Annotated in this window: 94 protein-coding genes and 5 pseudogenes (1 of these 99 running past the window's edge); 42 read left to right on the forward strand and 57 right to left on the reverse strand. The window is 59.3% G+C overall.

The window, feature by feature from the left end:
• Nucleotides 1-178 precede the first annotated feature (178 nt).
• The 5 genes from JYU29_RS11905 to JYU29_RS11925 form a co-directional block, all read right to left on the reverse strand.
• A complete protein-coding gene (locus JYU29_RS11905; RefSeq protein ID WP_213985062.1) occupies nt 179-2,731 on the reverse strand; it encodes a bifunctional diguanylate cyclase/phosphodiesterase in 2,553 nt (850 codons plus the stop codon).
• A 222-nt stretch (nt 2,732-2,953) separates the two neighbouring features.
• Complete coding sequence (locus JYU29_RS11910; RefSeq protein WP_213985063.1) at nt 2,954-3,970, reverse strand: sensor histidine kinase; 1,017 nt, start codon at nt 3,968-3,970, stop codon at nt 2,954-2,956.
• A gap of 184 nt (nt 3,971-4,154) precedes the next feature.
• Nucleotides 4,155-6,428 carry a diguanylate cyclase domain-containing protein gene (locus JYU29_RS11915; protein WP_213985064.1) on the reverse strand — a complete coding sequence of 758 codons (2,274 nt, stop codon included), beginning with the start codon at nt 6,426-6,428 and terminating at the stop codon, nt 4,155-4,157.
• Between the two features lie 291 nt (nt 6,429-6,719).
• On the reverse strand, nt 6,720-7,025 hold the full coding sequence (locus tag JYU29_RS11920; RefSeq protein WP_213985065.1) for an alkylphosphonate utilization protein: 306 nt from the start codon (nt 7,023-7,025) through the stop codon (nt 6,720-6,722).
• 102 nt (nt 7,026-7,127) lie between these two features.
• On the reverse strand, nt 7,128-8,090 hold the full coding sequence (locus tag JYU29_RS11925; RefSeq protein ID WP_213985066.1) for an AraC family transcriptional regulator: 963 nt from the start codon (nt 8,088-8,090) through the stop codon (nt 7,128-7,130).
• A 218-nt stretch (nt 8,091-8,308) separates the two neighbouring features.
• On the opposite strand from JYU29_RS11925, the gene JYU29_RS11930 reads away from it, so the two are divergent.
• The 7 genes from JYU29_RS11930 (at nt 8,309) to JYU29_RS11960 (ending at nt 14,768) form a co-directional block, all read left to right on the forward strand.
• Complete coding sequence (locus tag JYU29_RS11930; RefSeq protein ID WP_213985067.1) at nt 8,309-9,553, forward strand: flavin-dependent oxidoreductase; 1,245 nt, start codon at nt 8,309-8,311, stop codon at nt 9,551-9,553.
• Between the two features lie 25 nt (nt 9,554-9,578).
• Complete coding sequence (locus JYU29_RS11935; protein WP_213985068.1) at nt 9,579-10,025, forward strand: cupin domain-containing protein; 447 nt, start codon at nt 9,579-9,581, stop codon at nt 10,023-10,025.
• A 79-nt stretch (nt 10,026-10,104) separates the two neighbouring features.
• Nucleotides 10,105-11,274 (forward strand): ABC transporter substrate-binding protein, encoded by a 1,170-nt coding sequence (locus tag JYU29_RS11940; RefSeq protein WP_213985069.1) that lies wholly within the window; start codon nt 10,105-10,107, stop codon nt 11,272-11,274.
• A 120-nt stretch (nt 11,275-11,394) separates the two neighbouring features.
• Nucleotides 11,395-12,321, forward strand: coding sequence for a branched-chain amino acid ABC transporter permease (locus JYU29_RS11945; RefSeq protein WP_213985549.1), 927 nt, complete (start codon nt 11,395-11,397; stop codon nt 12,319-12,321).
• On the forward strand, nt 12,318-13,322 hold the full coding sequence (locus JYU29_RS11950; protein WP_213985070.1) for a branched-chain amino acid ABC transporter permease: 1,005 nt from the start codon (nt 12,318-12,320) through the stop codon (nt 13,320-13,322). The genes JYU29_RS11945 and JYU29_RS11950 overlap by 4 nt, the downstream gene beginning before the upstream one ends.
• Nucleotides 13,315-14,070 carry an ABC transporter ATP-binding protein gene (locus tag JYU29_RS11955; protein WP_213985071.1) on the forward strand — a complete coding sequence of 252 codons (756 nt, stop codon included), beginning with the start codon at nt 13,315-13,317 and terminating at the stop codon, nt 14,068-14,070. The genes JYU29_RS11950 and JYU29_RS11955 overlap by 8 nt, the downstream gene beginning before the upstream one ends.
• Entirely contained in the window at nt 14,070-14,768 is a 699-nt protein-coding gene (locus JYU29_RS11960; RefSeq protein WP_213985072.1) for an ABC transporter ATP-binding protein, read from the forward strand. Before JYU29_RS11955 ends, JYU29_RS11960 begins: the two co-directional genes overlap by 1 nt.
• A 30-nt stretch (nt 14,769-14,798) precedes the next feature.
• Here the strand turns inward: JYU29_RS11960 and JYU29_RS11965 are convergent, their stop codons facing one another.
• From JYU29_RS11965 to uxuA, 7 genes are all read right to left on the reverse strand, one after another.
• Nucleotides 14,799-15,596 (reverse strand): ABC transporter ATP-binding protein, encoded by a 798-nt coding sequence (locus JYU29_RS11965; protein WP_213985073.1) that lies wholly within the window; start codon nt 15,594-15,596, stop codon nt 14,799-14,801.
• Entirely contained in the window at nt 15,593-16,612 is a 1,020-nt protein-coding gene (locus tag JYU29_RS11970) for a FecCD family ABC transporter permease (RefSeq protein WP_488657289.1), read from the reverse strand. Before JYU29_RS11970 ends, JYU29_RS11965 begins: the two co-directional genes overlap by 4 nt.
• Before the next feature lie 17 nt (nt 16,613-16,629).
• A complete protein-coding gene (locus JYU29_RS11975) occupies nt 16,630-17,655 on the reverse strand; it encodes an ABC transporter substrate-binding protein (protein WP_213985075.1) in 1,026 nt (341 codons plus the stop codon).
• 168 nt (nt 17,656-17,823) lie between these two features.
• Nucleotides 17,824-18,624, reverse strand: a complete 801-nt coding sequence (locus tag JYU29_RS11980; RefSeq protein WP_213985076.1) for an LssY C-terminal domain-containing protein — start codon at nt 18,622-18,624, stop codon at nt 17,824-17,826.
• 228 nt (nt 18,625-18,852) lie between these two features.
• A complete protein-coding gene (locus JYU29_RS11985; protein ID WP_213985077.1) occupies nt 18,853-19,782 on the reverse strand; it encodes a sugar kinase in 930 nt (309 codons plus the stop codon).
• On the reverse strand, nt 19,779-21,245 hold the full coding sequence (locus JYU29_RS11990; RefSeq protein ID WP_213985078.1) for a mannitol dehydrogenase family protein: 1,467 nt from the start codon (nt 21,243-21,245) through the stop codon (nt 19,779-19,781). The genes JYU29_RS11985 and JYU29_RS11990 overlap by 4 nt, the downstream gene beginning before the upstream one ends.
• Nucleotides 21,242-22,456 carry a mannonate dehydratase gene (uxuA, locus tag JYU29_RS11995; RefSeq protein WP_213985079.1) on the reverse strand — a complete coding sequence of 405 codons (1,215 nt, stop codon included), beginning with the start codon at nt 22,454-22,456 and terminating at the stop codon, nt 21,242-21,244. The genes JYU29_RS11990 and uxuA overlap by 4 nt, the downstream gene beginning before the upstream one ends.
• A gap of 98 nt (nt 22,457-22,554) precedes the next feature.
• Here uxuA and JYU29_RS12000 point away from each other — a divergent pair, with 98 nt between their 5' ends.
• From JYU29_RS12000 to queE, 9 genes are all read left to right on the forward strand, one after another.
• Complete coding sequence (locus tag JYU29_RS12000) at nt 22,555-23,259, forward strand: GntR family transcriptional regulator (RefSeq protein WP_250157415.1); 705 nt, start codon at nt 22,555-22,557, stop codon at nt 23,257-23,259.
• Nucleotides 23,256-24,470, forward strand: a complete 1,215-nt coding sequence (locus JYU29_RS12005; RefSeq protein ID WP_213985080.1) for an AGE family epimerase/isomerase — start codon at nt 23,256-23,258, stop codon at nt 24,468-24,470. The genes JYU29_RS12000 and JYU29_RS12005 overlap by 4 nt, the downstream gene beginning before the upstream one ends.
• 24 nt (nt 24,471-24,494) lie before the next feature.
• Nucleotides 24,495-25,475, forward strand: coding sequence for a C4-dicarboxylate TRAP transporter substrate-binding protein (locus JYU29_RS12010; protein WP_213985081.1), 981 nt, complete (start codon nt 24,495-24,497; stop codon nt 25,473-25,475).
• A 64-nt stretch (nt 25,476-25,539) separates the two neighbouring features.
• On the forward strand, nt 25,540-26,031 hold the full coding sequence (locus JYU29_RS12015) for a TRAP transporter small permease (RefSeq protein WP_213985082.1): 492 nt from the start codon (nt 25,540-25,542) through the stop codon (nt 26,029-26,031).
• Nucleotides 26,028-27,320, forward strand: coding sequence for a TRAP transporter large permease (locus tag JYU29_RS12020; RefSeq protein WP_347879888.1), 1,293 nt, complete (start codon nt 26,028-26,030; stop codon nt 27,318-27,320). Before JYU29_RS12015 ends, JYU29_RS12020 begins: the two co-directional genes overlap by 4 nt.
• Nucleotide 27,321: 1 nt before the next feature.
• Nucleotides 27,322-28,725, forward strand: coding sequence for a glucuronate isomerase (gene uxaC, locus JYU29_RS12025; RefSeq protein ID WP_213985083.1), 1,404 nt, complete (start codon nt 27,322-27,324; stop codon nt 28,723-28,725).
• A 132-nt stretch (nt 28,726-28,857) separates the two neighbouring features.
• Nucleotides 28,858-29,559, forward strand: coding sequence for a 7-cyano-7-deazaguanine synthase QueC (queC, locus tag JYU29_RS12030; protein ID WP_213985084.1), 702 nt, complete (start codon nt 28,858-28,860; stop codon nt 29,557-29,559).
• On the forward strand, nt 29,559-29,924 hold the full coding sequence (gene queD / locus JYU29_RS12035) for a 6-carboxytetrahydropterin synthase QueD (protein ID WP_213985085.1): 366 nt from the start codon (nt 29,559-29,561) through the stop codon (nt 29,922-29,924). Before queC ends, queD begins: the two co-directional genes overlap by 1 nt.
• The gene (gene queE / locus JYU29_RS12040; RefSeq protein WP_213985086.1) at nt 29,921-30,625 is read left to right on the forward strand and encodes a 7-carboxy-7-deazaguanine synthase QueE; all 705 of its coding nucleotides are present in this window, start codon (nt 29,921-29,923) and stop codon (nt 30,623-30,625) included. Before queD ends, queE begins: the two co-directional genes overlap by 4 nt.
• Nucleotides 30,626-30,672: 47 nt before the next feature.
• Here the strand turns inward: queE and JYU29_RS18560 are convergent.
• Both JYU29_RS18560 and JYU29_RS12050 read right to left on the reverse strand, forming a co-directional pair.
• Nucleotides 30,673-30,813, reverse strand: a pseudogene (locus JYU29_RS18560) (urease accessory protein UreG); the annotation flags it as partial.
• A gap of 244 nt (nt 30,814-31,057) precedes the next feature.
• Entirely contained in the window at nt 31,058-31,654 is a 597-nt protein-coding gene (locus JYU29_RS12050; protein ID WP_347879889.1) for a TetR/AcrR family transcriptional regulator, read from the reverse strand.
• Between the two features lie 452 nt (nt 31,655-32,106).
• Here JYU29_RS12050 and JYU29_RS12055 point away from each other — a divergent pair, with 452 nt between their 5' ends.
• Both JYU29_RS12055 and JYU29_RS12060 read left to right on the forward strand, forming a co-directional pair.
• Nucleotides 32,107-32,739: a glutathione S-transferase family protein gene (locus tag JYU29_RS12055; RefSeq protein WP_213985088.1), complete on the forward strand. Its 633-nt coding sequence runs from the start codon at nt 32,107-32,109 to the stop codon at nt 32,737-32,739.
• Between the two features lie 625 nt (nt 32,740-33,364).
• Nucleotides 33,365-33,760 (forward strand): AMP-binding enzyme, encoded by a 396-nt coding sequence (locus JYU29_RS12060; protein WP_213985089.1) that lies wholly within the window; start codon nt 33,365-33,367, stop codon nt 33,758-33,760.
• A gap of 191 nt (nt 33,761-33,951) precedes the next feature.
• Here the strand turns inward: JYU29_RS12060 and JYU29_RS12065 are convergent, their stop codons facing one another.
• On the reverse strand, nt 33,952-34,491 hold the full coding sequence (locus JYU29_RS12065) for a sterol desaturase family protein (protein WP_213985090.1): 540 nt from the start codon (nt 34,489-34,491) through the stop codon (nt 33,952-33,954).
• A gap of 610 nt (nt 34,492-35,101) precedes the next feature.
• Here JYU29_RS12065 and JYU29_RS12070 point away from each other — a divergent pair.
• The 7 genes and pseudogenes from JYU29_RS12070 to JYU29_RS12095 all read left to right on the forward strand — a co-directional run bounded on the left by JYU29_RS12070 (nt 35,102) and on the right by JYU29_RS12095 (nt 41,671).
• The gene (locus tag JYU29_RS12070) at nt 35,102-35,935 is read left to right on the forward strand and encodes a fatty acid desaturase (protein WP_250157417.1); all 834 of its coding nucleotides are present in this window, start codon (nt 35,102-35,104) and stop codon (nt 35,933-35,935) included.
• 782 nt (nt 35,936-36,717) lie between these two features.
• A pseudogene (locus tag JYU29_RS18355) lies at nt 36,718-37,062 on the forward strand (AAA family ATPase); the annotation flags it as partial.
• Between the two features lie 65 nt (nt 37,063-37,127).
• Nucleotides 37,128-37,367 carry a hypothetical protein gene (locus JYU29_RS18360; RefSeq protein ID WP_250157498.1) on the forward strand — a complete coding sequence of 80 codons (240 nt, stop codon included), beginning with the start codon at nt 37,128-37,130 and terminating at the stop codon, nt 37,365-37,367.
• Between the two features lie 568 nt (nt 37,368-37,935).
• A pseudogene (locus JYU29_RS12080) lies at nt 37,936-38,870 on the forward strand (transposase); the annotation flags it as partial.
• A 103-nt stretch (nt 38,871-38,973) separates the two neighbouring features.
• A complete protein-coding gene (locus JYU29_RS12085) occupies nt 38,974-39,996 on the forward strand; it encodes an ABC transporter substrate-binding protein (RefSeq protein ID WP_213985092.1) in 1,023 nt (340 codons plus the stop codon).
• Nucleotides 39,997-40,047: 51 nt separating this feature from the next.
• A complete protein-coding gene (locus JYU29_RS12090; protein ID WP_213985093.1) occupies nt 40,048-40,815 on the forward strand; it encodes an ABC transporter ATP-binding protein in 768 nt (255 codons plus the stop codon).
• 19 nt (nt 40,816-40,834) lie between these two features.
• The gene (locus JYU29_RS12095; protein ID WP_250157458.1) at nt 40,835-41,671 is read left to right on the forward strand and encodes an ABC transporter permease; all 837 of its coding nucleotides are present in this window, start codon (nt 40,835-40,837) and stop codon (nt 41,669-41,671) included.
• Between the two features lie 388 nt (nt 41,672-42,059).
• On the opposite strand, the gene JYU29_RS12100 is transcribed toward JYU29_RS12095, so the two are convergent.
• Entirely contained in the window at nt 42,060-43,082 is a 1,023-nt protein-coding gene (locus JYU29_RS12100; protein ID WP_213985095.1) for a zinc-dependent alcohol dehydrogenase family protein, read from the reverse strand.
• A gap of 141 nt (nt 43,083-43,223) precedes the next feature.
• Here JYU29_RS12100 and JYU29_RS12105 point away from each other — a divergent pair, with 141 nt between their 5' ends.
• Nucleotides 43,224-44,162: a LysR family transcriptional regulator gene (locus JYU29_RS12105; RefSeq protein ID WP_213985096.1), complete on the forward strand. Its 939-nt coding sequence runs from the start codon at nt 43,224-43,226 to the stop codon at nt 44,160-44,162.
• A gap of 302 nt (nt 44,163-44,464) precedes the next feature.
• On the opposite strand, the gene JYU29_RS12110 is transcribed toward JYU29_RS12105, so the two are convergent.
• On the reverse strand, nt 44,465-44,752 hold the full coding sequence (locus JYU29_RS12110; protein WP_347879890.1) for a VOC family protein: 288 nt from the start codon (nt 44,750-44,752) through the stop codon (nt 44,465-44,467).
• Nucleotides 44,753-45,434: 682 nt separating this feature from the next.
• Here JYU29_RS12110 and JYU29_RS12115 point away from each other — a divergent pair.
• A pseudogene (locus JYU29_RS12115) lies at nt 45,435-46,285 on the forward strand (aldo/keto reductase).
• Between the two features lie 42 nt (nt 46,286-46,327).
• A complete protein-coding gene (locus tag JYU29_RS12120; RefSeq protein WP_347879891.1) occupies nt 46,328-46,828 on the forward strand; it encodes a 2'-5' RNA ligase family protein in 501 nt (166 codons plus the stop codon).
• Between the two features lie 583 nt (nt 46,829-47,411).
• On the opposite strand, the gene JYU29_RS12125 is transcribed toward JYU29_RS12120, so the two are convergent.
• From JYU29_RS12125 to JYU29_RS12150, 6 genes are all read right to left on the reverse strand, one after another.
• Entirely contained in the window at nt 47,412-48,860 is a 1,449-nt protein-coding gene (locus JYU29_RS12125) for an FAD-binding oxidoreductase (RefSeq protein ID WP_213985098.1), read from the reverse strand.
• 66 nt (nt 48,861-48,926) lie between these two features.
• The gene (locus JYU29_RS12130) at nt 48,927-49,988 is read right to left on the reverse strand and encodes an ABC transporter substrate-binding protein (protein WP_213985099.1); all 1,062 of its coding nucleotides are present in this window, start codon (nt 49,986-49,988) and stop codon (nt 48,927-48,929) included.
• Nucleotides 49,989-50,010: 22 nt separating this feature from the next.
• Nucleotides 50,011-51,114: an ABC transporter ATP-binding protein gene (locus JYU29_RS12135; protein ID WP_250157418.1), complete on the reverse strand. Its 1,104-nt coding sequence runs from the start codon at nt 51,112-51,114 to the stop codon at nt 50,011-50,013.
• A gap of 45 nt (nt 51,115-51,159) precedes the next feature.
• Entirely contained in the window at nt 51,160-51,951 is a 792-nt protein-coding gene (locus tag JYU29_RS12140; protein ID WP_213985100.1) for an ABC transporter permease, read from the reverse strand.
• Nucleotides 51,948-52,799 (reverse strand): ABC transporter permease, encoded by an 852-nt coding sequence (locus tag JYU29_RS12145; protein ID WP_213985101.1) that lies wholly within the window; start codon nt 52,797-52,799, stop codon nt 51,948-51,950. The genes JYU29_RS12140 and JYU29_RS12145 overlap by 4 nt, the downstream gene beginning before the upstream one ends.
• A 111-nt stretch (nt 52,800-52,910) precedes the next feature.
• On the reverse strand, nt 52,911-53,510 hold the full coding sequence (locus JYU29_RS12150) for a helix-turn-helix domain-containing protein (RefSeq protein ID WP_213985102.1): 600 nt from the start codon (nt 53,508-53,510) through the stop codon (nt 52,911-52,913).
• Nucleotides 53,511-53,688: 178 nt separating this feature from the next.
• Here JYU29_RS12150 and JYU29_RS12155 point away from each other — a divergent pair, with 178 nt between their 5' ends.
• From JYU29_RS12155 to JYU29_RS12165, 3 genes are read left to right on the forward strand one after another with little or no spacing between them, the layout of a single operon-like run.
• The gene (locus JYU29_RS12155; RefSeq protein ID WP_213985103.1) at nt 53,689-55,185 is read left to right on the forward strand and encodes an aldehyde dehydrogenase; all 1,497 of its coding nucleotides are present in this window, start codon (nt 53,689-53,691) and stop codon (nt 55,183-55,185) included.
• Nucleotides 55,186-55,198: 13 nt separating this feature from the next.
• Nucleotides 55,199-56,107 carry a dihydrodipicolinate synthase family protein gene (locus JYU29_RS12160; RefSeq protein WP_213985104.1) on the forward strand — a complete coding sequence of 303 codons (909 nt, stop codon included), beginning with the start codon at nt 55,199-55,201 and terminating at the stop codon, nt 56,105-56,107.
• A 17-nt stretch (nt 56,108-56,124) separates the two neighbouring features.
• Nucleotides 56,125-57,411: an NAD(P)/FAD-dependent oxidoreductase gene (locus tag JYU29_RS12165; protein WP_213985105.1), complete on the forward strand. Its 1,287-nt coding sequence runs from the start codon at nt 56,125-56,127 to the stop codon at nt 57,409-57,411.
• Between the two features lie 217 nt (nt 57,412-57,628).
• On the opposite strand, the gene JYU29_RS12170 is transcribed toward JYU29_RS12165, so the two are convergent.
• The 11 genes from JYU29_RS12170 to JYU29_RS12220 form a co-directional block, all read right to left on the reverse strand.
• A complete protein-coding gene (locus JYU29_RS12170) occupies nt 57,629-62,833 on the reverse strand; it encodes a putative Ig domain-containing protein (RefSeq protein ID WP_213985106.1) in 5,205 nt (1,734 codons plus the stop codon).
• Between the two features lie 1,135 nt (nt 62,834-63,968).
• Nucleotides 63,969-64,547: a 4-phosphopantoate--beta-alanine ligase gene (locus JYU29_RS12175; protein WP_213985107.1), complete on the reverse strand. Its 579-nt coding sequence runs from the start codon at nt 64,545-64,547 to the stop codon at nt 63,969-63,971.
• A gap of 408 nt (nt 64,548-64,955) precedes the next feature.
• Nucleotides 64,956-65,843, reverse strand: a complete 888-nt coding sequence (gene purU / locus JYU29_RS12180) for a formyltetrahydrofolate deformylase (RefSeq protein WP_213985553.1) — start codon at nt 65,841-65,843, stop codon at nt 64,956-64,958.
• Between the two features lie 50 nt (nt 65,844-65,893).
• On the reverse strand, nt 65,894-66,388 hold the full coding sequence (locus tag JYU29_RS12185) for a sarcosine oxidase subunit gamma (RefSeq protein WP_250157420.1): 495 nt from the start codon (nt 66,386-66,388) through the stop codon (nt 65,894-65,896).
• On the reverse strand, nt 66,381-69,338 hold the full coding sequence (locus JYU29_RS12190; protein WP_213985108.1) for a sarcosine oxidase subunit alpha family protein: 2,958 nt from the start codon (nt 69,336-69,338) through the stop codon (nt 66,381-66,383). The genes JYU29_RS12185 and JYU29_RS12190 overlap by 8 nt, the downstream gene beginning before the upstream one ends.
• Nucleotides 69,335-69,601: a sarcosine oxidase subunit delta gene (locus tag JYU29_RS12195; protein WP_213985109.1), complete on the reverse strand. Its 267-nt coding sequence runs from the start codon at nt 69,599-69,601 to the stop codon at nt 69,335-69,337. The genes JYU29_RS12190 and JYU29_RS12195 overlap by 4 nt, the downstream gene beginning before the upstream one ends.
• A gap of 8 nt (nt 69,602-69,609) precedes the next feature.
• Nucleotides 69,610-70,860 carry a sarcosine oxidase subunit beta family protein gene (locus tag JYU29_RS12200; RefSeq protein ID WP_213985110.1) on the reverse strand — a complete coding sequence of 417 codons (1,251 nt, stop codon included), beginning with the start codon at nt 70,858-70,860 and terminating at the stop codon, nt 69,610-69,612.
• 40 nt (nt 70,861-70,900) lie between these two features.
• Entirely contained in the window at nt 70,901-73,321 is a 2,421-nt protein-coding gene (locus JYU29_RS12205) for a GcvT family protein (RefSeq protein WP_213985111.1), read from the reverse strand.
• Nucleotides 73,322-73,459: 138 nt separating this feature from the next.
• A complete protein-coding gene (locus tag JYU29_RS12210) occupies nt 73,460-74,248 on the reverse strand; it encodes an ABC transporter ATP-binding protein (protein ID WP_347879892.1) in 789 nt (262 codons plus the stop codon).
• A complete protein-coding gene (locus JYU29_RS12215) occupies nt 74,236-75,054 on the reverse strand; it encodes an ABC transporter permease (protein ID WP_213985112.1) in 819 nt (272 codons plus the stop codon). Before JYU29_RS12215 ends, JYU29_RS12210 begins: the two co-directional genes overlap by 13 nt.
• Nucleotides 75,051-76,055 (reverse strand): ABC transporter substrate-binding protein, encoded by a 1,005-nt coding sequence (locus JYU29_RS12220; RefSeq protein ID WP_213985113.1) that lies wholly within the window; start codon nt 76,053-76,055, stop codon nt 75,051-75,053. The genes JYU29_RS12215 and JYU29_RS12220 overlap by 4 nt, the downstream gene beginning before the upstream one ends.
• A gap of 231 nt (nt 76,056-76,286) precedes the next feature.
• Here JYU29_RS12220 and JYU29_RS12225 point away from each other — a divergent pair, with 231 nt between their 5' ends.
• A complete protein-coding gene (locus JYU29_RS12225) occupies nt 76,287-77,324 on the forward strand; it encodes a LysR family transcriptional regulator (RefSeq protein ID WP_213985114.1) in 1,038 nt (345 codons plus the stop codon).
• A 417-nt stretch (nt 77,325-77,741) separates the two neighbouring features.
• On the opposite strand, the gene JYU29_RS12230 is transcribed toward JYU29_RS12225, so the two are convergent.
• From JYU29_RS12230 to JYU29_RS12260, 8 genes are all read right to left on the reverse strand, one after another.
• Complete coding sequence (locus tag JYU29_RS12230; protein ID WP_213985115.1) at nt 77,742-78,452, reverse strand: hypothetical protein; 711 nt, start codon at nt 78,450-78,452, stop codon at nt 77,742-77,744.
• Entirely contained in the window at nt 78,449-80,740 is a 2,292-nt protein-coding gene (locus JYU29_RS12235; protein ID WP_347879893.1) for an HsdM family class I SAM-dependent methyltransferase, read from the reverse strand. The genes JYU29_RS12230 and JYU29_RS12235 overlap by 4 nt, the downstream gene beginning before the upstream one ends.
• A gap of 78 nt (nt 80,741-80,818) precedes the next feature.
• Nucleotides 80,819-81,499 (reverse strand): hypothetical protein, encoded by a 681-nt coding sequence (locus JYU29_RS18365; protein WP_250157421.1) that lies wholly within the window; start codon nt 81,497-81,499, stop codon nt 80,819-80,821.
• 70 nt (nt 81,500-81,569) lie between these two features.
• Complete coding sequence (locus JYU29_RS12240) at nt 81,570-81,860, reverse strand: XRE family transcriptional regulator (protein ID WP_213985116.1); 291 nt, start codon at nt 81,858-81,860, stop codon at nt 81,570-81,572.
• A gap of 442 nt (nt 81,861-82,302) precedes the next feature.
• Entirely contained in the window at nt 82,303-85,866 is a 3,564-nt protein-coding gene (locus JYU29_RS12245; RefSeq protein ID WP_213985117.1) for a DEAD/DEAH box helicase, read from the reverse strand.
• Nucleotide 85,867: 1 nt separating this feature from the next.
• Complete coding sequence (locus JYU29_RS12250; RefSeq protein ID WP_213985118.1) at nt 85,868-86,782, reverse strand: hypothetical protein; 915 nt, start codon at nt 86,780-86,782, stop codon at nt 85,868-85,870.
• A 148-nt stretch (nt 86,783-86,930) separates the two neighbouring features.
• The gene (locus tag JYU29_RS12255; protein WP_213985119.1) at nt 86,931-88,112 is read right to left on the reverse strand and encodes a Fic family protein; all 1,182 of its coding nucleotides are present in this window, start codon (nt 88,110-88,112) and stop codon (nt 86,931-86,933) included.
• A 78-nt stretch (nt 88,113-88,190) separates the two neighbouring features.
• Nucleotides 88,191-88,820, reverse strand: coding sequence for a hypothetical protein (locus tag JYU29_RS12260; protein WP_213985120.1), 630 nt, complete (start codon nt 88,818-88,820; stop codon nt 88,191-88,193).
• Between the two features lie 332 nt (nt 88,821-89,152).
• Between JYU29_RS12260 and JYU29_RS12265 the strand changes: the two are divergent.
• Nucleotides 89,153-90,709, forward strand: a pseudogene (locus JYU29_RS12265) (ParB/RepB/Spo0J family partition protein); the annotation flags it as partial.
• A 1,632-nt stretch (nt 90,710-92,341) separates the two neighbouring features.
• Nucleotides 92,342-92,659 carry a hypothetical protein gene (locus tag JYU29_RS12270; protein ID WP_213985121.1) on the forward strand — a complete coding sequence of 106 codons (318 nt, stop codon included), beginning with the start codon at nt 92,342-92,344 and terminating at the stop codon, nt 92,657-92,659.
• An 81-nt stretch (nt 92,660-92,740) separates the two neighbouring features.
• On the opposite strand, the gene JYU29_RS12275 is transcribed toward JYU29_RS12270, so the two are convergent.
• Entirely contained in the window at nt 92,741-93,601 is an 861-nt protein-coding gene (locus tag JYU29_RS12275; protein ID WP_213985122.1) for a sensor domain-containing diguanylate cyclase, read from the reverse strand.
• 182 nt (nt 93,602-93,783) lie between these two features.
• Nucleotides 93,784-93,906 (reverse strand): hypothetical protein, encoded by a 123-nt coding sequence (locus JYU29_RS18425; RefSeq protein ID WP_284144925.1) that lies wholly within the window; start codon nt 93,904-93,906, stop codon nt 93,784-93,786.
• 639 nt (nt 93,907-94,545) lie between these two features.
• On the opposite strand from JYU29_RS18425, the gene JYU29_RS12280 reads away from it, so the two are divergent.
• Both JYU29_RS12280 and JYU29_RS12285 read left to right on the forward strand, forming a co-directional pair.
• Entirely contained in the window at nt 94,546-94,695 is a 150-nt protein-coding gene (locus tag JYU29_RS12280; RefSeq protein WP_213985123.1) for a hypothetical protein, read from the forward strand.
• A 76-nt stretch (nt 94,696-94,771) separates the two neighbouring features.
• Nucleotides 94,772-95,035, forward strand: coding sequence for a DUF6894 family protein (locus tag JYU29_RS12285; protein WP_213985124.1), 264 nt, complete (start codon nt 94,772-94,774; stop codon nt 95,033-95,035).
• Here JYU29_RS12285 and JYU29_RS12290 read toward each other — a convergent pair.
• The 11 genes from JYU29_RS12290 to JYU29_RS12340 all read right to left on the reverse strand — a co-directional run bounded on the left by JYU29_RS12290 (nt 95,026) and on the right by JYU29_RS12340 (nt 106,633).
• Nucleotides 95,026-95,427 (reverse strand): DUF930 domain-containing protein, encoded by a 402-nt coding sequence (locus tag JYU29_RS12290; protein WP_213985125.1) that lies wholly within the window; start codon nt 95,425-95,427, stop codon nt 95,026-95,028. The two genes, JYU29_RS12285 and JYU29_RS12290, sit on opposite strands and share 10 nt — an antisense overlap.
• A gap of 165 nt (nt 95,428-95,592) precedes the next feature.
• Nucleotides 95,593-95,922, reverse strand: a complete 330-nt coding sequence (locus JYU29_RS12295) for an RcnB family protein (RefSeq protein ID WP_213985126.1) — start codon at nt 95,920-95,922, stop codon at nt 95,593-95,595.
• Between the two features lie 484 nt (nt 95,923-96,406).
• A complete protein-coding gene (locus JYU29_RS12300) occupies nt 96,407-96,763 on the reverse strand; it encodes a hypothetical protein (RefSeq protein ID WP_213985127.1) in 357 nt (118 codons plus the stop codon).
• Nucleotides 96,764-97,163: 400 nt separating this feature from the next.
• Nucleotides 97,164-97,763, reverse strand: coding sequence for an ATP-dependent metallopeptidase FtsH/Yme1/Tma family protein (locus JYU29_RS12305; RefSeq protein ID WP_213985128.1), 600 nt, complete (start codon nt 97,761-97,763; stop codon nt 97,164-97,166).
• Between the two features lie 293 nt (nt 97,764-98,056).
• Entirely contained in the window at nt 98,057-98,413 is a 357-nt protein-coding gene (locus tag JYU29_RS12310; protein WP_213985129.1) for a DUF6634 family protein, read from the reverse strand.
• The gene (locus tag JYU29_RS12315; protein ID WP_213985130.1) at nt 98,407-100,326 is read right to left on the reverse strand and encodes an AAA family ATPase; all 1,920 of its coding nucleotides are present in this window, start codon (nt 100,324-100,326) and stop codon (nt 98,407-98,409) included. Before JYU29_RS12315 ends, JYU29_RS12310 begins: the two co-directional genes overlap by 7 nt.
• Nucleotides 100,323-100,937: a hypothetical protein gene (locus tag JYU29_RS12320; RefSeq protein WP_213985131.1), complete on the reverse strand. Its 615-nt coding sequence runs from the start codon at nt 100,935-100,937 to the stop codon at nt 100,323-100,325. Before JYU29_RS12320 ends, JYU29_RS12315 begins: the two co-directional genes overlap by 4 nt.
• Nucleotides 100,937-101,941, reverse strand: a complete 1,005-nt coding sequence (locus JYU29_RS12325) for a hypothetical protein (RefSeq protein WP_213985132.1) — start codon at nt 101,939-101,941, stop codon at nt 100,937-100,939. Before JYU29_RS12325 ends, JYU29_RS12320 begins: the two co-directional genes overlap by 1 nt.
• 254 nt (nt 101,942-102,195) lie before the next feature.
• Nucleotides 102,196-102,507 (reverse strand): hypothetical protein, encoded by a 312-nt coding sequence (locus tag JYU29_RS12330; protein ID WP_213985133.1) that lies wholly within the window; start codon nt 102,505-102,507, stop codon nt 102,196-102,198.
• Between the two features lie 488 nt (nt 102,508-102,995).
• A complete protein-coding gene (locus JYU29_RS12335; RefSeq protein ID WP_213985134.1) occupies nt 102,996-104,330 on the reverse strand; it encodes a hypothetical protein in 1,335 nt (444 codons plus the stop codon).
• An 803-nt stretch (nt 104,331-105,133) separates the two neighbouring features.
• A complete protein-coding gene (locus tag JYU29_RS12340) occupies nt 105,134-106,633 on the reverse strand; it encodes a glycosyl transferase family protein (protein WP_213985135.1) in 1,500 nt (499 codons plus the stop codon).
• Between the two features lie 177 nt (nt 106,634-106,810).
• Between JYU29_RS12340 and JYU29_RS12345 the strand changes: the two genes are divergently transcribed.
• From JYU29_RS12345 to JYU29_RS12370, 6 genes are all read left to right on the forward strand, one after another.
• On the forward strand, nt 106,811-108,958 hold the full coding sequence (locus JYU29_RS12345) for a TonB-dependent receptor domain-containing protein (protein WP_431192866.1): 2,148 nt from the start codon (nt 106,811-106,813) through the stop codon (nt 108,956-108,958).
• Nucleotides 108,959-108,979: 21 nt separating this feature from the next.
• Complete coding sequence (locus JYU29_RS12350; RefSeq protein ID WP_213985136.1) at nt 108,980-109,906, forward strand: siderophore ABC transporter substrate-binding protein; 927 nt, start codon at nt 108,980-108,982, stop codon at nt 109,904-109,906.
• Nucleotides 109,907-110,011: 105 nt separating this feature from the next.
• Complete coding sequence (locus tag JYU29_RS12355; protein WP_431192857.1) at nt 110,012-110,998, forward strand: ABC transporter permease; 987 nt, start codon at nt 110,012-110,014, stop codon at nt 110,996-110,998.
• A 1-nt stretch (nt 110,999) separates the two neighbouring features.
• Nucleotides 111,000-111,968 carry an iron chelate uptake ABC transporter family permease subunit gene (locus JYU29_RS12360; protein WP_488657290.1) on the forward strand — a complete coding sequence of 323 codons (969 nt, stop codon included), beginning with the start codon at nt 111,000-111,002 and terminating at the stop codon, nt 111,966-111,968.
• On the forward strand, nt 111,965-112,720 hold the full coding sequence (locus tag JYU29_RS12365) for an iron ABC transporter ATP-binding protein (protein WP_213985138.1): 756 nt from the start codon (nt 111,965-111,967) through the stop codon (nt 112,718-112,720). The genes JYU29_RS12360 and JYU29_RS12365 overlap by 4 nt, the downstream gene beginning before the upstream one ends.
• A 164-nt stretch (nt 112,721-112,884) precedes the next feature.
• Nucleotides 112,885-113,772, forward strand: coding sequence for an alpha/beta hydrolase (locus JYU29_RS12370; RefSeq protein WP_213985139.1), 888 nt, complete (start codon nt 112,885-112,887; stop codon nt 113,770-113,772).
• Between the two features lie 106 nt (nt 113,773-113,878).
• Here JYU29_RS12370 and JYU29_RS18545 read toward each other — a convergent pair whose 3' ends face one another.
• Both JYU29_RS18545 and JYU29_RS12380 read right to left on the reverse strand, forming a co-directional pair.
• Nucleotides 113,879-114,136, reverse strand: a complete 258-nt coding sequence (locus JYU29_RS18545) for a hypothetical protein (protein ID WP_431192858.1) — start codon at nt 114,134-114,136, stop codon at nt 113,879-113,881.
• Nucleotides 114,137-114,386: 250 nt separating this feature from the next.
• A protein-coding gene (locus JYU29_RS12380) for an autotransporter family protein (protein WP_213985559.1) crosses the window boundary here: on the reverse strand, nt 114,387-115,343 show its final stretch. The gene runs 1,821 nt beyond the window's last position; only the last 957 of its 2,778 coding nucleotides appear in the window; its start codon lies beyond the right edge, outside the window — the gene reads right to left on this strand; it ends in the stop codon at nt 114,387-114,389.

A 115,343-nucleotide genomic window follows, 5' to 3' on the forward strand; every position in this document is an offset into this window, starting at 1 on the left:
GCGAACCCCAGAGCCGCCGGCGGCGAACCGCCCTCGTTGATGACCGCTTTCTACGAGCACACATCTCCCAAGTCAACACGCCAAATCACCCTGTGCGAACTTTTTACGACAAAAAATACGTCACCCTGCGGAAGACCCAACGGAGCCTCGTTTGGCCCGCCAGCCAACCCGCTGCGGCTCAGGAAACCTTGTTGACCTTATGCACCAGCTGCGCAGCAGGTAGGGGACGGCCGTAGAGGTAGCCCTGGATCAGGTCGCAATGTTCCTTGCGAAGGGCATCGAGCTGATCCTGCGTTTCGACGCCTTCCGCGGTGGTGATCATGCCCAGCGAATGGCCGAGCGTGGTGATGGCGCGCACGATGGCTGCCGCTTCCCGGCTCGCCGGCATCTCGGTGACGAAGGAGCGATCGATCTTCAGCTTGTCGAACGGGAACGAGCGAAGATAGCTCAGCGACGAGTAGCCGACGCCGAAGTCGTCCAGCGCGATCTTCACCCCGATAGCCTGCAGCTGCTTGAGAATCGAGACGTTGGCCAAGGTTTCATCGAGCAGCACCGACTCGGTGATTTCCAGTTCGAGACGCGTTGGGTGAAGACCCGTTCTCTCCAGGCACGACTGAACCAGCTTGACCAAGCCATCGCGCTTGAACTGCGTCGGCGAAAGGTTCACCGCGACCTGCAGCTCCTCCGGCCAAGTCGCCGCTTCATGGCAGGCCGTTTGCAGAACCCATGCGCCGAGAATGTGAATGAGCCCGGTTTCCTCCGCCAGAGGAATGAATTGCGCCGGCGAGATCATGCCGCGGGTGGGATGACGCCACCGCACGAGCGCTTCATAGCCGATCAGCTGGCGCGGAACGGCAGCATAGACCGGCTGGTAATGAAGCTCGAACTGGTCGAGCGCCAGGGCATCGCGCAGATCCGCGCCCAGAACATGACGATCGCGCGTCACCTGATCGAGATCGGGATCAAAGAAACACAGCGTTCCGCGTCCGGCGCGTTTCGCCTCATACAGTGCGATATCCGCGCAGCGCAGCAGTTCCTCGGCCGTTGAAGCATGGCGCATCGCGATCGCCACGCCGATGCTTGTTCCCACCACCACGACACGGTCATCGATGGCGAAGGGCTCGGCAAGAGCCCGGTGCAGCGCCGCCGCCAGATCACGCGCCGCCGCTTCGGGATCTTTCTCGACAAGAAGAACCGCAAACTCGTCGCCGCCGAAGCGGGCAAGCAGGCTGCCTTCCGGGATGAGATTGCGCATCCGCCGCGCGCAATCCGACAAAACCGCATCGCCGGCGCGATGACCGAGCGTGTCGTTGATGCTCTTGAAGTTATCCAGGTCGAGATAAAGAACCGCGAAGTCACCGCTTTCGGGCGCCGTGCGCAAGGCCGACGCCAGCCGCTCGTTGAACGCCGTTCGGTTGGCAAGCGAGGTCAGAGGGTCGTGATGAGCCATATAGGCCAGACGAGCAGCGGCCGCGCGCTCCTCCGTTATGTCTTCGCCCAGAACCAGGATGCGATCGGCTTTGCCATCGGAACTGGAGATCGCCAGCTTCTTCGTTTTCAGAACCCTGTCGCCCGTGGCCGTGGTGTGTCGATATTCCTCTTCGAGGATACGGCCTTCGGGCAAGTTGAGGATGCGCGCATCTTCAACGGCGATATATTGCGCGCGCCAGCCTGGAAAAAGCTCTTCAGGCGTTTTGCCCAGAATCGAGGCGCGCGGCACGCCGAGAAACGCTTCCGCAGCCGAGTTGACGAGAATGTAGCGGCAGCTCTCATCCTTCGCCATGATCACGGACGGAAGATTTTCGATCACGGCATCAAGAAACCGCCGGCTGTCTTCCACCTGGCGCTTGCTGGTTTCGGCAACACTCAAAGCTGTCTGCAGGGACGCGCGCGCCTTGTTGCGTTCCGTCATGTCGCGGATCACGAAACCCACGTAGTCACGGCCCTGATCGTTCCAGGACGCGGCGGTGAACTCGATCGGCCGCGTTGAACCATCCGGCAAGCGAGCCACGCCTTCGAACGGTTCGGTTCGGCTGCCTTTCAGCGCCGCCCGCAACTTGTCGCCTTCGATGGCCGGAAAGATCCCTTCAAAGGAATGGCCGACGATTGTTTTGCGCGGTCGACCCAGAACGCGCTCGGCGCTCTTGTTCCAGAACATGACCTCACCGTCGGAGCCGATCACCACAACCGCATCCGGTGTCGCGCGCGCCAACTCACGTGCACCGCGTTTCACGCGTTCCAGCATACGTGTCTCGATCTGCTGCATGACCAGGCTGGCCATCTGCTGAAGCAGGTTGAGCTCGCGCTCGCTCGGCCGCTGGCGCGGCTTGGTATCGATAATGCAGAGACTGCCGAGGGCGGCGCCATTCGGCGCGATAATGGGCGCGCCGGCATAAAAGCGGATCCAGGGCTCGCCGGTTACAAGGGGATTGTCGCGGAAACGCGGATCTTCATGCGCATCGCAAACAACCATGACCTGCGAATGCCGGATCGCATGATCGCAGAACGAAACGTCACGCGCCGTGTCGCAGATGTTCAGCCCGACCCGGGCCTTGAACCACTGCATGTCATCGTCGACGAGCGTGACAAGCGAGATCGGCACCTGGAACATCGACGCGGCCATCTGCACGATCCCGTCGAAGAAGCCTTCCGGAGCCGTATGCAGAATATCGTAGCGCCGCAGCGTTTCCAGGCGGAGGGCTTCGTCGTTCAAAGGCATTGCATCCGGCATATCGAGGTCCAGGCTTGCTGACCAACCGATATAACTTGGCCAAAACAAGATATGAGTAAATTCCGGGATCGCAATCCTACGAAATTTCCAGTCCTGCTTACTTTCTTCTTTAAGCGCGGCAGCGAGAACGCCATGTCGATTAACCTTTGGCGCTTTTTAAGCTGACAAAGATATAATCAGATCAGCGCTGAACCTATGGGTTTGGGTGTCTCCCAGTGCCGTTCAGCTTTCAACGGTTCCAGCCAGGGTGACCACCAGTCCACCCGGTGCATAATCAAGCTTGGTCTCGCCGTGGAAATAACCCGGCACGATGCGCTCGATCAGCCGCGAACCGAACCCGCGCCGTGTCGGCGGCACAACAGGGGGTCCGCCGCTTTCACGCCATGTCAGTTCGAACCGGTTTTCTGCGGGCTTCGTCCAGGCGATCTGGACATGCCCGGCCTCATTGCTCAGCGCCCCGTATTTTGCGGCGTTCGTGGCAAGCTCATGCAGCATCAGGGCAAGGCCCATGCTTTGCGTGGCAGTGAGTTTCATGCCGGCACCTTCCAAGCGGAAGCGTGCGGAATGATCCACATGCGGCGCAAGCGACGCGTCTATGATCGTGCGGATATCCGCGCTCTGCCAGTTGCTTTGCGTCAGCATGTCCTGCGAGCGGCCAAGCGCCATGATGCGGGCAGACGCCGTACGCGATGCGCTTTTCAGGTCTGGTGCATGACGCAGGCTTTGATCGACCACAGCCTGCACGATCGCCAACGTGTTCTTCATCCTGTGCGAAAGCTCATGCTGCAAAACCTGCTGCCGCTCTTCGCGATCCTTGAGCTGCGCAACCATTTCGCGCTGCTGCTCATAAAGGTTTCGCGTCACGGCGCGTTCTGCGCGCAGGTTTTCGGTGGCACCATGCATCAGCTCGATCAGCACGATGTCGACCGACACGATGCAGGCGTAAAACAGCAGCGCGATGATCGTTTGATGATTCACGTGAAAACTGTCGAACGGCGGGATGAACCAGTACCAGGCCGACAATCCGCCAAGAACCGCGCAGAAAATGCCGGGCCACAAGCCTGCAAAGAACGCCGTCAGGATCACGGCCGGGAAAAAGGTCAGATACGGAAAGCCGGCGGGCAACACGTCATCGAACAGGAAGCGGGCCGCCAGCGAAACGCCGAAGGCCACAAAGGCCAGCGTCCAGGATTGCACAGGGGAAGAACGGAGCCTTTCCGCCGCGCCGAAAACCGACATTGATCCCGGAACCTTCCTGTCGCGCCAAGTCTGCAAGCCAATTTCAGGCTGCTTTATTTAGAAACACCTGAATTAAACCAGTGGGCATTTCTGCGAATATTGTTCCGCATATCCCGGGAAAGATGGTTCTACAAGGACTTACGGTCATTCGCATCAAGCATCATTCTTGATGCGCTCCGAACGATTATCGCAGCTCATCCATGACGAGCTTGGACAGGTTCTTCAGAATATCCCGGTCGGCTGCGGACATGTCGCCATGTGGCTTGGTATCGGACACACACACAGCGCCCAATGTTTCCCCGCTTTCGGGATCGACCAGGGGTGCCCCGGCATAGAAGCGCAAGCCTTCGTCGCCTTGAGCGAGGGGGTTCTTGCGGAAGCGCTCGTCGTCAAGCGCGTCATAAACCACCATCGGTTCGCTGCCGGCGATCGTATGCGAGCAGAACGCGATCTGACGCGGCACCGTGCTGACATTGATGCCGTGGCGCCCGATCAGTGTCAGTTCGTCTTTTCCCACCAAAGTGACAAAGCCGATCGGCGCATCGAGAAGTTCTGCCGCACTGCGCGCAATGAGATCCAGATTGTTGGATCCTTTCTGCCGCACCGTATCGAGAGCCGTTTCCACGGCCTCAAGGCGCGCGGGTTCGGTGACCAGTCTCGGCGGCTCGGCGGCGACGGGCATCGAGGACGCCGACAAAACGCGGTTGCGGCCCGTGCGCTTGGCCTCGTAGAGCCGACGATCCGCTTGAGCGACCAGTTCCAAAGCCGCGTCCTCGGAGCCGGGCGCCTGCGTCGCGCAACCAACGCTGATCGTCACACGCTGGCCGGCGCTTTCATTTTCCTTGTGGGGAATGGCAAGGTTTTCAACGGCAAGACGGATGCGCTCGCCCACCATGTCGGCTGCAGCTTCGTCGCTTCCCGGCAAAAGCACCACGATCTCTTCACCACCATAACGCGCGCAAAGATCGCTTGGGCGGGTGCAGGCTTCGATGGCTTCGGCAACCCGGCGCAAACACGCGTCACCGGCCTGGTGGCCATAGGTATCGTTGAACAGCTTGAAGCGATCTACATCGATCAGAAGAAGCGACAGGGCCTTGTTGTCCTGCTGCGCTTTTTTATGCTCGGCTTCGAGCACTTCGTCGAACCGTCGACGGTTTGCAAGGCCTGTCAGACCATCCGTGTTCGCCTGCTTGGCAAGTTCGGCATGGGCAACAGCCAGCTTCATTTCAGCCGATTTGCGGATGGAAATATCGCGAAGAACGACGATGAAGCCCTCGTCTTCGGCAACGAAGCTGTAGCGGCCTTCGACCCAGACATAAGCGCCGGACTTGTGTTGCAGCCGGTAGATCGCTTCGGCAGGTTTTCCGGTCACCTTGGCTTCGGCGACCATCTTCTCCACCGTCGGCCAATCATCGGGATGGATGACACCACGGGTACGTTTCCCGACCAGCTCGGCCGGATCAAGACCGAGCATCGCGTGTGATGCCGGCGACACGTAACGCCGGATCAGATCTCGATCGAGCCGGATGATCAGGTCCGTGGCGTTCTCGGCCAAAAGCCGATACTGCGCTTCGCTGCGCCGCGTTACGGCCTCCGCGCGTGCCCTTTGCACGAATTCGCGGCGAACCACGTAAGCCAGCAAAAGGGTAAAGGCACAAAGGACGGTCAGAACACCGCCGATCCCCAGCGCCTGTGTGCGCCAGGCCTCAAAGATGTCCTCATGTGCCAAGGCTATGTTCAGGATCAGCGGAAGATTGCCGATGCGAACAAAGTTGTAAACGCGGGTAATGCCATCAACAGCTGCAACGCCGGAAAATGTTCCCGATTCCGAAGCCATGAAACGGCGGATGTTGGGGGATTGGGACAGATCCCGCCCGATCTGATCTTCGAGATAGGGGCTACGCATCAGAAGCGTGCCCGACTGCGAGAACAGGTTGATGGAATCGTGCGCCTTCAGTTCGGTCTGGTCGAACAGGTCGCGGAAATATTGCAGCCGCAGCGTGGCAACCGCGACCCCGGCAAACGTGCCGTCGGGCGCGTCTATCCTGCGACTGAGACCAAGCACATCATCATCCCCGGTCAACCGACGCTGAAAGGGCGTGCTGATATAAAGACCGAGCAGTGCGTTCTTTGCATGAGCCTGGAAATAAGCGCGATCGGCGAAATTGTCGGTGCGCGGCGGCAAGCCACCGGCATCGCGAACCACATTTCCATCCTTGTCCAGGATCAGAAGGCTGGTGAAATACGGCCTGATGAGCGTGGAGCCGAACAACAGAGACTGTTGCAGCTGCGGGTTGAGTTCAAGAAAGGCCGGGTCCTGGAGCTTGGTGACCACACCTTGCAGCACGCGGTCGTAAGATCCAATGCTGCTGTCGATTTCCTGCGACAGAACCGTCAGCAGGTTGCGTGCACCGGTGTTCGCGATCGTCCAGCTGTCGCGACGAAGCTCCGTCAGCATCAGGGCAGAAGCACCGCAAAAGCCCAGAAGCAGACTTGCTACCATTAGCCAATAGCGGAGATGCCGGTTTAAAAACATAGATACACAATACGCTCGACGCGTGGTCTGGAGCCGAGAGCGTGCGCCGTAAACCTGTTTGAACCCGCGACCGATTTTAGCACTGGCAGCTAAACCCTAATAAGGCCTTGTATCAGACCTTGGCGCCGGGTTGCAGTCTCCATCAAGGCTTAACAACCCGTCACCAGACCCGATCAACACCAGCTGCCACATCCTGGCAGATCCTGGTCGTTTTTAGCGCTTGCGCACGAATTCGGTCCGCAGCACCAGCCCCTTGATCGCCTCATGCCGGCAATCGATCTCTTCGGGATTGTCAGTGAGCCGGATCGACTTGATGACCGTACCCTGCTTGAGCGTCTGCCCGGCGCCCTTGACCTTCAGGTCCTTCACCAGAACAACCGCATCGCCATCAACCAGCACGTTGCCCGCCGCATCGCGGACTTCCGCCTGCCCCGCTTGCGCGGCTGCAGCCATTTCGGATGCCGGCCGCCATTCGCCCGTGACTTCGTCATAGACGTAGTCGTCATCTTGATCCGACATAACGGCTCCTGCTTGCGCGACTTCTTATATGAGGTGGCCTACAACAAAGCAGGCTCCTGTACAAACAGGCCGCCAACAATTAGCGTGGGCCGCCGCCCTCCCTCAACGACGCCGAGCCTGGATCACCGTTGCCGACGGCGCCAAGCCGAACTGCTTGCGATAATCGGCGGCAAACAGGCTCATGTGATTGAAGCCCCAGCTCATCGCCACGCGGGTGATGTCGCCCGTGGCACATTTGCCGCCGACCAGTTCGGCATGAACCCGCTCCAGCCGCATCCGCTTGAGAACGCCGAGCGGCGTGTCACCACGAACGTCGCGAAACGTCCGATGCAGCGTGCGCGCACTCGTACCGGCAGCCTCGACAATATCCGTCAGCGTCAACGGATCACGCAGCCTGTCGGCCATGAACCGCTCGGCCCTTTGCACATAAGACGGCACCGGTCCCGAACGCACGCAAGGCTGCGGCGAAGCTTCGAGTGCTGCAGCCAGCGACAGAAGCAGACAATCCTCGAGCCGATTAGCCAATCCATCGTTGAAGAACGCGGCGCGATCCACTTCGATCTCGCGCATCACGAACTGCGCCAGCTGGTAGAAGGCCTTGCCTGCCGCATTGTCGAGCGCAATAACGCGGTTCTTGTAGGTAAACTGCTCAACCACCGCCTTGCCGCCGATCAGCTCGATCTGGCTGTCGTTCAGGTTGAAGATCAGCATGCGGGTTGCCGGTTCGAACTCGAGGTCGATCGGCGAATGCGCATCCACCAGCTGCGCGTTCAAGCCGGCCCCATAAAGCAAACCGTCGCCGCGACGATCGCGTGAAACGAATTGGCCCTGCAGCGGCACTTGCAGAAGCGTCATGTCGCGATGCGCATCCACCGCGATCCGCGCCTGCCCGCCAATGCGGATCGCCGTCAGCCCGAACGGGCGCATCGATCCATGCGAAACTTCGGTGCGGTAATGAAGGCTCGACTTCTGGCTGATCCGACATGGGCGCAGCAGACCGGACATGGTGGCCTGAAAAGCATCGAGCGAAGGCGACAACTGGTAGAAGCAACCTGCTTGCGTCATCGTCATGTCCCCTGATCTTTTTATTTGAAGATTAAACTATCAACACCGTCGTTCTACGCAAGCCATGCTTCGCGACGGCTCTTCCGATCGTGATTTTGGCGCTCAGCCGACAGAATGGCGCTTAAACGATAGAAAGGCGGACGCGCCTTCGTAGCATCGCCCCCAAGCAGCCGAAGTGCTGCAGCGCCGATAAACAAGCGCAAACAAGGGGAAGTGCGATGAAAGCAATCATCGTCGGCGGTGGCATTGGCGGTCTGACAACAGCCCTCATGCTGCATGCCCGCGGGATCCAGTGCCAGATCTTCGAAGCCGCGCCCGCCATTCGCGAGCTCGGCGTCGGCGTCAACGTTCTGCCGCATGCCATCCGCGAGCTGGCGGAACTCGGCCTTCTACCCGCTCTCGACCAGATCGGCATCCGCACCCGCGAACTGATCTATGCGACCCGCCAGGGCCAGGAAATCTGGCGCGAGCCGCGTGGGATGGATGCCGGTTACGATGTGCCGCAATTCTCCATCCATCGCGGTTACCTCCAGTCCATGCTGCACCGAACGGTGCTCGAACGGCTCGGCCCGGATGCCGTGGTGACCGGCCAGGCCTGCACCGGCTATGAACAGAACGAAGGTGCGGCCATTGTTCATTTCGCGGACGGCTGCGCGACCCGCTCGGCCAGCGCCGATATCGTGATTGCCGCCGACGGCATTCATTCCGTGATCCGCCGCCAGATGTTTCCCCATGAAGCCGGGCTGAAATGGAACGGCGTCATGATGTGGCGCGGCGCAACCGAAACCGAGCCCTTCCTCGATGGCCGCACCATGATCGTGGCCGGAGGCTTCACCTACAAGCTTGTTCTTTATCCGATCGCGCGGGGCACACAGCCCGGCAAGATCCTGAACAACTGGGTCGTCACCTACCGTCCGGGCGCCGATGGCGCGCCTGCGCCCAAGCGCGAAGACTGGAGCCGGCGCGGAACGCATGAAGAGCTGATGCCGCATGTCGAGAAGTTCGGCGTCGATGTGATCGACCTGCCCGCTCTCGTGCGCGCCACCGACACCTTCTTCGAATATCCGATGTGCGACCGCGATCCCCTGCCCTGGTGGACGGATGGCCGTGTGGCGCTGATCGGCGATGCCGCGCATCCCATGTATCCCGTTGGCTCCAATGGCGCGAGCCAGGCGATCATCGATGCCCACACCCTGGCAGACTGTCTTGCGCGGGCCGATCATGGCCGCGCGGGTCTCGCCGCCTATCAGGCGTTACGCTTGCCGGCCACGAGCGAGATCGTCAGGCTGAACCGCAAGGGCGGCCCGGAAGGCGTCATCGATGAAGTCGAGCGGCGCGCACCGGATGGCTGCGGTGACCTCGACACCGTGATCAGCTTTGCCGAACGCGAAGCCATCGTTCGCGGCTATGCCGCAACGGCGGGCTTTTCGACCAGTCAGGTCAACCAGGCCCGCGCTTCCTGATCGAACCACAAGAAGGACCATCACGATGACCCAACCCGAAGCCGGCATCACCCAGTCCGGCACGTCCATCGACGGGATCGTCTGGAACATTCTCGGCCAGACCTATGTGCCCAAGCATCATTACGAAAGCTCGATGTCCTGGCACGCCACCTTTCCGCCCGGCACCTTCGTTCCGCCCCACATCCACACCACGCAGGACGAGTTCATCTACATGCTGGAAGGGCGCTTCGACCTTCTGCTGGACGATAAGGAAGTGGTCGCAGGACCCGGCGATCTGATCTGCCTGCCGCGCAACATCGTGCATGGCATCTTCAACAAGTCGGATCAAACGGTGAAGTGCATCTTTTGGGTATCGCCATCGGCGAAACTGTGGGACCTATTCACGAAGATCCACAATGTCGGAGACCCCGAGGAAGTTGTTCGGATAGCATCGGCACATGAGGTTCAGTTCCTGCCTCCGCCAAGCGAATAAGGAACCATCCGGCAACGGCGTGTGGGAGCGCGGTTGCCGGGTGTATGACGTCAACAAGATACCCTTAAGAGGTGGAACGATGAGCAAGATGACGAAACTGGCGCTCGCTTTGCTGACTGCAACCGCGCTGACCGGCGCAGCCCATGCGCAGGAGAAGAAGCTCAAGATCGGCCTGATCTACACGCTGAGCGGACCGGCCGCGCTTCTCGGCGAACAATCGCGCGACGGCTTCATGCTGGCCGCCGAAAAGCTCAACAACAAGTTCGGCGGGCTCGATGCCGAGATCATCGTTCAGGATGACGAGCAGAAGCCCGATATCGGCGTCAGCAAGGCGCAACAGCTGGTGGAGCGTGATAAGGTCGACTTCGTGGTCGGCCCGATCTTCTCCAACGTGCTCAATGCCATTGTGAAGCCGGTCACCGATTCCGGCGCCTTTCTCATCAGCACCAATGCCGGCACGTCCAATCTCGCCGGCAAGGACTGCAACCCCAACCTGTTCGTGACGTCCTACCAGAACGACCAGATGCACGAAGTCTCCGGCAAATATGCCGAAACGCAGGGCTACAAGCGCGTTGTTCTGATCGCCCCGAATTATCAGGCCGGCAAGGACGCGCTCGCCGGCTTCAAGCATTCCTATAAGGGCGAGGCCGCGCAGGAGCTTTATGTTCCCCTCGGCCAGCTCGATTTCTCGGCTGAACTGGCGCAGATCGCGGCCGACCAGCCAGACGCCGTTTACGCCTTTCTTCCCGGCGGCATGGGCGTGAACTTCGTCAAGCAGTACCGCCAGGCCGGCCTCGAAGGCACGCCGTTCCTGTCCGCCTTTACCGTCGACGAAACCACGCTTCCTGCACAACAGGACGCTGCCCTCGACTTCATGGCGGGATCGAACTGGGCACCGGACCTCGACACGCCGGAAGCCAAGGAATTCACCGCCGCCTACGAGCAGAAGTACAACCGCGTGCCCGCGACCTACGCCATGCAGGCCTATGACGCGGCCATGCTGATCGATGCGGCGCTGAAGAAGACCGGCGGCAATCTGGAAGACAAGGATGCGCTGCGCGAAGCCATGAAGAGCGCCGAGTTCCACTCGCCACGCGGCCAGCTTGCCTTTGGCGACAACCACTTCCCGATCCAGGATTTCTACCTGACGAAGGTGGTCAAGCGCGAGGACGGCAAGTTCGCGACGTCCTATGTCGAAACCATCTTCGACGACTACAAGGACAACTACGCATCCGAGTGCAAGATGTAGATCCTGTCGGGCGATCCGGCCGCTCTCAGGCTTGAGGATCGCCCTTCCCCGCATCTTTCGGAAAACGGCCGGCAAGGGCTGAACGCCCTGTCGGCTGCGTGGTGACCGTCGGACTTGGCTATGCTCAATCTGTTTCTTCTTCAGTCCCTCAACGGCATCCAGTTCGGCATCCTGCTGTTTCTGGTTGCCGCCGGACTGACGCTGATTTTCGGCGTCATGGATCTGATCAATCTCGCCCATGGCGTTCTTTACATGATCGGCGCCTATCTGACGGCCGCCTTTGCAGCCATGACCGGCAGCTTCGCCTACGGCATCCTGCTCGCCCTTCCGGCAACGCTTCTCATCGGCATTGCCTTGGAAGTGCTCGTGTTTCGACGGCTGTATGATCGAAGTCACCTCGATCAGGTTCTGGCGACCTTCGGTCTGATCCTGATCCTCAACGAGACGGTCAAGATCATCTGGGGATCCGCCCCGCTCAGCGTTCCCATGCCGGAAGCCTTTTCCGGTTCGATCCAGCTGATGGGCAACCTGCGTTATCCGACCTTCCGCATCCTCATCATCGCCGCCGGCCTCGCAACCGCGCTCGGCCTATACCTCATGGTCAACCACACACGTCTCGGCATGCTGCTGCGCGCCGGTGCGACCCATGGCGCGATGGTGTCTGCGCTCGGCGTCAACATCCGCCGGCTGTTCATGATCGTGTTCGGCCTCGGCGCCATGCTGGCAGGTTTTGCCGGCGGCATGGTCGCGCCCATCCTGTCGGTTGACCCAGGCATGGGCGACTCGATCCTCATCCTGACCTTCGTGGTGATCGTCATCGGCGGCGTTGGTTCGGTGCGCGGCGCCTTTGTTGCGGCCATCATCGTCGGTCTGGTTGATACGCTCGGCCGTTCCTTCGGACCGATGCTGCTGCGCAACCTGCTCGAACCGGCCGCCGCCGCCCAGATGGGCCGAACCGTTGCGCCGATGCTGGTTTATATCCTCATGGCCGCCGTGCTTTATCTCAAGCCCACCGGCTTGTTTTCCTCGGGAGGCGGCACACGATGAGCGAGGCTGTGACACCCGCAACCACGTCGATCATGGAGACCACCGCCGAGCGCCAGCCCCTGCTGTCGCGATTGGCGCCCTGGCTCGTCTTCGGCTTATTCGCCGCCGTGCCCCTGCTGGCTCATGCGATCAACGACAGCTTCATCCTGGTGATCGCGACGCGCATGCTGATCTTTGCGCTGGCCGCACTCTCGCTCAACCTTATCATGGGTTACGGCGCCCTCGTGTCGTTCGGCCATGCCGCTTATATCGGGATCGGCGCTTATGCCGTCGGCATCCTGTCGAGCTACGGCATCAACGATCTCCTGCTGCAGATCGCGGCAGCCCTCGTCGTTGCCGGCCTGTTCGCGCTCGTGACCGGCTATCTGTCGCTGCGCACCAGCGGCGTTTACTTCATCATGATCACGCTCGCCTTCGGCCAGATGGCGTTCTTCTTCATGGTCTCGCTCTCGGCTTTCGGCGGCGACGACGGCATGTCCTTGTCGGGACGCTCCACCCTTCTCGGCGCCGATCTCCTGGCCGATAACCTCGCACTCTTCTACGGCGTGCTGATCATACTGGCCGCAGCCTTCCTGCTGATGCGAACACTGGTCGCCTCCCGCTTCGGACGGGTTCTGCGCGGCACCCGCGACAACCCGACCCGCATGCGCGCCATCGGCTTTTCGCCCTTCGCCTTTCAGCTCACCGCCTATGTCATCGCCGGCATGATCGCCGCCGTCGCCGGCGTTCTTCTTGCCAACCAAGTGCAGTTCGTCTCACCGGCCTACATGACCTGGGCGCGCTCCGGCGAGCTGATCGTGATGGTCGTGCTGGGCGGCATGGGCACGCTGCTCGGCCCGATCATCGGCGCCACCGTCTTCATCCTGCTGGAAGACGTGCTTGCCCACTTCTCCGAACACTGGAAGCTCGGCCTCGGCCTGATCCTCGTTCTGGTGGTGCTCGGCAGCCGTGATGGCATGAGCGGTTTGGCCCGTCGTTTGCGGGGAGGATCCGATGCTTGAACCCCTGCTGGCGGTTAAAGGCCTGCGCAAGAACTTTGGCGCGCTTAAAGTCACCGATAACGTCGATCTAAATGTCCAAAAGGGCGAAATTCACGCACTCATTGGGCCAAATGGGGCGGGAAAGACCACGCTGATTCACCAGCTTTCCGGCAATCTGCGCAGCGATGCCGGCAGCGTTGTCTTCGCCGGACAGGACATTACCCGGCTTGGAATGGCCGAGCGCGTTCACCTGGGATTGGCCCGTTCGTTCCAGATCACCTCCATTCTCGACGGCTTCAGCGTGCTGGAAAACGTTGCCATGGCGGTCCAGGCAAGGTCCGGCTCCAGCTTCCGCTTCTTCCGCGATGCGAGCCGTGAAGACGAGATAAACATCCAAGCAAACAAGGCCTTAGCGCGTGTCCAGCTTGCCGACCGCGCTTACCGCCGGGCCGGATCGCTGTCTCATGGCGAGAAGCGCCAACTCGAGATCGCCATCGCGCTCGCCACCGGCGCCCGCCTCCTGCTGCTCGACGAACCGCTGGCCGGCACCGGTCACGAAGAATCCGCCGTCCTCGTCGAGCTCATGCGCTCCCTGCGCGGTTCCCACACCCTGGTCCTGATCGAACACGACATGGACGCCGTCTTCTCGCTCGCCGACCATGTCAGCGTGCTGGTCTACGGCAGCGTCATAGCATCCGGCGAGCCAAGCACCGTGCGTTCTCATCCGGATGTCCGCGCGGCCTATCTCGGCGAAGAGGAGATCGCCTGATGCTGAAGGTAGAAAACCTCCAAAACGCCTATGGCCAGTCGCGCATCCTGTTCGGCATCGATTTCGAGGTCCATGCCGGCGAAGTTGTGACCCTGCTTGGACGCAACGGCATGGGCAAGACCACGACGATCAACTCGATCTTCGGGCTTCTGCCGCCCAAGGGCGGCAAGGTGTTCGTGAATGATCGCGACATGACCGGCAAGCCGCCGCACCTCATCGCCCAGCAGGGCCTCGGTTTGGTCCCAGAAGGCCGTCAGATCTTCCCGACCCTCAGCGTGGAAGAAAATCTCATCGCCACCAGGCGCCACGACACAAGCACGCCCAAATGGACGCTGGACAGCATCTACGCCATGTTTCCGCGCTTGAAGGAGCGCCGGCGCAACATGGGCAATCAGTTGTCGGGCGGCGAGCAGCAGATGCTGGCTGTCGGCCGCGCCTTGATGACCAATCCCCGCCTGATCGTGCTCGATGAAGCCACCGAAGGCCTGTCGCCCCTCATGCGCGAAGAAATCTGGACCTGCCTTCGCTCCATCAAGGCCGAAGGCGAAGCCATTCTGGTGATCGACAAGAATGTCGACGTCCTCGCCCGCTTTGCTGACCGTCATGTCGTGATCGAGAAGGGCCGCGTCGTGTGGACCGGCAACAGCGCCGGTCTTACGGAAAACCCCGATATCAAGGACCGCTACCTGCACGTCTGAGCCCGGCAGGTCTGATGCAGAGTGCCGCCGCTAGTTCAGCGGAAACTGCGGAGATCGGCAAAGGCCGCATGGCAGGAACTGCACATGAGGCCGCGAATGGTGGATCGACGTCTCGATCCTCGCGTCCACCGCAAAGACGTCTTTCAACAGCGATTGCGTCAGCACATCCTCCGGCGTACCGGCCGCAACGATACGCCCGCTTTCCAGAACAACCAGGCGATCGCAGAACATGGCCGCATGGTTGAGATCATGCAGGGAAACGATGCAGGTGATCGACAGGCTGGACACCAGTTCGAGCAGGCTGAGCTGGTGATTGACGTCGAGATGGTTCGTCGGCTCGTCGAGGATCAGCTCCTTCGGTGTTTGCGCCAAAGCCCGGGCGATGTGAACACGCTGCCTTTCGCCGCCTGAAAGGCTCTGCCAGCGTTGATCGCTCCTGTCCGCCATGTCGCAGCGTTCCAAGGCTTCACCCACAGCCTCTTCATCGGCGGCGCTCCAGTTGGAGAAAGGAGAACGATGCGGAAAGCGACCGAGCTTCACCACGTCGATGACGCGCAGATCGACGTTGGTTGCGGCATGCTGTTCAACAAAGGCGATGCGCTGGGCGAGTGTGCGCCGCCCAACGGAGCGGATATTCTGCCCGTCGATGCTGACCTGCCCTTTGTGCGCCTGCCGAAGCCCCGCAAGAATGCGCAGCAGCGACGTCTTGCCAGAACCGTTGGGACCAAGCAGACCGAGCACCTTCCCCGGTTCGGCCATGAGCGAAACGCGATCCAGCACCGGCTTGCGTCCCACCGACCAGGAAATGTCTTTGGCAGCGATACTCATGAAGGACGTCCAAACCGGAAGAGGATGACCGAGAAGAAGGGAACGCCGACAAGAGCGGTAACGACGCCGATCGGCAGAACCTGCTGCGGGATCAGTATGCGCGAGGCAATGTCGGCCAGCACCATGAAGATCGCTCCCACAACCGCACAGGTCGGCAGCAATCGGCTGTGAAGCGAGCCCACCACGAAGCGGGCGGCATGTGGCACAACAAGCCCGACGAAGCCGATCGAGCCCACCATGCTGACGATCGTGGCCGTCATCACGGCAGTCAGCGAAAACAGCGTCAGCCGGGCGCGGCCGACATTCACGCCAAGCGCTGCGGCCGCTTCGTCGCCGAAGGCAAAGGCATCGAGCACCCGCGCATACAGAAGGCAGGCGACGAGGGCGAGGCCGACAACCATCGAAACCAGCGTGAACTCCGGCCAGCGCACGCCACCGAAGCTGCCCAGCAGCCAGAACATGACGTCACGCGCCTGCTGCGCATTGCCGGAGGTGGTGACGATATAAGACGTTGCCGCGTTGAAAAGCTGCGATGCCGCGACACCCGCCAGGATCGTACGATCCGCCCCGCCACGCGTGCCGCTCGACAAAAGCGCAACGAAGATGAAGGCAGCGAACGCTCCTGCAAAGGCGCCGGCTGAAAGGGAAACGGCACCTGCGCCGATGCCTAGAATGACGATCGCGACCGCACCCGTCGAGGCACCCGCCGAGATGCCGAGAACATAGGGTTCCGCCAGCGGGTTGCGCAAAAGAGCCTGCATGATTGCACCCGAAAGCGCGAGCCCGGCCCCGCAGAAGGCGGCCACAAGCGCGCGGCTGAGCCTGTAATCCCAGATCACGGCTTCATGGATCCGGTTGAGGCTGACCGAAGTCCAGCCTAACTGGTTCGTTACTGCAAACCAAGTCGTGGACAGCGGAATAGGCAGGTCGCCGATCCCCACACTGAGGCCGATCACAATCGCGATCGCCAGGAAGGACGCAAAAAGGAGCGCTACGAACAGCGCTCCTTGCCGTATCACGCTGATAGGCGCTGTCACTTGCGCAAGCCGAGAGCCTTCAACTGCTCGGCAACCTGTTCGGCACCATAAATGGTGCGAACGGTCGGGTTCATCGCCTGCCCGTCCATCACAACCATGGCCTTGTTCTTGACCGCCTTCATCTGGCTCGTCGCGGAATCGGTGGTCAGGAACTTGATCTTGGCTTCCGGCTTGTCGAGCTCCCAGCGGTTGCGATCGACCTTGGCGACAACCAGCACGTCGGGATCGAGTGCGATGATGCTTTCCCAACCCATTGCGGGGCTTTCCGCATCGGTTTGAACGGCATTGGCGCCGCCGAGAACATCGGCGATGAAAGCCGACGCGCTGTTGCGGCCAGACAGATACGCATCGGCCGACGGCGAAGGGCTCGAGAACCAGAACACGTAGGAAAGCTTCTGCGCGCCCTTTGAAGATTCTGCCCGTAGTGCCGCCTCGCGCGCCTTAAGGTCGGCGATCAGCGCTTCACCACGATCCTGAACGTCGAAGATCCGCGCAAGCTCGTCGATCTCCTGAAACAGGATATCCATGCTCCAGAGCTTGTCGCGTGCGCCATACGCGTCCGTGCCTTCCTTTCGTTCCAGGCAGGTTCCTGGCGAAAGGTAGGACGGAACACCGACATTCTCGAAATCACCGCGCTTGGCAACCTTGCTGTCTGGCCCAAGCAGCGTCGGCAGGGCGGCCGCGACGAAATCCGGATTCTGCGCAAGAACGGACTCGAAGGTCGGGAACTCCACGGTCAGAAGCGGAACCTTGGCATTGGCTTCGGCGAGCTGCGGCAGAACCTTGTTCGGCCAAAAGGCCGTGCCGACCATCTTGTCTTCAAGGCCGAGCAGCAGAAGGATCTCGGCACTGTTTTGCCCCATCGCGACGACCCGCTCAGGCGCCCTTTCGACGGTGACCTTGCTGCCGCAATTGTCGATCGTGAGGGGATATTCGGTTGGTGTCGCCAGCACCGCCTGGGTGGAGCCGCACAAAACAGCGAACAGCCCGAAAACGGAAGCGAGAATATGTGGCGCAGCCATGAGGGGGCCTTCGTGCTGGAGAAATCGCGCTGTCCCTAGAACATGGTCTGCATTTAAACAAGACCTTCCTGCTCCAGTTCTGTGCCCCCAGCCTGCACCCTTGGTATCAAAACTTGGTCAAGCGGGCAGTCAAGCTGGGTTCGTTACCGCGTGACGGCCAACGTCACATCAATCGGACGCGGCGTGCCACAGCGTGTTCTTCAGATCCACGAGCGGCGGGTTGGGCAGAACCGGCGGGGGCTGGCGACCCGTTTCTCCCGGTCCGGCAAGAACGGAAAAGCGGATCTCGCCATCCGTGTAATAGCGGTCCCCTTCGCCGTTGCGACCGTTTACGGTGAGGCCGACGCCGGTGACCTCATAGACCTCGATCACATGTCCGGTTGCGGCGAGGTCCGCGCTGAGCTCATCGCGCATGGCATCAACGTCCGGCGAAATAGCATGGGTCACGGCGCCTGTGTAATGGCTGAGACCCACCCCGATATCGAACGAGGCTGAGCCCAGCCAGACAGGTCGACCTTCCGCCCCCTTCGACAGGACGTTCCAGAAGCGGACATGCTGGCGGCGATCGGCGCTCCGACCGACCGCCTTCTCGAAAGCGAGATCCTGCTTCCGTCCCTGGTAAAACAGTGGACTGATGGGCGCATCGCGATAGGCCTTGTCGAGAACCACGCTGCCGACGATCTCGATGCTGGTCCGCAGCGTCACAGGATCGGCGGGGAACCAACCCGCCGTAGTCATAGCGGTCACGAGGTCTTCCCGAGACCCGACAATCCCTATGTTCAACGGATCGCCCGCAAGCCCATCTGCGGTGCGCGTCACCATCTCGAGGCCGTTCAGTGCTTTCTGGTGTTCGTAATGGCTGAGCGCGAACGGCAGAACGAGATAGGCCAAAGCGGCCCAAAGAATGACTGTTGCGCCGACGATCAGCACCAGACGCCGCACCAGCGGCCGTTTACGTCGGATAGACATCAGCTGGGGATCCGATGACGCATCGTTGTTTCTCAAAGAAGGCAGCGACGTTCCGGTCAAGGACTTCGCCCTAAAGTCCAAGATCCGATAGCTCGCGTTCAACCCGCCCACAAGCTTCTCACCCGGTGGTCCTTCGGGCAAACATCGTTATTCAGTTGGACATGTTGGAGAGCGTGCGCCTGCACCACAGTTCACCGTCGAAATTTGCTGAACCCGACGGCTACGGCTTCAGCGCGAACGAGCGGCACCCTTGAGATCGCTCATGGCGATCAGCGCACCGCGATGGCCGATGACTTTGAGCGCTATCGCGTGGCCGGCTTCAGCCGCCTCCAGCGGCGTCGAGCCGGTCAGACGGGCTGCGAGGTAGCCGCCATTGAAGCTGTCGCCGGCTCCTGTGCTGTCGACCGGAGACACCTTTTCAGCATGTCTCGTATCAAGCCGGTCATCCTGAAGGATCACCATCGAACCGCCGCCATTCTTGACCACGACTTCCGCCGCGCCGGCTTGCTGCCAACGCCGGGCGCAGGCTTCGGGACTGGTGTCGCCAAACCACTCGGCCTCGTCATCAAAGCTCGGAAGCACAAGAGCGGCGCCCGCTGCAGCGCGGGTCAGCCAGTCACGCATGGAATCGGCGCTTTCCCAAAGTTTGGGGCGCAGATTGGGATCGAAGATCGTCGTCTTGCCTGCGGTCCTGGCCGCGCTCAGACGCGAGATCAGCGCATCGCGGCCCTTCTCTGGAAGGATGGCAAGGGTGATACCGGACAGGTAGATCGCATTGGAGGCGGCAAAGGCTTCATCCAGAAGCGCGGGATCTTCGGCCAGCAACCGTGCTGCCGATTGTCCGCGCCAGTAAGCAAAGCTCCGTTCGCCGTTTTCCAACTGGATCGCGTAGAGACCAACAGAGCGCGATGCTTCCGTGGTGATGAAGCGATGGCCGATGCTGTTCGTTGCCAGGAAGTCCAGCAGACGCGGCGAAAACGGATCCTGCCCGAGCCGCGTCATGTATTGGACGTCCCAATCGTCGGGCAGACAGGCACGCGCATACCAGGCCGTGTTCAGCGTATCCCCGGCAAAGCCGAGGCGCCAAATATCCTCGCCCGCATCGGGGGCACTGGACAGCTCCACCATGGCCTCGCCGATGGACAGAAACAGGCTCATACCCCGGCTTCCTCCTTCAGCGTGGCTACGACACCGTGATCGAGCATATGCTGCAGCAGGTCGGCAAGCTGATCCTGCCATGCGGGTTGCGCCGACAGGCTTTCCGGCAAAAAGCCCGGCAAAGCCGACAGAGCGTCGCGAATGGCTATCCCCTGCTCTTGCGGCACGCGCGCCAGGGCGTCGCGAATTTCTTCTTCGCGCGGGTCCCGCAAGGCGTGTTCGCGGTTATCATCCGTGCGACCGAGCGTGAAGCGCATCCACACGGCAGCGGCGAGCGCAAATGGCCGGACCGACTGTCCCCGCTCCAAGGCTTCCAAGGCAGGCTGGAAGATGCGCTGCGGCAGCTTCTGTGTGCCGTCCATGGCGATCTGCCATGTCTCGTGGGCGATGGCAGGATTTCTGAAGCGCTCTTTCAGCGCATCGGCATAGGCCGCGAGATCGATGCCCGGCAAAGCGGGAAGAACAGCGGCAGCAGCCTCCAGGTGGCGCGACACCAAGGTCGAAAGCACCGGATCGGCCATGACGTCGCGCACATATGTTTGGCCGGTCAGAAAGCCGGCGTAAGCCAGCATCGAGTGGGTGCCGTTGAGCATGGTCAACTTCATGCGTTCATAAGGCGCCACATCCTCAACGAAGAGGGCACCCCCCGATTCCCAACGGGGACGACCCTGCGGGAAGTGGTCTTCGATCACCCATTGCAGAAAAGGCTCGGTTTCGATCGCTGCCCGATCCTCGCAACCGGTCAGACGTTCGGCTTCCGCCAGTGTCTCGGGCGTGGCGGCGGGGGTGATCCTGTCCACCATGGAGGAAGGGAACGCTACATTGTCCGCGATCCACTCGGCCAAGGCGGGCTCCGTCAATCGGGCAAAGCCCACCACGCCGTCGCGCAGGAGCGCGCCGTTTCCAGGCAGGTTGTCACAAGACAGAACCGTGAAAGGCGCGATGCCGACATCACGCCGTTTGCGCAGGGCGGCCGTCAAAAGGCCGAGCACGCCAGCGGGCGCTCGCAGCGCTTGGAGATCCGCCATGACCGACGGATGATCCATGTCTGGCGCACGCTTCAGCCGATCGATGCCATACCCCTTTTCGGTCACCGTAAGGGTAACGACGCGCACCTGAGGATCGATCAAGGCGTCGAGTGTGGCCTGTGGATCGGCAGCGATCACGTCACGGATGGCGGCGATGATGCGGGCCGAACTTGCCCCATCCGCACGCTCGATCAGCGTATAAAGTCCGTTCTGCGGATTGAGCGCCTCGGCAACATCCGTCGAGCGCAGGCTGACGCCGGTGATGCGCCAGTCTCCACCCTCGGCGGAAAGGGCGGCGTCCGTCATCGCGGCCTGATGCGCCCGATGAAACGCGCCGATCCCCAGATGCACGATCCCGCGTCCGTGCTTGGAAGGTACGTAGGCGGGCAGCACCGCCCCGCCTTTAACCGCTGCGAGCGATGTGAGCCGTGTCATTGCAGCCCCTCGGTCGGATGATCCAGCGCGGTCATGATTCCGCGCAGTTCGGCCAACCCTTTCAGGCGTCCAATCGACGGATAGCCCGGCTGCGCCTGACGTTTCAGGTCGTCGAGAATGTCTTGTCCATGATCGGGGCGGAAGGGGATGGAAACATCGCTCCGTCCAGCCGTCCGCCGCCGACGCTCTTCGCGCAGAACGGCTGCGATTAGGGCAACCATGTCGGTTCCACCGCCCAGATGCTCGGCCTCGTGGAAACTGCCTTTCACGTCACCGCTTTCGCGCAGCACGTTTCGCAGATGGAGGAAGTGAACCCGGTCACCCAGCCGCTCCATCATGCCGGGAAGATCGTTATCCGGCCGGGCCCCGAGCGAACCGGAACACAGGGTAATGCCGTTCGCAGCAACGTTCACGGCGTCCATGATCTGGCGATAATCATCTTCCGTCGACATCACGCGCGGCAGCCCGAGCAAGGCAAAGGGCGGATCATCCGGATGGCAGCAAAGCCGAACACCGAGCTCCTCGGCGAGCGGCGCCACCTCAGCCAGAAAGTCCACCAGATGCGCCCGCAGCTGATCGGCAGAGGTCCCGGCATATTTCGCGAGATGGGCGCGAACATCGTCCAGGCTGAAGTTTTCCGCGGCTCCGGGAAGGCCGAAGACGACGTTCTTCGCGAGCTGCCCTTTGCGGTCCTCGCTCATTCCCGAAAAGCGACGCTGCGCCTCTTCCACGACCTGAGGCGTGAAGTCCTCGGCTGCGCCGGGGCGCGCCAGGATATGGATGTCGAAAGCAGCGAAATCGATCAGGTCAAAGCGCATGCAGGTGCCACCGGTCGGAAGGCGCCAAGCGAGATCGGTTCGGGTCCAGTCGAGAACCGGCATGTAATTGTAGCAGATGACCTCGATACCGGCGGCATGCAGATGCCGCATCGAGGTTTTCCAGTTCTCGATATGCTGGCGCCAATCGCCCGTCTGGCGCTTGATGTCTTCCGAAACCGGCAGGCTTTCGACTACGTCCCAAGAGAGGCTCGACGCGCCTCCATCCTGCATGGTGGCAATCTCGCTTTGTCGCTGCGCGATTTCCGCAGGCGACCAGACCATCCCTGTCGGCACGTGGTGAAGCGCGGATACGACGCCCTGCACTCCGGCCTGACACATGTCATCGATCGAGCACAGATCCTTCGGCCCGAACCAACGCCAAGTCTGTCGCATGCAACCCTCCCCTCCTGATTACACCATCGTCTAACAGGCCCTATCTGAGTTGACTAGTATGGAAGTTCGGGGCTAAGCCTGCAGCGGGAGGAACTGGTTTGAACAATCTTGCGGCTGTCCGTTTTCTGGAGCAGAGCGCGGCCGTTGGGCCGCAGCTCCACCGCCTGCTGCGCGATCAGATCATCCATGGTGACATCGTCCCCGGTGCCCGCATATCCGAAACGGAGATCGCAACCGCCTACGCCGTGTCGCGACAGCCGGTGCGTGAAACCTTCATCAAGCTCGCTGAAGAAGGCTTGGTGGAGGTTCGTCCGCAGCGCGGCACGTTTATTACCCTGATCTCCGTTCCCGCCGTTTTGACCGCGCGCTTTATCCGCGAAGCCATCGAAGCCGACATCGTGCGCCGGGCAGCAGAAGTTGCCGATGCAGCTGCGCTGAAGGCGCTCGACATGTGTCTGGCTGAGCAGCGCGGGCTCGATCCCGCAGCGCCCGGCGAAGAGTTCATGCGGGTGGACGAGGAATTCCATCGCCTCTTGGCGGAGCTTGCAGGGCATGCCCCGGTGGCCGACCACCTCGAAGACCTGAAGATCCACATCAATCGCGTCCGCCATATCAGCGCGCGACAGTTTTCCCGGCAGCGCCTCATCGGCCAGCACGCCGAAGTGGTGGAAGCGATCCGGAGGCGCGATCCGGATCGCGCCGTAGAAGCCATGCGCATTCATCTGCAGGAAATCGTGATCGATCTGCCGGGCATCGTTGAAGCGCAGCCGGATTTCTTCACGCGAAGCGGAGCGCCTGGATGAACCAGGTTCTGCGCCAACGCTCCGTCATCCACCGCGATGCGAACACCTGGGCCACCTGGTTCTGGGCCGAATTGCTGCCGGACTGGCTGCGCCGCGTGCAGGATGAGCGAGGCGGCGTCTTTGATGCAATCGACCATCTGGGCGAGACGAACGAGCACGCCGAGAAGACGGTTCTGGCGCAGGCCCGCAGCCTGTTCGCCTTTTCTCATCTGGCTGAACTGTCAGGCGATCCGCGTCTGCTTGAAGCCGCAAGGAGACAAGCAGCGTTTCTGGTGCGCTTCCGGAAAGATGAGGGTCTTTACCGACGGGCACTCAGCGCAAGCGGCGAAGCAACCGATGAAGCCGCAGACCTCATCGCGCGCAGCTATGACCAGACTTTCGTGATCCTCGGCCTGGCGACTCTGAACGGACTGTCGCCGTCACCCGCTACGGAAGCCGAGATCGAAGCGTGCTGGCAAGCCCTCCAGACCCGCCTTACCGACCCAGAAACGGGCCTTCTGCTGGAAAGCGATGCGGTTTCCGATCCAGCAGCGGCTGACGCCCCGAACCGGGCGCAGAACCCGCACATGCATCTCTACGAAGCCTGCCTTCAGGCTTTCGAAGTCTCGGGCAAGCCCGTCTGGCTTTCTCGAGCGGCCTCGGTGCGAAGCTTGGCCCTGCAATATTTCGGGGATGCGGAGACGGGCAGCATCGCTGAATGGCGCGCGCCACACTTAGGTCCGGCAACCGATACGAGCGGGCTGCGCCGCGAGCCCGGTCACCAATATGAATGGGCCTGGCTTTTGCAGCGTGAGGCCGAGCTCGGCGGCGGTGATCCTTCTGTCCATACCCAGGCCGAACAGCTGGCGCGCTTTGCAGAAAGCAAAGGCCTTGCCATGGCTGGTCCAATGGCTGGAGCCGCTTTCGAAGCGGTTTCCGCTCGAGGCGACGTGCTGGAGGACACTTTTCTTCTTTGGCCCCAAACCGAAGCGATCAAGTGGTACGCGACACGCTTTCTTGCCGGCGATCAGCGCGCCGGTGAGCACGCCCAGTCGTTGTTGTGCCTGACCTTCGAGCGCTGGTTTGCCGGACATCGCTTCTGGGCAAACCAGCTCGACGCCGATGGGCAGCCGATCTGGCCCGAAACACTGACACGCCTTTTCTACCATCTTGCGCTCGCCCTGACGGAGGGGGCGAGGGCTGGACTATGGCCGGGAATAGCCCGGCATTGATCAACTCTGGGAGGAGACTAGACCATGCTTAACATCAAGACGATCAGCCTTGCGGCTGCCCTGCTGGCATCGACCACGGTCGGCTCGATGGCTCAGATGCAGTTTGCGCTTTCCACGTCGCAGAACTCCACGGATCCCCTCGCGGTTGCCATGGAAGCGGCGGCAACCCGCATCGAAGAACGCAGCAACGGCGAGATTGACGTAACGGTTTATCCGTCTTCGCAGCTCGGATCCGACAACGATGTTCTCGAGCAGATCCGCAATGGTGCTGCCGTCGCAGTTCTGGTTGATGCCGGCCGCCTTGCGCCGTTCAAGAAGGAACTTGGCATCCTGTCGGCGCCATACCTGGTGGACGACTGGACACAATATGCCGCGATCACCGCGTCCGAGCCCTACAAGAAGTGGGTGGAAGAACTTGCCTCGTCCACCGGCCTGCGCCTTTTGAACTACAACTGGTTCCAGGGCACGCGCCAGATGTTCACCAAGAACCCGGTCACCAAGCCCGAGGATCTGAAGGGTGTGCGTGTTCGCACGATCGACGCTCCCGGTTGGCTGGCCACGATCAACGCTATGGGCGCAACCGCCGTGCCAATGGCCTGGTCGGAGGTTTATTCCGCACTTCAGCTCGGCGCGATCGATGGCGCGGAAGCCCAGCTGACCGGTGCTTATGGCATTAAGCTGCACGAGGTCACGGGCAATCTCGCTTTCACCAACCATGTTCAGCTCGTAACCGGCCTCACCACGTCCGAGACCTGGTTCAAAAGCCTCAGCCCGGAACAACAGGCAATCATCTCCGAGGAACTGCAAAAGGCAGGCGATGAGGCTTCGGCCGCAACCGTTGCCAAGGGAGAGCAGATCCTCACCGACATGAAGGCTGCCGGGATCAAGGTCAACGAAGTAAACCCGGACGACTTCCGCGCCCTGACGACGGGCGTCTATGAGCAGCTTGGCCTAGATGAAGCGCGCGCCGAGCTGCAGCCCTTCATCGACGCAGCCAAGCCCTGACGACTACGAAGGACGCGGCGGTTGCGCCGCGTCCTTCCGCACAACGGTTTCACGGGAGGAAGATGTGGGTAAGGCGTTCGATCGTTTGGAAGAGATCATTGCGATCCTTCTTCTGGGCGGCACGGTATCTGCGGTGATCATCAGCGCCGTCGGCCGATCTGTCGGGCATCCGGTGCCCGCGGGCAACGAGCTCGCTCAGTTGCTCTTGATCTGGACCTGCATGCTGGGCGCAGATCTGGTGGTGCGCCGCGGCGAGCACATCCGCATTTCAAGCCTCCCCGACGCCCTGCCCCGCATCGGCCGAATGATGCTGCATCTTGTTTGCGTCGTGTGCATCCTGTCCTTTCTTGCTTATTGCGGTTGGCTCGGCTGGCATCTCGCAATGTCGAACTGGGCGCGCGAAATGGGTGCGTCGGGTCTTTCCTATGGCTGGGTCACGCTCGCCTTCCCCACGGGCTGCGTCTTGATGATCATTTCGATCATTCGCCGGATCGCCACACTCGGCCTGCTGTTTTCCATCGAACCCGAAGCCCGCCAAGGGGAACAGCTCCTGTGATCTCGTTCGCCATTCTCTGCCTTGCACTCGGCTTCATCGTGATCGGCATGCCTGTCGCCTTTGCGATCGGCGTGGCCAGCCTCGTTTATTTCCTGCTGCCCACCACCTTCATGCCGGATGCAACGGCCGTGCAGCGCATCATCGCCTCGAGCCAGTCCTTTCCGCTCCTGGCTGTTCCGCTCTTCATCCTGGTCGGCCATCTCATGAACGGGTCCGGCATCACCGAACGCATGATGACGCTCGCCTCGACATGCGCCGGCTGGCTGCGCGGTGGCCTTGCACAGGTGAGCTTGCTTCTGTCGGCGCTCATGGGCGGGATTTCCGGTTCTGCGGTGGCCGATGCCGCAATGCAGGCGCGCATTCTTGGCGGACCTATGACCCGTGAGGGCTATTCAAAGGGCTTCACCGCAGCGCTTTTGTCGGTGGGCGGGTTGATCACGGCCACGATCCCACCCAGCCTCGGCCTGATCCTATATGGCTTTCTTGGAGAAGTCTCGATCGGGCGGCTGTTCATCGCCGGCATCATGCCCGGCATCTTCTTGACCATCGCGCTGATGCTCGCCACCGCCCTGATCGCAAAGCGCCGTGGCTACCAGCCGGTGGTTGATCGTCCGCCCACCTTCCGCGAAGTGGTGGCAGCGATCCGCAAGAGCTTCTGGGCCATCCTCTTTCCCGTGTGGCTCATCGTGGGCATTCGGTTCGGCATCTTCACGCCATCGGAAGCCGGTGCTTTTGCCGTCGCCTATGCTCTCTTCGTCGGCGTCCTGATCTACCGCGAACTATCGTTTGCCGCGATCGTCGACGCGCTCCTGATGTCTGTACGCGATATCGGGATGATCATGTTCATCATCCTGCTTTCGGGCGCTTTCGGCTATGTGATCACCTTCGAGCGCGTGCCGCAAACGCTTGCGGAACTCACCACCGGACTGTTTTCCTCCCAGATCGCGCTGCTTTTCACCATCTCGATCTTCCTGCTGGTGTTCGGCATGCTGGTGGAAGCAACTGTGATCGTGATGCTGCTGACGCCGATCCTCGTTCCCGTGATCACAGCCGCAGGCGTGGACCCCGTGCATTTCGGCCTCGTGATGATGACGCTGGTAACCTTCGGCGGCATGACGCCACCGGTAGGTGTCTCCATGTTCACCGTGTGCGGGATCCTGAACTGCTCCTACAAGGAATACACGCGCGAGTTGATCCCCCTTGCGGCCGCCGTGCTGGCCGTCGTCGTGATCATGATCATCTTTCCGGAGACCGTGATGTTTCTTCCAGACTTGATGATGGGGCACTGAAATGCCGCTGCATCCAGATCGGCTGCTTCCTGCAGATCCCGCTACACGCGCCATCGCCCGCGAGCTCTATCGCGCGGTGGCGGACCTGCCCATCGTTTCGCCACACGGCCATACCGATCCCAGGTGGTGGGGCGAAAATCCGGCTTTCGCCAACCCAGCCGAGTTGTTCGTGATCCCGGATCACTACGTGCTGCGCATGCTCGTCAGCCAGGGCATAGCCTACGAAGCGCTCGGTATCGGTGAAGGCGCGCAAGCAGATCCGCGCACCATCTGGCGCACCTTTGCCGCCAACTACCATCTGTTCCAGGGCACGCCCTCGCGGCTCTGGATCGATCATTCGCTGGAAGCCGTGTTCGGGCTTGAACAGCGGCTGTCACCAAGCAACGCTGATGCCTACTACGATGCGATCGCTGAAAAGCTTGCCCAGCCGGAGTATCGGCCAAGGGCATTGTATGATCGCTTCCGCATCGAGGTCATCGCCACCACGGACTCTGCGCTTGATGATCTGCGCTATCACCAGATGGCGAAAGACAGCGGCTGGACCGGTCGTGTTCTGCCGACCTATCGACCCGACGCGGTGATCGATCCTGAAACGGACGGGTTTGAAGACAACCTCGACCGGTTGGGCGAGATCACCGGCTGCGACACGGGCACCTGGCAGGGCTATCTGGACGCGCATCGCAGCCGTCGTGCGTTCTTCAAGTCGATGGGCGCGACCGCGACCGATCACGGCCATCCAACGCCGCAAACAGCCAATCTCGGTGCCGAAGACGCGTCCCGGCTCTTCGATCGGGTCCGGCGCGGCAAGGCATCTGCGGAAGATGCGGAACGCTTCCGCGCACAGATGCTGACCGAGATGGCGCGCATGTCGGTCGAGGACGGGCTGGTGATGCAGCTTCATCCAGGCTCCTTCCGCAGCCACAGCCCCCACGTCCTCAAGCACTATGGCCGCGATCGCGGTTTCGACATTCCGGTTCCCGTCAGCTTCACCGTGGCCCTCAAGCCTTTGCTCGACGTGGTCGGCATGGATCCCCGTATGCGGCTGATCCTGTTCACCCTCGACGAAGCCACCTATGCGCGGGAACTCGCGCCCCTGGCTGGCGCCTATCCGGCGCTGCGGCTTGGCCCGCCCTGGTGGTTCCAAGACAGCTTCGAGGGCATCCGCCGCTTCCGTGAACGGGCGACTGAGACAGCCGGCTTCATGAACACGGTTGGCTTCAACGACGACACGCGCGCGCTTTGCTCGATCCCCGCACGCCACGACGTCAGCCGCCGGACCGACGCCGCCTTCCTGGCAGACCTCGTCACCTCGCATCGCCTCGATGAAGCGGAAGCCCATGAGCTGGCACCCCGCCTGGCGGGAGATCTGGCACGAGATGGATACCGTCTCAACGCCCCAGCGTAATACCAATGGCTTGAACTCGCCGCTCTTGCGCTTGAAGGGAGCGCGCCTGCCAACTTGCGCTTTGCTCGCCTAGACCTTATTATTTCGACACCGGTCGCAGCCTACCCGGTCATCAAAACAAGGGTTCCATCTATGAAAACGACAGTGGTCTGCTCCGGCGGACTGGACTCCATTTCGCTTGCCTACATCACGGCAGCCAAGCATGAACTCACCCGTCTCGTCTCGTTCGATTACGGGCAAAGGCACCGCAAGGAAGTTGATTTCGCGATCCGTGCAGCCGAGCAGCTCGGCGTGCCGCATCACCTTTTCGACCTGCGCCCGATCGGCGCGGCGCTGACGGGTTCGGCCCTGACCGACGACATCGACGTGCCGGACGGCCACTACGCCGAAGACACGATGCGCATCACCGTCGTGCCGAACCGCAACGCCATCATGCTGACGATCGCCTTCGGCCTTGCTGCGGCCAACAACGAGGACGCGGTGGCAACCGCGGTGCATGGCGGCGATCACTTCATCTATCCCGATTGTCGGCCAGCCTTCACCGAAGCCTTTGATCGCATGCAGGCGGCGGCCCTCGACGGCTATGCAAAGGTCAAGCTGCATACGCCTTTCGTCAACGCGACCAAGGCCGACATCGTCACGCTAGGCGCGTTGCACAACACGCCGTTCGAACAAACATGGTCCTGCTACAAGGGCGGCGACATTCATTGCGGGCGCTGCGGCACCTGCGTGGAACGCCGCGAAGCCTTCCATCTCGCGGGCGTGTCGGATCCGACCGTTTATGCCGATCCCGATTTCTGGTGCGAGGCGATCGAAAGGAGGAAGCAGGCCTGATGTTTCGCATCACCAAGGAATTTCATTTCTCCGCCTCGCACCAGCTGTCGCATCTGCCGGCCGACCACCAATGCGCCCGGCTGCATGGGCATAACTACATCGTTGTGGTGGAACTCGCCGCGCCCGCTCTCAACGAAGACGGCTTCGTGCGCGATTATCATGAACTGGCGCCGCTCAAGGTCTATATCGACGGCACCTTCGATCACCGCCATCTCAACGATGTTCTGGAAGGCCCTTCCACGGCCGAGAACATGGCGCGGCACTTCTTCGACTGGTGTGCTGCCCGCTGGCCGGAAGTCACCGCAGTCAAGATCTCGGAAACGCCGAAGACCTGGGCCGAATACCGGCCCCTTACCCCATCATGAGCCTGCGCATCGCCGAAATCTTCGGCCCGACCATTCAAGGTGAAGGCGCGCTGATCGGCCAGCCGACCGTGTTCATCCGCGCCGGCGGCTGCGATTACCGCTGCTCCTGGTGCGACAGCCTGCATGCGGTGGACAATCAGTACCGTCACGATTGGCACGCCATGGAACCGGAAGCGATCATCGCTGAAGTCATGCGCCTGACAGGCGGGCAGCCGCTCACCGTGTCGATCTCCGGCGGCAATCCCGCCATTCAGGATTTCGGCTCGGTGATCGCATTGGGTAAGGCAAACGGCTATCGCTTCGCCTGCGAAACGCAGGGCTCGATCGCCCGCCCCTGGTTTGCCGATCTGAGCCTGCTTGTGCTCTCGCCCAAACCACCCTCGAGCGGGCAAAACACCGATTGGTCCGCCTTCGACGCTTGTCTGGAGGCAGCGAAAGGAACGGACACGGTGATGAAGATCGTGATCTTCGATCATCACGACCTGAACTTCGCCCGCAACGCCGCCGCGCGCTACCCCGCCCTCACGCTCTACCTTCAGCCCGGCAACCCCGAAACCGATCCTTCCCTGCCGGTCTCAGCCCAAAGCCTCAGCGACCGCCTGCTGTGGCTCGTGGAAGAAACCGTCGGCAAAGGCTGGCTAGCACCCCGCATCCTGCCCCAGCTGCACGTCCTGATCTGGGGCAACAAACGCGGCGTTTGAGGTGGCCGGCGTCAACCATCCAGATCCACCGAGGCGTTGACCTGGACGAGCACCAGCAAGTCGGAGCGGGTAATGGCCGGGCCACCTTTGCGTGGGATCTTTTCGCCTTGGCACACCGAGATCACGTAGATCGTCAGATCGGCCAGATCCGCTGAAAACGTAGCCGCAAGATTGTCGCCGCCGCTTGAAGTCCACCCTTCGTCCCGTCTCAGCGCTGACAGCCTCAAGGATGACATTGGCCGTCTCTTGCGCATGCGACAGGTCGTCGATGTGGCGGGATGCGATCTCCTTCATTTTCGTTGAAGTGCGATCATGCATCCGGTGCGCCAAGGAGGCGGAGATCGTGCGCGAAGACGCCAGCTTCGACGACATCATCTGTGTCGTGGGCGATGTCCATTGCGGTCGAAAAGGAGCCCCCACCATCACGCGGCCTTAAGATGAACCGGCGCTGTCGCCCTCCTGCGGCGGACACATCAAGGCATTTGCGATGAAACTGGCCAGTCGATCGGCACGATCTTCGAAGGCTGGCTGATCGCCAATCCAACCGGCTGCGCCGATAAGGGCGAAGAGGTCGTCGCCGTCGACATCCTTGCGCGCAACACCGGCCTGCTGCGCGCTGCGCAGGAGTTTCGTTCCCGCCGCGCGCAGGTTCTTGCAATCCTCGTGCAGGGCGGAACCGGGATCGGCGAGTGCCTCTGCCATCAGGTCAACGATCCCTTTGAACACATGGACGAATGTCGTCGCTTCGATAAACCATGTGGTCAATGCAACCGCGGGCAGATCACTGCGGTAAAGGATCTCAGACCGCGCGATCAGGTCCGATAGCGCCTTCTGCAGCAGAGCTTCCAGCAAGGCCTCGCGGGTCGGAAAGTGGCGATAGAGTGTAGCCAGCCCGACATCGGCCCGTCGCGCAATATCGCGCAAGGACGCATCGACGCCTTGTTCGGCTATGACCTCGCGCGCAACGGCGAGGAGGCCCTCATAATTCTTCTTCGCATCTGCGCGCATTCGAAAGCCCAGCACCGACATGTTGACAAGCGGATCACTGCTCCGAATATAAAGCGAAGCAGTGATCCGGATATAGCGAGTCTGTTTCGGATTGGGAAGGTGACACTGCTCAAGCGTGGAGACGACGATGCGTTACAGGCTTTTTGAAAAATACACCGGGCTTCGGGTGTCGGAACTGGTGCGCGGCACCTCCAACTTCGCAGCGCGCTGGGGGCATGGCACAGAGTTGCCGGAGGCGCGACGAATGCTGGAGGCCGTTATCGAGGTGGCTGAAGAACATGAGGTCCCGCCGGGTGAGAGCGCCATCGCCCGGGTAGCGTCAAAGGGGATCTTCCCGAATATCGCGCCACGCAAAGTGGTTCAGCTCATGCAAACACCCAGATCGCCACACGGTACCAGCGGGTGGCCTGACCGCTACTCCCCATGTGGGGCCGCGCAAGCCGCCCTCGCTTTCTAGAACAAGGAAAACCGATATGATGACGCTTTACTATCACCGTGGCGCCTGTTCGACCTCGAACCACTTTGCCCTTGAGGATGCCGGCGTCGACTACGAAGCGATCGAAGTGCATCTTGATCGTGAAGACGATCCCATCGCGCAGAAGGTGCGTAAACTGAACCCGATGGGGATGACGCCGGTGCTTGTGCTCGCCGATGGCGAGGTCCTAACCCAGAATGCCGCGACCTTGTCCTATATCGCCGACTTGGCACCTGAGAAGGCGCTTCTGCCAAAACTCGGCACGCGCGCGCGGGCGCAGGCGGACAGCTGGATGGCATTCGTGGCCTCCGACCTTCATCCCGTGATCATCGAGTACATCTACAAGGGCTTCGGCAAAACCGATGCCGAGCAAGCGCGTCTGATCGACTTCTATGAAGGTAGGGTGGCGCGGCGCCTGAGGGTGCTGGAAGAACGGCTGGCTGACCAAGCCTTCATCCTCGGCGATGATTACTCGGTGATCGACGGCTACGCCTTGGTTGTCCTGAACTGGTCTATCCCGGCTGGGCTGTCACTGGACCCATACCCCAATCTCCGCCGGTATATGGAAAGACTGGAAGCGCGCCCGTCGATCCGCAAGGTCCGCGAGGCAGAAGGAACAATCAGCTGGTAAGGGCCATCCCCGTCCGCCTCAGGCGGAGCATATTGGTGCGTTGTCTGAGACTTTTGGCCTTCAGGACGATGCGTTATCGCCCCAATCACCCCGGAGACCGTGGGTGATTGGATCCACTGGCTGGAGCGCTGCTGGCAAACCGGCATCCACACCATCGCGGTAACGACATCAGGGTCGACGGGGGTTCCCAAAATCTGCCGACACGAGGTTGCGGATCTATTGGAGGAGGCAGAAGAACTTGCCGTGCAGTTCGCGGATCGGCGACGCCGTCATAGCCCTCGCGGCCCCTCACCATCTCTACGGCATGATTTGGACGGCTTGCTTGCCTGCAGCTCTCGGAATTCAGGTATCCGACCGAACGCTCGGTAGTCCGATCGGCCTGGAACCGGGCGATCTCGTCGTTGCCGTCCCGGACAAGTGGCAGACGATGCTACAGATGAAGCAGCCTGTGCCCCGTGACTGCGTGGCAGTTAGTTCGGCGGGCTTGTTGAGCGATCAACTAGCAGCCGAACTCCTGAGTGCCGGGTTCGTTCGGGTCGTGGATGTCTATGGCTCTTCGGAAACGGGCGCTATCGCAATGCGCAACGCACCCGCAATTGGATTTGAACTCCTTTCGCACTAGACCTTGAAGCCCACCGAAGAGGACTGGCAGATTGCGGATCGAAACGGCCGCATCTTCGAAATGCCCGATTGCGTTGAGCGGCTGGGACCTCGTTGTGTAAAACCCATTGGGCGGCGTGATGGTGCAGTGAAGGTCGGGGGATACAGCGTCTGGCCGCAACGGGTGGAGCGAATGCTGAAAGAACTCGACGGCGTCGCAAATGTCGCGATACGTTTGGGCACTAACGGGCGCCTGAAAGCTTTCGTGGTTCCGCAAGAAGGCATAGAACCTGACACCCTTCATACTTCATTGGAGAGGTTTGTAGCCGAACGGCTTACCTCACCAGAGCGCCCAAAGTCGTTCCATTTTGGTGACGCGCTCCCGCGCAATGACATGGGCAAGCTTGCAGACTGGTCCTAAATCTAGCCAACAGAACGTGGTCATCGACACATTCCTGGGGCGATCTTCTTTATCGACAGGATGCTGCTCTTCAGCGAATGTTTGACCTCGGCACCAACGTCGCCCTTTCAGTCCATCGATGAAGCATGCAAGCATGGGAGCGGGCGCTACGAAGCCCGGACTTATCCGCTCTGACAAGCGCGTCATCCTGATCACCGCACGGGCGCGTGGGCCGATCCCTGCTCCGTCACCGAGCGCTCTATGCGCTCACGGTCGAGAACTCCCGAACGGCGCAATTCCTCCTTCAGCTTGCTGATCGGTGGCGCGTAGAGAAAGCCAAAAGACACGCAGTGGCCGCGCCCCTCCACCGCGTGGTGGAGCCGATGGGCTTGCACGAGCCGCTTAGCATAGCCGCGATGGGGAACGTAATTGAAGGGCCAACGCTGGTGAACGAGCCCGTCATGTACGATGAAGTAGAGCAGGCCGTACAGCGTGACGCCCCACGCGATCGCCAGAATTACCGGGGATAATGCCTGTCCTACGAAGAACAAGGCGATTGCAATCAAGCTGAACACCAAGGCGTAGAGGTCGTTCTTCTCGAAAAAACCCTCTGTTTCCTCATGATGGGACTTGTGCCAAGACCAACCGCTGCGCCCATGCATCACGAATTTGTGCATCGACCACGCAAAAACCTCCATCGCAGCCACGGTGACGAGAGCTATCGCGACGTAGATGAAAAATTCAAGTGTCATGGTGATCCTGCGGAATCCACTTCTGGCAGGCGAGCATTGCCCGCGTCGATCCATTTCCAGGATATGGGCATCAGAACGTGGCTGGCAAGCCTTGTCCGATGTGCGTCACCTCGCATTACCGACCTCGGTCGCCGCTCTTGTATATAAAGCCGAATGCCTTCAACCCTGAAAGATGCCAACAGCACTCGCGACTTAGCATTCAAGCGCTTGGCAAAGACAATGCCATCATTTGCAGAGGCAAAGGTGGTAGGTGCTCGACTCGTTGAGACTTGGGATCCACAAACGGGATGGCTCAAGCAGCGGCAGGAACATGCCACCAACCAATATCAAGAGCCTACAGCAATGGAACTGACGATGATCAGGAGCAAGGCGACTGCCTCAACTGGCACCTGTTGGCTTCGAACCGCTCTTGCGCCGCGAGCATCTCCAGTTGATCGTGGATTACTTCGGGCGAGGGAATTAAGTTCTTTTACGTAGCGCCCAAACGAGCGCCGTCGATTGTCATAAGCCTTGGAAAGAACGTCGACCTGCCCAATATACAAAGGCCTGCCGAAAACGAGTTAAGCCACAGACTGCAGCTGACCGTACAGACCAGGATGGAGAGATGTGGATGAGCGACGCCGCCGCCTCGGAATGCTCGAAATCCCTCGCTCAGCGCGAAGGCGCGCCTGTGCTCAAGCCCCGCACTCGACCATTTCAGGCGGCAATCGGTTTGACGCTGGCAGCCTGTGTGTTCGTTGCTTGGTCGACGATCCACATCGGTGCGGTGTTCTTTCTCGATCTTGGCTGGCGGACGCTTCCGTTCGTTCCCCTCTTGATCGCTCTGCAGTGCTGGCTGACAGTGGGGCTCTTCATCGTTGCGCACGACGCGATGCACGGTTCGCTCGCGCCAGGCTGGACGAGGCTGAATACTTTTGTCGGTGCGTTCATCCTGACGATCTATGCCGGTTTCGGCTGGCGCCATATCCGCGGCGCCCATATGAGCCACCATGACGCTCCAGGCACCGCCGATGATCCGGACTTCTGCATCGACGAGCCTGATCGTTTCTGGCCGTGGTTTTGGACCTTCTTCAAACGCTACTTTGGGCGTCGATCCATCCTCTTCGTGTGCAGCGTGGTGGCGACCTACATCCTTGTGTTTCGCGCCTCAGTCTTCAACGTCGTACTGTTTTACGGGCTGCCGTCGCTCCTGTCCTCGCTGCAACTCTTTTATTTTGGCACGTTCCGCCCCCACCGCCACGAGGAGGAGAATGGTTTCTCTGACCGGCACAATGCCCGCTCGAATGAGTTTGGCTATCTGGCTTCGCTCCTCTCCTGCTTCCACTTCGGCTATCATCACGAGCACCACACTCAGCCTTGGGTGCCATGGTGGGGCTTGCCGGTTTATCGGCGGGAAGGGCAACAATCGCGAACCTCGCCCGGCCCGAGGCCCGGAGCAATATAACGCTAGGTGCCGTCATTCGGGATCTTAGGCGAAAATCCATCAACATCGGATTTTGATCGATCGGCTCTGTTGACCCGGTTATCTTATGCCGCAGCTCGCTCGTCCTCCTTGGCTTCATCGAACAAAGCGACCTCAATCTAGCCGCTACGCAATATCCACTTAGGAAACATCTATCATGGGACGAGCTACCTAGAGGGCGAAGACAACCTTTGTTCCGGCTCACCTGAGTGTCTACCATCAGCGAAGGGTAGTATTCTTGTGAACGACCGACTTCGCGGCACGTGCAATCGCAATTCAACTGCCACCTGAATGGCCGGATCTTCAGCCCGCCGCTTGGAAGCGGACCTTCAGCTTTCCACCCATAGGCGCCATAGATGCTCTGACCGTCTCCCGAGTGGGAAATGATTTACCAAAGCGTACTCTGGCCGGGAGCGGACGGTCTGCTTCTGGGTTCGCACCGACAAGAAGCTGCCGTTCCGCTAGCGGCCCCCAACCCTGCCGTCGAGGACGAGATCCGAGCACCTGAAAGCTGACGTCTCTTTCGCCCTCCTTATCCAAGTTGACGGGATCAACGGACAGTTTGTTCGAGCGCGTGAAGAGGCGCGTGACCGCCCCTCTCTCTCCACGAGCGGCCTAGGCTTTGCACTTAGAACGCCAACACCCATGCGCTTCTCCAAGCTATGTTCAACCGCCGGACTTATAGAGCTATATGGGTTTAAGTCCTCCGCCGAGGTAAGCCAGCGAAACGGCTGAGCGAGGGCGAAAAGACTGCAATCGCATTCTTGTATTTCCTCGTTCAGCTTAAGGATCAGCATTTCGATCTGGCCGAAAGCGTGGTCGTGATTGACGACCCAATCTCCAGCCTCGATTCATCCGCGATCTATCAGGCGTTTCGTTCCTAAAAAAAAGAAGCCAAGGACGCGAAGCAACTCTTCATCCTCACGCATAACTTCGAGTTCTTGAAACTGCTGATCAACTGGTTCGACAATTCGGGACTAAAGAAGGCCGAAAAGTCCCACACGATGGTGGTGTGCACGGAGTGCGCGAGCGGTCGTTCCGCACGTCTGGCGCCACTCGACCAGTTCCTGATCGAGCACGCTACGGAGTATCATTACTTATTCAAGGTGCTCTACACGTTCCAATCAGACGGAACGATCCTGAGCTGCTATCATATCCCGAACATCGCCCCTTCTTGGACTTCCACGTTCCCTCGAAGGGCTCGCTATACTCCAAGCTTGATAAAGTGGACTTCGATGATCACAAGAAGACGGCGATTAACAAGTTCGCCAACGACCTGTCACACCACACTGGGAAAGGGTTCGACCCTGCACTGGTGGCGGAATCCCAGAAAAATGCCAAGTATCTTTTAGAAATGATTAAAGCGGTTGCTCCGCTGCACTATGGTGGCCTCGAAGCACTTTCCAAATCCTGAGCACTAGGCGCGCGCCGACGTGCCACCTCGTTTTGGAGAGCACTCCATTCTTAACGCCACGACTTCACTGTCGAAATTTCTGAGCCTCCAACGTCCGAAAGCGTCTGCTTTACGTATGTCCGGGCTAATAGCTGCCTGGCTCCTAGCCACCAAAGGTTGCCGGGAGATAACCGAACTCGGCTGCCCGACGGGAAATCATTTCCTAAGGCAGTCTCTGGCCGTAAGCAGACGGTCCGCTTACAGGGGCCTTTACCGAGTAGCTGCAATTCGTCTGAGCTGCGCCAGCCAGGGAAACCTGTAGCCTTGAACATGTGTCTTTGTAGATACTACTGAGGCTGAACAGAGGCTTCTCGAGAAGGCTGCGCTGTAGTTGAGTGCGAATAAGGTTCACGTCGTTCGCTGGATTTCAGATCCGTTCCGAATGCTGCCTGCCGAACCTCTGATCGTCACTTGTGTAATTGGCAGCACGAGCCAGGCGTGGATTGGTCGGCGAGCCTTACGGTCCGCTACCATGAATAGCCCCTAGATTTGTGGACGCCTTCTTCCCTAATTTTGAGGCATGGAGGCCCTGATGCGGTCTGGCAATTTCACTGATGAATTCAGGCGCGATGCGATCGCGCAGATCACCGAGCGGGGCTATCCCGTTGCGGAGGTTTCTAAGCGTCTCGAGGTCAGTCAGCACTCGCTTTATGCATGCCGCAGGAAGTTCTCGAAGCCTTCGTCTCGACGGATGACGATTAAGCGGCAGAGATCCGACGCCTCAAGAAGGACTGGCGCGCGTTACCGAGGAGCGCGACCTCCTAAAAAAGCCACCGCGTATTTCGCCAAGGAATGCAGGGTGAAATACGCGTTCGTTGCCCAGCATCGCCAGCAGGTCAAGGTGCGGGCGATGTGTCGCTGCCTGGGCATCCGACCCAGCGGCTTTTATGCTTGGCTGAAGAACCCGTTGAGCAAGCGGGCTCGAGAAAACGAACGTCAGACGGAGCTTCTCGACAAGGCCTGGAAGGAGAGCAGCAGGGTCTACCACTATCGCAAGCTGCACGACGACCTTCTTGATCAGGGAGAGAGCAGTTGCGCCAACTGCATCGCCCGTCTCGCCAAGCTGGCCTTGATCAAGGCGCAGATCGGCTGGTCGCTGAAGAGCCGGCAGACTACCTATGTCGTGCTGCAGACTTTGCTCATGGCGGTGTAGCTTCGAAAGCCGAAGAGCAAGGTCTTGGTCCATTCCGATCAAGGCTCGCAATTCATCAGCATGGATTGGGCGGCGTTCCTGAAGCACCACAATTTTGAGCACTTGATGAGCCGTCGCGGAAACTGTCATGACAACGTCGTGGAGTAAAGCTTTTTCAGTCTCCTCAAGCGCAAGAGGTTACGGCGCAGGACCTACCGAACACGCGAGGAGGCAAGGCACGACGTGTTCGACTATATCGAGATGTTCTACAACCCGAAGCGCAAGCAAGTTGGAAACGGGATGCTGCACCCGTCGAGTTCGAACGGCAGCAGACACAGTTTATGAACATTGGGCTATTCAGTTGTATTCATAGGCTCCGGTGTCAACTAGATGAGGTGGCGCCGGTCATGCGCTCACCATCGGAGGAGAAACCCAATGCAAATCACGCTAAATCGCCGTAAGGCGCTAATCGGTGTGGGTGCCGCCAGCGCAGCCGCCGCCTTCGGTATGCCTGCACGTGCGGCTACCCGCCAACTTACCGTCCTTCATCTCGCCAGCCATGCGCCGAGCTTCATCGCGTTCGAGCGAGGATATTACAAAGAAGCCGGCCTCGATCTCGAACTGAAGTTCTTCGAAGCCGCCCAACCGATGGCGGTCGCAATCGCTTCCGGCGATGCCGACTTCGGCGTTACCGCAATGAGTGGCGGTTTGGTTAGTCTTGCGCAGAAGGATGCTGTTAAGGTGATCGGCGGCGCGTTGACAGAGGAAAAGGGCACCGTTGGTGCAATAATCCTAGCCTCGAACAAAGCTTACGAATCTGGCCTGATGGATTCATCCAAGCTTGCGGGCAAGACCTTCGGTGTAACGACCGCTGGTTCATCTTTCCATTTTATGGCTCACAAAATTGCCAAAGCTAACAACATTCCGATGTCGGAAATCCAGTTGCGGCCTCTTCAGAAGCTCGGTGCGATCGTCGGCGCCATCTCTACCGGCCAGATTGATGCCTGGGCTATACAGCCCAACGTTGCCAAGAAGCTGATCCGCGATGGTGCGGCCAAGCAGATCGGTCTCGTGTCCGACTTCGCGCCAAACTACCAAGTCACGACCGCCTTTACCTCGACGAAGAATGCCAGTGACGAGCGTGCGCTGACGGAGTCTTTCGTCACGGCCTATTCGAGGGCGATCACAGACTACAACGCTGCCTTTGTTGACAAGACTGCCGACGATGCGGAGCGTGACGCTCTGGCCAAGATCATGCACAAGTATGTAGAAAGCGACAGTCCGTTCGAAGTAGCCAAGCAGAACCTGATTGATGGCGCCATGCGCATCAATAATGATTTGGCGCTTTCGGTGGAAAGCTGCACCGAGCAGCTGGAATGGATGAAGTCCGAAGGCATGGTCAAGGACGCGATCACGAGCGAGCAGCTTTTCGATACATCCTACGTCAGGACGATCTGATCGCCCAAAAATCATGTTGAGGAGGCTGACTGGCCTCTGCCTGGGGGCCATATGGACCTTAAAGTTGAGCACGTCAGCCATTCCTATGGCAAAGTCGAGGTCCTGAAGGACATCTCTCTCGATATCTCGCAAGGGCAGATCATTTGTTTGATCGGGCCCTCCGGTTGCGGGAAATCAACCCTTTTGCGATTTCTCGGCGGTCTCGAGAGGCCGACCTCCGGACGACTGCTGCAGATCGGCGATGCACCGCGGGATTGTCTCAATCCCCTTACTTATGTCTTCCAGCATTTCGCGCTGCTGCCTTGGCGCACGGTCGAAGGCAACATAAGGCTGGTGCTGGAGGATCATGGCCTTGGGGGTGCTCAAATGGACGATATCGTTACGGACGTTCTGGAGCGTACCCGCCTTTCTGATTTTCGCACGGCGCTGCCCAAACAGCTTTCCGGCGGCATGCGCCAACGTGTTGCTATCAGCCGAGCGCTTGCGGTGCGTCCTGCCGTGATGCTGATGGACGAGCCGCTGTCCGCTCTTGACAGTCAGACCCGAGAACTCCTGATGGATGATCTCGTGTCGCTTTGGACCCGGCAGCCGTTCACATCGGTCTACGTTACCCACAATCTCCAAGAGGCCGTGCGTCTCGGGCACCGGGTGGTCGTCCTTTCACGGCGGCCCGGTCGCGTCCGCGAGATTGTTGAGATCGACATGCCGCTCAGCAAGCGGAGACTCGGCGACCCGCTGCTCGAGGATAAGCAGAAGCAATTGTGGTCCCTGATGCGTGAAGAGGCCCTGGCCGCCGACAAGGAGTTGGTCGATGTGTGACATCACCTCCATCTCCGCGATGAATGCAGCCCAAAGCGACGATGGCAAGGATAGCGCCGACAGCAATACCAGGGTTCGTACCGTTAAGTTTCGCGGCGGCGGCTTTGCGCCGACCCCGGTACCCGGCATCGCGATCGCACTATTCGTGACACTGTTGGTGCTGGCTGAAGCAGGCACTCGGACAGGCTTGATTTCCAACCTGACACTGCCCCGGCCTTCTGCCGTTCTGGAAACCTTCGTACAGCTTCTAAACACGGGGCTTCTTTGGAAGCACCTGCTCCCATCTCTACAGCGATTGTTCGTGGGCGCGGCAATAGGCATCGCCGCTGGCATCTCGCTTGGCGTGATGATTGGGCTCTTCAGCTATGTACGTGCTGGCCTGGTGCCACTGGTCGCAGCCCTGTTTCCGATTCCGAAAATTGCGCTCCTGCCGTTGTTCGTCATCTGGTTCGGTATCGATGAGATGTCTAAGTACATGCTGATCGCCTTCGGTACGTTCACGCCGACAGTAGTCGCGACCTACGGCGCAGTTGACAATGTCGATCGCTCCCTGATCCGAATGGGTCAGAGCTTCGGTCTTTCCTGGTGGTCGATTATTCGCAAGATTGTCCTGCCGGGGGCATTTCCCGCCATTCTGTCGGGACTTCGGGTGTCGATCTCGATCGCCATCATTCTTCTGGTGGCAGCCGAAATGCTCGGTGCGCAATTCGGGATCGGATCTTACATCCTCGAGGCCGGCTCGCTCTACGATCTCGAAAAGCTATTCGCCGGCGTCACGATCCTTTCGGTAATGGGCCTGATCGTATCCTTCGTGATTAGTCTTCTCGAAAAGCGTTTTTTGAGCTGGCGTGGATAAGCTCACAACGTAAGGGCGCACATGAAAATATAACGCGCTCAGACATAACCAAAAGTTTTATAGGCCTTGTTAAGGAACGATCTAATTTGCTTTAGTCTGACGCCTCGCGGCTTTACCTGCCTATTAGATCCTAAGATGAAAAGGTTGCCGTTGATAACCGAACTCGGCTGCCGGACGGGGAATGATTTCTTAAGGCACTCTCTGGCCGTAACCGGACTGTCCGCTTCCGGGGAGTACTAGGCAAAGCTGCCGTTCTGATCTGCGCGACCAGGCAAAGTTTGCCTAGTCAGTTTTCGACCCCATCACAGTCATTCCAGACCATGACGCGGTCATCTTCAAAGCAGACGCTCTTGACGGGCATGAACAAAGCCCAGTCAGTCGCCTTGCGCTATCCTACCATGTCGATCACCAGCTTCCCGAAGGGGCCGCGATCCATATGTTCGAGGGCAGCGGGTAGGTCGGAAAGCGGATAGCATGCGTCCACCACGGGCTGGATGCCTGCACGATCCACAGCTCGCACCAGGCGCTCCAGCGCCCGGCGACTGCCCGTGCCGATGCCATGGATCGTGATGTTCTTCAGCATCAGGGGCATAGCAGGAGAACTGAACTCGAAGCCGTCTAGAGCGCCGATCTGGCAAACGTGGCCACTGACTGCGGCAAGCTCGACCGATCGGCCGAGATGCGATCCGCCGATCACCTCCAAAACGATGTCCGCGCCGCGATCGTTCGTTATCCGGTAAACCGCTTCCATCCAGTCATCAGCATCGGCGTTTACGAAGTGATCGGCGCCGAGTGCGCGCACCCGCTCTTCTCTTCCAGGGTGGCCACAGATGATGACCTCGGCACCGCTTGCTTTCGCGATTTGCAGACCGAACAAAGCAACGCCTCCGGTGCTGGGGATCAGGACGGTGTCGCCGGCGCGCACTCTGCCGCTTTCCGCAAGCGCCGACCACGCTGTCAGCCCTGCCACGGGCAATGTCGCCGCCTGCCAGAGTTCGAGGCTTACAGGCGCTTTGACAAACCAGGCCTCCGGCATCGCGACATATTCCGCGAGCACACCCGGATAAAACCCACCAAGCGTCTGGTAAGCGGGAGTTCGGGCGGTGCCCGGACGAAGCCCGTCGATCCAGTCCGGCGTAGGCGTCGAGATGACTTGGTCGCCAACGGCGAAGCGGCTGGCACCCTGGCCGACAGCCACGACCTCGCCGGCCAGGTCCGATCCCGGCGTGAATGGGAAGCGCAGGGGTAGGCCGCGACCGCTCTCCACCACCATCTTGTCGCGGTAGTTCAGCGCCACAGCCCCCGCGCGGACAAGGATCTCGCCTGCGCTGGCTTTTGGTATCGGGCGCTCACGCAGTTGCAGTTGGTCGAGCCCAATTGCATCGATTTCCCAGCGTCGCATGGTTGTCATTGCTCATATCCTCGTTTGCCAACACCGGAGGCCAGATCCACTCACGACCGGTGCGCTTCGACGTCGAAGGGAATGTGCGCCCTGGCATTATGCAAGAGAATGGTCTCTATCTGGCATCATTCGTTGCACCGGGAGTGTACAATGACACCAAACGAGTTTGGCGAGCTGCGTGCGTTCACACTGGTGGTGGAAGAACGAAACTTCCGCCGCGCCGCCAAGCGACTCGGACAATCGCCCTCGGCTCTCAGCCGCACCATTCGGTCGCTCGAGGAGCGACTTGGCGTCCGGCTACTCAACCGAACCACCCGCAGCGTTGCACCGACGGAGGCGGGCCTGGGCCTTTACGGCCGGATCGTTCCCTCCCTTGCAGAGATGGATGCTGCCCTTCGAGAGACTGGCGCCTTCCAAACACGCCCTCGAGGGCTCGTACGGATCAACCTGCCTAGCATCGCAGCCAAGCTTGTGGTGATGCCGCGCCTTGGTGCCTTTGCCGCGGCATTTCCCGACGTCAAACTCGAGCTCGTGATTGATAACGAAATCACCGATATCGTTGCGGAAGGTTTCGACGCTGGAGTCCGCATTGGGGGCCAGGTGAACCGTGACATGATCGCGGTGCGCCTCACTCCAGATCTTCAGAACGCGGTCGTGGGCTCGCCGGACTATTTCACTGCGCACCAAGCCCCAGCGACACCGCAGGACCTCTTCAACCACCGATGTCTCAGCTACCGATGGTCGGGAAGTGGCGCCCTTCTCCCGTGGCGCTTCCGAAACGCGAGCAAGCCCACCGCGACCATTTTGACCGAGAACGTGTTCACGACCAACGATACCGATCTGTTGCTCGCGGGCGCTCTCCAAGGCATGGGCCTGGCTTTCCTGCCCGCCGACTTCGTCGCACCCCATCTCCAGCGTGGCGAACTCATCCGCGTGCTAGCGGACTATGACGAACTGCTGCCGGGCTTCCACCTTTACTACTCCAGCCGAACACAGATGCCCGCAGCATTGCGAGCCTTCATCGACTTCCTGAGACCCAAGACCGCTCCAAGCTCGAACGCACTCATAGCGACGAGCGCCACGGTCTGATCCGGGAAATCGGTTCGAGCGCAAAGGACACACCATGTGGGTCAGCTACTTCGTCTGCCAAGCCGAAAGCCGGCCGTCGCCTTTCCATTAAAGGTAGCCGTCGATGCTCCGACCAGACGCCCGTGGGAAGTGATTTGCTAAGGCTCAATTTGGTCGGAGGGAGACGGTCAGCTTTCAGTAACCGAAACGCGAAAGCAGCCATTCCGCTACCGACCTCCATCCGAGACTATGGCAGCTTGGTACCGCTTCCTTCAAAGCTGCCAACTTAAGATGATGGTCTACGCCATGCTCGCTCCGACTGCTTAGACGCCGAAGGTCACGAGGCCGCGTTCATCGATACGCCACGCGGGATTCCAAGCGATCTCCCAGGCATGTCCGTCAGGATCGGCGACATAGCCACGAAAACCGCCATGGGGCGGTGCGTCTGCCTCGCGAAGCAGCGTGCCTCCCGCTTCAACAAGGCGCCGGATGACAATTTCGACATCGGCTTGATTAGCGACGTTGTGGCCCAGGGCGAAAGCGGATGGAACGCGTCCGCTTGGACGACGCATATCGCCGTCGAGCCCGGAGTTGACCCATGTTCCAAGCATGAGCCCGTTCATTTGATAAAGAGCACGTCCTCGTTCTCAAAGACTGGGGTCCAACCGAAGCCGCCAACGTAAAAGCGACGAGACTGGACGATCGACGCGATGCTAAGCGTAATGACTGAAATCTGTTGCTGCATGTTCCAAAGCCCCCGGGTTCGTCCGTGCTCCATTGCACGGGACGTTCAAGGTCTTGGGCCGTCATCGAGACGACGGAAGGACCCGCTTTCGCGGGGGGCCGTTCCAACCGCACCGACCTAACCTGTTTTAGACAACGCAACGTTGTACGATTTCATGCCTCAGATCAAGAGACCAAAAGGCGGCTTTTCCGGCACCGCGACCAGAAGCGAACGGTTCAAAATTCACCCTTATCGAAATGCCGAGGCGACTGGCTTCACCAAGCAGCAAGTAGTTCCAAAGACGATTTGTGGCCTAAAGCGGACCGTCTGGTCTGGGGCCACAGTGGCAAATAGCTGCCGTTCGGCTATACGACCCTTTCAGCCGTTCTGAACGGAAACAGATGTGCTCAAGAGCGGTCATCGGTCGCCAGCCTATGGTCCTCAGTTATCGCTTCAAGGCTACAGGCGACGACCTCTTCCTCGAAGAGGCTTCCGTTTTACTAACACACGCCTAACACCGCAGTCGGGCTTTACAGTTCGGCCTGATGCTCCAGTTCGATCATCACTGCATGCCGGAGACGCTCATGACGCAAGTACCCCAGACAAAGCTCCGCTCAGGTGCATCTGTCACTGTCCTCGGACAAGGCACGTGGCACATGGGCGAAAGCGGCAGCAACCATTCCGCCGAAATCTCGAGTCTCCGATGCGGTCTCGATCTTGGCATGACGCTCATCGACACTGCCGAGATGTATGCGTCTGGAGGATCAGAGCGCGTGGTCGGTCAAGCGGTCAGCGGACGGCGTGACAAAAGCTTCATCGTCAGCAAGGTGCTCCCGTCTAACGCGTCGAGGATCGGGGAGCTTGTGAACGCAGCCTGCGTAACTTGAGCACGGACCGAATTGACCTCTACCTGCTCCACTGGCGCGGCGGCACGCCGCTGGCAGAGACCGTCAAAGCTTTCGAGCAGCTGAAAGCAGAAGGGAAAATCGGAGCTTGGGGCGTTTCCAACTTCGACGTGGACGATATGGAGGAGTTGATGAAAGTACCCGGCGGCAACGAAGTGGCGGTGAACCAGGTCCTCTACAACCTCAACAGCCGTGGCATGGAGCACGATCTGCTCCGCTGGTGTAGAACTCGCGGCGTCTCGGTAATGGCCTATTCGCCGCTGGATGAGGGACGCCTGCTCGCCAATCCACGGCTGTCGAAGTTCGCGGAAGATCGAGGGCTCACCGCCGCACAGGTCTCCCTGTCGTTTTTGCTGGCTCATGAAGGCGTGATTGCAATACCCAAGACTTCGTCACCTGCTCGCGCTGTAGAAAACCTACATGCCGCCTTTATCGAATTCACCGCAGACGATCTCCTCGAGCTTGATGCGATGTTTCCGCCCCCGAGGAGCAAGGTGCCACTGGCAATGATCTGAGCATCGAAGATGGCAAACGGAGGTACCGGAGTGGAGGATGGCGTGGCGCTGATCCTCGCCCTGCAATTCGATCGGACGTCCTTTGATCGTCTCGATGGCGCTCGCCGTCGCTACTTTCCTGCCGAACGGAACTTCATCCCGGCGCATTTGACCCTGTTCCACCACCTGCCGGCAGAGCGGCACGATGCGATCGTCGACGACGTTGCGACACGATGCCGGAGCCAGGGCCCGTTTCCAATAAGGTTTTCAGGTCTCCGCTTCATGGGCCGGGGCACTGCTTATGTCGTAGAAAGCGATCAATTGATGAAGTTGCGAGCCGACCTGTCGGCGCTCTGGTCCGCAGACCTGAACCGTCAGGACAGCCAAGGTTTCCGGCCGCACGTGACGATCCAGAACAAGGTGGTGCCGGAGGCAGCAAGAGCGCTTTACGACGAGCTGACAAGGAATTTCGAATCCTTCGATGCCACCGCGTCCGGACTGCTCTTGTGGCGCTACCGAGGCGGGCCTTGGGACGCAGCAGGTGAGTTCGGCTTTACGGCTTGAGCGGTGTGGTATGATAGGTGTTGGTGCGAGACACTTGTAGTAGCTGATTGTGCCTAGCTCTAGACTACGCCGCTAAAAGCCTTGGTACGCGGGCCTTCCATCAGCGCCACTCCACCTCGTGCAACGCTTATAAACCTCCGCCGGTAAGACCGCTCCGCTCCGGTCCACCCATGCGGATAAGCTGCTAAAATAACGGATGGTCGTCCCTCTTAGTCAGTTCCGCTGCCGCATATCCGACGCGCTTACCTTGGCCTTGAAGGGCCGTGTTGTTCCGGACCTTCAAGGCCGCGTTGGCAGCGCGTATTAGCTGGCTACATTCGCCAACGCTACGCTCTCACGGCTGAGAAAGCTGAATCCAGCTTGGCTGAACACCTCGACCAAGCCGAACGGAAATTGAAGCACTTCTTTAGCAGCGCAACGGGCATTTTCTAAACTCGATCAATTCGAGAAAGGCAGCAGGCTGCAATGTCGGCTATTGCCACTCGCATTCTTGAAAGAAGCCGTTCCGATTTCTACCACCCGCCGTCTTTCACCGGCCGAAATAATTATGTGAGGTTAATCGTAATTTCAAACCCGGGTTCACTCAGGCAGGCAGCATTTTACCCGGGTTCATGATGTTCTTAGGGTCGAAAACAGCTTTAATGCCCTGCATTAGTGCGATCTCCGCGACGTCAGTGGTACGGGCGAGGCGTGTGCGATAGCTGAGGCCGATGCCGTGCTCGGCGGTAATGCTACCTTCAAGCTCAACAACCACATCGTCGATGATCGTGTCGAGTTCGGCGGAAACGACCTGATAGGCCGCACGATCGGCAAAGCGGTCCGGTGAGAACATGACTACAAGATGCATGTTGCCGTCGCCGAGATGGCCGACATAAAGCGGCGTCGCTTCTGGGAACCTTGCGATGATGCGCTCGCGCGTGCGTGAAACATACTCGCCTTGTCGTTCGAGAGGCACCGAGCTGTCATGCGACATATTTGGACCTGCATGGCGGATCGCTTCCGAAACACCATGGCGCAGGTACCAGAAGTCTTCGGCCTGGGCAGCGTTCTGGGCAATGAGCACATCGCCGGCAATGCCGTCTTCCAGCGTGGCTGCGAGCGTCTCTTCCAGCGGGCTTTTTAAGTCGGCTCCGTCCTTGCTGTCTGTAACCTCCAGCAGGAGCGACCAGGTCGGCGTCTCCGCAAAGGCCGGACGCGCTGCTTTCAACTGCCGAAGCACCAGATCCATGTATGCGCGCTCAGTGATTTCCGCCGAGGTCACGCGCTCGCCGAACGCTGCATGCATGCGGCGCAAAACCTCCAGAGCGGCCGGAATGCTGTCCAACGCGACCATTGCAGTCGCGGTCGCCTTGGGTGCGGGCATGACCCGCATGACTGCGGCCGTGATGATGCCGAGCGTGCCTTCGGAGCCGATGAAGAGCTGCTTCAGGTCATAGCCGGCATTATCTTTGCGAAGGCGCTTCAAGCCGTTGATCACTTTGCCTGAAGGAAGAACGACTTCCAAACCGAGCACCAGCTGACGCGTCACCCCGTAGCGGATAGCTGCCGTTCCCCCGGCGTTGGTGGCGATATTACCACCGATTTGGCAGCTACCTTCTGCGCTGAGGCTCAGCGGGAAGAAAAGATCGGCTTCCGCTGCGGCTTCCTGGATCTTTTGCAGAACACATCCAGCCTCGACAGTAATCGTGCCATCGAGTGCCGAAATTTCGCGGATGCGGTCAAGCCGGCGCAAGGAAAGCCCGATCCCTGGACGCTCAAGTCCATCCGCAGCATTCTTGCCGCGCACTGCCCCGCCACCCACCAAGCCCGTGTTGCCACCTACAGGTGTAATCGCAACATCGTGCTCGGCGCACAAGACAACCACCGCGCTGACTTCCGCGGTGTCAGCTGGCTCGACGATGCACAATGCCTGACCTTCGTAAGACCTGCGAACGTCGATCAGGAAGCTAGCGATGCGGTCCGGCGCAATCAATACATGCCGCTCACCGACGATTGTGGTCAGAGCGGTCAGGAAATCGGCAAATTCGGTCATCTGGCAGGTCTCAGAAGGGAAACGCCGCCCGGGCAGAACAGGCGCGGGCGGCAGGAGATCAAGAGCTCAGGAAATCATCCATTCGGCATAGCGACGCTGAACTTCGGTGAGGTTGTCGCCCCACCAAACCGGATCAATGATGACGTTTTTTCCGTTGTCGAGATCTGGGAGGAAGGAGCCTTCGGGGCTTTGGCGCAGAGCATTGAGCGTCTCGAGATGGTTCGGCATGTAGAAGCCGGCAAGCGCCCAAGCTTTCTGCTGCTCGGGGCGCAAGCAGAACTCGATGAACTTCATCGCCGCTTCCTTGTTCTTCGATCCCTTCGGAATAGCGAAGAAGTCAAGTGCGTTGTTGGTTTGCTCGAAAGAGAACTCGAGAGGCGTGCCGCTATCTTGGAGCGCCTTCACACGGTTGTAGTAGCTATAGGAGAAGTCGGCTTCATTCTGGGCGACCGAGCTCGACTGCTCAGGCGTAGAGGACGCGAACTTCGATATGTGAGGCTTGAGCTGGTCGAGTTTGGCAAAGGCGCGATCCACATCCAGCGGATAAAGATCCTTAGGGGCGACACCATCGGCAACCAGTGCCATTTCCAGAGTTTCCTGCGCAAGCGAACGCATGCAGCGCCGACCTGGGAACTTTTCGACGTCGAAAAATCCTGAGAAGTCGGTGGGATGCTTGCCATCAGGATGGCGCTCGCTGTTCCATAGCAGCCCGCCGCTGTAGAGATAGATCGGCATATAATGCGAATGCGGTTTCTGAAGGAGGCCGGTCATCTCAGAGAGCGAAGGGTCGAGTTCTTCCCAGAGGTTTTCCTTGGCACCCGAGGTCGCAAAACCGGCCGGAGCGTCGATGATGTCCCACTGAACCGAGTTGCTGAGGACCTGAGCCTTCACCTTGGCCATGTCGCCATTGTCGACAAGCTGCACGGCAATATTGGTTTCGGCGGTGAAGGGTTCGACAAAAACCTTCTTCACCATCTCGTGGTAGTTGCCGCCCCATGATGTGACCGTGATAGTTGTGTCGGCAGCATGAGCGCGTCCGGTGATGACGGCAGGCATTGCAAGTGCGGCAACGCCCGCGCCAAGGCTGAGCGAGAAGTTTCGGCGGTTCATGCGGATTTGGTCGTTCATGCTGTGCTCCCTTTGTGTTTTCTCAGACGTTCTGGAAATCGGGGTCGGTCGGCAAAAGCCGGGCATCGTCTAGATCCCAACCGATCCGGACGGTTGAGCCGCGCGCGGGGCGCGAAATTGACGCGCCGCTCGGCTCCTGCACAATCATGCGTTTGCCACCGGGCAGTTCAAGGAAATGGCGCACGAAGCTGCCGAGGACGATGCTGTCGCGAACAGTTGCCTCGAGGCCGGCCCCAGGCGCGGATGCCTTATCGCTGACAAGGCGCATGGATTCTGGGCGGATCATGAGAACCGCTTCGCCGGAGATAGGCTCATCGGATCGCGCCGTCGGCAACGGAAACGTGCCATATGCCGTGTCGAGGCTTCGCGCCGTTGAGTTGATCTTGCCCTTGAGCAGATTGGAGCTGCCGAGGAAGTCAGCGGTGAAGAGCGTATCGGGACGGAAATAAAGGTCTTCCGGCTTGCCTTGCTGCTCGATGCGGCCCTTGCGCATCAGAACAATGCGGTCAGACATAGCCAGCGCTTCCTCTTGATCATGTGTCACATAGATCATTGTGATGCCGAGCTCGGCGTGGAGCCTCTTGATCTCGAGTTGCATGTCTTCGCGCAGCTTCTTGTCGAGCGCGCCCAGCGGCTCATCCATTAAGATGATCGATGGACGATAAACGATGCAGCGAGCAAGCGAGATGCGCTGCTGCTGGCCGCCGGAAAGCTGCTTGGGCTTCCGGTCGGCGACATGATCAAGCTGGATGAGCCGAAGCACATCACGAACACGCGTCTCGATCTCACTCTTCGGCATCTTTCTCACCCGAAGCGGAAAGGCGACGTTCTCGAACACCGTCATGTGCGGCATCAACGCGTAGTTTTGGAACACCATGCCGAGACCACGCTGATTGGTCGGCTGATTGGTTGCGTCCTTTCCATTGATCTCGATCTTACCCGCAGTCGGTTCAGTCATGCCAGATATCAGGTTGAGCAAGGTCGACTTGCCTGATCCCGAGGGTCCAAGCAGCGTGACGAACTCGCCTGGGGCGACGGACAGATCAACGGCATCCAGCGCTTTGAACGAACCATATGTTCTGGTCAGCGCGGTCACTCGGATCATGTCTTTGATTAAGGGCTGCATGCTGAAACTTCTTCAATTAGGACGCGCACGGGATGGCTCCCGCGCTTAGTCGTGACGATCCTTGCGCTCCAGCCACATCAGGCCAATGGCAAAGGTCAGGGATACGACGGTCAGGATCGTCGACACAGCAGCAATTACCGGGGATACCTCCCAGCGAAGGGCGCTGTACATCTTCACCGGCAGTGTTTGTGTGTCAGTGCCCGTAATAAAGTAGGCGACGATCACCTCGTCGAGCGAGATGAGAAAGGCGAAGAGTGCGCCGGCAGCGATGCCAGCACGCAGTTGCGGCAGCACCACCTTGAAGAAGATGCGCGTCTTTCCGGCTCCCATGATGAGCGCGACTTGTTCGTAGGACGGGTCTAGATGTCGGAGAGCCGCACCAACCGAAACCATCACGAAGGGCAGAGCCAACATGGAATGGGCGAGCACCACCGTCCAAGTACTGTCCACGAGCCCAATAGGCCCAAGCTGCAGATAAAGCCCGAGCGCCAGAACGACGACGGGAACCAATAGCGGCCCCATGGCCAACCCGCCGAGGATTTTGCCGCCAGGAAGGTTCGTACGTTGAAGCGCGTAGGCCGCAGGAACACCTAGGATGATGGTAACAAGCGTGACTAGCACCGCGATCTGCAGGCTCTGGATCAGCGATCCCCACCAAGCGGGATCTGCAAAGAACTGGCGATAAAGATCGAGGGTCCACACACGCGGAGGAAAGGTCATCTCGCCAGGCCCACCGAAGGAGATTGGTATGACGATCAGCGAAGGCACGAGAAGAAAGAGATACGTTACCCAGGCAATGCCTGGGACAAGACGGTTGGAGCGGCGTGAAAAGCTCATCGCGACATCTCCCTCATGCCTGCCGAGCCGCGGACCTTGCCCAACATCGCGACCAAAACACCCGATACAAACAGCAGAACCACGGCGATGGCCGATGCGAGCGGCCAATCAAGTGTTTGGCGCGTATAAAAATCGATGAGGTTTGCCATCATCATATCCTGACGGCCACCTAGCAGCGCTGGCGTGATGTACATGCCGATCGACAAAGTGAAGCTGATCAGGACGCCGGCTAATACACCCGGCATGCTCAGCGGCAAAGTAATACGGCGGAAAATGGTGAACCGAGATGCCCCCATGACTTCAGCCGCGCGACCAAGGTTTACGTCCTGCGTTAGAAGACTGCTGAGAATAGACAAGATCATAAACGGCAGGAGGTAGTTGGTCATGCCAAGGATGGCGCCAACCCGGTTGAAGACCATCGGGATATGGATGTCTTGGCCGGAGATGAAGCTCAGCGCATTGTTGATGATGCCGTCATAGCCAAGTAGCACGATAAGCGCGAAGCTCTTGACCAGAATGCTGGTCCAGAACGGAAGCATGACCATGACGAGGTAAGGCATGCGCCTCGATGGAGGCAGCCGCGAAAGGTGAAGGGCGACCGGGTAGCCAGCCAGAAGAGCAACGATGGTTGCTGTGAAGCTGATTGCGAATGTGGTCTGGAGCACCTTCCAGAATAGCGTGCTGGTCAGCAGCATCTCATAGGCACGAAGCGTAAAGCCATATTCGTAGACGCTCTGCCAGATCGTCCGCGCCAACGGAAGAACGAAGAACACCGCCAGCAGGGCTGCCATGGGCAGAAGCAGGGCAAGACCTGTCCAACGATCCAAGTAGGGCTTTGTATCTGACATAAGACGCAATCTGTTCCTACGGCATCCAAAGCCGTCTTCTTCGAAAGACTTGCATCAAAAAATCGCAGTGACAAGCAGAATTCTGAATAATGAAATATCAGGCCTAATTTTTCAGATATCTGCGTTTACCCAGAACACGACACATTGCGTAGTCCCGACGTTGAGGAAGCTGTGGGGCAACCCAGACGGGAATGAAAAACAATCGCCTTCACGCAACACGCGACTTCGACCTTCTATGACAAGCTCGAGCACACCAGACATCACGAGCCCGATTTCCTCGCCTTTGTGGACATAGGGCGCGGATCCCGAGCCTGATCCGGCCTCAATCACGAGGTAAAATCCCTTGAGCCTCTTGCTTGCCAGAGGTGAGATCAGGTCTTTGCGCAGACCTTCTGAGCGCAAGAAGGGTTGGCGCCTGTCTGCAGGTACGACATACGGGTCAGCGCGCCCTTCGTCACCAGACGGATCAATGAGCCATGCTGCCGACACGCCAAGAGCATCGCCCAAAGTAAACAAGGTTCGCACGGTTGGCGAAACTAAGTCCCGCTCGACTTGCGATAGTGTACCGATCGAAATACCGGACGCGGCCGCCAAATCAGCCAACGTCATCTTGCGGGCCTGACGCAACTCGCGAACGCGTGTACCGAGATGGGGAAGCTCTCCGAAATCATCCATGGCCCGCCGGCCAAGCCTAGAGGTCACTTCATCCATGGACTGATTCCGTATGATTTCGTTTGAACGCGATGATCACGCAACTCTGCTTGATGGCACAAGTAGTCGCACCACTCACCTCACGCAACACAGTTTTCAGAATTCCGAAATTTTTGATTGCGCGTTCCATCCGCGGTTCGTACACCGGGTGATCTGAAACGCGCCTGAGGATCCGTCGATGAGCCACTCCCCGAACTTCACCTTATGGCAGCGCAAAGCAGCCGACCTGAAGCTCGAGGGACGTGCTTTCATCAGCGGTGCTTATGTTGAAGCTTTAAGCGGTGAGCGCTTCGAGCGCATCAATCCCGCAACGGGTAAGGTGCTTGGCACGGTTGCCGCCGGCGACAAGGCCGATGTCGACTTGGCCGTCAAAAGCGCGCGCAAGGCTTTTGAGAGCGGCTTTTGGTCCAAGATGAGCCCAAGCGACCGTGGTCGGCGGCTTATCAGGTTCGCCGAACTGGTTGAACAACATGCTGAGGAGCTCGCCCTCCTCGAAACGCTCGATATGGGTAAGCCGATCAGCGACAGCGTTTCCGTGGATCTTCCACTGTCGATCACCTGTCTGCGCTGGTTTGGCGAAGCGGTCGATAAGGTTTACGACGAAATCGCCCCTACGCCAGGCACGGCCGTCGCCATGATGCGCCGCGCTCCGCTCGGCGTCGTTGCCGCCGTGGTGCCTTGGAATTTCCCGCTGATGATGGCTTGCTGGAAAATTGCGCCAATTTTAGCTGCCGGAAATAGCGTCATTCTCAAACCAGCAGAGCAGTCATCTTACTCGGCGATCCGGATTGCAGCACTGGCAGTCGAGGCTGGCATTCCGGAGGGCGTGTTCAACGTCGTGCCCGGCAAGGGCGAAACGGCAGGCAAGGCGCTCGGCCTGCACATGGACGTCGACTGCATCGCCTTCACGGGTTCGACGGATGTCGGCAAACTGTTCATGCAGTATTCAGGTCAATCCAACCTGAAGCGCGTCGGCCTCGAATGCGGCGGTAAGTCGCCCAACATCATCTTCGCCGACGCGCCTGACCTTCAGGCTGCAGCGGTTTCCGCAGCCTGGGGCATCTTCTACAACCAGGGTGAGGTCTGCAACGCTGGCTCCCGTGTACTTGTTGAGGAAAACGTGCGCGAAGAAGTCGTCGACATCATCGTCGAGACCGGAAAGTCAATGCGTGTCGGCGATCCGCTCGACCCGGCTACGCAGATCGGCGCTATGGTGGATGACCGGCAGGCTGCACGGGTCATGGAATACATCGCCAGCGGGAAGGCCGAAGGTGCTCGCATTGTGTCCGGTGGCCACCAACCAAGCGGCCTTCCCGGATGCTTCATCGAGCCAACCGTTTTCGACGGCGTGAAGCCGCAGATGAAGATCGCGCGTGAAGAGATCTTCGGACCCGTCTTGTCAGTCCTCTCCTTCTCTGACGAGGATCAGGCCATCAGCATCGCCAATGATACGATCTATGGCCTGGCCGCTGGCATGTGGACGCGTGACGTGAACCGTACCTTCCGCGTTTCCGACAAGCTGAATGCCGGCGTGGTCTGGGTAAACTGCTTCGACCACGGCCATATCTCTTCGCCTTTCGGCGGCTTCAAACAATCCGGCTTCGGTCGCGACAAGTCGCTGCACGCGTTGGACAAATACACCGACATCAAAACCACCTGGATCAATTTGGGTTAAAGGCACGGGCAATATGTCGATCAAGAAACTGACTGGGCTGATGCCAGCCCCCCCGACAGCCCTTGATGCTGATGGTCGTGCTGACCGTAACGCCATGCAGGCGCTGGTGCGTCACATGCTCGACAACGGCGCAACAGGACTGGTGCCCCTCGGCGGGACCGGCGAATACACGGCCCTGTCGCCAAAAATCCGGGTTGATACTGTTGAAGCCTGCGTTGAGGCTGCACGTGGCGCGCCCGTTTACGCTGGTGTCCTTGCGCCGGGGCTCGGCGATGCACTACCTGCCGCGCGTGACTTCAAAGCCGCCGGCGCTGATGGCATCATGCTCATCGCTCCTTATTACACAGGTATCACGCAGTCCCTGCTGATTGACTACGTCCGCAAGATCCGTGACACGGTTGATCTGCCGATCCTGTTCTACGACAATCCGGCCCGAAGCCGCCTTGTGGTCAAGGCGGAGACGATTGCCAAGCTCGCTGAGGATCGCACGATCATCGGTATGAAGGCATCAAGCACCGACCTTTACCATTTCGACAATGTGCTTCGCAGCGTAGGCCCCGATTTCGCAGCCTTGAGCGGATGGGATACGCTGTTTGCGCAACAGGTCGCCATGGGCGCATGTGGCGGTGTTCTGACAACGGGTGTTCTGATCCCTGGCATCTGGCCCGAGATCCAGAAGCTCGCAGAAGAAGGCCGCTTCAAGGAAGCACTGGCGCTCCAGCGGCTCCTGAACCCTCTTATGGATGCGCTGTTTGCTGAAGAAAATCCCGCTCCAATTCGCGCTGCGCTTCGCTTGATCGGCATAGAAACAGGTCAGTCTCCCCTCCCGGTGCCACCGGCCTCGGAAGTGCTCAACGGTCGCTTGGAAGCGATCCTGAACAACCTGCGTGCCGCTGGGGCCGTCTCGCTTCCGGCAACCTGACCAGGACCGCGTGCGCCATGGATGAAACCGCCCGCACCTCCGTCTATGCGCTGGATCGGCCTACTGCCATTACCTATCCGGCGCTTGCGGGTCCCTGCATCTCAGACATCGCGATTATCGGCGGCGGTTTCACTGGACTGTCGGCGGCACTTCACGCCGCAGAAGCAGGTGCAAGTGTAACGGTCCTGGAAGCGCATCAGCCAGGCTGGGGAGCGTCAGGTCGTAACGGCGGTCAACTGAATCCAGGTCTCAAATACGATCCGAGCTGGTTCATCAACAAGCTAGGCGAGAAGCGCGGCAAGATGCTGGTGGACCTTGCATGGTCTTCCGTAGATCGTTTGGCAAACATCATCGAGCGAACCGGCATAGACTGCGCGCTGCGCCGCCAAGGCACGATCCGAGCAGCCGTGAAACGCGACGACATCGCCGCCGTGGAAGCCACCCAGCGCGACATGCGCGCCTTCGGCATGCCCGTTGATTGGCTCGATCGTTCAGCTTTGGCGAAGCTTGTGGGCCATGACCATTATCAGGGCGGCTTCCTCGACCACCGCGGCGGCGACCTAGACCCATTGCGTCTGGCTTTAGGTCTAGCAAAAGCCGCTGAAAATGCCGGGACTGCGATCCACGGGAACAGCCGCGTTGTTTCCCTGCGCCACGACGGCCACAATTGGGTACTGACCACAAACGCGGGAGCAACCCTCAAGGCCAAGCGCGTTCTGGTCTGCTGCAATGGCTATGCTGACAACCTCATTCCCGGCCTTCGTCAATCCCTAGTTCCTGTCTTCAGCTCGGTTCTTGCGTCGAACCCGCTGCCGGACAACTTGGTCGGACGCATCATGCCCGGCCGTCAGTCCCTCTACGAGTCTGGCATGGTGGTGGTTTATTACCGCGTCGACAGCAACAACCGCCTGATCATCGGCGGACGTGGACCGATGCGTCCGACAACATCTCCCGATGCACTGAAGCCAATCGCTAGGCATGCTCAGTCGCTATGGCCTGAGCTGAAGCAGGTCGGCTGGCAGACTGCTTGGAATGGACGGGTCGCCGTTACGAAGGACTACCTGCCGCACTTCCACGCTCTCGATGACGGCCTGTACACGCTTTATGGCTACAACGGTCGCGGCGTGGCCCTTTCGACAGCACTCGGCGAGCCCTTGGCTAAGCTTCTGGTCGGCGAAATCAATGCCGACGAAATACCAATTCCAGCCTCAACCATGCAGCCGATCGCTTTGCACGCTTTCTGGCCTTTTGGTGTTCATGCAACAATTGCCATGTCGCGATTGAAGCAAAGCTTCCGACGCTAAGAGCCTCGCCGCACGTGGTCAGCTCACGCAGCGGCTGGCTGTGGCTGGCCGAAAGCTGACTGGCAGCTTTTGTGCAACGCAGACGTGAAAGCTGCCGTTCAGCTATCGACCCCTTCTTGGCCGTAGACAGCTCCTTGGTAGATTTGCCTAAACGGACTTTGCGGGTTTTACGAACTCAGACGGCGCCTAAACGTCGCCGCTGCGCGCGGTTCGAAAATTAGAACTGCTTCGACACCTTTGCTTCGATCCGGTGATCTTGGGCGTTGCCGTTCGTGCCAAACTCGGTGTTGTAGTTGAGGCCTAAGCCCCATCCGGTGGCAAATTGGGCATCGATGCCAAGTCCGAGCGTGATGTTGTCCTTGCTGAACACGTCGGCATCCAATGAATAGGGCAGATTATCGCCTAGATCCGCATAGCCCAGATCAACACGGCTCGAGCCGTCGAAATCGTGTGAGTATTCGATCCGACCCTTTGGCGTGAGCGTGCCCCAGGGACGGGAGATTTCCTTTTCCAGCCGCAGCCCGATCAAAGCAGAGGACGTGGTGACCTGCTGCTCGCCGAACCGCAGATTGAAGATGCCTGCGCCGTTTTCGCTATAAGCGTCGAGGTTGGACCTAGAACCTTCGTAGCCTGCATAAGGCGACACGAGCCAGCCGTTCTTCTTGTGCTCATAGGCAAGCGTCAGGGATCCGAATACCTGCTCGCCAGAGCGCTCGCCTCGCGCCTGAAGATTCTGGTCGGTCACAGCACGCCGCGTATCGAAGCTCAGTTTACCGTAGCCGAGCACGCCATCGACATAAATGTTAGCCAAGGGCGAGTAGCTGCCATAGAGCGCACCGCTGTAAGCGCGTGCGCTCGTTTCCGAACCTCGGTCGCCGATCTCGCTCTTGTCGCGACCGACACCGAAGCCGACACCACCCACGAACTGCGAGGAGAAGCGATAATCTACGCCGGCGCTTATGCCGACAAGCGTCTGGTCAAGCTCGATGCCGTCATTATCGCGGGAACCGAAGTTGATGAAGCCGCCTGTCCACAACGCGGCATTGCCGAAACGACGGCGGGCCTGCGACTCGGATGGCAAGGCAATCGGCTTGCTGTCATTGGCGTAACCGAGCACGGCGAGCGTTGCGGGATCGGTGCCGCGACGCTCTTCTTCTGCATAATACGATAGTGGCCGGTTGTCGTTGGTCTGACCGCCGCCCAGCGTGATGCCGAACGATCCCTGCAGACGGGTTTCTTCGTCATGGGTCTGCTCAAGACGGTCTCGGAAATTCCTGATCTGCGCACGCGCCATGCGCTGGGTGGATTCGACCTGCGCACTGACCAAGCCAATCACTTCCGCATCCTTCGACGGATCAGGACGGGCTGTCACCATGAAGGTCACGGTTGCCGGTGCCGAGGTCGCGAACTGATTGGACAAGGTATATGTCGCCACGGTCTGCCCCGATGCATCGGCACCGGCGGCAAACACGAGGTCATAGTCCGCACCCGACCGCACGATCCGTGCTGTGCCCAGCGATGAATCGGATACACTCACCAGCGTTGCATTGGTGAACGGGCCGCCTCGGGCACCTTCCGTCAGCCGGACGGTGGTTGTTGTTCCGGCAAGCAGGCCGGCCGACTGGTCCTGCGCAACGGGGATCTCGCCATCAACGGTGAGCGAGACATCTTCGGTCCCGGCAAAGCCGTTGGCGTCGGTTGCCTTGATCGTGAATGCAAAGCTGCCTCCCGTCTGCGGGGTGCCTGACAGACGCCCTTCCGTGTCCAAAGCCAAACCTGGCGGCAGGGTGCTGCCAGACACGGCGAAGCTGTAGGGCGCTGCTCCACCCGATGCAGCGAAGGTCACAGCATAGGCGTTTCCAGCGGTGGCGTTCGACAAGGAGGCTGGTGTGATCGAGATCTCAGGCGCATCGACCTGCAGCGTGTAGGCTTGCGTGGCCGTGAAGTTGCCGCGGTCCGTTGCCGTTACGGTGAAGGCGAAGCTGCCTGACACTGTAGGTGTGCCGGACAAGGATCCACTGGCGCCAAGCGTCAGCCCGCTAGGCAAGGCGCCTCCTGTGACCGTGAAGCTGTAGGGCGTCAATCCACCTGACGCCGAAATTGTTTGCGCATAGGGCGTACTGCCGGTTGCGGCGGGGAGCGAACCCGGTGCCACGACGATGGTCGGTGCCGCAACATCAAGCGTGAAGGCCTGCGTTCCGACGAAGCCATTCGCGTCCGTTGCCGCTGCCGTCAAAGGAAAGCTGCCGGCCTCCGTCGGCGTACCCGACAGCGTGCCGTCGGCCGCCAGGGTCACCCCTGCCGGAAGAGCGCCCGATGACACAGCGAACGCATATGGTGCCGCGCCGCCGGTCGCACTGAGCGTCTGGCTAAACGATACGGCGACGACAGCCTTCGGCAAACTCGAGGGCGACAAAGCGATGCCGGGCGCCAAGACCGCCAATGTGTAGGCCTGGGAGCCGGTATAAGTTCCGCTGTCCGTTGCTGTCACTGTGAAGTTGAAGCTGCCCGCAACCGTGGGTACCCCAGACAGTGCCCCGTCCAGAGCAAGGCTAAGGCCAGTCGGCAGAGTGCCGGACGTCACCTTGAAGGTGTAATCGCCCAATCCGCCTGAAGCCGAAATCATTTCGGCGTAGGCCGCGCTGCCGGTCGCTGCAGGAAGCGAGCCGGGTGCCAGGACGATGGCTGGAGCAGAGACGTCAAGCGTGAAGGTTTGCGTGCCGGCAAATCCGTTGGCATCCGTGACCGTAACCATCAGAGAGAAGCTGCCGGCCACTGTCGGCGTGCCCGACAGCTTGCCGTCGGCTGCAAGCGTCACCCCTGTCGGAAGCGCGCCCGAAGAGACGGCGAATGCATAGGGTGCTGCCCCACCAGAGGCGCTGAGCGTCTGGCTGAACGCGACGGCGACGGCAGCCTTCGGAAGGCTTGATGGCGACATGGCAATGCCGGGTGCCACAACCGTCAACGTATAGGCCTGAGAACCCGTGAAGCTGGCGTTGTCCGTTGCAGTGACGGTGAAGTTGAAGTTACCTGAAACCGTTGGCACCCCCGACAATGTGCCATCGGCGGCAAGAGCCAAACCTTTCGGCAAGGTGCCGGCTGTTACCGCGTAGGTGTAGGGCGCAAAGCCGTTGGATGCCGTTAACGTCTGGGAATAGGCCGTGCTGCCCGGTGCACTGGGCAGCGTTGTCGGTGTCAGCGCAATCGCTGGCGATGAAACTGCAAGCGTGTATTGGCGCTCACCGCCATTACCGTTGCTGTCCGTGGCAGTCGCCGTGAAGGTGAAGCTGCCGCTCTGACGCGTCGAGCCCGACAATGTGCCAGCCGACGAGAGGGTGATGCCGGACGGCAGCGCACCTGAAGTCACGGAGAAGGTATAGGGCGCCGCGCCACCGGTAGCCTTTAGTGTCTGGCTGTAATCGATGCCGGCGCTGGCTGGGCCGACCGTGGCAGGCGCCACCACAATCGTCGGTTCAGCCACGATAAGAGTGTAGGAGGCGGTGGTCGAATACGGGCCACTGCCGGTACTAGACTCGGTTGCTGTCACGCTGAAAGCATAGCTCCCCGCAGCCGTTGTCGTTCCAGACAAGGCTCCGCCCGTTGATAGCGTCAAACCAGCCGGCAGCGCTCCCGCTGTCACAGCAAAGCTGTAAGGCGCGGTCCCTCCGGAGGCAGTCAAAGTTTGGCTGTAGGCGATCCTGGTTGTTGCGTCAGGCACGGACAACGGCGCGATCGCTAGCGTAGGTGCGCCGATCCGGAACGTGTAGCTCTGAACGCCCGGGTTGCCGTTTGCATCCGTTGCCGTGACATCAAAAGAGAAGGCGCCACCGGATGTGGGAGTGCCGGAGATGGTGCCGGCGGTGGTCAGCGTCACACCGGCGGGTAGCGCACCTGACGTCGCAGCATAGGTGTAGGGCGCTGTACCGCCAGCTGCTGTAATCGTCTGACTATATGCCTGCGCCACTGTGCCATCAGGCAAGGCGTTGGGTGCAAGCGTGATCGTCGGAGCGGCGACGTTCAGCGTATAGGATCGGGATCCGCTGTAAGGGCCAGTGCCGGTGCTTGAATCGGTTGCTGTTGCCGTGAAGGTAAATTGCCCTGCGACAGTCGGGGTGCCAGACAGCGCTCCGTTCAACGCTAACGTCAACCCGTTCGGCAATGAGCCTGCGGTCACGGCGAAGCTGTGAGGTGCCGTGCCCCCAAAGGCCGTCAGCGTCTGGCTGTAAGCGACATTTCGCGTGGCGTTGGCCAAGCTGGCCGGAGCCACGACGATTGTTGGCGCCTCAACCGTCATCGTATACGAACGGCTGCCTGAATAAGGACCCGAAGAGCCACTTGCGTCGGTAGCCGTGACAGAAAAGTTGAAACTCCCCCCACTCCTCGGTGTTCCGGACAGGACGCCATTCGATGTGAGTGTCAAACCTGTCGGCAAAGCGCCTGCTGAAAGCGTAAATGTATAGGGAGCATTCCCCCCGCTGGCGTCGAGCGACTGCGAATAGGCTGAGCCGATCATGGCATTGGGCAGAGCGGCAGGGAACACGGAAATTGTCGGGGAGGTGACCGTGATGCTGATTGTTGCCGGCGTTGAGGTCGCCACACCGTTGCTGGCAGAAAAAGTAAAGCTGTCCGAGCCGCTGAAACCGACGCTGGGAGTATATGTCAGGTTTGGTGCCGTTCCGGACAGCGTTCCCCCTGTGGGGGCAGCCGTGACTGAGTAGGTCAGCGGCCTTGCAGGCGAATTCGGATCGTTGCCCGTCAGAGTGATGGCTGTAGCCGTTTGAAACCCGGCGGTGACGCTCTGGCTGTTAGCGGTCGGCGACAGCGTGATGATGACGAACGTGTTCGTGGACGAGAATGGCGAAACGCTCGCGCCGACGGCTTGGGCAGTTGCGGCAACAGTATGCGATGCAGCAGTAAGGCTTGCCGGTTGGGTCAGGCTGAAGCTGCCGGCCTGTGATGCTGTCGTGGTTCCGATTGAGACGCCATCAACGTAAACTGTGACCGTGCTGTTGGCTGGTGCAGTCCCTTGATAGGTTGGCGTAGCCGTCGAAACGAAAGCACCGTTGGCAGGCGTCGTGACGACCGGCGTTGGGGTGGTTGGTTGCCGCACGATGTGGTTTGGCCCCGTGGCGTTCGCTGCCGAACAGCCGTTGCCGCCTGCGTAACTTGCAGACACGGGAAAAGAGCCGCCGGTTGCGAGCGTCGTTTGAAAACTTGCCGTCCCCTGGGCGTCATAAGAATTCACAACCCGAATGGCTGCATCCTGCGTCGTCGCTCCAATCTTCAGCGTCACCACGCCGGTCGGAGCCAGGCCAGCATTACAGCCCTGGGAACCAATCGTTGCGGTAACGGTGACCGGTTCGTTTGGATTTGTCGGGTTGGGAGATGACGACACCGACAGGGAAATCGGGCCGCCACCCACACGAGAAACTCTTACCGGAGCACTGGTGACTTGAAGCGGCGCGCCGCCTCTCGCGACTGCGTTGAACTGTACGAAGTCGATGAACTCGCCGGATGAAGCATCAGGAGCGGAGACAGTGTATGGCGACGTGGTGCAAGTGATGTTGACGTTAGTCACACCCGTCTGAAACGGAGAGCACGTCATCGCGAGTTCTTTGATGAGCGTTGTGCCTGGAGTGAATGAATCGATGGCATAATTGCCGGAGTTAAAGAGGTAAGTGAAGGTGATGCGATCACCTGCATTCGTGAACTGACTTGGATTGGCTGACCCGTTTACCTGCTGCGCATGAGCAGTGCCGATTAGACTTACTACAGCAAAGACAATGAACGCGGCCACCGCAGCGATGCGCCGCGCTATGGATGATACCGACATGATCCACGTCCCCCGAAGCTGATCAACCTTCCCCAAGGTCGTCTGCTTTGCTCCTAGAAGTGAGGAAGGTAAGGGTCAACACAGATGAACGATCAAGCCGATCGAAATGCGCATTCAACCTTGCGAAGGTATCATAGTTACCACACCCAGCGACAGCATATCACTGAACCAGGCTGACGACTTTGCTCCGATCAAAGAAGGTTGGATGCTTGAGCATACTGATCCAAGATTGAATTACATCAAGAAAAAGATGGCAAGTTGGCTGTCATTTGGATTGTTGTTCACGCTTGATGCCCTCGGTAAGGTTGCGAGATGTCGGAACTCTGAAGTCAACGATTCCCAACAAACAATGTCGTTATGATCACCTCTGGGAGCGGCAGCTATGCTGTGTCCTTGCCTAAAGCTACCTGTCCGCTTTCCAGCATAGGTTGCCGGAGATAACCGAACTCGGCTGCCGGACGGGAAATGATTTCCTAAGGCAGTCTCTGGCCGTAACCGGACTGTCCGCTTCCGGGGAGTACTAGGCGGAAAGCTGCCGTTCTGATCTGCGTAACTAGGCAAAGTTTGCCTGGTCAGTTTTCGACCCCATCTCGGACGTTCAGGCAAGTGCCGGCCCATTCCGAATAGCAGTCGTGGCAGACCTCAAAGCGGCAAATCTCTAAATCATCTATGCAGCGATCAATCACCTGCATATTCTGGATACGTGGCGACGACCAAAAGATGCCTAGGCACTAAAAGCAGGATCGAACTCAACCTGGTCGATGAGCATTACGGATCCCAGTCGCGCCGTCACAAGCAGAACAGTCGGCCGGTCCAAGTGCCCTTCAACAGTGCCCAGCGTGACGCTATCTCGCAGATCGCAAGATAAAAGCGTGATTGCCGGTTCGCGCTCGATCATCGAGCGAACGATCGCCTGCAAAGGCATCACATCGCGCTCGCCACTCTCGAATAGCTCCTTGGCTGCCAGCATCCCTTTGTAGACCGTAGGTGCCACCTTTCTCTCTTCTGGGGTCAGGCGGGCGTTGCGGGAAGAGGCTGCCAAGCCATCTGGTTCGCGAACAGTCGGCACGCCGATGATGGCAGTCCTCATCGACAAGTCGAATGCCAAACGTCTGATCACAGTCAGTTGCTGAAAGTCCTTTTCACCGAAGTAGGCTCGATCAGGCTCCGCTAGGTTAACCAGCTTGGTGACCACTGTCGCAACGCCACGGAAGTGACCTGGACGCTGCTCGCCAATGAGGATGGTCGAAAGCCCGGGGACCTCGACGACAGTTTGAAGTGGCTCAGGATAGATGTCCGACACGCCTGGGTGGAACACGGCATTTTTGCCCCGACCTTCCTTCCGGCATTCCAGGCATGCCGCTCTCGTGCGGCGGGATCATACTGAGAAATTCCCATTGTTGTTCTCCTTCGGCCACTCCGGCCTGGAGGAAAACGGAGCGAATGGAGATATGGCGTCTGCTGGTCTGCGCAGATGTAGGCTTTCGCCGATCGCCAAGCGAACGACAACATTCCGCCTTGGCCAAGTCAATGAGCCTGATTTAGACAGTTCTGCTCCCTGCAGGAAATGATTTCCTAGAGCCGTCTCGTGGCCGAAAGCCGACGGTCTGCTCTCAGAATCGCGCAGACAATTAGCTGACGTTAAGTTCCGATTCGCCAATTAGGCGCTGACACCCTCCGTATCAAAGGCAACTGCGCCACTCATCCTATCTCAGCCCATGCGTTCCGAGGCATAGGATCCCGGACTGGCGGGGAAAACGATCGTGCGGTTTCCGTCGATGAATGTGCGGTGATGGATATGCGCGTGAATGGCACGAGCAAGCACCTGGCTTTCTACGTCGCGGCCAATGGCGACATAATCTTCGGCGCTTTGTGCATGCGTCACGCGGGCGACGTCCTGTTCGATGATCGGGCCTTCGTCGAGGTCGGCCGTGACGTAATGGCTGGTCGCGCCAATCAGCTTCACACCCCGTTCGAAGGCCTGCTTGTAGGGGTTCGCACCCTTGAAGCTCGGTAGAAAGGAATGATGGATGTTGATGATGCGGCCAGACATCTGGCTGCACATGCGGTCGGAAAGAATCTGCATGTAGCGTGCAAGCACGATCAGCTCGGTTCCGGTCCTGTCCACCACGTCGAGGATTCGCGCCTCCGCTTCCTGCTTGTTGGCCTTTGTAACAGGGATATGGTGGAACGGGATGTCATGGTTGACGACAACTTTCTGGTAGTCGAAATGGTTTGACACGACGCCTGTTATGTCGATCGGCAGAGCGCCGATCTTCCAGCGATAAAGCAGGTCGTTGAGGCAGTGGCCGAAACGCGAAACCATGAGAAGAACCTTCATGCGCTTCACTCCGTCATGAAAGTCATAGGTCATGCTGAAGCGGGATGCGACGGTCCTAAAGCCCGCTTCGATTTCTTCTAGACTGGCTTTCTCTTCTGAGATGAAGCTGACGCGCATGAAGAACATGCCGGAAACGAGGTCATCATATTGCGAGGCGTCGACGATGTTGCAGCCAGCCTGCGCCAGATAGCCTGAAATGGCAGCGACAATGCCGCGCTCGGACTTGCACTTCACGGTTAGAACGTGGCGAGCGGGCATCATCATATGTGTTCCATTCGGTTCTTAAACACCGTTCCGCGCCTCTCTGATCAGCGATCCAGAAACTCGGCGCTCATTGTTTCCAGGTCGTGCCAAAGGCTTTCGGCGAAGCTGCGCAAAACGGTGAGTTCGAAGCGGTCGCGATCGAGGCGCGCGATATGCGTGGTGATGTGTCCAATCAGCGCGGTGGTCGCAGCACCGATTTTGAAGTCAAAAAGATCGACCGCCATGCCCTTCGCAAGCACGTCGTCGACGGCTGCACCTTCCATCGCGATCCGAACGCGGCCATGGCTTTGATCCGTGACGGAGAAGATGTCTGGCAGATCGAGCCTGAGCATCGGCTGGCCGCTTATCGCGAACCACTGATCCGGTCCGTTGGTGCGGATCACCAGCCCCGCCGCGTCTGCCGCGGCTTCAAGGGCAGGCAATTCGGCTTGTGGGCCCCTCACCTCCAGCAAGGTACCTTCCGGCATCGGCGCAAGGCGGATGCGCTCGCCTACCAGTGGCTCTTTGGTCAGGGCTGGGCGATGGATGAGGTCAGGCATGGAGCTTCTCGTTCGCCGGGTCGAAGAAAACAGGGTCGCAGATCCGAGCAGGCGTGAACTCGTTCAAAAGCCCGTTCCACACGACGACTTCCTCGCCATGGCGATCCGGCCCATTGACGATCAGGGCCAGGGCGATCGGTGACTGAAGGGTTGGCGACCAGGCATAGGAGGTCACGTAGCCCTGGTCGTTTTCGAGCGTGGCTTCAGCCCCCTTGCTCAGGATATGCGCTCCGCCCTTGAAGGTGTGCGCAGGATCCAGCGGCATCACTCCAGCGAGACGCAGACGGCTTGGGTGGGACAATCCTTCGCGCGACAGCATCTGTTTGCCGATGAAATCCTGCTTGGTTCGGGAGACCATCTTGCCGAGCCCGACGTCGGCAGGCGTTACGGTGCCGTTGATCTCGGAATGCGTAATGAAGCCTTTTTCAACGCGCATCACGCCAAGCGCTTCGACGCCATAAGCGCAGATGCCGTGTGGTTCGCCGAGCGCCATAAGCGCATCGGCGACGCTTTCGCCATAACCGGCGGGCACGGCGATTTCGTAGGCAAGTTCTCCGGAAAATGAAATCCGGAAAAGCATGCCTGTGAGCTTGCCGCCAAAGAGGGAAACTTCGCGCGCGGCAAGGAAGCCGAATGCGGCTTCGGAAATATCCTCGTCGACAATGCCTTGCAGGATGGTGCGAGCCTTCGGCCCGGCAATTGCCATCTGGGCCCACTGATCGGTGACGGAAGCGAGCCGCACATCCAGTTCGGGCCACAGCGCCTGGGCGCAGAATTCCAGATGGCTCATCACGGGCGCGGCATAGGCGGTCGTGGTGGTCATGTAATACCGGTTTTCGCCGAGACGGCTCGTCGTGCCATCATCATAGATCATGCCGTCTTCGCGCAGCATCAATCCATAACGAGCCTTGCCGACCGGCAGTTTTGCGAACCCATTCGCGTAAACGCGATCCACGAAGGTGGTGGCATCACGCCCCGTGATCTCGATCTTGCCAAGCATGGACACGTCGCAAAGACCGGCATTGGAGCGAACATTCAGAACTTCGCGATCGACGCTTTCGCGCCAGGCCGTCTCGCCCTCGCGCGGGAACCAGGCGGAGCGGTACCAAAGCCCGGTGTCGACAAACACGGCACCATGTTTGGCCGCCCAGTCATGCAGCGGCGATTTGCGCACGGGCTGGAAGTGCTTGCCCTTGGAAGCACCGCTCAGCGCTCCAAACGAAACGGGGGTGTAGAACGGCCGGAAGGTCGTGGTGCCGACCTCCGCCGGCGATAAGCCACGTGCTTGCGCCAAGAGCCCGATGGCGTTGACGTTGGAAAGTTTACCCTGGTCGGTAGCCATTCCATTCGTCGTGTAGCGCTTGGCCAGCTCGACATGGCCGTAACCTTCCTGGGCGGCAAGCTTGAGATCGGCGCGGTGAACGTCGTTCTGAAAGTCGACGAAAGCTTTGCCTATAACGTCCGGAATGAACCACAGCGGCCGGCTGGGTCTGTTCTCCATCTCCCCTTCCACGGAAGCAGACATGGCGGCAGCACTCTTGCCCATCATTGATGCCAAGCCAGCAGCTTGCGTAGATCCTTGCGCGACGCTTTCCGCGATGTTGCCCGCGCCTGTCACGGATCCAGCCAGTGCAATGCCCTTGAGATCGTCGGGGGCAAGGAACGCCGCTCGTTCGTCCGACCATTGCGCCTTGCCACCCCGATGCAGAGCAAGGTGGATCACAGGGCTGAAGCCGCCGGACATCCCCAGTGCATCGACATCCATTGTCTCGAAACGGCCATCATGCTTGATCCGGATTGAAGTCAGCGACTTGCCACCGAAAGCATCGGTCACCACCGCATTGCGGATGATGCGGGCTTGGCCGCTATAGGCCGGTCCGTCCGCACGGCTGTCGATGATGGCTGTCAAAGCGACGCCAGCGCTTTCCAGATCCGAGCCAAGCGCATAACCGCTGTTGTTCGTGGTGAAGATCGCGACTTTCTTGCCTGGGGCCACGCCGAAGCGGTTGAGATAGCTGCGCATGGCCGTGGCAGTCATGACGCCTGGCGTGTCATTGCCACCGAAAACCAGCGGTCGCTCTTCCGCGCCCGTTGCCAAGATCGCGTGCTTGGCTGCGATGCGCCAGAAGCGCTCCACCGGCCTGTTGGCTGCGGGCACCGCAACATGCTTCTGCACGCGTTCAAGCGCGCCGAAGACATTGCTGTCGAACCAGCCCAGCACCGTCGTTCGTGGCAAAAGCCGTACATTGGGCAGGCTGCGCAGTTCTTCGACGCAGCGCGCAGAGAACTCCGGCGCCGACACGCCATCGATCACAGCCGTTTCCGAGAGCAGCGAACCGCCCAAGGCATGATGCTCGTCAGCCAGAATGACGCGCAGGCCTGCACGACCGGCCGTCAATGCAGATGACAGTCCAGCGGGTCCCGAACCGACAACCAGCAGATCACAATGCGCCCACACCTTCTCGTAGGCATCTGGATCCGCCTCGTAGGTTGCACGTCCCAAGCCTGCCGCCTTGCGGATGAAAGGCTCATACAGCTTCTCCCAAAAGGCTGCCGGCCACATGAAGGTCTTGTAGTAGAAGCCGGCGCCGAGAAAGGGCGAGAGCAGGCTGTTCAGTGCCCCAACGTCGCGATCAAGCGAAGGCCAGCGGTTCTGGCTTACCGCCTCAAGACCGGCATACAGCTCCTGCATGGTGGCACGTGTGTTCGGTTCCGTGCGGCCGCCGCTGCCGATCGTCATCAACGCATTGGGCTCGGCGGCACCCGCGGTCAGGATGCCGCGTGGCCGATGATACTTGAAGCTGCGACCAACCAGCCGCTGACCGTTGGCAAGCAATGCGGAGGCAAGCGTATCGCCGGCATGGCCCGTGAAGCTGCGACCGTCAAAGGTGAAGTCCAGCGTGGTTGCTCGGTCAACGAGACCACCCTGGTTCAAGCGATAGGAGGTCATGTGGGAGCCCTTTCCGCGGCATCGCGGCAATCCTCGACTGCATGGCTCGCCGTATCCCGCGTCACCACCAGCCAGCGCCGACAGCCCGAAACATGATGCCAATATTCCTCGTAACGACCGCGAGGATTGGTGCGCAGGAAGACATAATCGTACCACTCGCCCTGGGGGGCGTCAGGCGCGGGACGAGCAAGTGCAGCGCCCTTGATGGCGAATTCTTCCTTGGGGCGCTGACCGCAATGCGGACAGGTAATAAGGCTTGCCATGACAGATCCTAATGCAGGTTCGGTTGAGGCCCGTAGCCACGTTCGTCGATGGCGTAGCCGCGCTCGAAGCGGTCGAGCCGCATCGCTGTCGTTGTCGGGTGCGGTTCGCCGCGTGCAAGCAGATGGGCAAAGCAGAAGCCGGAAGCGGGCGTCGCCTTGAAGCCGCCGTAGCACCAGCCTGCATTGAGATAGAGATTGTCGATGGGGGTGCGGTCGATGATCGGAGAACCGTCCATCGACATGTCCATGACGCCGCCCCAGGAGCGCAGATAGCGGACGCGCGAGAGTGCGGGGATCATGGCGATACCCGCTTCAGCCACATGCTCCACGATGGCCAGATTACCGCGCTGGGCATAGGAATTGTAACCGTCGATGTCGCCCCCGAAGACGAGGCCGCCCTTGTCAGACTGAGAAATATAGAAGTGCCCGGCCCCGTACACGACCACCGTGTCCAGGAACGGCTTCAAGCCCTCGGAAACAAAGGCTTGAAGCACATGGCTTTCGATCGGCAGCTTCAGATCCGCCATTTCGGCCACGCGTGAAGAATTGCCGGCAGCGGCCAGACCCAGCTTGTTGCAGCCGATGAAGCCCTGGCTGGTGTCGACGCCGACCACCCGCCCGTTTTCGCGGCGAATGCCAGTGACCTCGCAATCCTGGATGATGTCGACGCCACGCTTGTCGGCAGCCCGCGCGTAACCCCAGGCGACCGCATCGTGACGCACCGTGCCGCCGCGCCGTTGCATCAAGCCGCCCTTGATCGGAAAGCGCGCGTTGTCGAAGTCCATAAACGGCATCATCGACTGGACCTTTGCGCGATCAAGCAGTTCTGCATCGACGCCATGCAGCCGCATGGCATTGCCGCGCCGGATATAGGCATCACGCTGGGCATCGGTGTGGAACAGGTTGATGACGCCGCGCTGCGACACCATCGCGTTGAAGTTGAGATCCTGTTCCAGACCTTCCCAGAGTTTCAGCGACAGTTCGTAGAACGGGTTGTTGCCCGGCAGAAGGTAGTTCGAGCGGATGATCGTGGTGTTACGGCCGACATTGCCGGATCCGATATAGCCTTTCTCCAGCACGGCGACATTGGTGATGCCGTGCTCCTTGGCCAGGTAATGCGCTGTCGCCAGCCCGTGTCCGCCGCCACCCACGATGATCACGTCATAATGGGCTTTCGGCTTCGGAAAGCGCCAAGCGCTAGTCCAGCCGAGTTGGCGGGCAAAACCGTTGCGAAGAATGGAAAGAGCCGAATAGCGCATCGTTTTCCCTGACAGATCGAACCCGAACGCGGAAACCGCATCAAGCGCGCAGTTTGCGGCCTTCTGGATCAAACAACGGTTGCTCAAGGATAACCGCCTTGTGCGGACGCCCCAGGATGGCAATCGACACCTGATCGCCAGCCTTCGCCATGCCAGCTTTGACATAGCCCAGCGCCAGTGAACGACCGACCGAGTAGCCATAAGCGCCGGTGGAAACATTGCCGAGCGGCGTGCCATCCGGCAAGAACACCGGCTCGCCGCCTGTTGCATCAGCGTCCGTGACGTCGATGTCGAACATCACAAGTTGTTCGCGCGCAGGCTTCTCGGCGATCGCAAAATAGGCGTCACGGTTGAGGAAATCGCCCTTGTCCAGCTTCACCAGACGCTCGAAGCCGACTTCCTGCGGCCAGTATTCCGGCGAATATTCACGGCCCCAGCTGCCGTAGCCCTTTTCAACGCGCAGCGATGAAAGCGCGCGCCCTCCAACGGGACCGCCACCCACCTTGGCAACCGCGTCGAGCAGCGCAGCGTAAAGCGTTTCCTGATCCTCGACCTTGCAGTGCAGCTCCCAGCCGAGATCGCCCGTAAACGACACGCGCAAAGCCAGAACAGGAACGCCGGCAACGGTGATCGCCTGCGACCGCATGAAGGGAAAGGCTTGCGTCGAAAGATCGGCAGATGTCAGCGGCTGCAGCACCTCGCGTGCAAGCGGTCCTGCAACGTTGAACCCGCACATCGCTTCCGTTTCTGACACGAAGCTGGTTCCCTCCGGCAAAGGCACGGCGCGGAAGAAGCGCAGATGGTAGCGCTCGGCCATGCCCGAACCGATCACCATGAACTCGGTCTCGGCAAGCTTCGTGACCGTGAAATCGCCGGCGATGCCACCGCGCTTGCCGATCAGCGGCGAAAGGCAGGAGCGGCCGATGACGCTCGGCATGCGGTTGGCGAGTACCGAATTGAGCCAGCCTTCGGCATCAGGACCTTTCACGCGGTACTTCGCGTAATTGGATATATCGATGACGCCGACCTTCTCGCGCAGCATCCGGGCTTCGCGGCCAACCGGCTCCCACCAGTTCTGGCGCTTGAAGCCGATCGTTTCCTCGGTCGGCTCACCTTGCGCGGCATACCAAAGCGGGTGTTCCCAGCCGAAGTTCAGGCCGAACACGGCACCCATGGCCTTCTGCATGTCATAAACAGGCCGCGTGCGCACCGGCCGGCCGGCAGCACGCTCTTCATTGGGGAAATGAATCTTGAAGCGATGGGCATACTGGTCCTGCACGCGCGCCTTGGTGAACGCCTTGTTGGCCCAAGAGCCATATCGGGCGAGATCCCAGCCGAACATGTCGAGCGTCGGTTCGCCCTCGACGATCCATTCCGCCGACAAGCGGCCGAGCCCACCCGACTGCGAGAAGCCGGGAATGATCCCGTTGCAGCAGAAGTAATTCGACAGTTCCGGCACAGGACCGAAAAGAGCGGCACTATCCGGCGACCAGATCATCGGACCGTTGATCACGCGCTTGACGCCTGTTTCACCAACAGCCGGGACCCTGTCGATGGCGCGCATCATGTTTTCTTCGATGCGCTCCATGTCGTCGGGGAAAAGCTCATGACCGAAGTCGGGCGGCGTACCGTCTTCGGCCCAGAACCGCATGTCCCTTTCATAAGCCCCAACCAGCAGGCCAAGACCTTCTTGGCGAAGGTAATACTCACCATCGCGATCCGAAACCGATGGAAGACGGCGACCCATTTCGGCGATCTGCGGAATGGTTTCCGTGACGAAATACTGGTGCTCGGTCGGAATGAGCGGAAGCGTCACGCCGGCCAACGCGGCGACTTCGCGCGCCCAAAGGCCGGCCGCATTGACCACCCACTGCGTGTGGATGTCACCTTTGGTGGTGCGCACGATCCATGATCCGTCCGCCTGCTGTTCGGTGCCGATAACGGGTGTGAAGCGGTGGATCTGCGCGCCACGCTGGCGTGCGCCTGCTGCATAGGCTGCCGTCACACCGGACGGATCGACATTGCCGCCTTCCGGTTCGAACATGATGCAGCGAATGCCGTCATAATCAACTAGTGGATGCAGCCGCTCTGCTTCATCCCGGGTGACTTCATAGAAGTTCATGCCATAGCGCTTGGCCTTGGCTGCCTGAAGCCGGAGCTGGTGTTCGCGCGCTTCGGTTTGAGCGAGGTAAAGCGAGCCTGGCTGGAAAACGCCGCAGCTTTGTCCCGTTTCTTTTTCCAGCTCCTTGTAAAGGCCCATCGTGTAATGCTGGAGCCGGCTGATGTTTGTGGAATCGTGCAAGCCATGGATGTTGGCGGCAGCATGCCAGGTCGAGCCCGAGGTCAGCTCGTCACGCTCGAGCAGCACAACATCGGTCCAGCCGAGTTTGGTCAGGTGATAAAGGATCGAGCAGCCGATAAGCCCGCCGCCGATAACAACTGCCTGAGCGTGGGTGCGCATTGCGGTGGTTCCCTTGATCGTAAGTCTTGTTTGACGCGGCGCCGCTGCCACATACCCGATGATCAGGGCGTGCGGTTCCGCTGCTGCTTCATGGGAAGCAGCACGAATGTCGTGTTGTTAGATCGTATTAGCCTGGCGCTAGGCGGCGCCTTCGATACTGCGCATGACTTCTGCCTGGACCGAGCCCCAGATGTGTCGCTTGAGTTCTACATAGCGTTCGGAAAGCTGCACTTCGGCGTTTCTTGGATGCGGCAGGTCGTTCTGGATATCCTGCACGATGCGTCCGGGTCGGGCCGACATCACGACGATGCGCGACGACAACAACAGCGCCTCATCGATCGAATGCGTAATGAAAAGGATGGTCTTACGCTGCTGCTCGTAGATCTTGACGAGTTCTTCCTGCAGAACCTGTCGCGTCATGGCATCGAGTGCCGCGAAAGGCTCATCGAAGAGCATCACGCTTGGGCTGTTGGCCAGCACCCGCGCGATGGCCACGCGCTGCCGCATGCCGCCTGAAAGCGCCTTCGGGTAAGCCTTTTCGAACCCGCGCAGGCCCACCATCTCGATGAATTCCTGAGCATGCTGGCGACGTTCGGCTTTGGACTGGCCTTTCATCTTCAGGCCGAAAGCGATGTTGTCTTCGACCGTCATCCACGGGAACAAAGCGTATTGCTGGAAAACCATCCCGCATTGCGGATTGACGCCGGAATGCTCCTTGCCTTGCACTTCGATGCGCCCGTTCGACGGCTGGTCGAAGCCGGCGATCATGTTGAGCATCGTGCTTTTGCCGCAGCCCGACGCTCCCACGATCACGACGAACTCACCTTCCTCGACGTTGAAGCTGACATCGTTCAGCGCCAGAAGGGAACCGTAGCTTTTCGAAACATCGGAGAAACGGATCACGGCGTTCGAGGTCAATCCTTCCACTTGAGGATCCTCCGCTCCAAGGCCCGGAACACGATATCCGTCGCCATCACCGTCAGGCTGATCAGCACCATGCCGAGCACGACGGTATCGGTCTGGAAGTATTCCTTGCCGTTCATGATCAGGAAGCCCAAGCCTTCGCGAGCCGCAACGAGTTCTGCGGAGATCACGCATGTCCAGGCGATACCGAGCATGACCTTGAGACCGCTGATGATCTGCGGGAGACTTGCAGGAAGAATGACCTCGAGCATCACGTCCTTCTGCTTCGCACCGAGGTTCTGCGCGGCCTTCACCAGCAGCGGGTCGACACCCTTGGTCGCTTCCATCACGTAAAGAAGCGACGGTGCGAACGATCCCATGAACACGATCGAATATTTCTGCGACTCGCCGATGCCGAACCACAAAAGCGAAAGCGGTATCCAGCTCATGGAGGGAAGCGGACGCAGGAATGACAGGACCGGATCAAAGATAGCGCGGGAAAGCGCCGATGTTCCCAAAAAGATGCCGAGCGGTATGGCAACGCAGGATGCGAGCACGAAACCGACCATGACGCGCCAGGTCGACGCGATCACATGCCCGAACAGCGTTCCTTGCTCCAGCATGAGCATCGCGCGATTGACGATCTGCGAAGGAGCCGGAAGAAACAGCGGCTGAATGAAGCCGAACCTGACCGCGCCTTCCCAGACTGCTATGATCAGGATGCAGGACACAAGGCTGATTATCAGCTTCGACGCACCTGCGATCGGTCCTCTGCGCCGCGGCAGAGGCGGTGCCGAGGAGGCACCGCGCACTGCAGGTTCGGCTCTCAAGGCAGAAGCTCCGCCTTCACCCACTGATCGATCCTAGGCGCTGTGTCGATCTGCTTGTGACGCACGAGAAAGTCCGCGAGGGATTGAAGCCCCTTGGTGAACGTGCCGTCCGGCGAAAGCATTTTTTGCTGATCGGCCAGTCCGATCCACTCGATATCTTTCAGAACGTTCGACTGCTCGTCCATCGGCAGCTGGGTAAGCTCCATAAGGATCTTCGCAGCCTCGTCGGGATTGTCCTTGATGAACTGCGAGGCTTCAAAATAGCCTTGAAGGAAAGCGGTCGTCGATTTCGGGTTCTTGTCCGCAAAGGACTGGTTCACGACCAGCAGATCCGGACCAGGTCCCAGCTTGAACTGCTTGTAAAGGCTGAATTCCCGAGCATCGAGAAGCACCTTGGTGTTCGGCTGCGCCTTTAACGAATTGAAGGCTGGCGTCCAGGTCGTAACGGCATCGACCTGCTTGGCCATGAGCGCGCTCGGCGCATCGCTGGATGGCAGGTTGATGAGAGTGACATCCTTGTTCGGATCGAGCCCGGCCTGTTCAAGAACATCGAGCGCCAGAACATGCGAGCTGGTTGCGAACGGAACACCCAGCTTCTTGCCCTTCAGATCGGCAACGCTGTTGATGTCCGGCGTCGTGATGATGCCTTCAACGGTGGCATAGGAATCGGGCGCGGCGATGACATAGAACGCCTTTGCACCGGAAGCCATCAGCGCGATGGCGGAAATGGACCCGGTTCCGCCGAAATCGATTTCGCCGATCGCGAGCGACGACATTCTGGCCGAGCCGGTGCTGAAACTCTGCCACTGCACCTCGAGACCATGCTGCGCAAACAGACCCTTCTTGATTCCGACCCATACCGGATAGTGGCTCAGCCAAGGTGAACCACCGTAGGAAACCTTCGAGACTTCAACTTCAGCGGCAACAGCCGGCCACATACAGCCGCCGAAAAGCGCTGTTGCAGCAAGACCTGCCAAGACGGTTCTGCGAAAAACATTCATTGCTGCTCTCCCATTGTGACTGATGATGGTAGGTTCCCAACTGCCTCCCGTCTTTCGCGGGATAACGGTCTACGCAAATGGCTATCACAAGGCCTCGCGCAGTTAAGTGAGAAACTGAACCATTACAATTTGAGATGCACTTCCATTAATCCGCTTGATGATGCGCGTGGCAGTCGACTCGTCAAATGCCAAAGCCTAAGAGCGCACGATGCTCCCTGAAGGTCTTCAGATATGGCTATGCCAGCACCGACACGGCAGAATCGCGAGCAGTTCGTGGAGCTGTCTTCGTTGGCGGTGTTTTCTGCGATCGCCGAAGAGCGCTCCCTGACGGCTGCAGGCAAGAAGATCAATCTGACACAGTCGGCTGTTTCGCAGATCCTGAAATCAATCGAAAGCGCCATGGGGGTGCAACTGATCGATCGGTCTGCGCGCCCTCTGCGACTGACTTTGGCGGGTATTCGCTTTCACACCTATGCCGAGTCGATGCTTAGCGAAGCAAGGAAGATAACGACGAGCGTCCGGGAAAGCGCAAGAACTTCGCTTCCAAAAATTCGTCTCGGCTCGATCGACAGTATCACGTCAACTTTCGGTCCTCATATGGTGCCGCAACTCCAAGGCAGAGCCGAGCAGCTGACCTTGCGATCAGGCATCAATGCAACGATGAGGGACGCTCTTCTCGCCCGAGAAGTCGATCTTATCATCACGTCTGACCCGTTTGATGCCGAGGATCACCTTGAACGGCATGAAATCTGCCGCGATCCCCTCCTGGTGGTGACACCTTCAGAATATCCGCATCTGTCGCTCGATGGTTTGAAGGGGCTCGCCAAACAACTCCCGTTGATCCGCTATAGCCGCCGCTCTTCCCTTGGCGTTCAGATCGACATTCATCTACGTCGACTTGGTCTTGAACCGGCAGATCGCTTCGAGATCGACACGTCAGATGCCGTTTTGAGCATGGTTTGCGCCAGCCCCGGCTGGGCGGTCAGCTCCGCCATCTGCCTGCTCCAGGCACGACATTTCATCGGCAAAGCGCGAGCCACCCATCTGCCAGGTCCAACCGCCACCCGACGCATCTATCTCATCGCTCGACAAGGCGAACACGGTGATACGCCGCGGCAGGTCGCACAGATCTGCCGCTCCGTGATGCAAGACAAGCTCCTACCGGAAATCAGCCTTCTTGCCCCATGGCTTGATCAAGATGCGTTCAATATCGCACTCGACATCCAGGACCATGCCTCTAGCAGCAAATACTCGGTAAAGGAGCGTTGAAACTACCCGAAGAAAGTCCGTCGCGTTTGAGTATCAGCCATCACACCTTCCATCTCCCTCCAGTCGGGAGCCGCAGGAAATGATTTCCCAGTCGGAACAGACGGTTAGCGCAAATTGGGGAAGAGGCCCACAGAAGTGGCGGGCAGCGCCCGACGAAGATGAGAACTATGAAATCGTCATAACTATTTGATAATTATGACCATAATTGGCATTGTGCGGTTGTCGGCAGGTTTCGACGGTATTCAGGTGGCAAACGGCGGCCATTTCGGGCATTTGGCGGCGTATTCCGTTCCGTTGCTCGATTGCGCCACGCAGTTGCCCCTTGTATCCGCCGGCCTGCCTAGCGTGTGCGACTGTACGATCAAACACCAGCAACTGGGAACTTAACGCCGCACCCGATCAATATGGCTTGCCATTTCAGTTCACCCATAAGTGCCAAACAGCAATGTCGCCTGGGAGCTTGCCGCTTTGGGCACCATGCACATATGTAAAATAGCGCCCATGATCGGATCGAGCAGCGTCCGGCAATGAAACCGCGCATTTTTGCGGTAGTGAAACCACCGCATACTCAGGAGGCGAAAGCCCCATTGCCGCCGCAAGGAACGGCGTAAGGTGGCTGGTCGTTGATGCGCCGCCCCTGACATAGGCAAGCATCATGGCCTCTCGATTAGTCCAAGCATAATCGCCGGTCGTGAAGCGCGCCAATCCATCCCGGCAGTAGAGATCAACTGTCTTTCCCTTTGTCAGATCGATGAGCTTGCATTCGACAATCAACGGAAAGAGGTGTTGCCGGCTCGTTAGGGATATCTGGATGTCGGGCCGCATCTCGAACCGGCTGGCATCATAGTTTTTTGTCTCGGTCCCGCGCGAGACCGCCCGCACCACCATGCTTGCCAGAGGATCATCGCCCACCAGATGGTTCAGGCGATCGACCATCAAGCTGTTGAGATGCTTCTCGTCGCCGCCAGCGACTGCGGTCGGATAATCAGCTTTTATCCCTGTGTAGGCTTGCTGAAGCAGTTCCAGAATTAACTCGATATGCGAATGGTCGAGCGCCGGCAGCGGAAGTTCCTGCCCCCGGATCAGTTCAGATAAATGGTCTTGCAGCCCGGAAATTAGCCCACTCATGTCCCAGGGCGCTCCCTGAACAACTCTGGTCGCGTCCAGATCAAACGTTGGGCGGCCAGGCGCGCCTGCGTTTCGCTCCAGTATCTGGACTGGGCGAGGAGCATTATGGCCAGGCTATGCTCACCTTCATCCACGACAATTTCAGTCGCGCTGGTGCGATCGGCGACAGCCGTGAGTGCGCGAATATCCGCCAGCGAACCTCCGTCAGGAGTTTCGCTCTCCGCGCTTCGGCACGCAAAAACGCGAAGCGCGCGCCAAGGTGAAGATCCCTGATCAGGAACGTGAATGACGCGAACAGCGCATTCAAATCGCTTTGCAAAACGGGCAAGCTCTTCTTCCAAAGTCTGGCAGTATTTTTCGACCTGATCGATCGACGGTTCGCTCTGCGCCATTTTCCGGTTTGACGCATAGGGAAGGTTGAAGCGGAGAGTGTCGTCAATGACGATCAGGTCTCGTTCGCCGAGCCCGTAGAGTTTTGCCACCCAAGCATCGACCTCTGGCCAGGCATCGTTGCCGTCTTGCTCCAATCGCCTGAAAAGATCGCCGACCTCGTGCACCAGATTTTCCGAGAGTGACTCGAAAGGGGGAATAGCGATCTCTTCCAGAATGGATTTCTCAATGACCTCGCGTTCAAAGCCGAACTCGCCGCTGGTGATTAGCGATATCCAGAGCGCGACCCGGCTCCCAAGCACGAGCGCTAGATAGCGAGCCAAGGACGACGCCTCGGGCGCTCCCGCTGTGCTGAATCCGTACCAGCTCTCGTTGAACACTATGTCGCGATCACAAACCGACATCTGTATCCGCTGCAATTGCGCAGGCGGTGATTTGTGAACGAGTAGGATCGGTCCGTTATAGATGGACCTGCTACGTGCGCGATGAAGACGATCCACGCCGAATGCCGGGAGCCGCAAAGGGTCTATGACCAATTGAGCGGACATCACATCATCCAGATGCGGGAGTCCGTGCAAATGACTGGCGTCGTCTCCGACCGTGCCATCATCGTGCTTCTTGCTGCTATCGCGAAGCTTTTGGTAGCCGTTTCCATGGGCAAGGCCGCCATCACACAACTTCGCCCAGTAATTTCCGAGCGTCTTGAAGCTGCCCCGACGAACCCGATCGATGAGAGAAAGGTCGGCCTCACTACCGCGGAAGAGGATTTTAAGCGTTTCTGGGCGGTCTCGAAGATCCTGTGGCCGGACGACATATGCGTTCGTTGCATCGACCCTCATGACCCCTGCGTTATTGAAGCCCTTCTCATATCGTGGCGTCAGCATCCGAAACCCGGAGGCTGCGTGCGCCGGGCGATTGACAGCAAAGAGCAAGCAGAATGGCGCGGAAATGCTGGGCCAGACCTTTGTCTGACGTAGTTCGGAGCCATTGATGATCGAGGTTACATCGATCGCTTCCAACAGGCTTTGTCGGGCAAGCGGCATGCCGTCGCCCTGCTGGAACAGGAGACGAGCGTGCAGGGCGAAAATGATCTGTGCGTCGGGCTTTGCCCATCGCATCGCGCGCCAGACAAACGGCAGATCAAGAACGGCGTTGGGCAAGGGCGGAGCGGTGATGTCCTCTCCAAGCCTGGTCCGAGCGATATCGTGAACTTCGGCGCGCAGGAGGTTCCAGTCCTCCAAACCAGTTGCACTGGCCCAGGGCGGATTGCCGATTACGAGATCGTATAGACCATCATGCTCCTCGCCGATCAGCGGGCCAAGGCTGCCCAACTGCTTCGATTCAAGACGATCAATATCAGTGACATCGACTGGTCGATGCAGGACGACGCCGCGCAAATCATCGAAATGCAGCTTGTCGACCGGCCGTGGATTGGGGTCGAGTTCGATGGACAGCAGGTAGAGGCCCAGCGCGCAAAATCGCAAAGCTGCCTCATTGATGTCGAAGCCCCGAACCTGCGAGTAGAGGATGTCGCGAAGCGTAGCCGTGTCTGGCCGCTGCCCCTCTACCCTCCAGCGCGCCGCGACGAGTTCGCGAAACGCAGCGAGCAGAAATACGCCGGCGCCGGCGGCAGGATCTAGTATGCGCGCGGTAGCCGAAATGCTTTGTGCATTCAGGCCACGAAACGCGGCCGACACCATGATGTTTGCGATGGGGTGCGGCGTGTAAAAGCCGCCTTCCTGCTGCTGCTGCTTTGGGGCGTGCTTTCGCAGGTAGTATTCATAGGCTTGGCTCAGCACGCCAACGGGGATGTGGGAAAAGTCGAGATTATCCCACTGCTCTTTCCAGCCCAATGAGAGTTGGCCACCTTCCGCTCGCCGCAAAATGTTGCCGAGCACGCGGCAAGATTCCAACGTGAGTTGCGAATGCACCGTATCTGAAAGCGGTAGCAGCTCGCCGTTGAACGTCTTATCCAGTCAGACGCAAGACAGGCGGACCAAGTCCGGCCAGTCAAATAGTTCATAGTCTTCCGGGACGGTTTCGGCGCTGCCTAGTTCGCTGCCGATGATGTCACTGGCTGAAGGCAGAAGGCCCCGATCGGCCAGAAAGCGCATGAATAGCGCTCTGCCGACCAACGATATGGCGTCTTCGCCCGACAGGCCGCCATCAACCTTTAGGGATGAGATGGCTTGATCGAGCAATTTCAGAATGACGCCCGTGATCCACGTCCGGTCGTTAATCTCTGCCGCTGGCCGCAGATTCGCCAGACGTGCAAACGTCAGCCAAGTTTCATCGTCGGCAACACCGGCATCGACTCGGACCTTGGCAAGCGAATGGCGATCGAGAGCGATCCGATAGACGTCCAGTCGGCCAGGGTAGACCACGCCGAGATATGGCGCGTCGCCTCGCATAGCGAGGATGCGTCGGATACGTTTGAGGCGATCGAGGTCGGCGTTGAGCCGATTGCCGTCGACCAGAAACATTAGCGGCGCCTCCTGCCACTCGTACACGCCTTCAACCAAGCGCAAATCGTCATCATGGTCGCGAACCATGAGAATGGTTGAGTAAGCCAGCAGGTCTGGGGACGAGTGATCGAAGAGGCGGATTCCATCGCGATCTGCGCCGAGCTCGTTCAAGGCGTTGAACATGTTGATCATACGCCCCCTTCCGACAAGGTTAGCGGGCACGAACGAGCAGCGACAAATTCCGGGAACGACTTGATTGCTGTCATTGGTCGAGATCCAATGGCACCTGTGGATCGCCACCAAACTGACCAGCGCGCGCGCGACCGCGAGGCTTTTTTGCCGTTAGCTCAACCTTCGCGATGATGCCTCTGAAATCGAGTCCTTGGGTGCCCATTTCAGCGACTAGCGCGGCTATGATCGCCAGATGGTCTGGAACCCCTCCTGATCGGGCATAATTTGAAACGGAGTTCGGGTTCATTCCAATCAATTCGGCAAACGCCCTGATGCTCAGGCCAGCTCGCGCGAGATCGCGGAGAAACCCCTCATAACCCATCGCGACCAGAGCCCTAATCACATAATTCTATGTATAGTGTCACATAAAATCATGTGTGGCAATCCACAAATATGGATGGCTGCGCGACTCAGGTCTTCTGCGAGCGCGCCATGCGATTAGGTTGCTGGCCAGAGCCTCAGTCCGCGTGGCAATCCGTGCAGTAATCGACGGCGTTTGCGTAGGCCTAGCGAAGAATATCGCGCCATGGCGTATAATCGGCGGGGCTGGCGGGCAGCGCCCGACGAAAATGAGAACTATGAGTTCATCGTAACATTATAATCTAAAATGACATTTTATCGCTTCTGCGGTTCCCGGCGATTATCGGCGGTATTCGGTGATCGTCGGCGGCAATATCGCGTGATCGGAGTATCATGATGGCCATCTCGTTGGAGAACCAACGCTGAAGAATCGCGCTGCCGCATCATTGCTTCGGCGAAAAGGTTCAACGGTGTGGCAGATACGGTTCGCCGATGACGAAGGATACGGCCACCAGAAGCTCAAATTGGAACAAGGCTGGTTTCTCGGGCCAGTCGCCTGGCTTTACGCTTCGCGCCACCTCATAACCGGCGGGGTCGAGCCAGACGATCGTGTCCACCTCCACAAGCGGTAATACAACCAGTCGCTGCTGCCGATACGCCTCGGCAGGACGGACACATTCCACTTCGATCGCGATCGTTGCCGTGCCTGTGCGCGCTGTGCGCGCGGGCTGCCTCGTTTCCACCCACGCACGGATCGTCCGAGGGTCGAGAAGCGCGTTGGCATCTTCGCCCGCCGGGCGCCCTTCGTAATAGGCTTTCGCATCCAGCTCCGCCTGCGGACGATCCACGGCATCGCCGCGCGCAAGAAGAAAGGCCGCCACGGGATCAAGTGTGCCCCAACTGATAAGCTCTTTCAGCCAGAAGCCGATCCACGGCAAACCGCTCATTGGCCAGTCGGCTATTTCCAGCGCGCGAATGGGCTGTCCGTCATCAGTTGTATCCAGCAATAGGCCGATGACGCTGCCAAGTCCCCAACTGCCGCGATAGATGAAGTTGTTCGCTACAAAGCCGTACCAGTTCGTAACCTCGTTGGGGCGAGGCTGTCGCGGCAGCGTCGATTTGACCAACCACCACCGCAGTAGCATCGGCCAGTCGCTGAAGTTCTTCTTCCGACCAAGTTTTGTCTCGATCGCAAAAACCGGAATTTCGGACAGGAATGCTAGCACGTCGCGGATGAAGACGAATTGCTCCTCGACGGTCCACCGCGCATAGTCGGCACCCTGCGAAAGCTTGACGCGAATTGCCTCCGCGCGGTCCAGCAACAGCTTTGCAGATCGTGGCGTCAGGCTCGTCTTATATAGACGGCGGCGCTCATCGGCGTCCGGATACTGGGCCTTGATCGCTCTGCCACGCGCCAGCCAGATCGTCGCCAGGTGCGCCTCACCATGCGAAGCCGCATGGGCATAGGTGCGTCGCCAAATCTTGGCTAATTCTGCTTCAAGCTGGGCGTCGTCGAGTTCGACACCTTTGAGTTCCTCGACCTCCTGTATCGCCGCGACCAGAAATGCGTCTAGTGAATCGAGATAATCATGGCTGGTTGGCGGGTCTGCGGCTTGCTCAGTGACAGCCGTCTGCTCAAGCCAGGCGATGAATTCAGCCTCGGTTCCTCCGCCCACCACCGCTCTCCATGCACGCTCCAGTTCGCGAAGCAGGTGGGCCAGCGGACTCGACGCCTGATCGTCCGGGATTAGATCGCCCACCGCTGCGGTCGCCGCCTCTAGTTGGGCGACCAGGCTCTCATAGCCGTTCCACTGCCGGTTATAGGTTGGCACAATCCGGCCGAACCGGTTCTCATAAGTGCGCTCGGGCAGGACAACGAGCGCACTGCCTTCCGTTGCAACACCGGGCCGCCCCGCGCGGCCGATCAGATTACTGAACTCTTGCAAAGGCAGTTCGCCGTTACTTCTGAAAACGCTGGGGATCAGAAGGAAGTTGACTGGAATATTGACCCCCTCCGACAGGGTTGATGTGGCGATGATCACTCGAACATAGCCACGATCAATAACGGTCTTCAGCCGCCGGGCGAGGAGGCCCGGCATCTTGCCGTGATGCACCACAATACCGCGCGCCAGCAGCCGATACTCGACGGAATCCGCTGTAAAATAGTCGATGGCGGTCGCCAGGCATCGCGCCCAAATCTCGTTACCTTCCTCAATCGACCAATAGTTGGGAAGTGCAATATCCTGCCATTTGTCCAGAAGATCGGCGCAGGTCGCGGCAAAGGTGTCGATATTCTGCGTTAGCGAAATCAATACTGAAGGCGTTGAGCCATCCGGGCGTTTTGCCGCCAGGTTGAGCGCAGCCCACAGCGTCGGCGCGCGCATCCGAACTTCGGGTCCGTCTTCTGCATCGATCCCCCCCGGAACGGCGGGGAATGGATCGGGTACGAACGGTGTGTCGTCCCGCCGCTCGTCGTCAAACTTCAGCGAGTTCCCATCCATCAGACTGTAACGGATCGCGAACTGACCGGTTGGGCGCACTTCGAGACGCCCAAGCATTTGTCGTGTGCTGCGATAGGATGAGCTTGTAGGGAGCGCATCGGGCGCATCGGAAACCCAACGGGCCAAGGCTGGCGCTGCCTGTGCCGCCACCGCAGACAGCGCGACAATGCGGAATTCATGATCTTCCCGTGCGCGCATCAGGCGCGTGCCGAGTTGTTCGAGCCGGAACGAGCGCGATGTTCCGTCCCCCAGTCCCGTCAGCCGGGCTTCGTCCTGCTCCACCATATGGGCTTCATCGATGATGACCGTGCGGACCCGGTTGAGGAACAGCACGCCCAGATAACGCAGGAGCGCATCCGCTTTCTCAAACGTGCAAATGACTACGGTCGGCTGATCGGTCTGAATCCAGGCATCGGTCGGCCCCCAATCGACGCCGCCATACAGGCCGGTCACGACAACGGGTTCCGCTGCGATCCCGCGAAGATCCTCGGCGAGACGGCCTTCCACCTCCGCCGCGAGCGCGCGGGACGGCACGAGGTAGAGCACAAGATTGCCGGCAGCACCTCCTGCCGGCGGATCGGCAAACAAACCTTGGACCGCGCCAAGGGTCGCAACCGTGGTTTTCCCTGAGCCGGTTGGCGTACACAACACGAACGAGTTGTTGTCGCGCAGCTTCGCGATGCCAGCAGCCTGCGCCGGCCAAACAAGGGCTCGCTTGTTGGCAAACGCCGAGCGCGCGAACTGCGTGAGAGCGTCGCCGGCCGGGCCGCTCGACGTGAGGCGAAGCCCGTCGATCTGCGGCCATAAACAGGTTTCGATAAAGCGCCGCGCACTGGCGGCCGTCAGCCGCGCCAGCAGGTACGAATAGGGATCGCGGCTATGCAGGAATCCCAGGGCGAGCGCTTCTAGCTTAACCACCGCGCGCTCGACGGGAGCATCACCGCCCGTCCTCAGAAATGCGCAGATCGTCCCGATGCACATGACTATATGCTGGACGGACGCGACTTCGAGATCATCGGGATCGATGCGACCATCGCTTCGCAGTCCGCGATAACTGCTCCAGAAGGTCTGCGCCGCCTTGAAAGCAGCCGGGAAGTCTGCCCGCACGAATTGGCGGAGAAGCTCCGACAGCGGCTCTCCTTCCGGTAGCCGCCGTAGATGCCCCAGGGCCATCGCCGGATAATCGGCCAACTGATAGGCCGCGGCGGCCAGCAAATGCAGCGGCGCGCCCGGCGGCTTCAACTGGGATTGCGAAAGCCATTCGATGATTTCTGCCGCGCGCTTGATCGCCGTGCGCCACGGCGAGCTGATGTCGGCACTTCGCTCCAGCCACCCGCTTTCCAACAGCAACATCGCTTCGTCGAGATATCCGGCGACGTCTCCTGGTCCGAAACTCGCCAAGCCATCGCGGCCCATGTCGCGCCGTAGCCGTTGGCTATAAAGTTTGGCTTGGCGCGCCGTCAGAGCTTGGCCGGCCAGATTTTCCCGAATTTCGCGGGCGATGGCGATCGTAGCTGCGTTCGCCATCTCAAGCGCCCCGGTACAATATATCGACTACAGCATCCAAATTCTCGAACTGAAACTCCATCGCTTCGAGGTTGCGCTGTATCGTGTAAGCAGGGTGCGGTGCTTCGGGAGGAAGCCAGGCAATCCGTTCAGCAGGCTGTTTGGGCGAATGACCGACAGCATAAGCCAGCCCATCGTGCCGAGCCGCCGTGCGAAAACCATCCCGGTAGAATTGGAGCAGTGCCTGTTGCCAAGCTTGCGCTTGAGGGGTGTCATATTCCGTCAGGAGATTGATTAGCTCACGAACGCCGCTGGGCCGGTTCCCGCCAACCATGAGCTTCTCGTGCGCGTCTTTCATGATGGCGGTGTTGCTGACCGTGAGGCATTTGGCTTCGAGCGTCAGAATGTCGGTAATCACACCATTGGCGTCTATGCGGAACGCCAGTCCATCATCGCCTGTCCGACCCGGTCGCTTCTCTTTTTCGGCATCTGGGTCGTACGCTTCCCCGGCCAGTATGCGTTCGTTGATTAAGTCGAGATGCTGAAATTCTTGATCGTGAAAACGGAAGAGCAGTGCTGGAACCATCCAATCCGCATGGCCGACAGCTCCGAAATGCTCAACCGCGAGCACGCCTAGTGTTTCGCCAAGATACCCCTGAAGCGATATGCGATTAAGCATGGCGGGGTAATGCGCAGCAGGGTCGTGAGCCGGATCGTTGAAGGGCGACAGATCGTCTTGGAAGCCTGAACGTATCCGACGCCGGGCATCGTCCAGCGCTTCTTGGACATAGGCGATAAGTTCATCGCGTAATGGGCCGAGGGCACCGTGAACTTCCCGCCAAACCCGTAGCCGGTAGCGTTGATGCGTATGCGGGATACCTTGATCGACCAGCCACGAATTGAGCGGAATAGGCGCAAGACGCTGAAATCTAATCATGTTGTTAATTTACTCCAACCCAGCATCTGCATTAATTTAATGCTAAAATCATTGGGGCACATCCGACGGGGATACTTACGAATGACGGAGTTTATTCTTCGTCTTTCTCCCTCAAGATGATAAATGAATACGCTCCGGCTTCCTTCCATCAGGTCGTGTTGGGAAGAGGGTCGGTTCCCTCGCTCAAAATGGCGAGATATCGCCGGTAACTGAACACGCGCCCCCGTTTGCGCCCGGTGATTTCCTCGACGATGCCGAACCGCTCCAGATCAGCGAGCGCTGCATTGACCGTGGGGGCCGAGAGGCCCGTCTTTTGAACGAGCTGGTTGGCGGTCAGGAAAGGATTCTGCTGAAACAGGTCATGAATACGCAGCGCCGAGCCGGCCCGGTCGCTCTGCGTCGTGATCCGTTCGCGGTCCTCCTTGAACAGATCAACGATCCGGGTCGCTGCATCGAACGCCTGATTGGCTGTATCCGCCACGCCCGTCAGAAAGAAGTCGAGCCAGGCTTCCCATGCACCATGTTCGCGCACCTCCTGAAGCAGGCGGTAATAGTCGGCGCGATGCGTTTTCAGGTAGAGGCTCAGATAAAGCAGCGGTTTGCGCAGCACGCCGTTGACGCAGAGATACAGCGTGACCAGCAAGCGGCCGATCCTGCCGTTGCCGTCCAGGAACGGGTGAATGGTCTCGAACTGGACATGCAACAGCCCGGCCTTGATGAGGGCGGGCAGACGCGAGCCTTCCTCGTGCATGAAGCGCTCAAGCGCATCGAGGCAGCCGTCCATCTCTGTCGGCGGGGGCGGCACGAACAGCGCATTGCCGGGACGAGTGCCGCCAATCCAGTTCTGCGATCGCCGGAACTCGCCGGGGTTCTTGGTGCCGCCGCGTCCGCTTTGCAGAAGCCGCGCGTGCATCTCACGGATCAGGCGCAACGACAGCGGCAGCTCTTCCAGCCGCTCCAGCCCGTACATCATGGAATCGACGTAGTTCGAGACTTCGCGGATGTCGTCGATCGGCTGGCCGGCCTGCGCCTCGGTCTCGAAGCGGAGCAGGTCCGAAAGGGTCGATTGCGTACCCTCGATCTGCGAGGAAAGAACGGCTTCCTTCCGCACATACATGTAGAGGAACAATTCCTGGCGCGGCAGCAGCATGGTGATGCCGTCCAGCCGCCCCAAAGCCCGTTCCGCCAGGCTCAGCTTCTCCAGCAGGCCCAGCACGTCGATCGACGGCTCCGGCGGCAAGGGCGGCGGCACGAAGGCGCGCACGATTTCACCCGCCACGGGGGTCTCGACAAAGCGGCCTAGCCGGAGGTTGGAAGCTGATTCGGACATGCCCCATTATGTGGGCGCAGCGTTATTTAAGCAATTGGCACTTGGCTTAAATAGGAGATGAACTAAGGTAAGCACTCTTTAATAACGGGCGGCACCATCATGGGCGGGTACACGCAACGGGTTCGTGACAGTATTCTTCCGCTTTAAGTGGCGGGAACCCTGCCGGCTGCGTTCGACGAATGGTCCTTCACCGACAACACGGTCGATCATGAGCAACCCATCGACACCTGTGAACTCTGCGGTCAGCAAGACCTTCGCTATCACTTCGAGATCGCCAACCACTATACCGACGCAACGCTTTGGGTCGGTTCCCATTGCATATTGCAATTCGATGTGGCGGTCATGGAGAAAGGTCGGCGCCTGTCGCCGACCGAGGCGAAGCGTCACCTCACCACGCTGACCCAGCAGATGCAGTTGGAATCCTGCATCCGCACGCTGGAGCAGCTCGCCGCGAAAGAAAGCAATCCGATCCTGTCGGGCGCTCTGGATTACTACCGCAAGAACAAGAAGCTTACCCCCAAATAAGCCGCCGTCGTGTTCTGGAAGCTTCAGGCCTTCAACATCGATCATCACCCGTCGTTCTTCCAGATCGAGCTTCGCCGCGCACAACATATCGAAGATCTGAAACAAATGCCGACCGCGCGCGTCCATCGGTTCTGGACCGCGTTGACGACCGCCCAGCGGCGCAAGGCTGTTGAACTGGGTCATACCTCGCCACAAGCGTAGCTGCGGCAATCAGGATGCGCGGTTTTCAGGTTCAGCGGTTTTTCACATCCTGATCCTGTTTCCTGCCCGGCGCCCGCTGGCGCTCATGCCGGTCGGTTGCTTGGGGGGCTCCCCCTGGCGCGGCGCAAGGGATCGCTGACGCTCGGCCGGGACGGTATCCCCAGCCTTCCTCCGCATCGTTCCTCCGTTCCGTGCAGGCCGGGCGATCCCCCTCCGTCCCGGCCGCCCTTGCTCCTTGCACCCCCCGGTCTCGGCGACGGCCAGGGTTGCAGCGCAGCGCTGCGCTCCAACCCAAGCCAATGAGGATCAAGACTATGACCAACACTATTGAAACGACCGCCACGGTTTCCGGAGTCCCCGCCGCCGAAAACGGCGCGGTGCTGTTCGTGCCGCTGAACAAGTTGAAGAAGTCGCCCCGCAACGCCCGCACGACCCCGCACAGCGAAGCCCATATCGAAGCGCTGTCGGCCAGCATTGCGGCGAAGGGTATGCTGCAAAATCTGGTGGTGGAGCCGGAGACGAACGCGGAGGGCGAACCGACCGACAGCTATTTCGTGACCATCGGAGAAGGCCGCAGGCTCGCGCAGTTGCTGCGCGTTAAGCGCAAGCAGATCAAGAAGACGGAAGCCATCCGCTGCGTTCTGGACACCGAGAATGACGCTGCGGAAATCAGCCTTGATGAGAACGTCACCCGCGAGGCCATGCACCCCGCCGACCAGTTCGAGCGGTTCCGGGAATTGGCGGATAATCGCGGATGGGGGGCGGAAGAGATTGCCGCCCGGTTCGGGGTTTCTTCCCATGTCGTGAAGCAGCGGCTTCGGCTTGGTGCGGTCAGCCCGAAGCTGATGCAGGTCTATAGGGATGGCGGTTTGTCGCTGGATCAGTTGATGGCCTTCGCCATCACCGAGGATCATGATCGGCAGGAACAGGTTTTCGATAATCTGTCGTGGAACCGCGAACCCGCGACGATCCGGCGTGATCTGACCAAGGCAAATGTGGAGGCAACTGAACGGCGGGCGCGTTTCGTCGGGGCGGACGCCTATGCGGAGGCAGGCGGCACGATCATCCGCGACCTCTTCACCGAGGATCGGGGCGGCTATTTCGAGGATGCCGGGTTGCTCGACCGGCTTGTCATCGGAAAGCTGGAATTCATCGCCGCCGAGGTGCAGGCGGCAGAGGGATGGAAGTGGAGCGCCGCTCACATCGACTATCCCCATGCCCACGGCTTGCGCCGCAGCTATCCGCATCCGGTGGATTTGTCGGAGAAAGACGCCGCCACCTATGACAACGCGCAGGAGGAGTTGGAGCGCCTGTCGGCGGAATGGCAGGACGCCGATGTAGACCTGCCCGATGAGGTGGATCAGAGGTTGGCGGAGCTTGAAGCCGAGATCGAGCAGATCGACGCCAAGCGCCACGCCTATGACGCCGATGAGATCGCGCGCGGCGGCGTGTTCGTCATCCTCAACCATGACGGCACGCCCCGGATCGAGCGTGGTTTCATCCGCGCCGAGGACGAAGCGCCGGAACCAGAGGAAGCGGAAAGCGCCACCTATGAAGTGGATGGCGTGACCGTCACCAAGGATGGGGAGATCGTCGGGGACGAGGGAAACGAGAACGAGCGGGCGGATCCCGCGCTCGAGACCGAGGACGAGGATGTCGGGGATGCGGGAAAGCCGCTGTCGGACCTTCTCGTCCGCGATCTGACCGCCCATCGCACCCTTGGCCTTCGCCTCGCCCTTGGCGAGCAGCCCGATGCGGCGCTTATCGCCGTGGTTCACGCGTTGGCGGCGCAGACCTTCTATCGCGGCGGGGAAGCGTCCTGCCTCGAAATCCGGTTGAGCAGCGCCTATCTCGCTTCCCATGCGGACGGGTCTCTAGCGGGAAATCGGCGGGAATCAGCGTGCCCACTATGGGACTGAAATGGCGGAGAGGGGGGGACTCTCCTTTCCAAAGGGGTCTAAACCGCGCTATCCCCGAAAAAAGGGCACACACCCGCCAGGTCAGCGATACAACACACGATCCCTAGCACGATACACATGGTGTGAGAGCCCGCAATTTCGCAAGACGTTTGGCCTTGCTGATGGGAACGAACGTCCTCTCCATGCCTCCCCCCGGGCACAGTTCCCGATCTCCGCCCGTCGAACCTGAGAAATGATTTCCCAAGCCCGACAGGTGCCACATCCCGCAAGTGATCGAAGATCGTTTTAGAACCCTCCCGCCTACCGAGGGCATTCGGAACTCGGGAAGCGGGATGAGCCCGCTCACATCGGACGGATCTGAGCTGTGCATCGCATCGTCGATCACGACTGCGTATTAAGAAATCTTTGGAGTTGGTTCCGATCTGGCATCCAAGGTTAGCCTCGCATCCACGACCAGGTGGAGATCAAGGTTCCTGGTCAAAGTTCGGCAGGTTAGCTCTCCCTTATCAAAGGAAAGGCCGCCAATGCCTGACCGTAAGCGAGCGTAAGAAGCGGACTTGTTAGAAGTAGCCGCTGGCCGCGGTCATCGGCAGCTAAGTTTAGGATGACGTAAGTTGATGACTAGTAACACGAGAGCAGCTGCGACCTTCGAAAGCTTAAGTCTCATGCCGATAGCCGGTTTAGGCCTCTGCTAAGTAGATTTTCCCGGGCAGCCCTCTGTCGCCGCTAAGCGCACCACTGATCAAGAGGACAAAAACATGGTGCTGCTACTTCTGACTTTCTCAACCGGACTCTACCTCAGGCACGCCTGATATCTACCGAGGGCTTACCTAGCCAGCTTCCATTCACGCGATGCAGAACCATCGTCCCATGTGGAAGAAGCCCAATACTTACTAAAGTCGAGCGACCAAGCTTATCGCATTCGACGCAGCCAAACCGAATCGAAAGCGGATCACGGCCAGCGCCATAAAGCGCGTAAAGACCCCCTAGATCAAAGTGCTGCCGCCGACTGCATTGTCGACAGTCGACCTGTAGCACAAGGCTTTGCCGGATCGCCTTTCCAAGTGTGTCAATGGTTCGCGTCATGGGATTGGAATAGGAACATATTCTCGATCCGGCAAGCATGGGCTGTGCACACGCAGGGTCCCCCTGAACAATCCTGTCATGCTGGCTGATCGACCCGACTGCTGCGCCAATCCCATCAACGTAGCCTAAGCAGGGAGCACACATGCTACCCTGACCATTGTGAAAAGCTGGGTGCTTACGGGGATTAGAGCAAAGGGGAAAATCGCTGATACTGCCGAGCATAAACACCAAGTTGGAGCGCGCAGGCTGTGACCATCGGAAAGAGCCGCGAGATGAAACTACGCGGTACTTTGCAGAGCGACTGCAATATTTTGACATGAGCTTCATTCCACATTTCAGACGCTTTTGTCTAAGATGTTGAAGATCTGACGATGCTCTTACCTAATCCGACAATATCATGCCCACTCAGTCACCAAGGGAACGCGCCGCTCGTTTGTTCTGTCACCTAGCTGGTCAAACGACGAATGCAGCAGTCAAGGCACAAGGATCGGCTAGCTTTTGAGCGAGACCACGATCTTTGTTTTCGACCTTCTTAGAGCTGCCAATGAGATTGATCAGCTTTCGCGTAGCCAACGTATTCGATTCATCCTACGCGCTGCAGCCCTGATCCAAGACCAGCACCAGCATACCCTAGACCTGAAGCTGATAGCTAACAACAATAGCAGCGACCTCTTAGATGTGGTGGAAGAACTCCGTGGAATGGCGCGCCTTATCGAGTGCTTTACACCAAGTGAGATCAGTTTGAAGATTGCAGAGGCAGCAGGTATTATTCACGCCGGCATGCCCATCTTCAAGAGCCGGACGGTGCTACATTGAAATGCCGACAGATGCGAACATGCTAGAGCGCCAGTGGAACTGGCTTATCTTAGCTAGTACAGGACCAGCCTCTCAACCAACTCACTCCTGTCGAGATTGTAGAGCCTTTTCGAGATACATATCGGCATCAGCCGCAGCTAAGACCTCGTATACGTCATCGCCAGGATGCCACACTGCACCACCTGCGCTGATAGCAAAACTTTCGCTATAAACATCGCTCGGCCGGATGCTGCCGACTACCGCCCTTAATCGCGCCAAGCGCATATCAAGTGCTGTTCTGTTTGCGTCGCGCAACAGCAGGTAGAACTCGTCGCCGCCCACCCGCGCAACCGTTTCGTTGGGCATCAAGGCTTCTTTCAAAGCGAAACCAACCAATCTAATGACTTCATCGCCAAAGCGATGACCGAGCGTGTCATTTATGCGTTTCAGCCCATTCAGATCAGCAACAGCTAGCGAGAAACTACGTCCGGTGTAACCTGCCTCTGCGCATCCATTTTCCACCTCCTGATCAAAAGCTCGACGATTAGCCAGACCGGTCAGAGCATCTGTGAAAGCAAAGCTTTTTAGTTCAAGCTGAATCTTCTTGATCGCGGTGATGTTCTGCGAAATGGCCATGATGCGCGACACGTCGCCTGTTACAGGATCGAGGCATGGCGACAGTGTTGTGCGGTACCAATCGCCTCTTGATACCAATGAGCCGAGTTCCTCAAACTGGAACGCTTTACGGGTCCTAACGCAGCTGGTGTAACGCTCGCTAAGGGTGCGTGCCAAATTCGGTTCAAAGATTTCTTCGAAAAGCTTGCCTTCAATAGATGCGCTTACAATTCCCGTTTCGCGTTCCGCAGCTGCATTCATCCCAAAGATGCGGAAGCATCCACCATCTTCTACATCAACGACGAAGACTGAGACATCTAACGCGTTTAAGTCGAAGCTGAGCTGCATATATCCTCCCTTGATCCCTGCCGAACTGCATCCATCAGGGATAATCCGCAGCAGGTTAATGCCAGGAAAGCCTCGTCAGATGTTTCAGTTCTGAGACCGGCGTCGGCCAACCGCAAAAATCGACAACGGTGGTTAACAGCTGATTGGGGAATTCATGCCTTCGTGTTGAAGTGCCGCGAGAATCAGAAGCCGAAAACCGGTCGCATGACGAGAACAAAGACACCCAACACCCCGATCGAGACTATGATCGCAATAACACTGCCGATCTTCTCTGGGAGACCATCGTCGGGCTGAAAAAGTCTCATGGCGCTGTCTCCTAAACGACAATCAGGTACTCGGCCGAAAAAGCGGTCAGCCGGCTGTTATGCAGGTCTGTGACTAAAACAAGCTAGAACATTCGATCAACAGAATTTAAGTGCCCTCGGCTTCACTGAACGACTGGCATTGGCAAACAGGAGCACGCGCTTTAAGCTCGGTGTTTGTCAACTCTCTAGGCTTCAGCCTCATGATGAGGACTGAAGCATGCAACGATCCTTACCAGCACTGAGATTTTGCGCTTTAGCGCTGATTGTTTCGTTTTTCTGGATCGTCAATGTAGCGCCAACGTTCCAGCCAATCATTGGCTCGCCGCCAGCAGATGGAGCAACGCTCACCGTTGCGGCAAATGTTGGTGGCCACTGGCTCGCCGCGGATGCTCGCGGAATAGCCAAACATGCGGTGAAGTCGCCAGTAGCAGGTCTTCCACCTGAGCAGGAAGACCTTTTCCATCCGTCAACTCAGAACAGTCGGTTTGGCTTCTCGGGTGGGAATGTCTGCGGGCGTTGTGCTTCCGCGTATCAGGCACGTGCTCCGCCTTCACTGCTGATCTAGTCACTTCAACCCAAGTTATGGATGGTCGCCCGTGGTGCGGCCTTTCTCCTCATGCTGGAAGGGGACGATCCCTCATGGCTATTGAAGACAAAGATCCCAAAGATCAGCAGGACCCAACACACTCTCCTTGGAGAGTCGATTTCATCGTGCCGCTTGCCTCAACCGTGGCGATTTTCGGCGCCTTGATTGCGATCGGCTGGAGACTCGCACTGGGTCCCAGTTAGACAAACGTCGACAACCCGGTGCCGTTGATTGGAGCGGCACCGGTTCGCAAAAATACAAGCACTCACTGCAGGAGTGATGATGCGCTACTTTTTCGACCTTCGCGATGGTGACAGCTTGTTGGTGGACAATTCGGGCTTGGAACTCGCAAGCTTCGATGCAGCGAAGATGGAAGCATCAGACAGATTGACCGAGTTCGTGAAGCTCGCTGTGACCGATGACACAAGACGGGCAACGGCGATCGAGATCAGAGCCGGTGACCGGCTGATATTCACGTTCAAGATCATAATCGAGGCGAAAGCAGCTGAACGGCTGAGAATTGAGCTTGGCGCTCAATCGTAGAGGTTGTGCTTGAGCCATTCTCCATGCGGAACTGCGGCACCAACCTCATAGCGAAGCTTATGAGCGTCGAGGTGCTTGGCGCCTGTCTCGCACCAGTAGCGGAGGCGATACCACTCACCCTTGCTACGAAACACAGCGCCAGGTGCCTCGATCTGGTTATGGCCTACGATTGGCTCTGCAAACGAGTAGGCAATGACTTTGTCGACGTTAAGCTTTTTGTGCTCGCGATTGATCAAGAGCAACACCTCGAGGTCACAGGTCTGCTCAAGTCTGGTTTGTCGATCAAGCCGCATCAGCTGCGTATTCAGGCGCTCGTCGCTAAGAGCCCAGGAGTGCGTAGTCAAGAACAGCCCAGCTGCCACTGACAGAGTTGCTTTTTTCCAAGCGATCATACGCCACGTCTATGGTCACCGCGGCCTTAGCGTCAAGACCGACGTCTTTCTAAGGTCAGAGTCTTCTAACAGTGACATGGCCTGCTGTATGATCGTTCACAGCACGCAAAATGGGGCCGGCACCACCCCCGAAGGAGCGGTGCCGCCCGAGTACAGGTCGCGGCTTTAGCGAACTCGCATAACCGAGACGATGCTGCCCGAGCGATCGTTGATCAGCAAGTACTGGCGGCCGACTTTAACCCAGTGGTGGCCGCGGTTCGGCGCACGCAATCCAAAGCGCTTGTAGTCACGAATTCGGCTGTTCCAGTGGCCCCGATCCAGCTTCTGCCCCCTCGACCAGTGGCGTGACTTGTCACGACCACGGCTATCTACGAGGACGAGAGAACTACTGGATACGTCAGTCTTGATTGACAGGCTGGCGACCGGAGCGGCCTGAGCAAAACCGGCTGTTGAAACGAGAGTGATGGCGAGCGCGGCCAGAACAAACTTCTTCATGAAAACTCCTGTTGTGCAGGTGTTGCACGCACGAAGTATCGAGCTCGCCCAATGAACCAGAATGAATAGGCACCTTACAATTTGGTTATGATCTAACTGTCTTTCATGGAGGTTCGAGCAGCGAAGAGGCTAACGCTTCATCCCTACCGAATTCTCAGGAAATCATTTCCCATGCCAGCTTCTACGGAACAGTGATGGGGCATCGGCGACCCGGGTGACCGGACTGAATCGCCGTCCCACAACTTTGAATCGGCAATCTCGCAAACTGCGTTTGGTGAAGTAATGGGGAGAGCAGGATGAGGTGGATGATAACGGCGTTTGATGAGCGTGTGCGTTTCAGGCGGCTGAAGGCACAAGGGTCAGCGCAGCCCTCGGCTTGAAACAGGAAGGCCGCCAGCTCGCTCCGGAAGCGTGCAAAGGTCTGGATTGCGCACCAACCAGTTGAGCAGTCGAAGCGGCTAGGCCGACGATCGCCCTTGTGGGTCTAATCGTCGTCGCCTTCGTCCTCATCGTGCGTTGCCGCATCCGGCTGCGGCAAGAGATGCCCCCTGCCCTGGAAAGTCCAACCCGCCTTGTAGCGGTCTACGATCCCGTTAAAGGCATTCTCGGTAGCCTTGGCATCGAACCCGCGTTTAACCAGCCGCTCGATCACCGCGTCTGCCAGAGCATCCAGCTTCTCCTCGCGTTTATGCTTGAGGTTCTCCGTGATCGCATAATGCAGGAGCTCGCGCGCGATCTCATCACGGGTCGGTTCGCGTGATGCCTTGATGCGCTTGCGATAGTCTCGTTGGTATTCCCGCTGCTTCCTCAGCCGCTCGTCGCGTTTGTCTCGTCCTGCCATCCCTGCCTCCTCTCGTCCGGCACCATCGCCGTAGAACAAGGATGACGGGCGGCCTTGCAAGTCACAAACGCTGTTTGCGCTGAATCGGATTTCTCGCATTGTGAATCGGATGACCGCAAATTTTCTCGATTTGATCTGACGTGCGGGTGACCTGAATTGCCTTGTTCTGCAAACAAGGTGAGCAGGTGTAACGCTGGCGTTGGGTTCTGAATCGTTGGTCCAGAACCTTGCAACGTTGGCTTCTAGCCTTGAATCACAAACCTGCAGGCCTGAATCGGATTACCGTAAATCGAGATGCCTTGCGGGCACGTCATCAGACGCTGTTTCGGTTCATTGCAGGTCATGCGGGCGACGGACGTGGCCGTATGACCTCGAGCAGCCCCACCTTTGTAACCGGCTCTTACGTTGCCGCTCCCGCAGGCTGGTGGTTGCGCCGCACTGTTAAGCGTTGCTGGGCTTTAGCGACGACATCAGCCAGTTCCGCACCTTCCAGCACACCATGGTGCAACAAGGTCTTTGCCAGCCACAGATGCGTGTCGCTTTCCGCCTTCAGGATTGCGCTTGCCTGTTCAAAGCAAGCCTCCAGCCGTTCGTGGACTGCGGCGGCGAGGCGGGCATCAAGCGTCAGGATGTGGCTGCGGTCACTCACGTCGCGATAAACAAGCCGCTGATAGCTTGCGAAGCCAAGGCATGTTTCCAGCATCACAGCTAGCTCGGTTGCGATGGCGAGATCGCTGTTGGCTGAACCGCCCGATCCGGCCACCGGGTCGCCAACCACGATCTCCTCGGCCGCACGGCCTGCCAGGCGCACAACCATCTGCGCCATGGTAGAGGCTTCGGTATCCGGAACATGCGGTTGCGGCTCGACGCGCACAATGCCGCCCGTATCGGCTTCAATGGAAACAACAAACAAGTCACCGCGGCCAACAACAAGATGAACCAGGGCATGAGCTGCCTCATGCACAGCCATGCGCCAGCGCACCGGCTCAGGTCTGTTCATCCGGTCAGCACTCAATGCATGGACAAGGTCATCCCAGTTCAGGTCCCTGCCCGCGCGCCGGGCTGTGCGCCTTGCTTCACGAACAACGCGCTCGATGTCTGCACCGCTTCGGCCGACGGCCAGACGCGCGAGCGGGCGCAGCGAAGACGGCACTGGCGATGGCGATAGCGATGGCGCGCGTCGCCCGAATACGGCACCGGTCGATGATCTTCGGTGCGGCTCGTTTCCGCTGGCGTTTGCCATGGGTGTCCCTTCGTTGATTGATTGCATGAACGTGCGCCCCGTCGCCGGAGCTAATGCTGCGGCCTGGACACGAACATGGGTTGAGCATCGTTTGGCTCGCCGAGGCGGTACCAGCGCGAGCTCGTACGCGCCCAGCAACCATCCCTGGAAAGGAGTTGCAGATCCGAGGTGATGATCTCGCGTTCCCCGCCAGGCAGAAGCGGATGACCGGTGGAGTGCCCGGTCAAACACTGGGCAGGGCGCCACGTTAGAGCCCAGCGGTTCAACAGCGGAGGCTCGCCAGCAAGACTGGCGGGGTCCAATCCCGCTTGCACCGCTTCCATGTCTGCCATCAAGATTCTGAGACGCTCGAGCGCCTGGTTGAAAGCCGAACCATGGGTCTTCCGTTTGGGATCGAACATCAGCATTGGCCGGGCTCCATCTGTTGTGGGTTCGTCTTTGATGGAGGTGGCGCGGACGGCCTCCCCGCCTCCTCGTGCCTTGCTTCGGAACGCGGCTGCGGCCTTGAGGCGATCACGGTTGAGCAATCATTGCCCAGATGGTGAGCGAGGATGCCGACCAGGGCATCCACGTCGGGCAGCGAGATCTCGATGTGGGTTTCCAGCCGTCCTGACCGCCTGATGGCCGGATCGATCACATCCGGGTGGTTGGTCGCCCCCACAATGATCAACCCGTCGGATCTGGTTGTGCCATCCATGAGTTCGAGCAGCTTGTTGACGACGCTGTTCCAGTAGTCGTCATATTCGTTCTTCTGGCCGCGCCTGCCGATGCCATCGATCTCGTCCACAAACAGAATGGCTGGCGCGTGGCTCTCAGCTTCCTCGAAAGCCATCCGCATGCGCTTGATGACATCGCCAAGGTGGCTCGGCTCCAGCCAGGTCGACACCGACGTCGCGATTAAGGGTACCTGCAGCGTGTTGCAGAGCGCGCGGGCAAAGGTCGTCTTGCCCGTTCCCGGTGGTCCGGACAGCAGCAGCCTGGTGCTCATCTGCGACCAGGGAAGCTTGCCTGCCTGCCAGAGCGCCAGGTCGAGCTTCAGATCGAGCGCCCAATCGCTCGCCTTGTTATAGCCGTGCAGCGTCTCGACGGTTGGCGGCATGGAAAGCCCTGGCTCACCGGCATCAATCGAAGCGCTACCGGCTGTCATGAGTGCGGCTGGCTCGATGACCTCGCTGCCCGAAGAGATGGCACCGCCTCTGCGGGTTGTTTTATCCCACGCACCACTGCGCCACCCACCCGATCGGGAAGCATCGCCCTTCGCCGATTGAGCACCCTTGGTGCTCCCGTTCCTGTTCTCGGCATCATCGCCCTGCCCTGCAAGCCGCACCAGGGTGGTAAGCACGGCCTGCGGCTCAAGTCCCGGTCGCATGGCAGCGGCAAGATCGTGGATCGACAAAGCTGCGGCTACGGCATCCGGCAGGCGTTGCGGGAGATCACCGGGTGCGGAGCCAAGAACCTCATGGAAGGTGTCGCGCACAATGACTGTCGTCAGCGGCCCGGTTTGGAGACAAAGGTCTGCGGCACGGCACAAGCGCGACGGCAGGTGCTCGGCTTCCTCCGCCAGTCCCAGCAAAGGCACAGCCAGCCTTGCAGCGAAGGCGACCTTGTCCTGAACTCCGGTGATCCCGTATTGGTTGTCTTCGCTGCCACGAAACAGGATCACCGTTCGACCTTGCTTGAAGCGAGAAGGCAAACCAGTGGTCTCGACGGTCAGATCAGAGCTGCTGCAAACACCAATGGTTTGCCCAAAGGATCCCTCCTTCAACATGCGGATCAGCCGTGCTTCAAAGCCGTCCACGGGCGACAGCATGGTTGCTTGCCAGTCTCGACGCCGCAGACAGCCTCGCCAAGCCTCATCTGACAACCCAATCCGCTCCACGGCTCCTGCGATCAGAAGCATCACCGCGACTTCGTCGGCATGTGGCACGGCACGCGCACGTACAGTGCTCGAGATCTCGGCGACGGTGACGAGTGCCTCCGGATCAAAGCCGCCGCTTTCGAAAGCCAGACCCGACCGTTGGAGGATGATGGCCGTCTCCTGCCGTGTCTTGCCGAGGAGAACCGGACCGAGGGTGAGACGCTTGAGCCCATCGGCATTACCGCCAGAACTGGCATCATTATCATCCGCCGCAAGGCCGAAAGTGAAGTCGTTTTGCGGTTCGGCCTTGTTCCGCTTGGAAGGCTGATGCTCGCCTTCACCTGAAGCGGCAGCAGCCTCGCCTGTCGCCAAAAGGCCGCGCTCAAGCGCACGGTCCACTGCCCGCCGCCTTGCTTCGTGGCGCAAGCGATAAAGCAGATGCTTCCTCAGCCGCACGCTCATGTCTCTTCTCCACGATGCATCCGAAGCTGACTGTGCTCGCAGGAGACATCGCGTGCAGTCAGCCAATCGCGCACCAGCCGTGCGGCGGCATTGCCGCAAGCCACATGCTCATCGAGTGCGGTGAGGAACCCCGCCGGGATCGGCAGACCGCGACTGGCGGTGTGCCTGACATGATGAAGCACCAGACCAACGACAACAGCGGGATCGGCGTATGGGTTGCCCAGCGGCCACACGCGCTCGCCAACTGGCCCGTCCAGGGTCGCGCCGTGCCCCGCGGCCAGCCCTGTGGCGATCATCTGATGATCCAGCAGCCGCTCGGTTGGCTGCTGGCCATGGATAGAAGTCATGGCCTCAGCCAGCCTGCGCCGCCGCTCTGTATAAGAGGGATGGCGAGCGATGGCGGCGAGGTCCGGGGAGCCGATGAACTCTGAGCCAGTCCGCTTCTCTTGCGCATGGTCGACTGGCCTTTGCACCGGCAGCGGCACGGCATCACGGCGCTGCCGTGTGTTCCGAACGTCGCTGAGCAGGATCACTTTACCGTCGTCAGCACTTGGTGGCAGAGTCCATCCAGCTTCGCCAGGCTGGCCATAGGGCTTGCGGGTCATGCTCATCAGTGTGCGCCCCGCGATGCAATGCCGACGGTGATGCGGGGGCGCCGGTTACGAGCCGCCAATTGCGAACCAGGCATCTGAAGGGTTGAACCATCGCTTTCGCCAGCATCGTCCTCATCTGCCTTGGGGCGAGCTTCTTCGGTGCCTTGCCCGGAAGTGGCAAGCTCGGGATCATCGTTGCCCCTCACCCTGCCCACACCGCGTACGACCTCCCCCCGCTGCTCGGAGCGCGGCACAATGATGGCTCGGCAACGCGCGTCCAGAACCGCGCGAACCTTGTCGCCATAAAGATCACGCAGCCGCTCAATCGCAGAAGCCGCGCCGTTGATCTGCAGAAGCCAGTCGAGATCGGCCAGCGCAAACACACCCCTGGCCTCATCGCGGCACTCGCTTGCGCCGTCGATGATGGCGATATCGGCACGCGCTACAGGTGGGGCATCGTGGTCGCGCTCCAGAACATCACGAACAACAAGCGCACTGGCCATCATGCGCGAGCGCAGCTCCGCCAGGGCGCGCGGCTTGTAAGAAGACACCGAGCGCTTCACGTCGATGATGAGCGCGAGCTGCCGACCACCGGCCACGATCAGAAGGTCGGGTTTATAGAACTCGCGCGTCGCGACTTCGGAGTCGAGCCGCAGCCCGGAAGCCCTCGCCCAGTCGTTGCGCCGGAACACGGCCTTGGCTGTTTCATGGACAGGAAGCGGCCGCTCGAGCTGCACCAGAACAAGGTCCGGATTGGCGACGGCCACCAGCGCAATGCCCTTCTCAAGCAGCGTGCCTTCAAGCGTCGTTGCCGAGCGGATGGCGGCAAGCAAGCTTTCATAGCCGAGGAAGGTCGGGTCCGACTTCGCTGGGCAAGCCTCAACCTGCGCGACGGTTTCGACAACCAGCTGCTCGAAGGCGGGCAACAGCTGCTCGAGGTCTACGGTTGCGAACGGCGCAACAGCATGGCTGTCGGCAACAGCCTGTCTGGGGCCGCTGATGAGCGGTGCAGAAAGGGTCATGATCAAACTCCAAGGGGGTAAGGAAACAGCAGCCCGCACGGCGCGCGCGTTCGCAGCGCCCGGTTGTGCCGTTCGTGTTGATTGGGTGTGGTCGTGGTCGATGCGAGCTTGGCAGCGGTTGGGCCACGCCCCCAACGGCGCAGCTAACCAGTCACTCGCCTAGGCGACGGATTGATCAGGCAACCAGGTTGATGCCGCCATCAAACCATCCGGCGCTTCGCGGCTCGTCAACAAACCGCCGCCGATCCGATTGCTCACGCCAACACGACACCCGCCTCTTCGGTGGCGATGGTAGCCGCCCGGCAGATGCAATGGCGGCCATGGGCAGCAAGCTTTTGTTCCGCAGACCGTGCGCGCGCCTCGAGCATTCTGATCTGGGCAACCAGCGGTTCGATCAACGACAAGCGACTTGGAAAGCGCGCCGGACGTCGGGCAGCTTCATCAAGCTTGTGGTCGTAACGACCCGGACGAGTTGCGCCCGCTGCCTGGTCAACCCGCTCACGAAGCTGGGGGCTCGCAACCGGGATGGCTTGGTCGATGAGGTCGTTGGAGATAGTGTTCGTCACAGCTCGATGCCTTTCACGAGAAGGTTCGGGTCAGGTCTTCGTCGGTGTTACCAGCACCGATGGAGGCCGCAGTCCGGCTCCGGCTAATCCCGAAGCAAGAAGACTATGGCAGGATCTTTTCACGTCGGGAGCCCGCAAAACGATCGCGACCGCAAATCAAGCGATCGCATGGTTAATGCCGGGCTCGCCCAATCAAGACGATCGCTGGCCTGGAACGCTGAAGACAGCCAACCGGCTTTCGATCCACGCGCCAGTGTATCCCGTCAGTCTGGACGGCCGTTATATCGCTTCTGCCGGTTGCGTTTGGGTTGACCGGCAACGTGGCACAAGCATTGGCTTGCACTCCCGAGAAAGACAAACGCAATCGAGGCCGATCCGCTGAAGCCGAATTCGATGCGCTAAATGCACAAGAAGAAGCCCCTTCCGAGAAAGGGGGCTTGTGGTTGGATAGGCCGGACGCCCTCGCGGTGCGCTTGTTCAATTTGAGCTCAGAGCTTCAGGCCAGCCTGCTCTGCCGATTCAACGATTTTTGCAAGGCCGTCAAGAAAGGTTGGCCGCTTGACACCTTTCGGCTTCGGCGCGTTTGCTACTTCCATTGAAATTGGATCCGATTTCGCTTTCGCTTTCGCTTTCGCTTTCGCTTTCGGCTGCTCCGCGGACGGCTCGGCTCCTGGCAAGTGGGTTTTGATCGCAGGGGCCGCGATCTTGGTCTTGGCTTTGCCGCTCCTCTTTTGCAGCTTGACGGACTCAGTGCGCTCAGCCTTGGCCTTTGCTTTACCCGCTTCCTTGGCTTCGCGGATCGCTTCCAGACGCTTTGCGTCCTCAGCACGCGTTGCTTCAGCAAGCTTGCTGCCAAGACCCCATTCGATCGCGGGAATGACATCATCGATCAACCACGGGCCAAGCGGCTTCTTCCAGCCGTCTCGCCCACCAAGCTGCCGGAGTAAGTTCACCAAGTTTCCCCAGGCACTTTCGTGCGAGGGTCGCTCGGTATGCAATCGCCAAATTTCTCCGTGTGGGTTTGAAGCCACTGTGAAAGCAAGGTTCTCCAGCTTGCCGCGCACAATCCGCGCTTCATGCTCGATCTTGTCCACAAGCTCCCCTTTTCGGACCTGCACACCACGGTGGTGCTCATCGAGTGCAACAAGGCAATTGGCCATGATGGACTGCAGGCGCTGCATGATGTCGGGAACAGTCACCTTGAGCTTGGCTTTAACCATCTCCCGGATTCCATCGGCGCCGGAGAATTCGGCTTGCTCCTCATCAGACGCGATCTCAGCATCCGTCTGTTTGACGAAGGCCTTCACTTCCTGAACGGTCATGGAACCACCCTCCTCGTAGTGGCGCAGCAAAGCCTCAACCTTCTCGGCACCGGCACCCGTCATCTCATACATCACGGTTGCCCCAACGCCCGCATCGATGAAGCGCTGCTCGTGGTCCCGCAATTCGCGGTGCACTCGGCCGTAGTTCACCGCCGCACGCCTGGTGACCTTCAGGCGCCCTTTTGCCCATCGTTCGACCTCGTCCTGATCTTCGCAAACCTCCTGGGCTTTTGCGACCAATGCGCCACGCAAGAAGACAACCTTTGTGTCCAGACGCGTAGTGACATGCCACTCCGCCTCGCACTCCTTCAGAACCCTAACGACGTCAGCATCGATGAAGCCCAGCTCCTCAAGGGACGGCAGCGGAGGGGCGGTCGTCTCCTTCGAGCTCGCCTTGAGTGACGATGTTGCATCGTCAGTCATTTCTCTCGTAGGCGCGAGGCTAGCCTGCGCCTCCGTCGGCATCACAGTGGTGGCGGCGCTCGTCACATCAACAGTCATATAAGCTCTCCTGAAAGCAACACCCACAAACCATTTTGAGGGATGAAAGCATTGTACGGCAGAATCGAAGGTCTGTAAAATCGAAGCAATTTCGAACGAAAGTGATTTACTTGAGATAGACTTACAAATACTTATATTGCAGGCACTGAACCCACATTTGGGAGAGAATTGATGCCAAAATGCGTCTTGTTGTCGCAATCTGGAAAATTTTCGAACTTGGCAATACAGAGAATCCTGCGCTCAGGAAAGATGCCGCCGAGCGAGAGGTCAAGTAGCTTAGCCTCAGAAAACCCGACTTAGGCATCATGTGCTTCGCAACAACGAAGTATTCCGATTTGACCGGAAATGAGCTCCTTCAAGCGCGCGCTCGTGACGAATGCTTCACCACAAGGCGCTCTTGGCGAATGGCTCTTTGATGAAGCTGAGGCGATAGGAAATGGTTTCCTAAGGCTCACTGAGCCGCCGTTTTCGTGCTGTTAACCTATCCACTCTTTATCAAAGCTGGGTGCCAGCTACAGGACAATTGACGTGCAACTTCCAGCAGCAAGGAGCGGTCCCGCTTTCGAGGTGGACGATGGTTCTGCACGCAGTCTCTGACAGCAGAGGACCAGCAGGTTTTAAGCCAAATAGAGTCATCCAAGGCCATCGCCGGCATCTCGGAAACTGCCGCTGACAGCGGACGCTAGATGATCGACCTGCATTCTTGGTCAATTGCATATCGGGAGCCGAGTAGCAGCTGACCTTCCTTAAGCGCAGCGCAGTCTTCCTACGAAGATGAGCCGCTGCGCTGAGATCTGAAGCACTCAGTTCAAGCGGCTGTCCCACAGCATGCGAGCTTTAGTTCGTAGATCATCCAAGCCGCTTGGGCTGCCGCCCACCAATGTGAGCATCGCAATCGCAGCAGTCTCGATAACAATCTGCTGTGGACGATGATCGGGAGCAAGCCCAAGCCATACGGCTTGGCTGTATTCGAGGTTGGACAAGCCTGTAGAAGACACGGCCTCAGGTGCTTGCTGCGAAGAAATCATCATGGACTCAGCCTCACCGTCAATCAGCCGATGCAGCTTGGTCGTCCGGAACGGCTTGGCTTCGGCCACGTCACGACTGGTGGAGATAACGGACAGGTTTCTACACCCCAGCAACGCTGCCGTATCGCGCAAGCCAGTCTCATAAATCGCACGTGATGCACCCATAACACTGGTTTCAGCACCGAGCGGGTTCAACAAATGCACGGCCAGATTGAGCGGTGAGCGCAGTTCGAAGAACTGATACAAGCCGAGCAAGGCCGGTATTTGCGCCGATGTGGAGCGCAGCGGCAGATAGGCTAAGCCATGCGCCGCGATCAACTCGGCAGCCTCGTCTTGCGTTTGAGCAACCGGTATCTGCAATTGCCGCGCGCTTGCACCGAGGCGTTCGCCATGGGTGTCCTGCCCCGCCGAGCCATGGATCAAAACGCGATGTCCTGCCTTGGCGACGATCTTTGCCGCCAGCATGAACCACAGCTCGCCACGCGCTTTCGGCGAGGGGTAAGCTGGCCAATCCAGATCAACGAAGCGATCGCTCACCTCGGCCGCACCGATATGGCGGCGGCTCGCTTGAGCCAGACCAGCGAGTTCCGCTGCCGTGACGCCGCGATATTGCATCACGGCCAGAAAGGCGCCGATCTGGGTCGGATCGGCCTTGCCGGCGAGGATCAGCGCAAAGGCTTCATCGGCTTCTTCCATCGTCAGCGGACGGCTGCGGCCGGCACCTGCCCCGATCGTTGCCACGAACTTCGCCAGCCGCTGCCGTGGTTCGGCAAGCGGACCGATGCGCGCCAGCTTGGCGGCGAAATCCGCCGGCGTCGGGCCGCTGATCGACAGATCCGCCTGCATGGCCAAAGGCGGCGCATCCAGGATCGGCACCTTGTTGGATTGGGCGCGCGGTGTACGCGGCTGCATGGGCTGCGAAACATCAAGCAGATCGACGGTCTCGGCAGCCAGCGCCCGCAATCGCATGCGCAAGGTCTCCGCAAAGGGCGTCGGCACCATGCCACGTGCCGTTTTCACCAAGATGCGATCGCCGTAAGTGGCGCGGATTTGTTGCAGAAGCCGGCTCATGGCCGGTGCACCGATGCCCATTTCGTCGGCCGCCTTGCCGACCGAGCCGTGCACGAGCAGCGCATCCAGCGCCACAAGAAGACGAAGCCGGTTGAGCGATGATTTGGAGCCCTCGCACGCCGCCGCGCCAGCTAGCATACCAGCCCTTTGAACGGCCGAATGCTCACCATCATTCTCTTGCCTGACCTGGTTCGCGCGCGTCACTCCAGCCCCCTTTTCAAGGTGTTTTGCGGTTTCCTGAAGATGGAACCAGTCGAAAACACGATACCTTGACCCCTCCCCCCTCCTATATAACAAGACCGAAGTACTCAAGTTTTAGGGGCTGGGGCTTTGGGCGTAGAGCGTAACGCGGAATACGGGGTTGGAACGGCGGAAACGGTGGTGTTGAGGGCGCAGGGAAAAAGATGGAAAGCGGCTCTGCTTGCCACCTCGTGCCTTGCGGCAACGGCGCTTTTCCCCGGGATTGCATGGGCGCAAAGCACCGTCCAGAACGTCGATGAAGAAGAAAGCGCACAAACCATCGATGACAGCCAGGGGGGCTCGCGCACGGTCAATCTTCAGCAGGTCGTGGTCACCGCCACCGGCTTTGAACAAAATGTGAAGGACGCACCGGCCTCGATCTCGGTGATTTCACGCGAGGAACTGGAAAAAGGCAGCTTCCGCGATCTGACCGATGCGTTGCGTGAGGTCCAGGGCGTTTCCGTAACCGGCCCGGCCAACGAAAAGGACATCTACATCCGCGGCTTGCCGGGTCAGTACACGCTGATCCTTGTGGACGGGAAGCGCCAGACGACGCGCGACGCGCGCACCAACGGCAATTCCGGTTTCGAACAAAGCTTCATTCCGCCGATCCAGGCCATCGAGCGCATCGAAGTCGTGCGCGGCCCGATGTCTTCGCTTTACGGCTCGGATGCGATGGGTGGCGTCATCAACATCATCACCCGCAAGGTCGCCGATCATTGGTCGGGCTCGGTGACGCTGGAAGGTACGGCGCAGGAAAACTCCGATTACGGCAATTCCGGTCAGGTCTCGTTTTACGGCAGCGGTCCTGTGTTTCAGGACAAGCTTGGTTTGCAGTTCTGGGGTCGCGGCTTTAGGCGCGGCGAAGACAGTTTCTTGAGCGGCGTGACGGCAGCCGAAGAGCGCGACGTCACCGGGCGTCTTACCTTCACGCCCAACGAGAACCACGACTTCCTGCTGGAAGGCGGCACCACCCGCGTTCAGCGCGAAGCAACGGCGGGCGAAACGCTGGCGCTCAACGCCAACGGCACCTACAACTACAATGACCGCGATCACTGGTCCTTTACCCATATCGGTCGCTGGGGTTGGACGACCTCGGAATTCTCCTTCAGCCAGGAATGGGCCGAGCGCACCAGCTATGCCTGGACGCCGAGGGTCGGTCAGTTCGTTGAAAATCCGCGCTCGCCCGAAATCCGCAATTCGGTGCTCGATGGCAAGTTCACCACGCCCTTTACGCTATGGGGCGACCACACGCTGGTCACCGGCGGTCAGATCAACGATGCCAAGCTGACCGATCAGAACCCTGGTCGTCGCACCGGCACGGATGAAGACTTCCAGGTCACGCAATATGCGCTGTTTGCCGAAGACGCGTGGGAACTCACCGACACATTCACGCTGCAAGGCGGTTTGCGCTACGACAAGCACGAGCTTTACGACGCGCAGTTCAGCCCGCGCCTTTACGGCGTCTGGAATCCCACCGACCAGCTCACGATCAAAGGCGGCGTATCCACCGGCTTCCGTGCGCCCGACATCCGTAACATCTCGCCGGGCTATGCCTATACGACCGGCGGCGGCGGTTGTTCCTATGGTCCAACCGGCACTTGCGGCGTCATCATCGCAGACCCGGACCTCAAGGCGGAATCCAGCACCAGCTATGAGCTCGGCGCGATCTGGGATTCCTATGCCGGGGTCACGCTCGGCGCGACCTACTTCTACACCGACTTTAAGGACAAGATCACCAACGCGCTGGTCTTGGACGACAACGGCAATCCGGTACGCTGGGAAGAAGATCCCAATTACCGGCTCTGGTACAACTACAATATCGACGATGCCACGATCCAGGGCGTCGAGCTGACGGCCACCTGGGATGCGACGGACTCGCTGTCGCTTCGCGGCAGCTACACCTACACCGATTCCGAGCAGAAAACGGGTGACTTCGCTGGCTTCCCGCTGGCTCGCACGCCCGAGCACATGGCCAACCTGCGCGCCGACTATGTTCTGCCTTGGGAGGGTTGGGAAACCTGGGCGTCCCTCAACTATCATGGCGAGGAAATCGCCGGCGGTGCGCGCCTGGGCACCAACGGCACACCCGTTCTCATCAACGGTGCGGCCGGCCGCAAGTATGACGACTACACCACGGTCGACATCGGCTTCTCCTACTCGGTCGACGATCAAGCCACGTTCCGCGGCGCGGTTTACAACCTGTTCGACAAGGAAGTGGGCGCCACCGACTACAACACCTCCATTGAAGGTCGCCGTTTCTGGGTCGGCCTGACCACCAATTTCTGAGCGATCGAGGAAACCACACCTATGAACACACGTCGCACATTTCTCGCAGCAACCCTGACCGGCATTCTTGCCGTCGCCTCCTTCGCCTCGCCTTTGCTGGCGCAGGAAATCACGGTGGAGCATGCGCAAGGATCCACCAAGCTTGCTTCTATGCCCAAGAAGGTCCTCGTTTTCGACGTCGCGTCGCTCGACAATCTCGATGCACTCGGCGTCGAGGTTCAGGGCATGCCTACGGCGTCGATGCCCGCCCATCTCAAGAAGTACGAAGCGGACGAATATGAAAAGATCGGCTCCTTGTTTGAGCCCGATTATGAAGCGGTCAACGCAGCCGCCCCCGACCTGATCATCGTTGGTGGCCGTTCGCGCTCGAAATATGCCGAACTCGCCAAGCTCGCACCGACGATCGACATGTCGACCGACCAGAAAGACTTCATCGGCAGTGTCCGCAAGAACATGGAAACGTTGGGCCGCGTTTTCGGCAAGGAAGCCGAAGCCAAGACCGAGCTTGCGGAACTCGACGCCGCTTTGGCTGATGTGAAGCAAGCCGCATCGGGTGCCGGCAAGGGTCTGCTGATCCTCACCACCGGCGGCAAGATGAGCGCCTATGGTCCTGTGTCACGCTTCGGCGTTCTCCATTCCGCTTTCGGTGTCACGCCTGCGCGCGACGATCTCGCGTCGGAAACCACGCATGGACAGCCGATCTCCTTTGAGTTCATCCTGGAAACCAATCCCGACTGGCTGTTCGTGATCGACCGTGATGCCGCAATCGGGCGTGAAGGTCAGGCTGCGGCGCAGTTCCTCGACAACGACCTCGTCAACCAGACCACAGCCTGGAAAAGCGAGCAGGTCGTCTACCTGAACCCAAGCAATTGGTATCTTGTTGGCGGCGGCGTTAGCGCCGTGAAGAGTGATGCCGAACAGGTCACCAAGGCCCTGCGCAAGCAGTAGCGCTCAAGCACTCTTGGCTCCGAGTTCGGAGCTCCTTCTGACCGGCCTTTTCGCTCCCTTCCGCGAAAGGCCGGTTCCGCGTTTTGTATGCAGACCTTTTGGAACATGATGCCGCAAGCAAGCAAGGATTGGAGCCAGGCGCCTCTCGTGCTGTGTGCCCTGGCGATCCCGCTCCTGGCCGTAGCCAGCCTGTTTGTCGGCGTGAGCGATGTTTCGCTGTCGACCTTGTTCGGCGATGATGGACGCGCGCTTCAGGTTCTTCTGATCAGCCGCATACCGCGCACCATTGCGCTGGTGCTTGCCGGCGCTGGCATGGCGGTGGCCGGAACGATCATGCAGATGCTGGCACGCAACCGCTTCGTGGAGCCCTCCACCGCAGGCACCGTAGAATCCGCCACGCTTGGCATCCTGACCGTGATGCTGTTTGCGCCAGGCCTGCCGGTGATCGCCAAAGCGGGCGTGGCGGCCGTCTTCGCCATGGCCGGCACCGCGCTATTTCTCGCCATCATCAGCCGCATTCCGCTGCGCTCCATCCTGCTCGTGCCGCTGGTAGGCATCATGCTGGGTGGCGTAATCAGCGCCGTGTCGACCTTCTTCGCTTATCGCTTCGACATGCTGCAATCGCTCGGCGCCTGGACCAGCGGCGACTTTTCCGGGATCCTGCGCGGCCGCTATGAGCTGCTGTGGATCTCGTTCGCGCTCACGGTCGCCGCCTATATCGCCGCCGGCCGCTTCACGGTAGCCGGCATGGGCGACGACTTCACCACCAATGTCGGTTTGAACTACCGCCGCATCGTTGTTCTGGGGCTCACCATCATATCCATGGTAACGGCGGTCGTGGTGGTCACGGTCGGCATGATCCCCTTTCTCGGATTGATCGTCCCGAACGTTGTTTCGATGATGCTGGGCGACAATCTCAAGCGCTCGCTGCCTTGGGTGGCCATGCTTGGCGCCGGCTTCGTTCTGGCTTGCGATATCCTCGGGCGTTTGATCCTTTACCCCTATGAGGTGCCGATCGGCACCGTCGTGGGCGTCGTCGGCAGCGTCTTCTTCCTGTATCTCCTGCTCAGGAAGAACGCCCGTGTCGCTTGATATCGCAATCCGCCGCAAGAGCTTGTCGGCGCGCACAATCCTGCTGATCCTCGCCGCTTTCACCCTGCTCGTGATGATCGGCTTCATGACGATCGGCGCCAATGGCCGCTGGGACTTCGTGTTGCCCTTTCGTGGCGCCAAGCTCGCGGCGATCGTGCTGGTCGCTTATGCGGTGGCGGTTTCCACGATCCTGTTTCAAACCGTTACCAACAACCGCATCCTGACCCCATCGATCATGGGCTTCGACGCGCTGTATATCCTGATCCAGACCGTTCTGGTCTTCGTGCTTGGGGCGAACCGCGTGTCCGTTCTTGACCCGCGATGGCTTTTCCTCGGCGAAGTCGCCGTGATGGTTCTGTTTTCCGGCCTTCTTTATCGCTGGCTGTTTGCGGGTGAGCGGCGCAGCCTGCATCTGCTTTTGCTGGTTGGCGTGGTGTTCGGCATCATGTTCCGCTCGATCACCAGCTTCCTGCAACGCATCATCGATCCCAACGAGTTTCTCGTTCTGCAGGATCGGATGTTTGCAAGCTTCAACACCGCCGACACCAGCCTGCTCGCCGTGTCAGCGATCCTGATCGGCCTCGCCAGCTTCGCCGGCTGGCGCATCCTTCATACGCTCGACGTTCTGGCGCTCGGGCGCGACACCGCGATCAATCTCGGTATCGATCATCGTCGCACCGTCTCGATCATCCTGGTGATCGTTGCCGTACTGGTGTCAGTCTCCACCGCATTGGTCGGCCCAGTCACCTTCTTCGGCCTGCTGGTCGCCAGCCTCTCCTACCAAATCATTCCCAGCTACCGACACCGCCTCATCCTGCCGGCCGCCGTCTGCCTTGCCATTCTTTGCGTGGTCGGCGGACAGCTCGTGCTTGAGCGCGTATTCGGCTTCAACTCGGCGCTGTCGATCATCATCGAATTTGTCGGCGGTCTGGTTTTCCTCACCCTTCTTCTCAGGGGCGCGACGCGATGATCGAAATCAACGACGTTCAGAAGGCTTATGGCTTAGCCATTGTGGTAAAAGGCGTCTCTTTGGCGCTGCCAAAGGGGGGAATTACCTCAATCATTGGGCCAAATGGCGCTGGAAAATCCACGCTTTTGTCCATGATCAGCCGCCTCTTGCCGATGGATCGCGGCCGCGTTCTGGTGGACGGTTTCGATGTCACCACCACCAAAAGCGACGTGCTGGCCAAGCGTTTGTCGATCCTTCGCCAGGACAACCACATGACCGCGCGCCTCACCGTGCGCGACCTCGTCGCCTTCGGTCGCTACCCCTATTCACGCGATCGGCCAACCGTTGAAGACCGCGCCCATATCGACCAAGCCCTTGGTTTCCTTGACCTTCAGCCGCTCGCCGACCGCTTTCTGGACGAACTTTCCGGCGGCCAGCGCCAGCGCGCTTTCGTTGCCATGGTTCTGTGCCAGGACACCGATTACGCGCTTTTCGACGAGCCCCTGAACAATCTCGACATGCGCCACGCCGCAGCCATGATGCGCCTCCTGCGCCGCGCCGCCGACGAATTCGGCAAAACGATCGTGCTGGTGCTACACGACATCAACTTCGCCTCCTGCTACTCCGACCACATCGTCGCCATGCGCTCCGGTGCAGTCGCCTTCCAGGGCACGCCGGAAGCCGTGATGCGCAAGGAAGTGCTCACCGGCATCTTCGAAACGGAAATCGACATCCACGACATTGCCGACCGCCGCATCGCCGTTTTCTACTGATGCGGAGAGGTCCTGAACGGGAGCGCACTTTTAGCGAGACAGCGTTTGGCAGATTAGCGAATTATCTAGATCGCAGCCAAGTTCGCCGTTTATTCCGGCCGAAACCAGCCCTTACCCAACATGCCGTTCTACTTTGTTCATTAAATGCGGGAAGCTCGACCGAAATGACGTTTCAGGCTTTAGGTGGCAAGATCTCCTTCTTACGTTCCCTCACTTTTTCTGCAGTAGCTGTGCTGAGCGGCCTGCTCGTAACCCCACTAGAAGCTGAAGCCTCAGAGGCGAAGACCTTCGACTACACCAGTCATGGTCGCAGCTACCGGATCTGGGAGTTGGCTATCGGGAAGGCACCGGCTGAGGGTTATCCTTTGGTCGTGCTGCTGGATGGGAACCAGATGTTTCCGAAGGCTGCAACAATCGCGCAGCAAGACGGACGTCCGCGTTTACTAATCGGCATCGGCTACCCCGAAGATGATCGCAAAACGATCGTGGAACGTCGCTACTTTGACCTGACGCCGAAAACGCCTGAAAACCTTCTGCCCCTTGATCAAGCAGGTCAGCCCTTTGCAGCCGGGGGATTGGACGAGTTCACTGCCTTGCTAACGAACACGATCCTCCCAAGCATCAGCAAGCGACACCGCATCAACACGGAAGACTCGACTTTATTCGGCCATTCGTTGAGCGGTCTGGTTGCCTTACATGTCCTCTTCGCAGATCTGTGGTCCTTCACCGAATACTTCGCTGCAGATCCCTCCGTCTGGTGGAAGAATGGTGCGATCCTGAGCGAACTCGAAGCTTTCGCGGAAACTCCGCAAACTCGGCCTAAGCGTCTCGTTATAACAACCTCTGGACGACGTCGTGAGCACGAAGAGGCGTCATCGGCCGCCAGTACTCGCATGCGCAGCCTGCGAGGGGGCCCAACCGGTAAGGAGGTCGCTGACCATCTGGCGGCAAAGCCCAGTCTTACTGTCACCTACAAGCCTATGTCGAACGAGAGCCATGGTTCAATGGTCGAGCCATCACTTCGTTGGCTACTAACGAGATGGTCAGTCTGACCTGTGAGGTTTGGCAGGACATCGAACCAAATTGCCCTTGTCGTCTTGATAGACAGCGCGGCGAGGATGCTGCGTCACCGTGAGACAACGTACAGCTTAAGGAGCTTCAACATGGGCAGCACCAGCGACAAAGTTTCAACTTGGCGAACGAAGCGATCGGCAACGTTAAGCAAGGTATGGTAAGGCTGTCGGGAATGACAAGCTCCAGGCCAAGGGTGCAGCTCAGGAAATGAAGGGCGAAATCCAGCAGGCTGTAGGCGACGCGAAGGCGACCGTAAAGGATGGTGCTGACAAACTTTCGGATGCGGCTCACCACAAGCTCTGATGCTCGTGCGCTTTTACTTTGCGGAATTTCTTTTGCCATTGCAGCCGGTCCGCAACCTGCTGCCAAAGCTTTACGCTCAAGCCAGACTAGGTGCCGTCTTCGCCTTTCATTATGAAAGGCGGTGCAGTTTTGAGAGCTACAACGACATTCGTGCAGGGCGGCGCCTCAAGCGGCTGCGCAAACGCACTTGAGAGCGCCATGGACCAGCAAAGAACCAAAGCGAAGCAGGCGTAACGCATCTCGCCACTCTCAAATGTTCAATTGCCCCTGAGTTTGCCGGACAACGTGTCTACCATTTCACGCGCAAGCCTAGATTACCTTCAACGATGTCCCTGTCTTTGCCACCAAGGTTGGTGGTGTAATCGGCGGTAGCGTAGAGGCTTACGGAGGAGGACAGATCAGCCGTCACGCCTGTGCCGATCTCCAAAGACGTTCCTTCGAGCTGCGTCGCGATATTCGTGCCGCCAAAGCGCAGCGTCTGGTCTGAAGAGAATGTCCTCCACAGATTGGCTTTGACGTAGGGCTTCATAATTCCGCCAGCCGTTTTGTAGCTTCCTCCCAAACGCGCGCCCAGCCTTGCTGTCACGGCGCCATAAGTGCCGAAGTCTACCGTCGAATAGGTGTCGGCCTGATCATCAAATGAGAGATCCTGCCAGATGAGCTGAGCTTGGGGCTCAAGCACCCAACCGTTTGCGAGGGTTATGGGATAACCACCTTCCAGGGACGCGGTGATGCCAGCGCCATCCACCTCCAGGGACTGCCCAGTAACTGCGGAAGCGCGGCCATCGAACCATGTTCCCATCAAGACGGCGTCAACATACCAGCCTTCCTTGGCAAGATAGGTCCAGTAGCCACCGACACTGGTTCCATCAAGCTTCAGATCACCGACGGAGAGATCGTTCCAACCCAAGGCTTGGCCGCGAATATCACCATCCATCCGAGCATAGCCGACAAAGATGCCAGCGCGGTGGCTGCCATGATCCCCGGCTTCTACGCCCCACAGATCCTGTCCCAACTGGAAACCATACAAGCTGCCATCAAACGTTGGCTCGACAGTGCCGACCCATTTGGTTTCCAAGCTTTGGCCGAAAGTGCGTGCCCAGGTAGCAGGAAGAATACCTGCTCCGTTCAGAACGGATTGTTCGCCTCTACGCTCATGAAAAGTGCCGAGCGTCGACAAACCGAGGTGATGGGCCGCCACCGGGATGATGGAATAAGCTGGCACTTCGACGCGGTACAAAGCAAC

This window comes from Tianweitania aestuarii, assembly GCF_018457165.1.
GTDB classification, from domain to species: Bacteria; Pseudomonadota; Alphaproteobacteria; order Rhizobiales; family Rhizobiaceae; genus Tianweitania; species Tianweitania aestuarii.

What these genes read in the sequence shown, in the direction of transcription:
- JYU29_RS11905 (WP_213985062.1), bottom strand. Translation starts at nt 2,731, where the DNA reads ATGCCGGATGCAATGCCTTTGAACGACGAAGCCCTCCGCCTGGAAACG.
- JYU29_RS11910 (WP_213985063.1), bottom strand. Translation starts at nt 3,970, where the DNA reads ATGTCGGTTTTCGGCGCGGCGGAAAGGCTCCGTTCTTCCCCTGTGCAA.
- JYU29_RS11915 (WP_213985064.1), bottom strand. Translation starts at nt 6,428, where the DNA reads ATGCTGACGGAGCTTCGTCGCGACAGCTGGACGATCGCGAACACCGGT.
- JYU29_RS11920 (WP_213985065.1), bottom strand. Translation starts at nt 7,025, where the DNA reads ATGTCGGATCAAGATGACGACTACGTCTATGACGAAGTCACGGGCGAA.
- JYU29_RS11925 (WP_213985066.1), bottom strand. Translation starts at nt 8,090, where the DNA reads ATGACGCAAGCAGGTTGCTTCTACCAGTTGTCGCCTTCGCTCGATGCT.
- JYU29_RS11930 (WP_213985067.1), top strand. Translation starts at nt 8,309, where the DNA reads ATGAAAGCAATCATCGTCGGCGGTGGCATTGGCGGTCTGACAACAGCC.
- JYU29_RS11935 (WP_213985068.1), top strand. Translation starts at nt 9,579, where the DNA reads ATGACCCAACCCGAAGCCGGCATCACCCAGTCCGGCACGTCCATCGAC.
- JYU29_RS11940 (WP_213985069.1), top strand. Translation starts at nt 10,105, where the DNA reads ATGAGCAAGATGACGAAACTGGCGCTCGCTTTGCTGACTGCAACCGCG.
- JYU29_RS11945 (WP_213985549.1), top strand. Translation starts at nt 11,395, where the DNA reads ATGCTCAATCTGTTTCTTCTTCAGTCCCTCAACGGCATCCAGTTCGGC.
- JYU29_RS11950 (WP_213985070.1), top strand. Translation starts at nt 12,318, where the DNA reads ATGAGCGAGGCTGTGACACCCGCAACCACGTCGATCATGGAGACCACC.
- JYU29_RS11955 (WP_213985071.1), top strand. Translation starts at nt 13,315, where the DNA reads ATGCTTGAACCCCTGCTGGCGGTTAAAGGCCTGCGCAAGAACTTTGGC.
- JYU29_RS11960 (WP_213985072.1), top strand. Translation starts at nt 14,070, where the DNA reads ATGCTGAAGGTAGAAAACCTCCAAAACGCCTATGGCCAGTCGCGCATC.
- JYU29_RS11965 (WP_213985073.1), bottom strand. Translation starts at nt 15,596, where the DNA reads ATGAGTATCGCTGCCAAAGACATTTCCTGGTCGGTGGGACGCAAGCCG.
- JYU29_RS11975 (WP_213985075.1), bottom strand. Translation starts at nt 17,655, where the DNA reads ATGGCTGCGCCACATATTCTCGCTTCCGTTTTCGGGCTGTTCGCTGTT.
- JYU29_RS11980 (WP_213985076.1), bottom strand. Translation starts at nt 18,624, where the DNA reads ATGTCTATCCGACGTAAACGGCCGCTGGTGCGGCGTCTGGTGCTGATC.
- JYU29_RS11985 (WP_213985077.1), bottom strand. Translation starts at nt 19,782, where the DNA reads ATGAGCCTGTTTCTGTCCATCGGCGAGGCCATGGTGGAGCTGTCCAGT.
- JYU29_RS11990 (WP_213985078.1), bottom strand. Translation starts at nt 21,245, where the DNA reads ATGACACGGCTCACATCGCTCGCAGCGGTTAAAGGCGGGGCGGTGCTG.
- uxuA (WP_213985079.1), bottom strand. Translation starts at nt 22,456, where the DNA reads ATGCGACAGACTTGGCGTTGGTTCGGGCCGAAGGATCTGTGCTCGATC.
- JYU29_RS12005 (WP_213985080.1), top strand. Translation starts at nt 23,256, where the DNA reads ATGAACCAGGTTCTGCGCCAACGCTCCGTCATCCACCGCGATGCGAAC.
- JYU29_RS12010 (WP_213985081.1), top strand. Translation starts at nt 24,495, where the DNA reads ATGCTTAACATCAAGACGATCAGCCTTGCGGCTGCCCTGCTGGCATCG.
- uxaC (WP_213985083.1), top strand. Translation starts at nt 27,322, where the DNA reads ATGCCGCTGCATCCAGATCGGCTGCTTCCTGCAGATCCCGCTACACGC.
- queC (WP_213985084.1), top strand. Translation starts at nt 28,858, where the DNA reads ATGAAAACGACAGTGGTCTGCTCCGGCGGACTGGACTCCATTTCGCTT.
- queD (WP_213985085.1), top strand. Translation starts at nt 29,559, where the DNA reads ATGTTTCGCATCACCAAGGAATTTCATTTCTCCGCCTCGCACCAGCTG.
- queE (WP_213985086.1), top strand. Translation starts at nt 29,921, where the DNA reads ATGAGCCTGCGCATCGCCGAAATCTTCGGCCCGACCATTCAAGGTGAA.
- JYU29_RS12050 (WP_347879889.1), bottom strand. Translation starts at nt 31,654, where the DNA reads ATGTCGGTGCTGGGCTTTCGAATGCGCGCAGATGCGAAGAAGAATTAT.
- JYU29_RS12055 (WP_213985088.1), top strand. Translation starts at nt 32,107, where the DNA reads ATGATGACGCTTTACTATCACCGTGGCGCCTGTTCGACCTCGAACCAC.
- JYU29_RS12065 (WP_213985090.1), bottom strand. Translation starts at nt 34,491, where the DNA reads ATGACACTTGAATTTTTCATCTACGTCGCGATAGCTCTCGTCACCGTG.
- JYU29_RS12070 (WP_250157417.1), top strand. Translation starts at nt 35,102, where the DNA reads ATGAGCGACGCCGCCGCCTCGGAATGCTCGAAATCCCTCGCTCAGCGC.
- JYU29_RS12085 (WP_213985092.1), top strand. Translation starts at nt 38,974, where the DNA reads ATGCAAATCACGCTAAATCGCCGTAAGGCGCTAATCGGTGTGGGTGCC.
- JYU29_RS12090 (WP_213985093.1), top strand. Translation starts at nt 40,048, where the DNA reads ATGGACCTTAAAGTTGAGCACGTCAGCCATTCCTATGGCAAAGTCGAG.
- JYU29_RS12095 (WP_250157458.1), top strand. Translation starts at nt 40,835, where the DNA reads ATGAATGCAGCCCAAAGCGACGATGGCAAGGATAGCGCCGACAGCAAT.
- JYU29_RS12100 (WP_213985095.1), bottom strand. Translation starts at nt 43,082, where the DNA reads ATGACAACCATGCGACGCTGGGAAATCGATGCAATTGGGCTCGACCAA.
- JYU29_RS12105 (WP_213985096.1), top strand. Translation starts at nt 43,224, where the DNA reads ATGACACCAAACGAGTTTGGCGAGCTGCGTGCGTTCACACTGGTGGTG.
- JYU29_RS12110 (WP_347879890.1), bottom strand. Translation starts at nt 44,752, where the DNA reads ATGCTTGGAACATGGGTCAACTCCGGGCTCGACGGCGATATGCGTCGT.
- JYU29_RS12125 (WP_213985098.1), bottom strand. Translation starts at nt 48,860, where the DNA reads ATGACCGAATTTGCCGATTTCCTGACCGCTCTGACCACAATCGTCGGT.
- JYU29_RS12130 (WP_213985099.1), bottom strand. Translation starts at nt 49,988, where the DNA reads ATGAACGACCAAATCCGCATGAACCGCCGAAACTTCTCGCTCAGCCTT.
- JYU29_RS12135 (WP_250157418.1), bottom strand. Translation starts at nt 51,114, where the DNA reads ATGCAGCCCTTAATCAAAGACATGATCCGAGTGACCGCGCTGACCAGA.
- JYU29_RS12140 (WP_213985100.1), bottom strand. Translation starts at nt 51,951, where the DNA reads ATGAGCTTTTCACGCCGCTCCAACCGTCTTGTCCCAGGCATTGCCTGG.
- JYU29_RS12145 (WP_213985101.1), bottom strand. Translation starts at nt 52,799, where the DNA reads ATGTCAGATACAAAGCCCTACTTGGATCGTTGGACAGGTCTTGCCCTG.
- JYU29_RS12150 (WP_213985102.1), bottom strand. Translation starts at nt 53,510, where the DNA reads ATGGATGAAGTGACCTCTAGGCTTGGCCGGCGGGCCATGGATGATTTC.
- JYU29_RS12155 (WP_213985103.1), top strand. Translation starts at nt 53,689, where the DNA reads ATGAGCCACTCCCCGAACTTCACCTTATGGCAGCGCAAAGCAGCCGAC.
- JYU29_RS12160 (WP_213985104.1), top strand. Translation starts at nt 55,199, where the DNA reads ATGTCGATCAAGAAACTGACTGGGCTGATGCCAGCCCCCCCGACAGCC.
- JYU29_RS12165 (WP_213985105.1), top strand. Translation starts at nt 56,125, where the DNA reads ATGGATGAAACCGCCCGCACCTCCGTCTATGCGCTGGATCGGCCTACT.
- purU (WP_213985553.1), bottom strand. Translation starts at nt 65,843, where the DNA reads ATGCCCGCTCGCCACGTTCTAACCGTGAAGTGCAAGTCCGAGCGCGGC.
- JYU29_RS12185 (WP_250157420.1), bottom strand. Translation starts at nt 66,388, where the DNA reads ATGCCTGACCTCATCCATCGCCCAGCCCTGACCAAAGAGCCACTGGTA.
- JYU29_RS12190 (WP_213985108.1), bottom strand. Translation starts at nt 69,338, where the DNA reads ATGACCTCCTATCGCTTGAACCAGGGTGGTCTCGTTGACCGAGCAACC.
- JYU29_RS12195 (WP_213985109.1), bottom strand. Translation starts at nt 69,601, where the DNA reads ATGGCAAGCCTTATTACCTGTCCGCATTGCGGTCAGCGCCCCAAGGAA.
- JYU29_RS12200 (WP_213985110.1), bottom strand. Translation starts at nt 70,860, where the DNA reads ATGCGCTATTCGGCTCTTTCCATTCTTCGCAACGGTTTTGCCCGCCAA.
- JYU29_RS12205 (WP_213985111.1), bottom strand. Translation starts at nt 73,321, where the DNA reads ATGCGCACCCACGCTCAGGCAGTTGTTATCGGCGGCGGGCTTATCGGC.
- JYU29_RS12220 (WP_213985113.1), bottom strand. Translation starts at nt 76,055, where the DNA reads ATGAATGTTTTTCGCAGAACCGTCTTGGCAGGTCTTGCTGCAACAGCG.
- JYU29_RS12225 (WP_213985114.1), top strand. Translation starts at nt 76,287, where the DNA reads ATGGCTATGCCAGCACCGACACGGCAGAATCGCGAGCAGTTCGTGGAG.
- JYU29_RS12230 (WP_213985115.1), bottom strand. Translation starts at nt 78,452, where the DNA reads ATGAGTGGGCTAATTTCCGGGCTGCAAGACCATTTATCTGAACTGATC.
- JYU29_RS18365 (WP_250157421.1), bottom strand. Translation starts at nt 81,499, where the DNA reads ATGATCAACATGTTCAACGCCTTGAACGAGCTCGGCGCAGATCGCGAT.
- JYU29_RS12240 (WP_213985116.1), bottom strand. Translation starts at nt 81,860, where the DNA reads ATGGGTTATGAGGGGTTTCTCCGCGATCTCGCGCGAGCTGGCCTGAGC.
- JYU29_RS12245 (WP_213985117.1), bottom strand. Translation starts at nt 85,866, where the DNA reads ATGGCGAACGCAGCTACGATCGCCATCGCCCGCGAAATTCGGGAAAAT.
- JYU29_RS12250 (WP_213985118.1), bottom strand. Translation starts at nt 86,782, where the DNA reads ATGATTAGATTTCAGCGTCTTGCGCCTATTCCGCTCAATTCGTGGCTG.
- JYU29_RS12255 (WP_213985119.1), bottom strand. Translation starts at nt 88,112, where the DNA reads ATGTCCGAATCAGCTTCCAACCTCCGGCTAGGCCGCTTTGTCGAGACC.
- JYU29_RS12260 (WP_213985120.1), bottom strand. Translation starts at nt 88,820, where the DNA reads ATGACCCAGTTCAACAGCCTTGCGCCGCTGGGCGGTCGTCAACGCGGT.
- JYU29_RS12275 (WP_213985122.1), bottom strand. Translation starts at nt 93,601, where the DNA reads ATGCAGCTCAGCTTCGACTTAAACGCGTTAGATGTCTCAGTCTTCGTC.
- JYU29_RS18425 (WP_284144925.1), bottom strand. Translation starts at nt 93,906, where the DNA reads ATGAGACTTTTTCAGCCCGACGATGGTCTCCCAGAGAAGATCGGCAGT.
- JYU29_RS12280 (WP_213985123.1), top strand. Translation starts at nt 94,546, where the DNA reads ATGGCTATTGAAGACAAAGATCCCAAAGATCAGCAGGACCCAACACAC.
- JYU29_RS12285 (WP_213985124.1), top strand. Translation starts at nt 94,772, where the DNA reads ATGATGCGCTACTTTTTCGACCTTCGCGATGGTGACAGCTTGTTGGTG.
- JYU29_RS12290 (WP_213985125.1), bottom strand. Translation starts at nt 95,427, where the DNA reads ATGATCGCTTGGAAAAAAGCAACTCTGTCAGTGGCAGCTGGGCTGTTC.
- JYU29_RS12295 (WP_213985126.1), bottom strand. Translation starts at nt 95,922, where the DNA reads ATGAAGAAGTTTGTTCTGGCCGCGCTCGCCATCACTCTCGTTTCAACA.
- JYU29_RS12300 (WP_213985127.1), bottom strand. Translation starts at nt 96,763, where the DNA reads ATGGCAGGACGAGACAAACGCGACGAGCGGCTGAGGAAGCAGCGGGAA.
- JYU29_RS12305 (WP_213985128.1), bottom strand. Translation starts at nt 97,763, where the DNA reads ATGAACAGACCTGAGCCGGTGCGCTGGCGCATGGCTGTGCATGAGGCA.
- JYU29_RS12310 (WP_213985129.1), bottom strand. Translation starts at nt 98,413, where the DNA reads ATGCTGATGTTCGATCCCAAACGGAAGACCCATGGTTCGGCTTTCAAC.
- JYU29_RS12315 (WP_213985130.1), bottom strand. Translation starts at nt 100,326, where the DNA reads ATGAGCGTGCGGCTGAGGAAGCATCTGCTTTATCGCTTGCGCCACGAA.
- JYU29_RS12320 (WP_213985131.1), bottom strand. Translation starts at nt 100,937, where the DNA reads ATGAGCATGACCCGCAAGCCCTATGGCCAGCCTGGCGAAGCTGGATGG.
- JYU29_RS12325 (WP_213985132.1), bottom strand. Translation starts at nt 101,941, where the DNA reads ATGACCCTTTCTGCACCGCTCATCAGCGGCCCCAGACAGGCTGTTGCC.
- JYU29_RS12335 (WP_213985134.1), bottom strand. Translation starts at nt 104,330, where the DNA reads ATGACTGTTGATGTGACGAGCGCCGCCACCACTGTGATGCCGACGGAG.
- JYU29_RS12350 (WP_213985136.1), top strand. Translation starts at nt 108,980, where the DNA reads ATGAACACACGTCGCACATTTCTCGCAGCAACCCTGACCGGCATTCTT.
- JYU29_RS12355 (WP_431192857.1), top strand. Translation starts at nt 110,012, where the DNA reads ATGATGCCGCAAGCAAGCAAGGATTGGAGCCAGGCGCCTCTCGTGCTG.
- JYU29_RS12365 (WP_213985138.1), top strand. Translation starts at nt 111,965, where the DNA reads ATGATCGAAATCAACGACGTTCAGAAGGCTTATGGCTTAGCCATTGTG.
- JYU29_RS12370 (WP_213985139.1), top strand. Translation starts at nt 112,885, where the DNA reads ATGACGTTTCAGGCTTTAGGTGGCAAGATCTCCTTCTTACGTTCCCTC.
- JYU29_RS18545 (WP_431192858.1), bottom strand. Translation starts at nt 114,136, where the DNA reads ATGGCAAAAGAAATTCCGCAAAGTAAAAGCGCACGAGCATCAGAGCTT.